The 115,343-nt window shown below is 39.3% G+C and carries 86 protein-coding genes, 1 tRNA gene and 2 pseudogenes (1 of these 89 running past the window's edge); 68 read left to right on the top strand and 21 right to left on the bottom strand.

Annotated elements, in window-relative coordinates; all coding sequences use genetic code 11:
* Positions 1-915 carry the 3' portion of a TonB-dependent receptor gene (locus ABJN95_RS01550; RefSeq protein ID WP_348368228.1) on the top strand. 1,500 nt of this gene lie to the left of the window's left edge, so 915 of the gene's 2,415 nt are visible here — the last part of the coding sequence; its start codon lies beyond the left edge, outside the window; it ends in the stop codon at positions 913-915.
* A gap of 9 nt (positions 916-924) precedes the next feature.
* Here ABJN95_RS01550 and ABJN95_RS01545 read toward each other — a convergent pair whose 3' ends face one another.
* The 3 genes from ABJN95_RS01545 to ABJN95_RS01535 all read right to left on the bottom strand — a co-directional run bounded on the left by ABJN95_RS01545 (position 925) and on the right by ABJN95_RS01535 (position 5,384).
* A complete protein-coding gene (locus ABJN95_RS01545) occupies positions 925-1,329 on the bottom strand; it encodes a T9SS type A sorting domain-containing protein (protein WP_348368227.1) in 405 nt (134 codons plus the stop codon).
* A 25-nt stretch (positions 1,330-1,354) separates the two neighbouring features.
* A complete protein-coding gene (gene polA / locus ABJN95_RS01540) occupies positions 1,355-4,192 on the bottom strand; it encodes a DNA polymerase I (protein WP_348368226.1) in 2,838 nt (945 codons plus the stop codon).
* Between the two features lie 196 nt (positions 4,193-4,388).
* The gene (locus ABJN95_RS01535; protein ID WP_348368225.1) at positions 4,389-5,384 is read right to left on the bottom strand and encodes a N(4)-(beta-N-acetylglucosaminyl)-L-asparaginase; all 996 of its coding nucleotides are present in this window, start codon (positions 5,382-5,384) and stop codon (positions 4,389-4,391) included.
* 134 nt (positions 5,385-5,518) lie between these two features.
* Here ABJN95_RS01535 and ABJN95_RS01530 point away from each other — a divergent pair, with 134 nt between their 5' ends.
* The 3 genes from ABJN95_RS01530 to ABJN95_RS01520 all read left to right on the top strand — a co-directional run bounded on the left by ABJN95_RS01530 (position 5,519) and on the right by ABJN95_RS01520 (position 7,963).
* Positions 5,519-6,241, top strand: a complete 723-nt coding sequence (locus tag ABJN95_RS01530) for a copper homeostasis protein CutC (protein ID WP_348368224.1) — start codon at positions 5,519-5,521, stop codon at positions 6,239-6,241.
* Between the two features lie 57 nt (positions 6,242-6,298).
* Positions 6,299-7,534: a metallophosphoesterase gene (locus ABJN95_RS01525; RefSeq protein WP_348368223.1), complete on the top strand. Its 1,236-nt coding sequence runs from the start codon at positions 6,299-6,301 to the stop codon at positions 7,532-7,534.
* A gap of 132 nt (positions 7,535-7,666) precedes the next feature.
* Positions 7,667-7,963 carry a thioredoxin family protein gene (locus ABJN95_RS01520; RefSeq protein WP_138656227.1) on the top strand — a complete coding sequence of 99 codons (297 nt, stop codon included), beginning with the start codon at positions 7,667-7,669 and terminating at the stop codon, positions 7,961-7,963.
* A gap of 182 nt (positions 7,964-8,145) precedes the next feature.
* On the opposite strand, the gene ABJN95_RS01515 is transcribed toward ABJN95_RS01520, so the two are convergent.
* Positions 8,146-11,514 (bottom strand): DUF2723 domain-containing protein, encoded by a 3,369-nt coding sequence (locus ABJN95_RS01515; protein ID WP_348368222.1) that lies wholly within the window; start codon positions 11,512-11,514, stop codon positions 8,146-8,148.
* 338 nt (positions 11,515-11,852) lie between these two features.
* On the opposite strand from ABJN95_RS01515, the gene ABJN95_RS01510 reads away from it, so the two are divergent.
* Positions 11,853-11,924, top strand: a tRNA-Gln gene (locus ABJN95_RS01510).
* Between the two features lie 56 nt (positions 11,925-11,980).
* Here ABJN95_RS01510 and ABJN95_RS01505 read toward each other — a convergent pair.
* Positions 11,981-13,366: a cation:proton antiporter gene (locus tag ABJN95_RS01505; RefSeq protein WP_348368221.1), complete on the bottom strand. Its 1,386-nt coding sequence runs from the start codon at positions 13,364-13,366 to the stop codon at positions 11,981-11,983.
* Between the two features lie 327 nt (positions 13,367-13,693).
* Between ABJN95_RS01505 and rimP the strand changes: the two genes are divergently transcribed.
* The 3 genes from rimP to infB are packed head-to-tail and all read left to right on the top strand — an operon-like array spanning position 13,694 to position 18,161.
* Positions 13,694-14,155 carry a ribosome assembly cofactor RimP gene (gene rimP, locus ABJN95_RS01500; protein WP_348368220.1) on the top strand — a complete coding sequence of 154 codons (462 nt, stop codon included), beginning with the start codon at positions 13,694-13,696 and terminating at the stop codon, positions 14,153-14,155.
* Between the two features lie 14 nt (positions 14,156-14,169).
* On the top strand, positions 14,170-15,402 hold the full coding sequence (gene nusA / locus ABJN95_RS01495) for a transcription termination factor NusA (RefSeq protein ID WP_348368219.1): 1,233 nt from the start codon (positions 14,170-14,172) through the stop codon (positions 15,400-15,402).
* A 53-nt stretch (positions 15,403-15,455) separates the two neighbouring features.
* The gene (gene infB, locus ABJN95_RS01490; protein ID WP_348368218.1) at positions 15,456-18,161 is read left to right on the top strand and encodes a translation initiation factor IF-2; all 2,706 of its coding nucleotides are present in this window, start codon (positions 15,456-15,458) and stop codon (positions 18,159-18,161) included.
* Positions 18,162-18,329: 168 nt separating this feature from the next.
* Here the strand turns inward: infB and ABJN95_RS01485 are convergent, their stop codons facing one another.
* Positions 18,330-18,698: an SPOR domain-containing protein gene (locus ABJN95_RS01485; protein ID WP_348368217.1), complete on the bottom strand. Its 369-nt coding sequence runs from the start codon at positions 18,696-18,698 to the stop codon at positions 18,330-18,332.
* A 235-nt stretch (positions 18,699-18,933) separates the two neighbouring features.
* Here ABJN95_RS01485 and ABJN95_RS01480 point away from each other — a divergent pair, with 235 nt between their 5' ends.
* The 9 genes from ABJN95_RS01480 to ABJN95_RS01440 all read left to right on the top strand — a co-directional run bounded on the left by ABJN95_RS01480 (position 18,934) and on the right by ABJN95_RS01440 (position 31,760).
* Positions 18,934-20,301 (top strand): c-type cytochrome, encoded by a 1,368-nt coding sequence (locus ABJN95_RS01480; RefSeq protein ID WP_348368216.1) that lies wholly within the window; start codon positions 18,934-18,936, stop codon positions 20,299-20,301.
* Between the two features lie 34 nt (positions 20,302-20,335).
* Positions 20,336-23,494: a TAT-variant-translocated molybdopterin oxidoreductase gene (locus ABJN95_RS01475; protein WP_348368215.1), complete on the top strand. Its 3,159-nt coding sequence runs from the start codon at positions 20,336-20,338 to the stop codon at positions 23,492-23,494.
* Positions 23,495-23,530: 36 nt separating this feature from the next.
* Complete coding sequence (gene nrfD / locus ABJN95_RS01470; protein WP_348368214.1) at positions 23,531-25,291, top strand: NrfD/PsrC family molybdoenzyme membrane anchor subunit; 1,761 nt, start codon at positions 23,531-23,533, stop codon at positions 25,289-25,291.
* Positions 25,292-25,394: 103 nt separating this feature from the next.
* The gene (locus ABJN95_RS01465; RefSeq protein WP_348368213.1) at positions 25,395-25,925 is read left to right on the top strand and encodes a DUF3341 domain-containing protein; all 531 of its coding nucleotides are present in this window, start codon (positions 25,395-25,397) and stop codon (positions 25,923-25,925) included.
* Between the two features lies 1 nt (position 25,926).
* Positions 25,927-26,487, top strand: a complete 561-nt coding sequence (locus tag ABJN95_RS01460) for a cytochrome c (RefSeq protein WP_348368212.1) — start codon at positions 25,927-25,929, stop codon at positions 26,485-26,487.
* A 17-nt stretch (positions 26,488-26,504) separates the two neighbouring features.
* Entirely contained in the window at positions 26,505-27,839 is a 1,335-nt protein-coding gene (locus tag ABJN95_RS01455) for a quinol:cytochrome C oxidoreductase (protein ID WP_348368211.1), read from the top strand.
* A 30-nt stretch (positions 27,840-27,869) separates the two neighbouring features.
* Positions 27,870-28,928: a cytochrome c oxidase subunit II gene (locus ABJN95_RS01450; protein ID WP_348368210.1), complete on the top strand. Its 1,059-nt coding sequence runs from the start codon at positions 27,870-27,872 to the stop codon at positions 28,926-28,928.
* 44 nt (positions 28,929-28,972) lie between these two features.
* On the top strand, positions 28,973-30,805 hold the full coding sequence (locus ABJN95_RS01445; protein ID WP_348368209.1) for a cbb3-type cytochrome c oxidase subunit I: 1,833 nt from the start codon (positions 28,973-28,975) through the stop codon (positions 30,803-30,805).
* A gap of 133 nt (positions 30,806-30,938) precedes the next feature.
* Positions 30,939-31,760, top strand: a complete 822-nt coding sequence (locus tag ABJN95_RS01440) for a DUF2807 domain-containing protein (RefSeq protein WP_348368208.1) — start codon at positions 30,939-30,941, stop codon at positions 31,758-31,760.
* A 151-nt stretch (positions 31,761-31,911) separates the two neighbouring features.
* Here ABJN95_RS01440 and ABJN95_RS01435 read toward each other — a convergent pair whose 3' ends face one another.
* Together ABJN95_RS01435 and pckA are read right to left on the bottom strand one after the other, a co-directional pair.
* Positions 31,912-34,176: an acyl-CoA dehydrogenase gene (locus ABJN95_RS01435; protein ID WP_348368207.1), complete on the bottom strand. Its 2,265-nt coding sequence runs from the start codon at positions 34,174-34,176 to the stop codon at positions 31,912-31,914.
* A gap of 91 nt (positions 34,177-34,267) precedes the next feature.
* Positions 34,268-35,869, bottom strand: a complete 1,602-nt coding sequence (pckA, locus tag ABJN95_RS01430) for a phosphoenolpyruvate carboxykinase (ATP) (protein ID WP_348368206.1) — start codon at positions 35,867-35,869, stop codon at positions 34,268-34,270.
* A gap of 168 nt (positions 35,870-36,037) precedes the next feature.
* Between pckA and ruvB the strand changes: the two genes are divergently transcribed.
* Both ruvB and ABJN95_RS01420 read left to right on the top strand, forming a co-directional pair.
* The gene (gene ruvB / locus ABJN95_RS01425; protein ID WP_348368205.1) at positions 36,038-37,060 is read left to right on the top strand and encodes a Holliday junction branch migration DNA helicase RuvB; all 1,023 of its coding nucleotides are present in this window, start codon (positions 36,038-36,040) and stop codon (positions 37,058-37,060) included.
* Positions 37,061-38,386: a cytochrome P450 gene (locus tag ABJN95_RS01420; protein WP_348368204.1), complete on the top strand. Its 1,326-nt coding sequence runs from the start codon at positions 37,061-37,063 to the stop codon at positions 38,384-38,386.
* Between the two features lie 53 nt (positions 38,387-38,439).
* On the opposite strand, the gene ABJN95_RS01415 is transcribed toward ABJN95_RS01420, so the two are convergent.
* Both ABJN95_RS01415 and ABJN95_RS01410 read right to left on the bottom strand, forming a co-directional pair.
* Positions 38,440-39,618: an ABC transporter permease gene (locus ABJN95_RS01415; protein WP_348368203.1), complete on the bottom strand. Its 1,179-nt coding sequence runs from the start codon at positions 39,616-39,618 to the stop codon at positions 38,440-38,442.
* Position 39,619: 1 nt separating this feature from the next.
* Complete coding sequence (locus ABJN95_RS01410) at positions 39,620-40,375, bottom strand: ATP-binding cassette domain-containing protein (protein ID WP_348368202.1); 756 nt, start codon at positions 40,373-40,375, stop codon at positions 39,620-39,622.
* 124 nt (positions 40,376-40,499) lie between these two features.
* On the opposite strand from ABJN95_RS01410, the gene ABJN95_RS01405 reads away from it, so the two are divergent.
* The 30 genes from ABJN95_RS01405 to tsaB all read left to right on the top strand — a co-directional run bounded on the left by ABJN95_RS01405 (position 40,500) and on the right by tsaB (position 76,813).
* Positions 40,500-41,387, top strand: coding sequence for an AraC family transcriptional regulator (locus ABJN95_RS01405; protein WP_348368201.1), 888 nt, complete (start codon positions 40,500-40,502; stop codon positions 41,385-41,387).
* Positions 41,388-41,498: 111 nt separating this feature from the next.
* On the top strand, positions 41,499-42,836 hold the full coding sequence (locus ABJN95_RS01400) for a vanadium-dependent haloperoxidase (protein WP_348368200.1): 1,338 nt from the start codon (positions 41,499-41,501) through the stop codon (positions 42,834-42,836).
* Positions 42,799-42,933, top strand: coding sequence for a hypothetical protein (locus ABJN95_RS01395; protein WP_348368199.1), 135 nt, complete (start codon positions 42,799-42,801; stop codon positions 42,931-42,933). The genes ABJN95_RS01400 and ABJN95_RS01395 overlap by 38 nt, the downstream gene beginning before the upstream one ends.
* Positions 42,934-43,206: 273 nt before the next feature.
* The gene (queG, locus tag ABJN95_RS01390) at positions 43,207-44,127 is read left to right on the top strand and encodes a tRNA epoxyqueuosine(34) reductase QueG (protein ID WP_348368198.1); all 921 of its coding nucleotides are present in this window, start codon (positions 43,207-43,209) and stop codon (positions 44,125-44,127) included.
* Between the two features lie 120 nt (positions 44,128-44,247).
* Positions 44,248-45,552 carry an MFS transporter gene (locus ABJN95_RS01385; protein ID WP_348368197.1) on the top strand — a complete coding sequence of 435 codons (1,305 nt, stop codon included), beginning with the start codon at positions 44,248-44,250 and terminating at the stop codon, positions 45,550-45,552.
* A gap of 5 nt (positions 45,553-45,557) precedes the next feature.
* Positions 45,558-46,793 (top strand): MFS transporter, encoded by a 1,236-nt coding sequence (locus ABJN95_RS01380; RefSeq protein ID WP_348368196.1) that lies wholly within the window; start codon positions 45,558-45,560, stop codon positions 46,791-46,793.
* Positions 46,790-48,643 (top strand): trehalase family glycosidase, encoded by a 1,854-nt coding sequence (locus ABJN95_RS01375; RefSeq protein WP_348368195.1) that lies wholly within the window; start codon positions 46,790-46,792, stop codon positions 48,641-48,643. The genes ABJN95_RS01380 and ABJN95_RS01375 overlap by 4 nt, the downstream gene beginning before the upstream one ends.
* A 78-nt stretch (positions 48,644-48,721) precedes the next feature.
* On the top strand, positions 48,722-51,016 hold the full coding sequence (locus ABJN95_RS01370) for an NADP-dependent malic enzyme (protein ID WP_348368194.1): 2,295 nt from the start codon (positions 48,722-48,724) through the stop codon (positions 51,014-51,016).
* A gap of 102 nt (positions 51,017-51,118) precedes the next feature.
* Entirely contained in the window at positions 51,119-51,700 is a 582-nt protein-coding gene (gene ruvA, locus ABJN95_RS01365) for a Holliday junction branch migration protein RuvA (protein WP_348368193.1), read from the top strand.
* 5 nt (positions 51,701-51,705) lie between these two features.
* A complete protein-coding gene (gene sprA / locus ABJN95_RS01360; protein WP_348368192.1) occupies positions 51,706-58,998 on the top strand; it encodes a cell surface protein SprA in 7,293 nt (2,430 codons plus the stop codon).
* A gap of 137 nt (positions 58,999-59,135) precedes the next feature.
* Positions 59,136-59,516, top strand: a complete 381-nt coding sequence (gcvH, locus tag ABJN95_RS01355; protein ID WP_348368191.1) for a glycine cleavage system protein GcvH — start codon at positions 59,136-59,138, stop codon at positions 59,514-59,516.
* The gene (locus ABJN95_RS01350; RefSeq protein WP_348368190.1) at positions 59,509-59,910 is read left to right on the top strand and encodes a VanZ family protein; all 402 of its coding nucleotides are present in this window, start codon (positions 59,509-59,511) and stop codon (positions 59,908-59,910) included. The genes gcvH and ABJN95_RS01350 overlap by 8 nt, the downstream gene beginning before the upstream one ends.
* Positions 59,911-60,031: 121 nt before the next feature.
* Positions 60,032-60,736 carry an energy transducer TonB gene (locus ABJN95_RS01345; protein ID WP_348368189.1) on the top strand — a complete coding sequence of 235 codons (705 nt, stop codon included), beginning with the start codon at positions 60,032-60,034 and terminating at the stop codon, positions 60,734-60,736.
* A 228-nt stretch (positions 60,737-60,964) separates the two neighbouring features.
* A complete protein-coding gene (gene cyoE / locus ABJN95_RS01340) occupies positions 60,965-61,864 on the top strand; it encodes a heme o synthase (protein ID WP_348368188.1) in 900 nt (299 codons plus the stop codon).
* Positions 61,865-61,867: 3 nt separating this feature from the next.
* A complete protein-coding gene (locus ABJN95_RS01335) occupies positions 61,868-62,449 on the top strand; it encodes a cytochrome c oxidase subunit 3 (protein WP_348368187.1) in 582 nt (193 codons plus the stop codon).
* A gap of 94 nt (positions 62,450-62,543) precedes the next feature.
* Complete coding sequence (locus ABJN95_RS01330) at positions 62,544-63,530, top strand: cytochrome c oxidase subunit 3 (protein WP_348368186.1); 987 nt, start codon at positions 62,544-62,546, stop codon at positions 63,528-63,530.
* 91 nt (positions 63,531-63,621) lie between these two features.
* Positions 63,622-64,005 carry a cytochrome C oxidase subunit IV family protein gene (locus ABJN95_RS01325; RefSeq protein WP_348368185.1) on the top strand — a complete coding sequence of 128 codons (384 nt, stop codon included), beginning with the start codon at positions 63,622-63,624 and terminating at the stop codon, positions 64,003-64,005.
* A gap of 136 nt (positions 64,006-64,141) precedes the next feature.
* Positions 64,142-64,774: a hypothetical protein gene (locus ABJN95_RS01320; protein ID WP_348368184.1), complete on the top strand. Its 633-nt coding sequence runs from the start codon at positions 64,142-64,144 to the stop codon at positions 64,772-64,774.
* Positions 64,774-65,499 (top strand): SCO family protein, encoded by a 726-nt coding sequence (locus ABJN95_RS01315; protein WP_348368183.1) that lies wholly within the window; start codon positions 64,774-64,776, stop codon positions 65,497-65,499. The genes ABJN95_RS01320 and ABJN95_RS01315 overlap by 1 nt, the downstream gene beginning before the upstream one ends.
* Positions 65,500-66,033 carry a DUF420 domain-containing protein gene (locus ABJN95_RS01310; RefSeq protein ID WP_348368182.1) on the top strand — a complete coding sequence of 178 codons (534 nt, stop codon included), beginning with the start codon at positions 65,500-65,502 and terminating at the stop codon, positions 66,031-66,033.
* A gap of 37 nt (positions 66,034-66,070) precedes the next feature.
* Complete coding sequence (locus ABJN95_RS01305; RefSeq protein ID WP_348368181.1) at positions 66,071-66,286, top strand: hypothetical protein; 216 nt, start codon at positions 66,071-66,073, stop codon at positions 66,284-66,286.
* 122 nt (positions 66,287-66,408) lie between these two features.
* Positions 66,409-67,656, top strand: a complete 1,248-nt coding sequence (locus ABJN95_RS01300) for an ABC transporter permease (RefSeq protein ID WP_348368180.1) — start codon at positions 66,409-66,411, stop codon at positions 67,654-67,656.
* Between the two features lie 51 nt (positions 67,657-67,707).
* Positions 67,708-68,964, top strand: coding sequence for an ABC transporter permease (locus ABJN95_RS01295; protein ID WP_348368179.1), 1,257 nt, complete (start codon positions 67,708-67,710; stop codon positions 68,962-68,964).
* Between the two features lie 90 nt (positions 68,965-69,054).
* The gene (locus ABJN95_RS01290; RefSeq protein ID WP_348368178.1) at positions 69,055-70,173 is read left to right on the top strand and encodes an efflux RND transporter periplasmic adaptor subunit; all 1,119 of its coding nucleotides are present in this window, start codon (positions 69,055-69,057) and stop codon (positions 70,171-70,173) included.
* A gap of 97 nt (positions 70,174-70,270) precedes the next feature.
* Complete coding sequence (locus tag ABJN95_RS01285; protein WP_348368177.1) at positions 70,271-70,972, top strand: ABC transporter ATP-binding protein; 702 nt, start codon at positions 70,271-70,273, stop codon at positions 70,970-70,972.
* A complete protein-coding gene (locus ABJN95_RS01280) occupies positions 70,965-72,197 on the top strand; it encodes an ABC transporter permease (protein ID WP_348368176.1) in 1,233 nt (410 codons plus the stop codon). The genes ABJN95_RS01285 and ABJN95_RS01280 overlap by 8 nt, the downstream gene beginning before the upstream one ends.
* A 6-nt stretch (positions 72,198-72,203) precedes the next feature.
* A complete protein-coding gene (locus tag ABJN95_RS01275; protein ID WP_348368175.1) occupies positions 72,204-73,460 on the top strand; it encodes an ABC transporter permease in 1,257 nt (418 codons plus the stop codon).
* Positions 73,461-73,502: 42 nt separating this feature from the next.
* Positions 73,503-74,621, top strand: coding sequence for an efflux RND transporter periplasmic adaptor subunit (locus ABJN95_RS01270; protein ID WP_348368174.1), 1,119 nt, complete (start codon positions 73,503-73,505; stop codon positions 74,619-74,621).
* Between the two features lie 47 nt (positions 74,622-74,668).
* On the top strand, positions 74,669-76,036 hold the full coding sequence (locus ABJN95_RS01265) for a TolC family protein (protein ID WP_348368173.1): 1,368 nt from the start codon (positions 74,669-74,671) through the stop codon (positions 76,034-76,036).
* Between the two features lie 93 nt (positions 76,037-76,129).
* Positions 76,130-76,813 carry a tRNA (adenosine(37)-N6)-threonylcarbamoyltransferase complex dimerization subunit type 1 TsaB gene (tsaB, locus tag ABJN95_RS01260; RefSeq protein ID WP_348368172.1) on the top strand — a complete coding sequence of 228 codons (684 nt, stop codon included), beginning with the start codon at positions 76,130-76,132 and terminating at the stop codon, positions 76,811-76,813.
* On the opposite strand, the gene ABJN95_RS01255 is transcribed toward tsaB, so the two are convergent.
* The 5 genes from ABJN95_RS01255 to ABJN95_RS01235 form a co-directional block, all read right to left on the bottom strand.
* Positions 76,810-77,529, bottom strand: a complete 720-nt coding sequence (locus ABJN95_RS01255) for a hypothetical protein (protein ID WP_348368171.1) — start codon at positions 77,527-77,529, stop codon at positions 76,810-76,812. The two genes, tsaB and ABJN95_RS01255, sit on opposite strands and share 4 nt — an antisense overlap.
* A 63-nt stretch (positions 77,530-77,592) precedes the next feature.
* Positions 77,593-78,336 (bottom strand): hypothetical protein, encoded by a 744-nt coding sequence (locus ABJN95_RS01250; RefSeq protein ID WP_348368170.1) that lies wholly within the window; start codon positions 78,334-78,336, stop codon positions 77,593-77,595.
* A gap of 67 nt (positions 78,337-78,403) precedes the next feature.
* Positions 78,404-80,440: a thioredoxin domain-containing protein gene (locus tag ABJN95_RS01245; protein ID WP_348368169.1), complete on the bottom strand. Its 2,037-nt coding sequence runs from the start codon at positions 80,438-80,440 to the stop codon at positions 78,404-78,406.
* Positions 80,441-80,596: 156 nt separating this feature from the next.
* Entirely contained in the window at positions 80,597-80,797 is a 201-nt protein-coding gene (locus tag ABJN95_RS01240) for a dodecin family protein (protein ID WP_348368168.1), read from the bottom strand.
* A gap of 70 nt (positions 80,798-80,867) precedes the next feature.
* Positions 80,868-81,773 carry a NifU family protein gene (locus ABJN95_RS01235; protein ID WP_348368167.1) on the bottom strand — a complete coding sequence of 302 codons (906 nt, stop codon included), beginning with the start codon at positions 81,771-81,773 and terminating at the stop codon, positions 80,868-80,870.
* A 291-nt stretch (positions 81,774-82,064) separates the two neighbouring features.
* On the opposite strand from ABJN95_RS01235, the gene ABJN95_RS01230 reads away from it, so the two are divergent.
* On the top strand, positions 82,065-83,057 hold the full coding sequence (locus ABJN95_RS01230; RefSeq protein ID WP_348368166.1) for a type IX secretion system membrane protein PorP/SprF: 993 nt from the start codon (positions 82,065-82,067) through the stop codon (positions 83,055-83,057).
* 100 nt (positions 83,058-83,157) lie between these two features.
* On the opposite strand, the gene ABJN95_RS01225 is transcribed toward ABJN95_RS01230, so the two are convergent.
* Entirely contained in the window at positions 83,158-84,333 is a 1,176-nt protein-coding gene (locus tag ABJN95_RS01225) for a vWA domain-containing protein (RefSeq protein WP_348368165.1), read from the bottom strand.
* An 83-nt stretch (positions 84,334-84,416) separates the two neighbouring features.
* Positions 84,417-85,262, bottom strand: coding sequence for a DUF4349 domain-containing protein (locus ABJN95_RS01220; RefSeq protein WP_348368164.1), 846 nt, complete (start codon positions 85,260-85,262; stop codon positions 84,417-84,419).
* Between the two features lie 210 nt (positions 85,263-85,472).
* Here ABJN95_RS01220 and ABJN95_RS01215 point away from each other — a divergent pair, with 210 nt between their 5' ends.
* From ABJN95_RS01215 to ABJN95_RS01185, 7 genes are all read left to right on the top strand, one after another.
* Positions 85,473-87,701, top strand: a complete 2,229-nt coding sequence (locus ABJN95_RS01215; protein ID WP_348368163.1) for a histidine kinase — start codon at positions 85,473-85,475, stop codon at positions 87,699-87,701.
* Between the two features lies 1 nt (position 87,702).
* Positions 87,703-88,431, top strand: a complete 729-nt coding sequence (locus ABJN95_RS01210; RefSeq protein ID WP_348368162.1) for a LytTR family DNA-binding domain-containing protein — start codon at positions 87,703-87,705, stop codon at positions 88,429-88,431.
* Between the two features lie 100 nt (positions 88,432-88,531).
* Complete coding sequence (locus tag ABJN95_RS01205) at positions 88,532-89,047, top strand: gamma carbonic anhydrase family protein (protein ID WP_348368161.1); 516 nt, start codon at positions 88,532-88,534, stop codon at positions 89,045-89,047.
* Between the two features lie 91 nt (positions 89,048-89,138).
* Positions 89,139-90,023, top strand: coding sequence for an ACP S-malonyltransferase (fabD, locus tag ABJN95_RS01200; RefSeq protein ID WP_348368160.1), 885 nt, complete (start codon positions 89,139-89,141; stop codon positions 90,021-90,023).
* A gap of 166 nt (positions 90,024-90,189) precedes the next feature.
* Entirely contained in the window at positions 90,190-93,933 is a 3,744-nt protein-coding gene (locus ABJN95_RS01195) for a gliding motility-associated C-terminal domain-containing protein (RefSeq protein ID WP_348368159.1), read from the top strand.
* Positions 93,934-93,940: 7 nt separating this feature from the next.
* The gene (locus tag ABJN95_RS01190; protein ID WP_348368158.1) at positions 93,941-94,933 is read left to right on the top strand and encodes a type IX secretion system membrane protein PorP/SprF; all 993 of its coding nucleotides are present in this window, start codon (positions 93,941-93,943) and stop codon (positions 94,931-94,933) included.
* Between the two features lie 13 nt (positions 94,934-94,946).
* Entirely contained in the window at positions 94,947-96,881 is a 1,935-nt protein-coding gene (locus ABJN95_RS01185; RefSeq protein WP_348368157.1) for an OmpA family protein, read from the top strand.
* A 28-nt stretch (positions 96,882-96,909) separates the two neighbouring features.
* Here ABJN95_RS01185 and ABJN95_RS01180 read toward each other — a convergent pair whose 3' ends face one another.
* From ABJN95_RS01180 to ABJN95_RS01165, 4 genes are all read right to left on the bottom strand, one after another.
* The gene (locus ABJN95_RS01180) at positions 96,910-98,163 is read right to left on the bottom strand and encodes a divalent metal cation transporter (RefSeq protein ID WP_348368156.1); all 1,254 of its coding nucleotides are present in this window, start codon (positions 98,161-98,163) and stop codon (positions 96,910-96,912) included.
* A 53-nt stretch (positions 98,164-98,216) separates the two neighbouring features.
* Entirely contained in the window at positions 98,217-98,852 is a 636-nt protein-coding gene (locus ABJN95_RS01175; RefSeq protein WP_348368155.1) for an ElyC/SanA/YdcF family protein, read from the bottom strand.
* A 332-nt stretch (positions 98,853-99,184) separates the two neighbouring features.
* Positions 99,185-101,524 carry a polysaccharide biosynthesis tyrosine autokinase gene (locus tag ABJN95_RS01170; RefSeq protein WP_348368154.1) on the bottom strand — a complete coding sequence of 780 codons (2,340 nt, stop codon included), beginning with the start codon at positions 101,522-101,524 and terminating at the stop codon, positions 99,185-99,187.
* Between the two features lie 145 nt (positions 101,525-101,669).
* Complete coding sequence (locus ABJN95_RS01165; protein ID WP_348368153.1) at positions 101,670-103,634, bottom strand: polysaccharide biosynthesis protein; 1,965 nt, start codon at positions 103,632-103,634, stop codon at positions 101,670-101,672.
* Positions 103,635-104,122: 488 nt separating this feature from the next.
* Here ABJN95_RS01165 and gmd point away from each other — a divergent pair, with 488 nt between their 5' ends.
* The 11 genes and pseudogenes from gmd to ABJN95_RS01110 form a co-directional block, all read left to right on the top strand.
* Entirely contained in the window at positions 104,123-105,235 is a 1,113-nt protein-coding gene (gmd, locus tag ABJN95_RS01160) for a GDP-mannose 4,6-dehydratase (protein WP_348368152.1), read from the top strand.
* Position 105,236: 1 nt separating this feature from the next.
* Positions 105,237-106,331 (top strand): GDP-L-fucose synthase, encoded by a 1,095-nt coding sequence (locus tag ABJN95_RS01155; protein ID WP_348368151.1) that lies wholly within the window; start codon positions 105,237-105,239, stop codon positions 106,329-106,331.
* A 29-nt stretch (positions 106,332-106,360) separates the two neighbouring features.
* A complete protein-coding gene (locus tag ABJN95_RS01150) occupies positions 106,361-107,905 on the top strand; it encodes an oligosaccharide flippase family protein (RefSeq protein ID WP_348368150.1) in 1,545 nt (514 codons plus the stop codon).
* Positions 107,906-107,923: 18 nt separating this feature from the next.
* The gene (locus ABJN95_RS01145; protein ID WP_348368149.1) at positions 107,924-109,054 is read left to right on the top strand and encodes a glycosyltransferase family 4 protein; all 1,131 of its coding nucleotides are present in this window, start codon (positions 107,924-107,926) and stop codon (positions 109,052-109,054) included.
* A gap of 176 nt (positions 109,055-109,230) precedes the next feature.
* Positions 109,231-109,644 carry an acyltransferase gene (locus ABJN95_RS01140; RefSeq protein WP_348368148.1) on the top strand — a complete coding sequence of 138 codons (414 nt, stop codon included), beginning with the start codon at positions 109,231-109,233 and terminating at the stop codon, positions 109,642-109,644.
* Positions 109,645-109,647: 3 nt separating this feature from the next.
* Positions 109,648-110,817, top strand: coding sequence for a glycosyltransferase (locus ABJN95_RS01135; RefSeq protein ID WP_348368147.1), 1,170 nt, complete (start codon positions 109,648-109,650; stop codon positions 110,815-110,817).
* Between the two features lie 68 nt (positions 110,818-110,885).
* The gene (locus tag ABJN95_RS01130; RefSeq protein WP_348368146.1) at positions 110,886-112,124 is read left to right on the top strand and encodes an O-antigen ligase family protein; all 1,239 of its coding nucleotides are present in this window, start codon (positions 110,886-110,888) and stop codon (positions 112,122-112,124) included.
* A gap of 45 nt (positions 112,125-112,169) precedes the next feature.
* Entirely contained in the window at positions 112,170-113,294 is a 1,125-nt protein-coding gene (locus ABJN95_RS01125; protein WP_348368145.1) for a glycosyltransferase, read from the top strand.
* A gap of 299 nt (positions 113,295-113,593) precedes the next feature.
* Positions 113,594-113,803, top strand: a pseudogene (locus tag ABJN95_RS01120) (CatB-related O-acetyltransferase); the annotation flags it as partial.
* Positions 113,804-113,958: 155 nt separating this feature from the next.
* Positions 113,959-114,714 carry a glycosyltransferase family 2 protein gene (locus ABJN95_RS01115; RefSeq protein WP_348368144.1) on the top strand — a complete coding sequence of 252 codons (756 nt, stop codon included), beginning with the start codon at positions 113,959-113,961 and terminating at the stop codon, positions 114,712-114,714.
* Between the two features lie 219 nt (positions 114,715-114,933).
* Positions 114,934-115,343 (top strand): annotated as a pseudogene (locus ABJN95_RS01110) (hypothetical protein); the annotation flags it as partial.

The raw sequence follows: 115,343 nt of genomic DNA, 5'->3' as shown, positions 1-115,343 counted from the left end.
AAAACTTATAATAGTCTAGCACCGCGCCTAGGCGCAAACCTAAAGTTAGGTGAATATACCTCTTTAAAAGCTAGCTATGCGAAAACGAATCAATACCTGCAGAATATTTACAATACGACCACCCCTTTACCAACTTCTCGTTGGAAAACCTCCGACCCCAATATTGAACCTCAAAGCGCGGACACTTATGGTCTGGGCATTTACCATAATTTAAATGATGGTGAAATTGAGGTAGGCGTTGAAGGTTATTATCGTGCCTCTGAAAACAACCTCACCTACAAACCTGGGGCTGATTTTTTCTTGGAAGAATTCTTAGAGCGAGATGTAGTGCAAGCAGTGGGAGAGGCCTATGGAGTTGAAGTAAGTTTCAAGAAACCCAGAGGCAAACTTAATGGTTGGTTTAATTATACCTATTCAAGAAGTCTTTTGCGCTCGCAAAACGAAAAATTGGCCGATCGAGTCAATAATAATAAGTGGTATCCTTCAGATTTTGATCGCCCACATGTCTTTAATGGTACCATAAATTTCGAGGGAGATAAATGGAATACTTGGAGTTTTAATTTTACCGCACAAAGTGGGAGGCCATACACTGTAGCGAATAGCGTGTTTTCAATAGAAGATATCAATGTTCCCATATTTATAGAGCGAAATAACGCAAGGCTGAGACCGTATCACCGTTTAGATTTTTCATGGAAGGTAAAATATGGGAGGAACCCGAACCGAAAGTGGAAAGGCGACTGGACGTTTACCATCTATAATCTATACAGTAGACGAAACCCCTTTAATTTGTATTATTCACAACGTCAGGGAGCCGTTGACTCGGAAGTGTTTCTAGGCAGCCCACTCGGCACCTATGAGCTTTCTGTATTGAATAGTCCGCTGTTCGCTGTAACCTATAATTTTGTTTTTGACTAAAAAACGAACTTAATTTTTGTAAAACTTGGTCTGTATGTGCTGTTCCTCCGATTCGATTCTTGCCACATAAATACCAGCACCCAAATTCGGAACAGGAATGCTAACTGCATTATTACGAATAGCCCATTGGTGTTGGAGTACGGTATTTCCTGATATATCTGAAATAACAATAGTTGCTCGGCTGCTATTTTTTAAACCAAGTATGTTGACCACGTTCGTAGCTGGGTTCGGAAATACTTTTATTTTAGGTTTTGTAACCGTCGTTTCTGAGGAGGAAATCTTCTGAATCTCTGAAGTTTGAGCCGTCGCTGTACAGCAAAATAGCACAAATAGGATTAAAGCCAGGTTTTTCATCACATAGGGTTTGGTCTTTTTATAACGCAGTAGGGTAAAGCTTAGTACGTTGTAAATCACAAAAAAATGTTAGAAAATAAGCCTTTCAATGGGCCTCAAGCCAATTTGAGCCTACCCCTAGTTCTACATCTAAGGGAACAGAAAGTTTATAGGCACTCTCCATTTCAGATTTTACCATGGCTTTGAGTTGGTCCATTTCAGGATTGTACACGTCAAAAACCAATTCATCATGCACTTGTAAGAGCATTTTTGATTTATAGTTGTCTTCAGAAAGTTTCTTATGAATATTGATCATGGCTATCTTTATGATATCGGCCGCACTGCCTTGAATAGGAGCATTGACCGCATTTCGTTCGGCAGCTCCACGAACAATGGCATTGCTACCATTGATGTTTTTTAAGTACCGACGTCTGCCTAAAACCGTTTGCACATAGCCATTGTCGCGGGCAAAATCTACCTGTTCACCCATATAATTTCTAAGTTTCGGATAGGTTTTATAGTAGGTTTCGATGAGCTCTTTGGCCTCCGAACGCGAGAGCTCGGTTTGATTGCTCAAACCAAAAGCCGAGACGCCGTAGATGATTCCGAAATTGACGGTTTTGGCATTACTGCGCTGTTCGCGAGTAACCTCCTCCAAGGGAACATTAAAAACCCGTGCGGCTGTTGAAGCATGAATATCCTCTCCGTTTTTGAAGGCCTCTATCATCGTGGTTTCCTCACTCAAAGCTGCAATGATTCGCAATTCTATTTGAGAGTAATCTGCCGCTAGCAAGGTATATTTTTCATCCCGTGGCACAAAAGCTTTTCGTACTTCTCGACCGCGCTCAGTTCGAATCGGAATGTTTTGTAGGTTCGGATTGTTGCTGCTTAATCTTCCGGTAGCCGCTACAGTTTGCATATAATCGGTATGTACCCTGCCGGTACTTTCATCTACCTGTAATGGTAGCGCATCAACATAGGTGCTTTTCAATTTAGACAAGCCTCTGTAATCTAAAACATTTTGTATTATTTCATGGTCTTTGGCCAAGTAAGAAAGCACATCTTCCGCGGTTGAATATTGCCCAGTTTTTGTCTTTTTAGGTTTGTCGACCAATTTCATTTTATCAAAAAGAATTTCTCCCAATTGCTTTGGTGAACCTATATTAAACTCCACGCCTGCAGCGTTGTAGATCTTCTTTTCCAAGGAGGCAATGTCACTATTGAGCTCTTCAGAAAGTGAATTTAAAAAGGTTTTATCTAGATTGATTCCCTCTAACTCCATGTCTGCTAAAACATGCAATAAGGGAATCTCTATATTGTTGAACAAGTCTTCCGTCTTGGCTTCCTTTAATTCTGGTCTAAAATGCTCGGCCAGTTGTAAGGTGATGTCGGCATCCTCCACCGCGTATTCGGTTTGTTTCTCTAAGGGAACGTCTCGCATTGATAGTTGGTTCTTTCCTTTTTTGCCAATCAGTTCGGTAATTGAAACGGGGGTATAGTTAAGATAGGTTTCCGCTAATACATCCATATTATGTCGCATGTCGGGGTTGATCAAATAATGGGCCAACATGGTGTCGAAGAACTTGCCCTTTACTTTAACATTGTACTTGTGCAGCACTTTGATATCGTATTTGAGGTTCTGACCAATCTTTTCGATTTCTTCAGCTTCAAAAAACGGACGCAGTAGTTCGACGATTTCCTGTGCTTCGTTTTTGTCTTCCGGAAAGGGGATGTAAAATCCTTTTGTTGCTTCCCAAGAAAAAGCAATCCCTACCAATTCAGCAGTCAACGGATTGATTCCGGTTGTCTCGGTATCGAAACAAACCGAAGTCTGTTTCATTAAATTTTGGATGAATAGTTTCATCGCCATACCTGGTGCGATACTTTGATACACATGAGGTGTATCAGCAATGGTTTTGCGACTATTGTAATCTTTGATGGTTCCAGCCGCCTCAGAGGGGTCGCCACCAAATAAGGAAAATTGCCCTCCGCCAGCCTCTTTTGCCTTTGCTTTAGGGGTTGGAGCACCTGAAGCTTCAGTTTGGCTTTGTTCTGCTTCGTCTAAAAATATTTTGATGAATTGTTCTCTCAATCTTCTAAACTCAAGCTCTTCGAAAATTTCTTGCACCTTGCCGCCGTCTGGCTCGCACATTTCGTAGTCTTTGGCATCAAAAGTCACATCAACATCAAGGCTAATTGTAGCGAGCTTTTTAGATAGCAAGCCTAGTTCGCTATTGGCTTCCACCTTCTCTTTCATCTTCCCTTTTAGTTTATCGGTATTCGCTAATAGGCCTTCCATAGAGCCAAACTCCTCTAGGAATTTTTTTGCTGTTTTATCTCCCACACCTGGTAAACCTGGAATATTATCACTTGCGTCGCCCATCATACCTAGATAGTCAATCACTTGTTCAGGGCGTTGTACACCAAAACGTTTTTGTATTTCGGGAATACCCCAAATTTCGATCCCATTGCCCATGCGCGCAGGGCGGTACATGAAAATGTTCTCTGAAACCAACTGCCCGAAATCTTTATCAGGGGTTACCATAAAAACTTTGTAGTCTTCTTTTTCGGCTTGCTTTGCCAGTGTGCCTATGATGTCATCTGCTTCCCAACCTTCTTTTACAACCACTGGAATGTGCATTGCCTTCAAAATATCTTGAATATAGGGTACGGCAATGCGAATCGCATCGGGAGTCTCATCGCGATTGGCCTTGTATTCTGGGAAAAGTTCTGTGCGTTCTGCGCTGCCACCTTTGTCAAAACAGACAGCCAAATGATCTGGTTTCTCACGTTTGATAACATCGAAGAGCGAATTCATAAAACCCATTATAGCCGAGGTATCCATTCCTTTTGAGTTGATTCTCGGGTTTTTGATTAAGGCGTAGTAGCCTCGGAATATCAATGCATATGCGTCAAGTAAAAAAAGTCGTTTTTGTTCTGCCATTGCCAAAAATTAAGAGTCCGAAGTTAAAAGTACGAAGTTTGTTTTGAAAGAAAAGTTTATTTCTCGTATTGTGCTATTGAGCGTGCCACTAGTTCATGTAAATGAGTCAATTTTACACTGTAGTTTTAATTATAGACCAAGGTTTTGCTTAACCGATTTTCTTGTTTCTTTTAAGGGGAAGTTGCCGAAGTAAAAGTTACCCATTCAAGAAAGACTCCGAAGGGTTATTTACATGCCCTTCGTCTGAATAGGTGCGATAGGTAAAGCCAGGTTGAATACAATAGCCGCCGGTTTCCCCTTGTTTATTGATGGCAATAAATCCGATTTGAAAATCGGTGCGGTCTTTATTTTTGGCCATGATACGTTTTACACCTTCTTCGCAGGCTTCTTGTGGCGACTTTCCTTGACGCATCAATTCCACGATTAAAAAACTACCCACTGTTCGAACCACCTCTTCACCAACGCCCGTTGCCGTTGCAGCTCCTATTTCGTTATCAACAAAAAGTCCGGCTCCAATAATGGGAGAGTCGCCAACACGCCCTGCATATTTATAACCCATGCCACTTGTAGTACAGGCACCCGAAATATCACCATTTTTATCAATTGCTAAAATACCTATGGTGTCGTGGTTTTCAATATTGATGATGGGCTTGTATTCTGAGGTTTTCTTCCATTCTACCCATTCTTTTTTTGATTGTTCGGTTAGAAGGTTTGTTTTTTTAAACCCTTGTTCGTAGGCGAATTTTTCGGCACCTTTTCCAGCAAGCATCACATGCGGTGTTTCTTCCATTACCTTTCGTGCCACAGAAACCGGACTGGCAATATTTTGCATACAGAGTACCGATCCGCAATTGCCATCTTTGTCCATTATGCATGCATCTAAGGTAACGTTGCCATCGCGATCGGGTCTGCCGCCTATACCCACGGTTTGATTATTTACATCGGCTTCCTCCACCATGGCTCCTTGCTGTACCGCATCTAATGAATTGCCGCCTTGTTCTAAAACATTCCAAGCTTTTGCCGTTGCATTTTCAAAGTTCCAAGTACAGATGGTTATAGGCCGAATGTTTTTTACCTGGTCGGCTGGAGCAGCTTTTGAATTTGATTCCTCCTTGCAGGAAGCCATTAAAGGAGCGGAAATCAGCCCGGCGGCGGCGGCACTTGAATTTTTTAGGAAGTTTCTTCTTTGCATCGGTTCAGGTTGTTTAAATTAGGAGTTTAAATATAAGGGATAGGTAATTCACCACCTAAATTATTAATGCAAGCTTAAATTTGTTCCTGATTCTTATTTTGAATCGAACTAGAGCTTGATCTTGAAGTAGTTTTATGCTAGTAGAAGTTTGTGCGAATTCGTTGCAATCAGCGCTTAACGCTGAAAAAGCTGGAGCTGACAGAATTGAACTCTGTTCAGAACTTGCTGTGGGCGGAATTACCCCTTCCTACGGTCTTTTAAAGGCAGTAAGCGAGAAAATTTCGATTCCGGTTCGGGTGTTGATTCGACCCCGAAGTGGTGATTTCACGTACTCTGATGAGGAGTTGAATATCATGAAAAGGGATATTGCATTCTGTAGTGAACTTGGTTTTGATGGAATTGTATCGGGTGTTTTGCATTCTAATTTTGTCATTGACGCAAATCGTAACATGGAGTTAATGGCGGTGGCAAGTAATCTGAAATTTACGTTTCATCGTGCTTTCGAATGGGTTCAAGATCCGTTTCGGGCGTTACAATGGCTAGAAGAATCTGGTGTAGATACCCTACTTACATCGGGGCAGCGGAAGACCGCAATCGAAGGAATGGAACTTCTTGTTGATCTTCAAGAGAAGGCATCGGGTACTACCATTATGCCTGGCTCCGGAATACATGCTGACAATGCTCGCCTTTTTAAGGAAAGAGGCTTCAAAGCCATACATTTGTCTGCATCTAGAATGCATCAAAATATACAGAATGAACCTAAATTCGGTCTGAATTCGCCGAGTATGTTGTCAGACGATTCGGTACCGATATCTAGTTTTGAAGCCATTCAAGAGGTTATAAAGGCCGTTAAATAAAACCTAATTGCGTTCTTCTGGAAATCAATTTAAAATACCTTTGCCAAAATTTTGCCTATGCTTCGTTGGATTATTTTTATAGCTTTCTATCTCCTTTTAGCATTTTATGCGTTGCAAGCGTTGAAAACAGCATCGCGATATCCTTGGGTGCATTGGAGCTTTATCATACTCACCTTGTTGGTCATTGGAAACTTCATTTTTCAATTTACTGTAGGTGAAGAGCCGGGCCGTGTTCTTAGTCGCCCGAAGAGCTACGCTTTTGGCTTTTTAATTGCCATGCTAGCGTTTCAAACAATTACCGTGCTCTTTCTTTTCTCTGAAGACATATTTCGCTTATTGGCGGCCGGCTATAAGAGAATTGCAGGCAGCGAAAAAGAGTTCAGCTTTGGCGAAAGAAGACGGTTTTTAAGTCTAATAGGTCTGGGTATTGCTGCTTTACCTTTTGGCGCTTTGTTATATGGTATGTACAAGGGCAAGTACAATTACAAGGTATTAAAATACACTATGGAATATGATGACCTGCCAGATGCTTTTGATGGGTATCAAATTACCCAAATATCAGATGTGCATAGCGGAAGTTTTGACAACCGTACGAAGATAGCATATGCCATTGATTTGATAAATCAACAAGAAAGTGATGTGCTTTTATTTACTGGCGATATGGTAAATAACAAGGCGGAAGAAATGTATCCTTGGAAGGAACTGTTTACTTCCCTTAAAGCAAAAGACGGGAAATATTCAGTTTTAGGAAATCACGATTATGGTGATTATGTTGAGTGGGATACGCCAGAAGAGAAGGCGACTAATCTACAAGATTTAAAGAATCTTCAAATAGAAATGGGTTTCGATCTGTTATTAAACGAAAGCCGCTATTTGGAAAAAGAAAATGCGCGTATTGCCTTAATTGGAGTAGAGAATTGGGGAAAAGGAGGATTTAAAAAAGCAGGAGACCTGCAAAAGGCAAAATCTAAGGTAAAAAAAGAAGATTTCAAGATCTTGATGAGTCATGATCCTAGCCATTGGGAAGAAGAGGTTGTTCCTGATGACTATCACTATCATTTGACCTTAAGTGGTCATACTCACGGTATGCAATTCGGAGTGGAAATTCCAGGTTGGATAAAGTGGAGTCCGGTAAAATGGCGTTACAAACAATGGGCGGGTATTTATGAAGAATTTGGGCAGTATATCAACGTAAATCGAGGATTTGGTTTTATTGGTTATCCTGGCAGGTTTGGAATTTGGCCAGAAATTACGGTGATAACCTTGAAAAAGAAATTCCCGGAGACTGTTTAAGAATTTGTGCTTAGCATATTCGAAACTGTTTCTTAACATGAATTTAACTCGTATTATACCCCAAAAACCTACAACTTCTCTAGGAATTTAACAATTTTTACTACTTTTGACGTGTAACCCAATGATATACATATGTCAAAATTTGGTGAGCTTATTGATTTAAAAGTTCCTGTATTATTAGATTTCTACGCAGATTGGAACGATCAGTCTACCGCTATGCATCCTGTTCTACGTGATGTTGCAGCTGCCCTAGGAGATAAAGGAAAGGTCATTAAAATAGATGTAGACAAGAATAAAGAACTTTCGAATGCCCTTCGTGTGAAAGGTCTTCCTACTTTGATGATCTACAAAAAAGGTGAAATGGTTTGGCGACAAAGCGGCGAACAAGATGCGAATACCTTAATTGGAATTCTCAACGAATACGTTTAGTAATAGACCTTAGATCGCAGCTCCTGATAGGCAGGGTAGGCGTTTAGATTCAAGCAACAATACTTTCAATAATTCTACATTTCACACCGAAGCATACTATTGGTTATATAGCCTATGGCATTGGCGACTTAAAGTGCTTTGAAATTAGACAACTGGTTTCGCTAGACTTCAAACGACAAAGCCTAATTTCCTTGCGGTACTAAAACTGAATCTCTAGTATCTTCTGTCGACTGCATACTTGTATCGGTAATCGGAACCGTATCTGTTAAGTCAGGATCCGATTCGTTCAAAGGAGCGCTTCCCTCGTCTATTTCTTCTTTATAGAAATGACTGAATTTATCAATATATTCATTAAAGATCAAAGTTTCTTTATCAACGAATTCGCGATCATTGTTTGCTATAAGAACATCGATATTTCTCCGATATCCTTCCATATCGCTTATGATATCATCAATTTTATCATATTGTTGATCTAAATCAGTATTTGCAGCATAATCAAGGCGTTCTTGATATTTCGTTTTCAAACGTTCAAACAATGCTCTGGCCTTAGAAGTTTCACCTACTTTATAATAGCCATCAACAAAAGGTTCTACTAAGGTGTAATACCCAAATTGATCGATGGGCATATTGGTCATTGAAATAGTAATAACCTCTTTCGCCTTTTCGATCTTACCTTCATTAATCAAGGCTTCCATCAAACGAGCAAGATTTCCTCTGAAAGTAACTCCTTGTATACGCGTTTGGGTGTCGTGATAAATATCTGGGTCGCCCGAATTGCCCCAATCCCAGTTTTTGACAATATCGTACATCAGATCGGTATCGATTCTTCCCATTTCAAAACCGTTGGGTCTCTCAGTTCTAATGGGAACCAGTTTGTAAGCCAATCCATCCAACTGCAGATAGTCTTTCATCCAAATAAATTCCGCATCATCGAAACTTCCTCCAGAGAAGTAAACGGGGCGTTTCCAATCGTTGTTGGCCATAATATCCAACATCATCATACTTTTTTTTGTAATGACATTCGGTAGTGTAATATCAATATAGTCTACTATTTTCGCAGTATCTTTTTGTTTGACCAATCCGCTTTCAAGCGCATTTTTCTTGTTTACTGGGATGCGCAATTTTCGGGTCGGGTAGTATACGTAGTTCAATATATCTTCAGAATAATCAGCGGTGTCGGCACCCATTTGTTCTAAAAAGTATTTGAACTTTGTCTGTGGTTGGTCGCCATCTACCCAATCTATAAATGCCTGAACGCTCCATCTACTTTCAGATACCTCTTTATTGAAAATTTGATCGGCATTTTGATGGTAGAGTACATCTCTATTGCCTGTGCGATATTTTTCATGTGCTATTTGTGACGGAATGGGGTCGCTTGTATAGGCTTTTCGCTTCATTTGATCCACATACCAATCTGTTTCAAAAAGGCTGGTACACACCACACGTACATCTGTGCGATATCCTTCAATTTCTTGCACGTACCATAATGGAAAAGTATCATTGTCGCCGATGGTAAAAATTATCGCGCCTGCGTCTTTTTGACAAGAGTCGAGATAGGCCTTTGCTGTAGATTGAGCAGTAAATTTGTTTGAACGGTCGTGATCGTCCCAATTCTGAAATGCCATCAAAAACGGTACCGCTAGCAAACATACCACAGTTATGGCTGGAGCCGCTATTTTGGCACTCAACAACTTTCTGACTTCATCGAAAAGACCATAAACTCCTAAACCTATCCAAAGCGCAAAAACATAGAAGGAGCCGACTAAGGAGTAATCGCGTTCTCGAGGTTGAAAGATGTAGGGGTTGGTGTAAAATTGAATGGCCAAGCCCGTAAACATAAAGAAAACAAACAGTACCCAAAATTGTTTGGGATTCTTAGAAATTTGAAATACCAATCCAATAATTCCCAAGAGAAGAGGTAGGAAGAAATAGGTATTTCTGCCTTTGTTATTTTCAATATCACTTGGCAGGTTTTCTTGACTGCCTAGCCGAATACTATCAATGAAATTGATGCCACTAATCCAGTTTCCATTTTCGTTATAGCGCCCTTGCACATCATTTTGCTTACCAGTAAAATTCCACATAAAATAACGCCAGTACATATAACTAAACTGGAATTCGACCATATATTTGATATTCTGCCAGAGGGTAGGAGGTTGCACCTCAATATATTCATCAAATCGCTTTAGGAAACTGATATACTGCTCGGCATCAATTTCACCATTGTCAAAGCCATCTTTCACCTGTCTTACGGCTTGGCGCAATTCATCATTTGAGCGGTTGACCTTAAAGTCTAGACGACCAAAATATCGCATATAGTTTTCGGCATGTTGTGTACTCCACATTCTAGGAAGTAAGCCTACATGCTCTGCGTTTGCACTTTGATCAGCATCCTTATAAAAGTTAACCACTATATATTTGCCCGATTTTTCATCACGTTCGTATTTTGGCGCCAAATCTTTTTTCTCACCTGCAGGTGCAAACAAATCGGAATAATACGCTCCATACACTGGGCTATCCACCCCGGGATATTGCTCACGATTATAATATGCTAAAAGTGAACGAGCGTCAGAAGGGTCGTTCTCGTTGATTACTACATTTGCATTGGCACGTATGGGTAGCATGATCCAGGAAGAAAATCCTAAAAACAAGAACATTAAACAAAGTACAATGGTATTGGCGATTTTATAGTCGTTTTTTCGCGTATAGCGTAACCCAAAATAAAAAGCGGCTATAAAAAGTAGGCCAATGATAATGGAACCTGAGTTGAACGGAAGCCCAATATTGTTAATAAAGAAAACTTCACCCCAGCCAAAAAGTTGGAGTACATAGGTCAAGGAAAATTTATACACCAACATTAAGATACCCACCACCGCAATATTCGCAAGTAAGAAATTCTTGACGGTTGTTTTCTTATAAGTTTTAAAGTAATAGAGCAGGCCAATAGAAGGTATGGCTAAAAAGCCCATAAACTGAATTCCGAAGGTCAATCCAACCACGAATGAAATCAGTACCAGCCATTTGTTTCCTCTTGGATTATCTAGGTTGTCAACCCATTTTAACCCTAACCACAATAGGGCAGCCATAATAAGGCTTGCCATGGCGTATACCTCGGTCTCAACTGCATTGAACCAAAAACTATCGGAAAACGTAAAGGCCAAACTACCAACAATTCCACTGCCCAAAACAGCTATGGCCTTGCTATTGGTGAATACATCCTTGTTGCTTATCAATTTTCGAGTTAGGTTGGTAATCGTCCAAAACATAAAAAGTATGGTAAAAGCACTTGACGCCCCAGAAACAAAGTTTACCATTCGAGCTACGAATAAATCATCACCAAAGGCGAACATGGCAAAAAATGCTCCGATCATCTGCATTAGCGGGGCTCCTGGGGGGTGCCCAACTTGTAACTTTGCCGAAGTAGAAATGTATTCACCAGCATCCCAAAAACTACTAGTGGGTTCGACGGTGATAAAATAAACGATGAAGGCAATAAAAAATACGGACCACCCTAGTATAGTGTCCCATTTTTCGAAGTTCTTTGAAAACATGCACGGTTTGATTAAACTATGGGCGAATTTAGGAATAAATATAGATATGCGACTTGTTTTTTGATAAACCTTTAACAATGAAAAAAGTACTGGTACCAGTACTAGTACTGCTTTTGTTTCAATAAAAGTACACGCCTGTTTAAGTGTTGCAAAGACCCTAATTTATAGAGATGTTATGGATTCTGTAACCAAAATGGCTCGTCACGCTGCATCAAAGTAGTGGAGCTAGTGGTGGAGCGACTTTTTTTGGATTATTGTTCCTAAAAATGTTTGTGCAAACCAAAGTTTGTTTTAAATTTGCACGCTCGATTGCTGAATTTATTTCAGTGTAGAGAGATTGGCCCATGGTGTAATTGGCAACACTCCGGTTTTTGGTACCGTCATTCAAGGTTCGAGTCCTTGTGGGCCAACTAAAATTCAATGAATCCTGATATCTTTTGATGTTAGGATTTTTTATTTGGAAATTTTAGTCATTCGGTAGCTCTCCTTCAATATCCATATCCTCCATAGAAATTCCGCCATCGGTTTCAGGATTTTCCAAAACTTCTGGTTCAGCGGTTTCTATGCCTCTAGAAACTTCAGAATGTTCATTTAAGGCATCTTCAGCTTCGTTCCGTAGCAGTACTTCTTCATCAATTTCATCGAGTAATGTACCCATCTTACGCTTGTCTTTGATCATTGCCCAAGTCATAACAAGGCTTGTAGCGATGATAACAAAAAGTAGAATTCCCGATTCGAAACCTGCTACTTCTGCTTGCGCAGGTATGGCGTAGAAAAGTAAAACTGTAATCAACCCTCTTGGGGCAATGAACAGTTGTGGCAACATGTCTTTTCCGATAAAAACCCGCAGAATAACCCATCGAATTGCATAAATGGAAGCGATAATCAAAACGCTGATTAAGGTAACCTTCAAGCTTAATAAGGATGATAATACAATGGTAATTCCAAAGATCACAAAGAAAAAAGTACGGACAATAAAGGCGGTTTCAAGCGTAATGATATGCAACTCGTGGTACATTTGGTGCATACGTTCCTCCTCTAAAAAGATTTTTGTCTTGCCGGGAAAGAAAAGGTTAATGTTCTTAATGATCAAACCGAATATCAAAATGATAATCAATGACGAAAGGTGCATCTGTTTGCCAATGGCGTAGAGCAATAGAAGAACGGCGATCAACAGAAAAAGTTTGGCCTGACTTTTTATACGTTGAAAAACTAGAATAATGGCGTAACTCGCTACCACAGCAATCACTATAGTTAGCACAAGGTTTATTGAAAAACCGACCACCCCTCCATCTTCTGCGGGGTTCAGTCCGCCAGCTAAAAAATAGAACATCATGATGCCGAAAATATCAGAGAAGGTACTTTCGTAAATATGGAATTCCTTTTTAAAATCCTCCAATCCTCCTACACTAGGAATGATAATCGCACTCGAGAGGATCGACAAGGGGGTAGCATATAACCAAGCAGATTGCATGGTCATACCATCTACTAGTTGATAGAGAATCAGGGCGGCAACCCATGCAGAACCTACAAGACCGATCAAAGCTATGGCCATAGATTTTAGAATGGGGATGGTCTTTTCCTTTTTGAGTTCTAATTCTAAAGCAGCTTCTAGCACGATCATAATCAATCCTACGGTACCTAAGATTTCTAGCGATCCTCCAAGAGTCTCCCCAAAATCAATATCTTCAGAAACAAAAAATCCGAGCCCGATATTGATAAGCACTCCCAAAACGATCAGCATAAGAACGGAAGGGATATTGGTCTTTTTTGAAATGCCATTAAACCAAAATGATAGTACGACGATGACTGAAGCCCCAATAATGAGGTTGTAGGAGGATAAAATTTCCATTGGTTATTCGGTTTTTGAAATTAGCGTATTGTGTCTCGCTTTATTAAAAATAGTATTTAATACGATATTATTGTGTGATGAAGTGAATATTTGATAAGGCAAGATCTTTTTTGCACCGAAAGTAAGTGCCTCTATAGAATTTGAGAAAAACAAAAATAAGTGTATATTTGCGCCACTGAAAGGATAGATTTTTTATTCATGAGGGGACATTAAGTCCTCTTTTTTATTTACGAGATTTTCTTTTCGAGAGCATAAAATGCAAGTGAAAAGAAACGAATCGAACAAATCCTGATGAGGATCAGGGTCTCTTGAAAATTGGTAAGACGTATGTTTAGGGAACAGGTAGAGACACTTTTGAATGATGCGCTTGAGGAAGATGGAAGTTTGTTTTTGATTGATTTCTCCATCTCTTTAGATAACAAAATTAAGGTGGTTTTAGATGGAGATGAAGGGGTTACAGTTCAAGATTGTATGAAAATCAGTCGTGCTATTGAGCACAATCTAGACCGCGAAGAGCAAGACTTTTCTTTAGAAGTTACTTCGGCAGGAGCAGCTTCGCCAATGATTTTGCCGCGTCAGTATAAAAAGAATATTGGCAGAAAGTTGGAGGTAAAGACGACCGAAGAAACCTTTGAAGGTAATTTGACGGTAGCAACTGACCATAATATTGTTTTAGAATGGAAAGCAAGGGAACCCAAACCCATAGGAAAAGGGAAGCATACAGTTCAGAAAAAGAAAGAAATTGATTTTTCTGAGATAAAAGAAGCAAAAGTTATACTTAAATTTTAATAGGAAACAGACCCATGGAAAATATTGCGTTAATTGAATCTTTCTCAGAATTTAAAGATGATAAATTCATAGATAGAGTAACGTTGATGGCGATTTTAGAAGATGTATTTCGAAACGCCTTAAAGAAGAAATTCGGATCTGATGATAACTTTGATATTATCATCAACCCAGACAAGGGTGATTTGGAAATATGGAGAAACCGTATTGTTGTTGAAGACGGCGAGGTTGAGGAACCTAATGAAGAAATTTCGCTTTCTGAAGCGCAAAAGATCGAGCCCGATTTTGAAGTCGGAGAAGATGTGTCGGAAGAAGTGAAGTTGATGGATTTAGGCAGAAGGGCGATTTTGGCCTTGCGTCAGAATTTAATTTCCAAAATTCACGAGCACGATAACACTACGATTTACAAGCAGTTTAAAGACCTTGAAGGTGAAATTTATACGGCTGAAGTACATCACATTCGTCATAAAGCCATTATTTTATTGGATGATGAGGGCAATGAGATTATCCTTCCGAAAGACAGACAAATACCTTCTGATTTCTTTAGAAAAGGAGATAATGTAAGAGGCATCATAGAAAGCGTAGAATTGAAAGGTAACAAGCCTGCCATAATCATGTCAAGGAGTTCTCCTAAGTTTTTGGAGCAATTGTTCTTTCAAGAAATTCCTGAGGTTTTCGATGGATTGATTAGCATTAAAAAGGCAGTGCGAATTCCTGGAGAGAAGGCGAAAGTCGCTGTTGATTCGTATGACGATCGTATCGATCCTGTCGGTGCTTGTGTGGGTATGAAAGGGTCTCGTATTCATGGTATCGTTCGCGAATTGGGCAATGAAAATATTGACGTAATCAACTGGACGAACAACCCACAACTTTTGGTTACAAGAGCTTTGAGTCCGGCGCGGGTTTCCTCGGTCAAATTAAACGATGAGAAAATGACCGCACAGGTGTATCTAAAACCTGAAGAAGTTTCCAAGGCAATTGGTAGAGGAGGTCATAATATTCGTTTGGCTGGTCAATTGACTGGCTATGAGATTGATGTATTCCGTGAGGGTGTAGAAGAAGATGTTGAGTTAACTGAGTTCTCAGATGAAATCGATGCTTGGATCATTGAAGAGTTCAAGAAAATAGGAATGGATACGGCAAGAAGTGTTTTAGAGCAAGATGTTGATGACCTTGTAAAAAGAACAGATCTTGAAGAAGAAACAATTACCGAAGTTGTACGTATACTAAAAGCAGAATTAGAAGAATAGCTATATATTAGCGGTATTATATAAGAAATTAAAAGAATAGGCAATTCGTATTTATGGCAGATAATGCAACAATAAGGCTTAACAAAGTTCTCAGAGAACTAAATATTTCATTGGATAGAGCGGTAGATTTTCTAGCGTCAAAAGGCCATGAAATAGAGGCGCGCCCTACCACCAAGATTTCCGACGAGGTACATCAGGTGTTATTGGACGAGTTCCAGACTGATATGAGCAAGAAAGTTGCATCTAAAGAAGTCGGCGAAGAAAAACGAAAGGAGAAGGAAGCCATACGTATTCAATTAGAGCAAGAACAGGAAGAGCGAAGGTTGGCCAGAGAGAAAAGAGCTGCAGCCTCCGAAGTGATTAAGGCAAAAGCTGAACTGAGTGGTCCTAAAACTGTAGGTAAGATAGACCTTGATCCTAAGAAAAAGGAAAAAGCAGTTGTAAAAACAGAAGCGCCAAAACCTGTTGAGAAGACAGTGCCGGAAAAGGCACAACCCGCAGAAGAAAAGGCGGTAAAGCCGAAAGAGGCAGAGAAGAAAGAAGCTGCTCCGGAAGTTGTTGAAGAAGCGACTGAGGATGCAAAAATCGCCACCCAGTACAAAAAGCTTTCCGGACCAAAAATTATGGGAGATAAAATAGATCTCACCAAATTTCAGAAGCCGAAGAAAAAGAAAGAAGAAGCAAAACCTTCTGCTAGCTCCGCTAATACAGATGCCAAGAAAAAAAGGAAACGTATAGTAAGCAATAAGCCCGGTTCAAATTCTGGCCGTGGAGCAGGTCAAAGAGGATCAGGTGCGGGTGGCCGTAAAGGAGGAGGACAACGCTTTGGCGCACCTAAGGTCGAGCCTTCAGAAGCTGATGTACAGAAACAAGTGCGAGAAACCCTAGAGAAACTTCAAGGGAAATCGAAAAAAGGAAAAGGCGCTAAGTATCGAAGAGATAAGCGCGATCAGCACCGTCAACAAATGGATGTTGATGCCGAATTACAGGAAATAGAAAGCAAAACACTGAAAGTAACCGAATTTGTTACTGCAAGTGAGGTGGCAACCATGATGGATGTCTCTACTACAGAGGTTATTTCGGCCTGTATGTCGCTAGGGCTCATGGTTACCATGAACCAACGATTAGATGCCGAAACTCTCTCAATCGTGGCCGATGAATTTGGATATGAAGTTGAGTTTGTTACAGCCGATATTGAGGAGAGTATCCAAGAAGAGGAAGATGCTCCAGAAGATTTGCAGCCAAGAGCTCCTATAGTTACGGTTATGGGGCATGTGGATCACGGTAAAACTTCGTTATTAGATTACATCCGTGAAGAAAATGTTATCGCAGGTGAGAGCGGTGGAATAACACAGCATATTGGTGCTTATGGGGTTACGCTACAAGATGGGCAAAAGATTGCTTTCCTAGATACACCGGGTCACGAGGCCTTTACGGCGATGCGTGCGCGTGGTGCTCAGGTTACAGATATAGCAATTATCGTTATTGCGGCAGATGATGATATTATGCCACAGACAAAGGAGGCGATAAGTCACGCTCAGGCGGCGGGAGTACCCATTGTTTTTGCGATAAATAAAATAGATAGACCAACGGCCAATCCAGATAAGATCAAGGAAGGTTTGGCGAATATGAATCTTTTGGTAGAAGATTGGGGAGGTAAAATTCAGTCGCATGACATTTCGGCTAAAACTGGAGATGGTGTAAAGGAATTGTTGGAAAAAGTATTGCTTGAAGCTGAATTGTTAGAGTTGAAGGCAAATCCAGATAAGCTGGCAAATGGTACTGTTGTAGAAGCCTTCCTAGACAAAGGAAAAGGGTATGTCTCTACGATTTTAGTACAGGCTGGAACCCTTAAAATTGGTGACTTTGTTCTTGCAGGAACCTGCAGTGGTAAGGTAAAGGCCATGCAAGATGAACGCGGAAAGATCATTATGGAAGCTGGCCCTTCTCAACCGATATCCATATTAGGTTTAGACGGGGCGCCTCAAGCGGGTGATAAGTTCAATGTGTTGGATGATGAGCGTGAGGCAAAGCAAATTGCCACAAGACGTTCACAATTACAACGCGAGCAATCGGTAAGAACACAACGTCATATTACGCTAGATGAAATTGGAAGGCGAATCGCATTGGGTGATTTTAAAGAATTGAACATTATTTTAAAAGGTGATGTAGACGGTTCTGTGGAGGCTCTTACAGATTCTTTCCAAAAACTGTCTACTGATGAAATACAGGTAAATATCATTCATAAAGCAGTAGGTCCGATAACGGAATCGGATGTGCTTTTAGCTTCAGCTTCTGACGCGGTTATTATAGGGTTTAATGTAAGGCCAATGGGTAACGCCAGGCAGGTAGCAGATAAGGAAGAAATTGATATCCGTATGTATTCTATTATTTATGATGCCATAAATGATTTGAAAGATGCCATGGAAGGAATGCTTTCCCCTGAAATGAAAGAGGAGATTACAGGTACGGCTGAAATACGTGAAACCTTCAAAATTTCCAAAGTCGGTACTATTGCCGGATGTATGGTAACCATAGGTAAGATCTTTAGAAATTCAGGTATTCGATTAATTCGTGATGGTGTTGTAATTTATACGGGTGAATTAACTTCGTTGAAACGTTTTAAAGACGATGTAAAAGAAGTTTCCAAAGGGTACGATTGCGGTTTGCAGATTAAAAACTACAATGATATCAAAGAGGGAGATATTGTTGAAGCCTTCCAAGAAGTTGCAGTCGCGAAGAAATTAAAATCCAAATAATTTCAAGAAAAACGAGTATATAAAAACGCTAAAAAACCCCTCCTTATTTAAGGAGGGGTTTTGTGTTTAGTAAAATAGGGTGGTAAAGCTCAGACGATACCATGGCGTATCAACCCTAACCTTAAAATAAATAAAGCGCTCAATTGAAACACAAAAAAAATCGAGCAATTAGCTCGATTTTTTTGGTTTTAACAACATTGCAGCCGGATACTTGCGCCGCACCTCCTGCAATTTTCGTTCCCCTTCTAACTTTGTTTTAAATCGACCCAATCTTACCCTGTAGGTAGGGGAGTCAAAATCAATTTTTGAAGATAAACCCGGGAAGTCAACTTCAACTTCTGATTTGATACGTTGGGCGGTGGCATGTGAGCCAAAACCGACTTGAATTCTGTAGTAATTTGCACTTTCATTTGACGATTTGTAAATGTCTAAAAGCGCTTCAATTTTTTCATCTTGTTCAATCTTTATTTCTCCTTTTTGTGCCTGAATATAGGAGATGGAAAATGCCAAAAATAGTATGTATAGGTGTGTTTTCATGGTTTTTGCTAAAAGTCTTGCAATAGCTACGTACAAAAGTAATTTTTTATCGTTCACAGTAACTAAATTTCTCTTTATTTAGAACAATTATAAATTATAAATTATCGATACGTTAAGATTTTCTAAATAAAGTCTGTGTCGTATTTTTGCATCCAATTTAGGAAGCGATAATTCCAACCTTTATTTTCTAGTATATAAATTATCGTGCCAAGATTTAGATTGAAATATTCTGTATATGAAAAAGGTTACTTACCGCAATCAAATTTCTAAAGTTTTAGGTATCAGTCTAGTAGTTTTTCTACTCTCTTCCATTTCACTTTTTGCACAAGACGAAGTTGCTGCTGTTGAAGCTGCTGCAACCGAAGATGCTTCTGGTGGTGATGCGGCAAAAGGAAAGGCGCTTTTTAATCAGAATTGTGCGGCCTGTCACGCATTAAACCGAAAAATGACTGGGCCGGCTTTGGCAAATGTAGAAGCTCGACTAGCTGAAGATGAAGGTTTAGATAGGGAATGGCTTAATGCTTGGATCAAGAATAGTCCGGGTATGATTAAATCGGGTGATTCGTATGCCAACAAGATTTATGCAGAATACAATCAAGCGGCAATGACCGCTTTCCCTACACTTTCCGATAGTGACATAAATGATATTTTAGCTTATACCGCAGCTCCGCCAACAACGGCGGCAGTCGTAGCCTCAACTGGTTCTGGTGATCAGGGTCAACCGGCATCTGGAGGCATTTCCAACGAAATAGTTTTGGGTGCCTTAGCTTTGGTATTTGGTTTATTGGTATTCATGCTAATGTCGGTCAATAAGACTTTGAGAAGGGTGATGGAGGCAAATGGAGTCGACCTTGAGAAGGAACATCCTAAGCGAATGCCGCTATGGAAGGCCTTTGCTAAAAATCAATTCTTGGTTTTGGTAACGGCAATTTTTCTTTTGTTGGCCAGTGGGTACTTTGCTTATGGCTGGATGATGCAAGTTGGCGTTGATCAAGGATATGCTCCAATTCAGCCCATTCATTATTCACACAAGATTCATGCGGGAGCTAACAAAATAGAGTGTAAGTATTGCCACTCTTCAGCGCGCAAATCAAAACATTCGGGTATTCCTTCTTTGAACGTTTGTATGAACTGCCATAAATCTATTTATGAGTATACCGGCACTACTGGTGAGGCGCCTTCAAAAGAAGATTTGGCGAATGGGTATACCAACGAATTCTATACCGGTGAAATCAAAAAATTATACGCCGCCGTTGGTTGGGATGAAGAAAACCAGAAATATACAGGCGAGAGTAAGCCGGTAGAATGGGTTCGTATTCACAACCTTCCAGACTTTGCATACTTTAATCACTCTCAACATGTTGAGGTTGGTCAGATTGAATGTCAGACCTGTCATGGTCCTGTTGAGGAAATGGAAATCATGTACCAGTATTCTCCATTAACCATGGGTTGGTGTGTAAACTGTCACAGAGAAACAAATGTGAAGGTTGAGGGTAACGAGTACTACGCTAAGATTCACGATGAACTTTCTAAGAAATACGGCGTTGAAACTTTGACTGCAGCGCAAATGGGCGGTTTGGAGTGTGGAAAGTGTCACTATTAATACAAACGAAAAGTAGCTAATTACAGATATACGTATGGCATCAAACAAAAAATATTGGAAAAGCGAGGCGGAGTTAAATCCCAACGATTCCATTGTTGAGGCGCTTAGACAGAATGAATTTGTTGAAGACATTCCTGTTGATGAGTTTTTGGGTGATAAAGAATCTTTAGAGTCCACCAATACTAATAGGAGAGACTTTTTAAAGTATGTCGGGTTTAGTACCGCAGCTGCATCTTTGGCTGCTTGTGAAGGGCCGGTCATAAAATCTATTCCTTATGTAGTTGCCCCAGAGAATATTGTTCCTGGTGTTGCAAATTATTATGCTACAACAATTGCTAATGGTTTTGATTTTGCCAGTATCTTAATTAAGACTCGTGAAGGAAGACCGATAAAAGTCGAGAACAATAAAGAGGCCAAAGCTGGTGGTGGTGCCAATGCACGTGTGCAAGCTTCTGTTTTATCTCTGTATGATAGTACAAGATTGCAAGGCCCAAAGTCTGGAGCTGGAGAAGATGTGGCTTGGGATGCTATTGATGCCGCGGTAAAATCAAAGTTGAGCTCCGGTAAGCAAATTGCGCTATTGACGCAAACATATGCTAGTCCGTCTACTTCTAGATTAATTGAAGAATTTAAAGCGGCATACCCAGCGGTAAATCATGTTGTCTATGATGCGATTTCTGAGGAGGCTGCCTTAACTGCTTTTGAAAATAGATATGGAGAACGCGCATTAGCAGATTATAATTTTGAGAATGCCGATATCATTGTTTCCTTTGGAGCTGATTTTCTTGGAGATTGGCAAGGTGGTGGTTATGATAGTGGATATTCTAAAGGACGTGTTCCGAAGAACGGAAAAATGTCGAAGCATGTTCAGTTTGAGGCCAATATGTCATTAACTGGTGCCAATGCCGATAAGCGCGTTCCTTTGTCGGCACAGTTTCAAAAAGTGGCGTTGGCCTATTTGTATGCGAAGTTGAATGGAACCAGTGCTGGTGGTGAGATTCCAGCGGATGCCCAAAATACTTTAGATAGCCTTATTACTCAAATTAGAAATAACAAAGGTGGAGCGGTTGTGGTTTCAGGTATTGATGATATCAACGTGCAGACTGTTGTTTTGGCAATCAATGAAATGTTAGGTAGTACAGCTTTTGACGCAAGTGAACCGCGATATACTAGACAAGGTAATATCAAGGCTGTTCAAGCGCTTATTGCTGATATGAAGGCTGGTAAAGTGGGAGCTTTGCTTATAGATGGTGTCAACCCGATGTATTCTTTGCCGAATGCGGCCGACTTCAAAACGGGTGTTGAGAATGTAGATCTTACCGTAACTTTCGCAACGAATTGGAATGAAACTGCGGAGGTATCTGACTATGCTGCCGCTTCAAACCACTATCTCGAGTCTTGGGGTGATGTGCAAATCAAAAAAGGACATTATAGCTTAATGCAACCTACGATCAAAGAATTGTTTGATACAAGGCAATTTCAGGCATCTGTTTTAAAATGGATGGGTAGCGATAAGAGCTATTACGATTTTATAAAAGAAACATGGAACACTTTTGTTTTAAATGGAAGTGATTTCAATAAAGCGGTTCACGATGGTGTTTTCGTCGCAGCTGCTTTAAATGATACCATGGAGGTGAGTGAACTTGCTGACCCCGTTATGATGGTCGCTGAAACCGATAAGGAGGACAGTGATATGACGACTGAAGGGGCTCAAATGGTAGCTCCATCTGTTTCCATTGCTTCTGCAGTACAAGGATTGGCAAATGCCACGGGCGCTGAGGGCATGGAACTCACCTTATATTCCAAAGTAGGAATGGGTGATGGCCAACAAGCCAACAACCCATGGTTGCAAGAATTCCCCGATCCTGTTACGCGAGTAGCTTGGGATAACTATGTAACAGTTTCCAAAGCGGATGCTGAAACTTTAGGTTTTGTCAATGAGAATGTTGCGAATGGCGGTTTAGATGGAAGCTATGCGAACCTAACGGTAAATGGGGCGACAGTGAACAATGTTCCAGTAATCATTCAGCCTGGTCAGGCAAAAGGTACTGTCGGACTATCTTTCGGTTACGGCAAGAAAACTGGAATGAAATCGGAAATGCAAACAGGGGTAAATGCCTTTGCTTTGTACCAAGATTTCAATAACATACAATCAGTCTCTATTGCGAAAGCAGAAGGGAATCATGAATTTGCCTGTGTTCAGTTGCACAAAACCATGATGGGTAGAGGAGATATCATCAAAGAAACTACTTTGGAAATCTTCAATACAAAAGAACATACGGAATGGAATCACGTTCCTCAGGTGTCTTTAAACCACCAAGAGGTGCCAGCTACTTCGGTTGATCTTTGGGATAGTTTCGACCGTTCTATTGGGCATCATTTCAATATGTCAATAGATCTTAACGCCTGTACCGGTTGTGGTGCTTGTGTGATCGCATGTCATGCTGAAAACAATGTTCCTGTAGTTGGTAAAGAAGAAGTGCGTAAATCTAGAGACATGCACTGGTTGCGTATTGATAGATACTACTCTTCTGAAGATAGCTTTGAAGCTGATAATACCAAGAAAGATGATTTTGACGGACTTTCAGGTGATAACGGTTCATTAGGAGGATTCGGTGAATTGGAAGATCCTGCTGCAAATCCACAGGTGTCTTTTCAACCGGTAATGTGTCAACATTGCAATCATGCACCTTGTGAAACAGTTTGCCCGGTAGCGGCAACATCTCATGGTCGACAGGGGCAGAACCAAATGGCATACAACAGATGTGTAGGTACGAGATATTGTGCGAACAACTGTCCGTATAAAGTACGTCGTTTCAACTGGTTCCTTTACAACAATAATGATGAGTTTGATTTCCATATGAACAATGATTTGGGCAAGATGGTGGTGAACCCTGATGTGAATGTTCGTTCGCGAGGGGTTATCGAAAAATGTTCGATGTGTATTCAAAAAACGCAGAAAACCATTCTTGATGCAAAACGAGATGGTCGTGAGGTTGTTGACGGTGAGTTCCAAACGGCTTGTTCATCCGCTTGTAATAACGGAGCGATTGTCTTTGGCGATATCAATGACAAGGACAGTAAAATTGCCGAGTTGAAAGAAAGTGATCGTATGTATCACTTGTTAGAAAGTGTGGGTACTAAACCCAACGTTTTCTACCACGTTAAAGTGAGAAATACAACAGAAGCATAACCAATACAGTAAAGTAAGTAACTATAATATAATTCTATGGCGTCGCATTACGAAGCACCTATACGAAAACCCTTAGTAATTGGAGACAAAGGATACCACGATGTAACCGTGGACATTGCCGCTCCGATCGAGGGTCGTGCCAACAAGCATTGGTGGATTGTTTTTTCCATTGCTTTGGCAGCATTTCTTTGGGGAGTTGGGTGTATAATCTATACCATTTCTACAGGAATTGGTACTTGGGGTCTTAATAAAACCGTAAACTGGGCCTGGGATATCACCAACTTCGTTTGGTGGGTAGGTATTGGACACGCGGGAACCTTGATTTCAGCGGTACTCTTGTTGTTCCGTCAGAAATGGAGAATGGCGATCAACCGTTCTGCTGAGGCGATGACTATTTTTTCGGTTATTCAGGCCGGATTGTTTCCAATTATACACATGGGTCGCCCCTGGCTGGCCTATTGGGTATTACCCATTCCAAACCAATTCGGATCTTTATGGGTGAACTTTAACTCGCCATTGCTTTGGGATGTATTTGCGATATCGACCTATCTTTCAGTTTCATTGGTATTCTGGTGGACAGGATTGTTACCTGATTTTGCCATGTTACGCGATAGGGCGATTTTACCTTTTCAAAAGAAAATTTATAGTTTATTAAGTTTCGGATGGAGTGGCCGAGCGAAAGACTGGCAACGTTTTGAAGAAGTATCATTGGTATTGGCCGGTTTAGCAACTCCACTTGTACTTTCTGTACACACCATTGTATCCTTTGACTTTGCTACCTCGGTAATTCCAGGATGGCATACTACAATCTTCCCACCATATTTTGTTGCTGGTGCGATTTTCTCTGGCTTTGCCATGGTAAATACCCTCTTGATTATCATGCGTAAAGTATGTCATTTAGAAGACTATATTACCGTTCAACATATCGAACTAATGAACATCGTAATCATGATTACAGGTTCTATAGTGGGTTGTGCCTATATCACCGAACTATTTATGGCTTGGTATTCTGGGGTTGAATATGAACAATATGCATTTTTGAATAGAGCAACCGGACCTTATTGGTGGGCCTACTGGGCGATGATGACCTGTAACGTATTCTCTCCTCAGTTTATGTGGTTCAAGAAATTGCGTACCAGTATCATGTTCTCTTTCTTTATTTCAATTGTAGTAAATATAGGAATGTGGTTTGAGCGATTCGTAATTATCGTTACCTCTTTACATAGAGATTATCTGCCATCATCTTGGACGATGTTCTCTCCTACCTTTGTTGATATCGGAATCTTCATTGGAACTATCGGCTTCTTCTTTGTATTGTTCTTACTCTATGCAAGAACCTTCCCGGTAATTGCGCAGGCGGAGGTGAAGTCTATTTTGAAATCTTCCGGTAGCAGATATAAGAAATTAAGAGATGCTGGTAAACCATTATATCAAATAGATGCCACGGCTCCAAAAATTTCCGAATCCTCAGCTACAAAGCATGAGGAAGTAACGGAAATTGTTGAAGAAGAGGAGGCATCGGTTGCAGATAATAAAGACGCCTCTAGTTTGTTGGCCACAATTGGAACATTTGACCCGACGACGGAAAAGGCTGATGATCTTAAAAAGGTAAAGGGTATTGGACCCAAAATGGAGCAGACCTTAAATCAGATCGGCATTTTTACTTTTGCTCAGGTAAGTCGAATGACCGGTAAGGAATATGATTTGTTAGATTCTATCACCGAAGCCTTCCCAGGTAGGGCGCAACGTGATGATTGGGCGGGTCAGGCAGCGAGATTGATGAACAATGGGCAGTAACAGAAAGCAGAAGTAAACTTCTGCCAACTAAATATAAATGACATAAGTTTCGAGTTGCTGTTTGTTCGAACTTGAGCTTAAGTTTAAAATTGAATTTGTAAATATGGCATCTAAAGTTTTACAGGCATATTATAATGATGATGACGTGCTCATGCATGCTGTTAAAAAGGTGAAGGCCGCCAAGCATCATATTGAGGAAGTTTATTGTCCGTTTCCAGTTCATGGTTTGGACAAAGCAATGGGCTTGGAGCCAACCAGAATAGCAATCACTTCGTTTATGTACGGTTGCGCGGGTCTTACCGTAGCTATTGTTATGATGAACTATATCATGATAGAAGATTGGCCTCAAGATATAGGAGGTAAGCCAAGTTTCAGCTATATAGAGAATATGCCGGCTTTCGTGCCCATTATGTTTGAGTTGACCGTATTTTTTGCCGCTCACTTAATGGTAATCACTTTTTATTTAAGAAGTAGGTTATGGCCGTTCAAAAAAGCAGAGAATCCAGATGTAAGAACAACAGATGACCATTTTGTTATGGAAATCGAAATTCACGATAACGAGGCTGAATTGAAAAAGTTGTTGTCAGACACTGGAGCTGTAGAAATTAATATATCAGAAAAAGACCTTCATTAATATGAACAGTTTTAAGAAAATAGGAATCGTATTTGGATTGCTTGCTGTTTTGGTTTCTTGCCAAGATAAAAGCAAGCCCAACTACCAATATATGCCTAACATGTACGAGCCTGTAGGTTATGAAACCTATAGCGAAGTGGGAATATTACCTGATGCGCAAGAAGCGATGGTTCCTCCTGCAAATACAATTCCTAGAGGATGGATGCCATATGGGTATGAAAACACTCCAGAAGGAAAGGAATTGGCTAGAGTGCAGTTAAGTCCGTTAGACTCTCTTCAAAGAGATGCGAACTTAGTGAAAGGAGCGGAATTGTACGACATTTACTGTGCAATATGTCACGGGCCAAAAGGTAAAGGACAGGGTACATTGGTAAAAAGAGAGAAAATTTTAGGGGTACCCAGCTATGATGATGCAGCCCGAAATATTACGGTAGGAACGAGTTTTCATACCATTCAATACGGATTGAATTCAATGGGTTCTTACGCCTCACAAATGAATACTGAAGAAATGTGGCAAGTTTCTGAGTATGTCATGCAATTGAAGCAAGACTTAACTAAATAATACATAGAGAATAAGATATGTACACGTTTTCGAACAAATTAAAAATAGGTTCCATCATCTTGATGGTTGTCGGTGCATTGGCTATGGGTTGGGGCTTTATGTCTGCTCCTTCCACAGTGGAGGAAGCCAAGACGATGGTGGCAAGCCACGGTGACGGTCATGGAGGTGATCACGGTGCTGAAGCAAAGGTTATTGACGAAGGCCACGGTTCTTACAAAGAAGAAGGTGGTCATGCAATGACAGAAGCGGAGCACGATGAGCACGTTTTTCACCAATTACAAAACAAACCTTGGGCGGCATTGTATGTTGCAGCTTTTTTCTTCTTTATGATCGCTCTTGGTGTATTGGCTTTTTATGCCATACAACGTGCCGCACAGGCAGGCTGGTCTCCATTATTGTTCAGAGTAATGGAAGGTATTACTGCGTATTTGGTTCCAGGTGGTATTATCGTTTTTGTCATTCTGGTATTCTCTGTACTCCACATGAATCACTTGTTTGTTTGGATGGATCCTGATGTGGTTGCTCAAGATGCGATTCTACAGGGCAAAAAAGGATATTTGAATCCGACTTTCTTTTTGGTTCGAGCCGCTATCTTCTTAGCAGGTTGGATCGGGTATCGCGAATATTCTAGAAGGCTATCGCTCGCACAAGATGAGTCAGATGACAATGCTAATTTTAAGTTGAACTTTAGAATATCTGCTGCCTTTTTGGTTTTCTATCTAATTTCAGAATCAATCATGTCTTGGGATTGGATCATGAGTGTAGACCCGCATTGGTTTAGCACCTTATTTGGATGGTATATCTTTGCCAGTATGTTTGTTTCAGGTATTACCGTGATAGCCATGGTAACGATTTACCTGAAATCAAAGGGCTATTTGGAAGAGGTAAATGACAGCCATATTCATGATTTGGCGAAGTTTATGTTCGGTATCAGTATTTTCTGGACTTACCTATGGTTCTCTCAATTCATGTTGATATGGTATGCAAACATTCCCGAGGAAGTTACCTACTATATTACGAGAATAGAAGATTACAATTTACCCTTCTTCGGTATGGTGGCAATGAATTTTTTGTTCCCCGTATTGCTATTGATGAATAGTGATTACAAACGACTGAATTGGTTCGTTGTAATGACAGGAATTGTAATTCTTGCCGGACATTATATGGATATTTTCAATGCAATCATGCCTTCAACCGTAGGTGATCAATGGTATATTGGTATACCTGAGATCGGGGCGATTATGTTCTTTGCAGGCCTGTTCATTTTCTGGATATTCAGAGCGTTAAGTACTGCACCCTTGCAACCGCAACGCAATCCGTTTATTGAAGAAAGTAGACATTTTCATTATTAATACGATTAAAGTATAACAGAAACAGATACGATGACGACAGTACTAACTTTAGCTGTTTTAGCACTAGTGGCAATTGCAATTTGGCAGATGACCAAAATATTTGAATTGTCGCAGCTTAAATCAGAGCAAGCGCAAATAGCCAACGATAACGATAACAAGAATAACGGTTACCTTTTATTCGCGTTTATGGTTTTCACTTACCTGATTACCATCTTTTGTTTTTGGAAGTATACAAAGTTCCTCTTACCGGAAGCTTCGTCTGCACATGGTGAGGAGTACGATTTCTTAATGTTGGTATCTTTTATCATTATTTTTATTGTGCAGTTTATCACCCAGTTTTTATTGCACTACTTTGGGTATAAGTACCGTGGAAAAAAGGAGAATAAGGCTCTTTTCTATGCCGACAATGACCGTTTAGAGTTTATCTGGACTATCATTCCAGTAATCGTTTTGGCCGGATTGATCCTTTGGGGTTTATATACATGGACAAACATTATGGATGTCAACGAGGAAGACGATCCACTAATCGTTGAGCTCTATGCACAACAATTTAATTGGACAGCTCGATATGGAGGCGCTGATAATGTTTTAGGGGGAGCCAATGTGAGAATGATCGATATTGACAAGGCCAACATTTTGGGCTTAGATGAGTCAGATAGCTACGCATCAGATGATATTATAGTTAAAGAATTACACTTGCCTGTTGGAAGAAAAGTAAACTTTAAAATGCGTTCACAAGATGTATTGCATTCTGCCTATATGCCTCATTTTAGGGCACAGATGAATTGTGTTCCGGGTATGACCACAGAGTTCTCGTTTACCCCGATTACTACCACGGCTGATATGAGAAATAACCCCGATGTTGTAGACAAGGTGAATCGAACGAATAAAATTAGAGCCGAAAGGGCAGCCAATGGTGAAGATAATGCCGATCCCTGGGAGTTTGATTATATTCTTCTATGCAATAAAATATGCGGAAAATCGCACTACAATATGCAGATGAAGATAATCGTGGAAACACAGGAGGAATATGACGCATGGATAAAGAGCCAGCAGACTTTTGGTCAAACGATGGCATCAGTACAATAATTAGGCTATAAAAGAAGATTAACATAAATAAAAGAATTTCGATTATGTCAGCAACAGCACATGCACAGGTAGAGGATCATGCTCATGACGATCACGGACATCATCATCATAAAGAGACTTTTGTAACTAAATATATCTTTAGTCAAGATCATAAAATGATTGCCAAACAGTATCTAATTACTGGTGTTTTGGTTATGGGTTTTATTGGGATAGCAATGTCCTTGTTATTCAGAATGCAGTTAGCCTGGCCAGCGGAGTCTTTCCCGATTTTTGAGTTCTTGCTTGGTGATTGGGCTCCCGAGGGAGTAATGGATGCCGATATGTATTTGGCATTGATTACGATGCACGGAACTATTATGGTGTTCTTTGTATTGACTGCAGGTCTTTCAGGTACCTTTAGTAACCTGCTAATTCCGCTGCAAATCGGTGCTCGCGATATGGCATCTGGTTTCTTGAACATGCTTTCTTTTTGGTTGTTTTTCCTGTCATGCGTAATTATGGTGATTTCGCTTTTTGTTGAGGCAGGGCCAGCAGCAGCTGGTTGGACAATTTATCCGCCGTTAAGCGCATTGCCGTCTGCACAACCAGGCTCTGGTTTGGGTATGACCTTATGGTTGGTCTCCATGGCGATATTTATAGCATCCTCTTTATTAGGGTCATTGAATTATATCGTAACGGTAATTAACTTGAGAACGAAAGGAATGTCAATGACGAGACTACCTTTGACCATCTGGGCTTTCTTTATTACTGCTATCATCGGAGTGATTTCATTCCCTGTACTTCTTTCTGCAGCTTTATTGTTGATAATGGATAGAAGTTTTGGAACTTCTTTCTTTTTGTCAGATATTTTTATTCAGGGTGAAGTATTGCATTATCAGGGTGGATCTCCTGTTTTATTTGAGCATCTGTTTTGGTTTTTAGGGCATCCTGAGGTGTATATTGTATTGTTACCTGCTTTGGGGATAACATCTGAAGTAATGTCGACGAACGCACGGAAACCTATTTTTGGATACCGAGCAATGGTTGCCTCCATTATGGCAATTGCATTCCTTTCGACAATTGTATGGGGTCACCATATGTTTATTTCAGGAATGAATCCGTTCCTTGGCTCCGTATTTACCTTTACCACGCTATTGATTGCTATTCCTTCTGCGGTAAAAGCCTTTAATTACATTACCACATTATGGAAAGGGAATTTGCAACTCAATCCGGCGATGCTATTTTCCATTGGTTTGGTGTCTACCTTCATCACTGGAGGATTGACCGGAATCATTCTAGGCGATAGCACCTTAGATATCAATGTTCATGATACTTATTTTGTTGTTGCACACTTTCATTTGGTAATGGGTATCTCTGCGCTCTATGGACTGTTTGCTGGGGTATATCATTGGTTCCCGAAAATGTTCGAAGGCAAAATGATGAATAAGAACTTAGGATATGTGCATTTCTGGGTAACCGCGGTCTGTGCCTACGGGGTTTTCTTCCCCATGCATTTTGTGGGTATGGCTGGTGTCCCTAGACGTTATTACGAAAATACCGCTTTTCCTATGTTTGACGAATTGACTGACGTACAGGTATTGATGACCGTCTTTGCTCTAATTGCCGGTGCTGCGCAGCTGTTATTCGTATACAACTTTGTAATAAGTATTTTCTATGGAAAGAAAGGTCCAAAGAACCCTTGGAAATCAAATACATTAGAGTGGACTGCCGAGGTGAAGCACATTCACGGAAACTGGGATGGACCCATTCCTCACGTACATCGTTGGGCTTACGATTATAGTAAGGTCGATGAGAACGGAGAATATATTATTCCTGGTCAAGATTTTGTACCTCAAACCGTTCCTTTACAAGACGATGAGGAAGAATTACAGCATTAAAGTATACTAGACTAACACAAAAAATTGCTCAACTTGTATAGTTGGGCATTTTTTTTGCTATTATTTTTCAATAAATGCATTTCACTTTTAAATCTTATATTTAGAACACCATCTATAAACCAAGAACGCTATTATGAAAAATATTGTTTTTATACTTTCCTTACTGCTATGTTTCCAAGCTTTTGCGCAACGTAAACCAAAGATAAAGGGTAATAAAAATGTGGTTGATGTAACGGAGAACTTACCCGCTTTCACTGCCATCGAGTTAAATGACGACCTAGACATCAACCTTGTAAAGGCAAATCAAGAAGGTTATGCCTTAACCATCGATGATAACTTAATTGATGTATTGAAATTCAGGGTGGATGATAGCACCTTGGTGATTAGTTCCTTTTACAAAATAACCAGCAAGAAGAAACTTGATATTACGATAAACTATTATGAAATTTCGAGTATCACCCTCCGAGACGGCAGAATACAGATGAAAGATGTTATTGAAACCGATGAGCTTACCATAAACACCTATGGTTCTTCAAAACTTCAGTTAAATGCCGATACCAACCTAACCAACCTTACTATGGAGGGCAACAGTTCGGGCGACCTAAGTTTCGAAAGCGATTCCTTAAACATAGTATTAAAAGATCGAATTGATGTAAGCATCTATTCGACAAGCGAACGAAACAACATTCAGATGAATTCAAATGCGAGTGCCAAAATGGAAGGTACTGCATATGCGTTAAGCGCAACTCTTTTCGATAATGCCAATCTGCGCGCTCGGAAATTGGAAGCTGAAGGGGTTGAAATTATCGCTGAAGGCTCACCCAGTGCCAGAGTCTATGCAAATACTGACTTTGAATTGACCTCTAAGGGTTCGTCAAAAACCTATCTAAGTGGCTCAGCAAAAATTGATATTCTCGAGTTTTTGGATACTTCGGAACTCCACAAGGAGAAGTAGTTATTGAGGGCATCGAGAATCGAGGTTATCGTTGTCTGCTCTAGGGTCGTTCAACGGCAATTAAGAATGCACAAATACAAAGGGGTCTCCACTGCGCTTGACCCAACCTAGTCTAGCAAATAGTTAAAATGGAAAAAGGCGCTTAAGCCAACTACGAAGCTATAGGGGCACTCATACAATGAGCAGGAATTCCCCACCCTTCGGTTAAAACTCCTATATGCGGTCTAAGCTCGGTGCATAAACGTTCTACACGTTGACGAATCGCTTTTGATTTCGTTCCTCCAATATAACCTTGTTCAAGATACCATTCCGAATCCTTACGAATATCATACAAGGCGTGAAGTGTGCCTAGTTTTGCGAATAGGTCCTTGTTTTTCCCTTCCGCCATGGTGTCGACAAAATCAAGAAACGTAGTGTAGGCCAATTCAGTCGCATAGGCCCTGCCCAAAGCAATTAAATGTGTTTGTACTTTCATAAAGGCCTGGTATGATGGCATTCCCTTTTTGATGTAACTACGTATTCGCATGGCCAAAGTGTAGGTCAATCTACGGGTGCGATAATCTAGGGCATGTTTATGAAACTTGGGGTTATACAAATGTGCCTTATCTACCTTGTTTGAATACAACGGATTTATCGTTGCAAGTTTATCGGTTAGCTGTGTGCTTAGTAATTTTAAGACTGCTGTAAACCCAGCACTATTGAATTCTGCTTTAAAATCAGAAAGAACGCCTTTAGCGGCCAATAATAAAAGAACGGTATTGTCACCCTCAAAAGTTGTAAAAATGTCCACATCACCCTTTAAATCGGCAATACGATTCTCAATAAGATAACCTTTGCCACCGCAGGCCTCGCGACATTCTTGAATGGTATCATTGGCGTACCAGGTTATTATCGATTTTAAGCCTGCTACCTGGGTTTCTACAATACGTTTGTCAGGTGTTCGTTCGTCACAGTAATCCTGCATCATCTTATCAAGGGTAATATGATACACATAGGCACTTGCCACCAAGGGTGTTAACCGCAATTGATGGGTTGGGTAGTCCATCAATAAGTCTTCTTGAATTTTTATGCTATCGTTGAATTGCCTTCTTTTTAAGGCGTGTTTAATTGCTACAGTCAAAGCCATTTTCGCCCCGCCTAAGCCCGCCCGAGCTACACATATACGACCCCCAACCAAGGTGCCCAACATGGTAAAAAAGCGTTTGTTGGGGTTTTTAATATCCGAATGGTACGAGCCATCTTCTCTTATATCTCCATATTTGTTCAAAAGATTTTCTCGGGGAACAGCGACTTGATTAAACCAAATCTTTCCATTGTCAACACCATTTAGACCCAATTTATACCCATTGTCTTCTATAATGACCCCTGGAAGTAACTCATGTTTTTCATCGCGTACGGGTACCAGTATCGCATGAACACCTTCATTCTTTCCGTCTACGATCAATTGCGCAAAGACAGATGCCATTTTTGAATGTAAGGCGTTGCCAATGTATTCTTTGTTATCGTTTTTACCGGGGGTGTGAATTATAATTTGGTCTGTTGCCTTGTCATAAGTGGCTGTAGTCTTGATACCACGTACGTTAGACCCATGACCCGTTTCCGTCATGGCAAAACAACCCAAAAGATGTGCTTTACCCGTGTTCATTAGGTATTTGTCATGGTGTTTTTGGGTTCCAAGTTTTTGAATACTCCCACCGAAGAGTCCGAATTGCACCCCGAACTTTATAGTCAGACTTCCATCTACATACATCATGTTTTCAAACATATAGGCATAGCCCTCCATGTCTTCGGTTCCGCCATAAGCTTCGGGGTAGGCCAGTGCTCCATACCCCTTATCGGCTAGGTGCTTTACCTGCTTCAAAACCACTTCTCTGAATTCCTCTTTGTTACGATGAACATTCCATCTAAATATGGGATCATTTAATGCGGAGCGAAATTCGTCAATGACCTTGGCGTGTTTTCCTTTTAAAATCACATCTATTTCGGAAGCATCATAATACTGAGAAGTAGTCTCATGTTCCACCTCCACATCGAACAAATGATTATAATGATTGGGCTGAATTCCCAGATTCACTTCAATGTGCTTTAGGGAGTCGTTAAAAGGGCATTCCTTAAAATAATTGCAGACTACATTTTGGCTAAAAGTGCTCAAAGGAAAGGTATTACTTTCTATCAGCTTTACACCAGAGTTGGCAACAATATGCTTCCAGCTTTTAAGCTCGCTATTTGCGGGCGGATTTTTCTTATCTAACCAAGAAAATAAGGTTCGCGATTCGTCTTTAGTCAAACTGATATCTTGTTCAATCGCTTTTTCCACTACATTTATTTCCGAGACAGACAGCAAATCATCGGACCAAATCACATAGAAAAAAGGAATGTATTGCAAAATTCCAGAGGAGTACGTTTTCTTTTCCATAGGCTGAAATTACGACTTTAGCCCGAAAATTGGAACAAAAAATCCCCAACACATTACGGTATTGGGGATTATCTTGTCAAAATGGAGTTTGCTAGGATTGTAACTCGTAATTATTTGGACCAGCTGCAACTATGGCTTGGCTTACGTCATCTTCAAATTGCTTGAAGTTTTTATTGAAAAGAGTAATCAACTTTCCTTTTACTACTTCATATTTTTCTTTATCCTCCCAAGTGTTTTGAGGTATCAGCACTTCCGATGGCACATTTGGACAACTTGTTGGAATCTCAAATCCGAAGGCCTCATCGGCTACAAATTCAGAATGATCAAAATCTTTGTTGTGAATAGCATCGATCATAGCCCGAGTATATTTCAATTTAATTCTCGAACCTGTACCATAGGCTCCACCTGTCCAACCGGTATTGACCAACCAGGCAGTAACATTATGATGTTTTATTTTATTTGCCAGTAGTTCTGCATATTTATTTGGATGCCACATCATGAATGCGGCTCCAAAACAAGCGCTAAATGTTGCCTCGGGCTCTGTTACCCCCATTTCAGTACCGGCAACTTTTGCGGTATACCCTGAAATGAAATGGTAACTGGCTTGTTCGGGAGTCAATTTACTTACGGGAGGTAATATTCCAAAAGCATCACAGGTCAAGAAGATGATATTTTTTGGATGGCCAGCTACACAAGGCCATTGTATATTCTTTATGAAATTTATCGGGTAGGATGCTCTGGTATTTTGAGTAATTGACACATCGGAATAGTCCACTTTTCTCGTATGTTCATCGTAGACTACATTCTCTAGAACGGTTCCAAATTTAATAGCATTAAAAATATCGGGCTCGTTTTCAGCGGAAAGGTCAATGGCCTTTGCGTAACACCCGCCTTCGATGTTGAAGGTTCCTTCGGCAGTCCAACAATGTTCATCATCACCTATTAATCTTCGCTTAGGATCTGCGCTTAAGGTTGTTTTTCCGGTTCCAGATAAGCCAAAAAGAATAGTTACATCATCTTTTTCACCAACATTGGCTGAACAATGCATGGGAAGCACGCCTTGCAACGGCATCAAATAGTTCATAACTGAGAAAATTCCTTTTTTCATTTCCCCAGCATATTCCGTACCCAGAATAACTATTTCCTTTCGTTCTAAATTTAAGTCAACACTGGTTTTGGAAGTCATTTCAGAGGTATACCGGTTTGCTGGAAATTGACCCGCATTAAAAATCACATAATCAGGTTCCCCGAAATTTGCCAATTCTTCTTCACTTGGCATAATCAGCATGTTCTGCATAAATAGTGCATGATAGGCCCGGGTACAAACAATTCTAGTCTTAATACGATACTTAGGATCCCATCCGGCAAAGGCATCCACTACATAGATATGATCGCAGACATTGAGGTAATCGAGCGCCCGCTCATGGTTGACCATAAATGTGTGTTCATCTAATCCAATATTGATGTCACCCCAATCAATATTCTTTTCCGAATCAGCGTGGCGAACAATTCGTTTGTCTTTTGGGCTACGACCTGTTTTGACGCCAGAATAGGTCATCAACGCACCCACATCTGAAATCGCTGTGCCCTTTTCCAATCGAAGTCCGAGCTCATATAAGACCGGAACGCTGGAGTTTCTGTATATTTTTTCGGTTTCTATACCGTACTTTCGCAGGTTGAATGCTTGTGCCATGTCGGTTCGTTTAAATTTGATAGTTGTTTAAGGACAACTAGTTTCGTCTCTAATTTTGTATAAAGGAGCAAATAATTATCTGTAAAAAGAATGACAATTATCATGCTTTCGGAAGTCGTCGCGAATAGCTTGAATTCCACCTCTTGATTTCACTATCTTTGTCTAGCAATGAATGAATACTTAGACCCATCTACAGACGGTTATTCTAATGAGGAACTCGATATCGAGAGAGCCTTAAGGCCTATTAGTTTTGATGACTTTACAGGCCAAGAACAAGTCTTGGAAAACTTAAAGGTATTTGTAGAAGCAGCAAACCAAAGAGGTGAGGCACTAGATCATACCTTATTTCATGGCCCGCCCGGCTTGGGGAAAACAACACTAGCGCACATACTTGCCAACGAATTGGGTGTGGGCATCAAAATTACTTCTGGGCCAGTTTTGGATAAGCCCGGTGACCTTGCCGGTTTACTGACCAATCTTGACGAACGCGATGTTCTTTTTATTGACGAAATTCATAGGTTAAGCCCTATAGTAGAAGAGTATTTATATTCTGCGATGGAAGACTATCGTATTGATATTATGATCGAAACGGGCCCTAATGCACGTTCGGTGCAAATCAATTTAAGTCCGTTTACATTAATTGGTGCAACAACCCGTTCAGGATTGTTAACGGCACCCATGCGTGCAAGATTTGGTATACAGAGCAGACTCCAATACTACGATACGGAATTACTTTCTACCATTGTACAGCGTAGTGCAGCTATATTGAAAGTGCCAATAACTAATGACGCCTCGATAGAGATAGCTGGTAGAAGTAGGGGAACACCTAGAATTTGCAATGCCCTTTTACGTCGTGTTCGTGACTTCGCCCAAATCAAAGGGAATGGAAATATTGATATGGAGATTTCCAAATTCAGTTTGAAGGCGTTGAATGTCGATGTTCATGGATTGGATGAAATGGATAATAGAATTCTCACCACACTAATTGACAAGTTTAAAGGCGGTCCCGTTGGCATTACAACGCTGGCCACCGCGGTTTCTGAAAGTGCCGAAACTATTGAGGAAGTATATGAGCCCTTCTTGATTCAGCAGGGTTTTATAATGCGTACACCAAGAGGAAGAGAGGTAACTGAATTGGCTTATAAACATTTGGGAAGAACCAAAGGAGGAACACAAGCTGGTCTTTTCTAAATGAAAAACTTCCCCACTGTTTCAACTTACCAAGTACTAAAGAATAGGAAAAGCATCCTGAAAAATCCGCTGCCGTTTCACCATCGGAACTTTGAAAGACTAGGAGATACGTTCAAAGTCAATATAGGCCCGAGTGGGGCTATACTCTTTACAAGAAGCCCAGAATATATTCGGCAGGTGTTACAGAAACAACACAAGAAATACCATAAATCTACTTTACAGACACGTGACTTGGCCAAATATATTGGCAAAGGTTTACTCACCTCAAACGGTGAGCATTGGCGTACGCATCGCAGAATGGTGCAGCCTGCATTCCATAAAAAGAAACTGGAGGTACTTTTGCATATTATGCATGCCGCTATTAGAAAAGAATTGGAACGCATTCAACCGAGCGAATCGAAAGATATGCTTCCGTTGATGGGCGACTTGGCGTTTCAGGTTGTTGCTCAGTCACTTTTCAGTAGAGACGATATACAGTCAGAAATGGAAGCATTAAAGCAGATTGCCGAAACCAACCAGAACATGTTGATTCGTGAAATGCGTCAACCTTTTATGAACTGGTGGTTTAAATTAAGTGGAGAGATCAAACGTCATTTGAGCTATTCGAAGCAAGCACGAGAGCTACTTGATACGATTATTCAAGAGCGTATAGTTTCTGCTAGTGAAAAAGACGATTTGCTTGATATGCTTTTGAAGGCAAGGTACGAAGATGGTACTTCGATGTCTAGACAGCAACTGATTGACGAGTTACTTATTTTGTTTACTGCGGGGCATGAAACCACAGCAAATGCATTGAGTTTTACCTTGTTTCTGTTGGCAAAGAATCAAAAACAACAACAAAAAGCTTTTAACAGTATAGCTCGAGTCGATTTGAATGGAAGTAACCTAATGGAGACACTTCCACAGCTTTCCTACATAAAACAATGTATAGAAGAAGGTATGCGATTGTATCCACCTGCCTATTATATTGACCGAATGTCGATTAAGGAAGACAAATTTGGTGATTATACTATTCCAAAAGACAGCATGATTTTGTTGGCAATTTATGAATTGCATCGCGATGCCACTTTTTGGGAAGCACCTGAGGAATTCCAACCTGAACGTTTTGATCCTTCAGTCAAAAAGGACTTTCAGGAATACTATTATCCTTTTGGCGCAGGGCCTCGAATGTGTGTGGGGAACAATTTTGCAATGTATGAGATGATTTTGGTGGTGGCCGAAATACTCAAAAAGTATGAATTAAATGCAGTTACTAAAGAGGTTGAAATCAACCCTTTGATAACCTTAAAACCTAAGGAAGTCATACTAAAATTTGCGCCGAGATAAGAAAAGCGAAGGAGCTACTACCACCTCGCCTTTCAATTATTTAACTACTAAGGTTATTTTAAAATCGCATTCTCATCAGAGAATTTTTTATAGCTGAAATAAATTGCAGTAACGGCAAAGGCGATAAGCGATACGAGCATTGCAGCATACATTCCCATATTAATAGTACCGGCCATAATCTCTTTGACTCCCAAGCCAATATTCAATACTGGAATAAACACAGTCGCCCATGTGAACTCAATACCCGGCATCAAGGCCATTACCAAAGGTATAATAATCAATATGATGATTGGAGAGGCTTTACTTTGTGCCTCCTTAAATGAAGTCGCCCCCGCAACCAAGGCAATGATAAGTCCGGCCAAGAATAGCGAGAAGGGAATAAGCAACAGCAGTATCATGGTAATTGATTGAAAGTTCAACATTTCACCTAAGGCCGATGTAAGCACTTCAGGTATACCCTCAATGAATTGTAATCCAAGTACCAAACCAATAAGATTCAATAAGGCAGGGATAAAACCAAGTAATGAAGCCACAACTGCTTTTCCCATAAGAACCTTGAATTTCGAAATAGGAAGTGATAATGTGGTTTCAATGGTTTTACGTTCTTTTTCTCCTGTAACCAAATCAATGGCAGCCAATAGACAACCTCCCCACATGGTCAAAATAAAGATATACGGTATAAAGCCCCCAACTCTTTTGCCTATGAGTTCTTTTTGCTCGCCAACTTCTATCACATTCTTTGTGAAGGGCGTCATTTTTTCAACTGGAATTTCCAATTGCGAAATTCTTTTTGATTTTAATTTGGTAGCGTATATATCCAACATCGAGTTCACACGGCCATTCACATTGTCCTTAGTGCCATTTCTATAGATTTTAATCTGACCGCTTCTCAAACTGTCCATTCGGGTCATCCAGTCTGCAGAAAATACCAAGGCAGTTTGAATGGTGTCATCATCGATAAGGGTTTTAAAGTCTATTGATTCATCATAGGTGGTGATCTGGTTTAAGGTATCTTTCAATACCAAACTTTTAAAGTCATCTGGTACATTTACCAAACCAATCTTAATGGATTTCTGTTGGTTGCTCTCTTGAATCATTTGGCTCACCTTAATACCGCCGAACATAAGAATGGGTATTAATAAAGTCGGTAAGACAATGGAGTTGATAATGGTTTTTCTATCTCTTAGAAGCTCGGTAAGCTCTTTCTTTATAATTAGTAGTAAGTCTTTCATGCTAAGCTTCTTTTACACGGTTAATGAATTCCTGGGTAAGGTTGTCAGCCTTCATATCACTTTTGAAATTGTCAAAAGAATCATTGTAGATTATTGACCCTTTATTGATAATGGCAAGATCATCGCATAACAGATCAACTTCACTCATAATATGCGAAGAGAAAATCACCGTCTTGTTATCCGCTTTCGATTCGCGTATTAAATCGATTATGCTGTCAGCGGTAATTACGTCAAGCCCAGAAGTTGGTTCATCAAAAATGAGCACTTCCGGATCATGAATCAAGGTACGTGCAATAGAAACTTTCTGTTTCATACCGGTACTCATCTGGCCCATTCGCTTTTTGCGAAACTCGTTGATACCCAATTTTTCAAAGAGGTACTCCTTACGTTCTTTCATTACAGCCTCGGGCAGTTTGTATACTTTACCAAAAAAATCTAAGGTTTCATCTGGGTTAAGGCGTTCGTAAAGTCCGGTGGAACCTGTTAGGAATCCGATTCTTTTTTTTACCTCGTCATTGCCTTGTGAGATGTCTACGCCGTCCACGATTGCAGACCCTGAGGTAGGGTTTATTATGCCAGCGATCATTCTTAGTGTAGTTGTTTTACCTGCTCCATTTGGCCCTAGAAGTGAAAAAATTCTTCCGGGTTTGCATTCGAAAGAAACTTCATTTACGGCCTTTACCGTAACGGTTTCCTTTTTAAAACCTTTTCCTGTTTTAGAAGTAAAGGATTTTGTTAGATTGTCTATTTGTATCATTTTTAGGTGGTTTCATTTCAGTACTTCTTGTTAGTTACAAAATTTTGAAAATGTTACAGTTTGACCTGTTTTTATTATCTTGAATTCAATTCCTCACTCTGTTACTTCTTTAAATTTTTGTAGGATGAAGCGAAAAGATATGGTGCATTTTTACGAGTTTGTGACAGATAATATATTGTTCAAGCAACTCGAGGTAGATAAGCTTCTTTTTGCGAATTACGATTGCCCTTTGTTAGGATCTCCCGTCGACTATTATGCGAACAGGAACTACTTCTGTTATATTTATGTTGGTGGTGGAAGATGGAAAACGCCAACAGATGAGTATACCTTGACGGCAGGTAGTGCCGCTTTCTTAAAAAAAGGGCCACATCGTGTCTATAAAATATTAAATGGAGATTTTTGTGCCTTGCTCGTTTTTGTGCCTGATGAATTTATTGCCTCGGTTATCAAGAATGATTGTGATTTGTCTATAAATTCTTCTGACATTCAACAAACTGATTGTGTTATTCCCTTGAATTTAGATAAAACCCTTAAGGATTATTTTGAAACTTTACTCAACTATTTTAAGTTAGAGAAAGCACCTTCCAAAAGCTTACTCAAGATAAAATTTAAAGAACTCATTATTAACGTTGCCACTGGCGGCTGCAACCCTAATGCTACTCATTATTTTAAAGAGGTGAGCCGCAGTAACAAAAAAGCGCTCAAACCCATTATGGAAGAACACTTTATTTTCAATTTGAAACTCAAAGAGTTTGCCAAGTTAAGCGGAAGGAGTTTGGCTTCTTTTAATAGAGACTTCATCAAACTTTATAACACTACTCCGGGCAAATGGTTAAAGAAGAAAAGGCTAGAACACGGGCTATTTCTGCTAGAAACTACAGATTTAAACATTAACGAAATCGCCTTAGATATAGGTTTTGAAAACACCTCTCACTTCATAAAATCCTTTAAAGCCAAATATAAAAGTCCACCACTTAAATATAAAAGACGGGTATTGGAAAAAAAATATTAGCACCTATTTGAGTTTTGTAGCATATTTTTTGAGTTTTATGGCAAATACATTGCTTAAAGAAGCTATTAGCTTGCAGAAGCACAATTACTATGAACGCTATAAGCTAAAACCATGAAAAAATATAACTTAAGATATGGCACTGCTTTGCTAGCTTTACTACTGCTACATAGTTGTATACGCAATAATTCAAAGCAATCTGACATCAAAATAAATGAATATTCCGCCCTAGTTGCTTCAGAATGGAATGAGATAGTTTTGGAAACAGCCATAGCGGAAGACAACTTACTAACTTTAAAAGGAGTGCGTGCCACAGCGATGATGCATTTGGCCATGCACGACGTGTTGAATAGTATTGTTCCAGAATACGATCGTTACGCCTATAATTCCACAATGTCAAATGCAGATGCTCTTACCGCTGTCTCTTATGCGGCATACTTTGTGGCCTTAAATGAATTTCCCGAAAAAATTGAAGAGTTTGACAAGTTACTTTCAAAGTATATTGATTTAATTGAAGAGGGCGAAAGGAAAGATCTTGCCAAAACTTTGGGCGAGGCATCTGCTAAAGCGGTTCTAGAATTTCGACAAGATGACAGATACAATGGAGAGGCAGATTATATGTTGCATCCAATGGCACCGGGAGTATACGCAGAGTTCAATGAGCATAGTGGTACTCCTGAAGGATTTGTTTTTGGGGCTGGCTGGGCTACCGCAACACCTTTTATGTTGCCTTCTGCGAGTCATTTTCGAGTTTCCCCTCCACCCGAGATCAATAGTCAGGCGTATACCGAGGCTTTTAACGAAGTAAAAGAAGTTGGTCGATTTGAGAGTGCAGCAAGAACTGATGACCAAACTCACATGGCATTGTGGTGGAAAGAGTTCGTAGAAAGTTCTCATAATACACTGTTAAGAGATTTAATATCTAAAGAAAAATTGAACCTTTGGCTAGCTACAAGGGCCTATGCACTTCTGAATATGGCGATTTACGATGGTTATGTAAATGTATTTGACAATAAATTTTATTACAACCATTGGAGACCCTATACCGCGATTCGATGGGCTGCTAATGATGATAATCCCTATACGGAACCCGATTTGGATTGGAACAATTTACATAAACACACCTATCCGTTTCCATCATATCCTTCGGCACATGGTACGGCAAGCACGGCCGCGATGACGGTGTTGGCAAATACCTTAGGAAAAGGAGATACATATGCCTTTACCATGGTGCAGAAGGAAGTTGATAGCGCCGGTTTTTTTTCAGGGAAGATGAGAATGAATCCGCCGACGCGATCTTTCAACAGTTTTTCCGAAGCAGGTTTAGAGGCCTCGATGTCAAGAATATATTTGGGAATACATTTTAGATATGATTCTGAAGAGGGACATAAGCTTGGAGCCCAAATAGGTAATTATGCCGTTAATAATTTTCTTCAACCGCGAACTGACTAGCGCATTGTTTAGAGTGCAGGCGGATATGGGAAATTTTCCTGCCAATAGTATTGGCGAACTCGCTACCAAAATAGGCCCTGAGATTGAGGAAGACTAGATTGCGTTGCAACATGCGGCACTCCTTTTAAAAATTTAGACCACCCGACCCACCTTCAGCGGGTACGCCGCTTCTGATGATGCTTGGAAGGTACTTACTGAATTTCGTTTGTAAGCGCTATATGTCTGGGTTTAGAAGGGAAATTGAGTTGGGGTATGTGCCATGAGAAATCCAATGCTGCCTTAAACATGAAGTGGTCTGCAAAGGATATGGTCATTTAGGTAGCTGTTCAAATTTTAAAAGATATGTACCTTAGCTAAAATAAAGAACGCATTGACATTGAGTGAAATAAATACTAGTCTCATAAAAGCCGAAGCCAAACGCCTCGGTTTTTTGTCATGTGGTATTTCGAAGGCTGATTTTTTAGAGGAAGAAGCTCCTAGATTGGAAACTTGGCTAAATAAGAACATGCATGGTGAAATGGCCTATATGGAAAACCATTTCGACAAGCGCTTAGATCCAAGGTTGCTGGTTGATGGCGCCAAGTCTGTGATTTCTTTATTGCTAAATTACTTTCCGCAAGAAGAGCAAATAGAAAATACCTTTAAGGTATCTAAATATGCGTTCGGGCAAGATTACCACCATGTCATCAAATCAAAACTGCGACAGCTTCAAAACTTTATTTCCGAAGAAATCGGAGAAGTAAACGGTCGGGCTTTTGTCGATTCTGCTCCGGTTTTAGATAAAGCATGGGCGGCCAAAAGCGGACTCGGATGGATCGGTAAGCATAGCAATCTGCTTACCCAACAAGTAGGTTCATTCTATTTTATTGCAGAGTTAATTGTTGATCTAGACTTGGAATATAACAGTCCGGTTACGGATCATTGCGGTACTTGCACGGCCTGTATAGATGCCTGCCCTACCGAAGCCATTGTAGAACCCTATGTGGTGAATGGCAGTAAATGCATTTCCTATTTTACCATAGAGCTGAAGAATGAAATTCCAAATGAATTTCATGGCAAATTTGATGATTGGGCATTTGGTTGTGACGTATGTCAAGATGTTTGCCCCTGGAACAAATTCTCTAAACCCCATCGAGAACCTTTATTTAATCCACATCCAGATTTACTTGCAATGACCAAACAAGATTGGGAGGAAATCACCGAAGATGTCTTTAAAAAAGTGTTTAAAAAATCTGCGGTGAAACGCACTAAATTTTCTGGTTTGGAGCGAAACATCAAGTTTTTGAAATAATCCTTCTGCCACGCAAACGTTTTCGTTTTCCATTCTTCGGTTTTTCATGTTAAGTTTTCGTTACTAGCGCTTTTTATATGCTATATTGTTAGGCAGAATTACCACCAAACTTTAATCGAAATGGACGTTATACAAAAACCAAAGCTCAGTTTTTGGCAGATTTTCAACATGAATGTCGGATTTTTGGGCATACAATATAGTTTTGGACTACAGCAAACGGCAATCAATCCCATATTTCTGTACTTAGGCGCTCCTGAAGAAATGTTACCCATATTAAATATAGCAGGGCCCGTTACAGGTCTTGTTGTGCAACCAATTATTGGAGCGATGTCTGATAAAACCTGGTCACCCAAATGGGGAAGGCGTAAACCCTATTTTTTGATTGGAGCGATAATTGGCAGTTTGTGTTTGTTTGCATTTCCGTCGAGTCCCGTACTCTGGTTTGCTGTTGGGTTGTTATGGATTTTAGATGTGGGCAATAATATGGCGATGGAACCCTACCGCGCATTTGTTGGCGATAAATTACCTGAAAAACAATTGAGTTTGGGCTACCAAATGCAAAGTCTATTTGTAGGTGCTGGAATACTATTAGCAAATGGCTCTATTGTTTTGTTTCAATATCTATTTGGCGGCGACTCTGTTGAAGTTGCTGGAGAAATTCCGCAGTGGTTGTATTATTCCTTTTATATCGGGGGAATTTTGTCCGTAACCACTATACTCTGGTCGGTTTTTAAAACGCCTGAAATTCCACCCACTGATTCTGAACTGGCTGAAATCAATCATAGCAAGAGCTTGCCAATGGGCCAACGTATTGCAAAACCATTTGCGGAGATTGGTAATGCCATCAAGGAGATGCCATCTTTTATGTGGAAAATAGGTGCCGTTTATCTTTTTCAGTGGTATGCCCTATTCATTTACTGGCAATACATCACCCCATTATTTAAGCAGACCTTGGGGTATTCGACCTCGGAAGCGGCTTCGCAAGCAGCTCAAATGAGCTTGACGTATAACATAGTTACAATGGTTGTTGCTCTTGCCTTAGTGCCGCTAACTCTTAAATACGGAGGAAAGAAAATTTATGCTTTTAGTCTTGTTGGTACAGGTCTAGCACTCTTCGCCATTCCGTACATTGGTGACCCTATTTTGGTCTTGGCACCTATGGTTCTCTTTGGTATTGGTTGGGCGGCTATGATGGGTATACCATATACGATGGTTTCCAAGGTGGTTCCCCAAGAACGACGTGGAGTTTATATGGGCATTTTGAACATGATGATAGTAATTCCTATGGGAATTGAAACACTCACCTTTGGCCCCATTTACAAGTATTTATTAGGCGGTAGTGCGAGCAATGCCATTCTATTTGCTGGGGTGTTTTTTATAATATCTGCAGTGCTTGCTATGCGCTTGAACATCTCTAAGAAATAGCGCTTATGAAAAATACTGGAATAAAAATATCTCTTTTCCTTAACTATTTTGTTTTTGCTATCTTATTGAATAGCGTGGGTATTGTGATTGCTAAATCGATCAATGTCTACGGTGTAAGCGAGTCGCAAGCCTCTGTTTTGGAAGCCTTCAAAGATTTACCCATTGCCATAGTTTCTTTTATTGTAGCCTCGTTTCTTCCGAGATTTGGATACAAAAAAGCCATGCTAACCGGAATTGCAATTGTTTTCGCAGGTTGTGTATTGATGATTTTTGGGAATACCTTTTTACATACCAAAATACTTTTCATGTCAATTGGGGTAAGTTTTGCACTCATTAAATTGTCGGTTTATTCGTTGATTGGCATTGTGACTGATTCTAAGAAGGAACACTCTTCTATGATGAGTTCAATAGAAGGCTTTTTCATGGTTGGAATTGCCTTTGCATATTTTCTATTTCCCGCTTTTTATTCTGATACAGACGAAAATGCATGGCTTAACGTCTATTATGTATTGCTAATTATTATTGCCCTTTCCTTTGTCTTTTTACTTTTTTCAAAGGTTGAATACCAGGTCGAGTCCATCGGTTCAAATCTTAAAGAAGATCTGCTACAATCGCTGAAATTAATATTAGTACCTCTGGTTTTGGTCTTTTTGGCTTCTGCCTTCTTTTTTGTAATGATAGAACAGGGCATCATGACATGGTTACCAAGATTTAATGAAAAGATATTCAGTTTCAGTTCGGTTTTAGCTACTCAAATGGCGGTAATCTTTGCCTTGTCTTTAGCTTTGGGAAGATTTGTTGCCGGTTACCTCACCAAAAAAATGTCATGGGTGTTTTTGGTGATAGTTTGTGTTGTGATATCGGGTGGAATTTTACTAGCCGTATTGCCGCAGTTAAAGGCAGACATCGCATCCTTAACGGAAATATCAAATCTTAAGAATGTGCCTGTTCTTGGATTTATCCTTCCGTTAATTGGGTTGTTTATAGCGCCAATTTACCCCCTGTTAAATTCTACGGTACTTAGTTCCTTGCCCAAAAGCTTACATTCTCCCATGTCTGGCCTCATCATTATCTTTTCTGCATTGGGGGGCACCATAGGGTCAAGAATTGTTGGAGAATTATTTGAAAGTATTGGAGGTGCTAATGCATTCTATTTCTTATTAATTCCAATGGCACTCCTTATTGTATTTGTTTTATTAATAGATAAAATTTCCAAAAAACAAGTAGAAATCACCCAATGACATTTAACCTACCTATTCATACCATCATTGAAGAATTGTTGCTTCAAGAAGACACCGACAGCGATAAGAAGATCACCAAGGAAGATCGCGGGCCAAAAAAATTCAAGATTGTTTCTACTGACGGTCAGACCCATGAAATAAAAGGCACCTATTTTCTATCCAATTTTTTACAGGAGCTGGCTTTAGCACAAAAGAGGGGCTTGAGGGAAGTTGAGATTTCCCTGGCTAAAATTGAAGAAGCTCCAACGGCCAGAATATCGCGAATGATTCGTGAAGTGTTTTGGGATGATTTAACGCGGACTATTGATGAAAAAGGGATAGCTACTATAGTTGGTGATGATAAAGCCGACACCCAAGTCAAGCGGGTCTATGTTCCGTACCGAGATGTTAAAGCCCAACAGTATTTTCAAAGGCTAGAAAAAGACTTTACCATAGAAGTTGTAGTGCTCCCAGGGCATATTACGCCAGAATATGTAAAATCGATAAACGATCAACCAGGAATTTTAGGTTTGAAATTGGAAAACGAAAAAGGAGCTCCATTTGTAGTTCCCGGGGGTCGGTTTAATGAAATGTACGGTTGGGATAGTTATTTTGAAGGTGTCGGCCTTTTATTAGACGGTAGGGTAGACCTCGCTAAGGCTATGGTCGATAATTTTTGTTATCAAATTGAACACTATGGTAAAATTCTGAATGCAAATCGATCGTACTATTTAACGCGCACCCAGCCCCCATTTTTAAGTTCCTTTATTCGCGAAGTTTATGAAACCGACAAATCAGTAGGTAAGGAATGGCTAGATGCAGTTTTACGTACCGCCATTACCGAGTATGAGACGGTTTGGATGGTTGAAAACAAGCGCCAAACCAAAAACGGACTCAATCGTTATCTGGCAGAAGGTATTGGCATTCCACCCGAAACAGAAGCGGGTCATTTTGATGCTATTTTAAAAGTATGCGCCAAGAAACATAAGCTGTCGATTTCAGCTTTTACAGAAAAGTATCAAAATGGAGAAATCCAAGATAAGGAATTGGATATGTATTTTGTTCATGACCGCAGCCTACGTGAAAGTGGGCATGATACTTCTTGGCGTTTAGATAATGTGTGCGCCAATCTAAATACGGTAGATCTCAATGCTTTGCTTTACAAATATGAAACGGATTTTGCCTATCTCATTGAAACCTATTTTTGTGACAAGTTCAAAACGCCCACAGCGATATATACCTCCGTGTATTGGTTGGCGCAGGCCGAAAAACGCAGGGATTTAATGAATAGGTTATTATGGTCTGAAAAAGATCAAAGCTATTTTGACTTTAATATCAAGAGCAAGCGATTAACCAATTTTGGTTCTGCAACCAATTTCTATCCGCTTTGGGCCAAGTGTTGCAATCAAGAACAAGCCAACCAAATGGTCGCTATTTTGATGCGAGATTTTAAAGTAAAAGGCGGAATTGTTTCTACTTCCAAAAGTGCGGTAGAAGAATTATCTAAAGGAAAGGTACAACGTCAATGGGATTATCCGAACGGCTGGGCACCGCACCAAATGCTGATCTGGAAAGGGCTAATCAATTTTGGTTTTGAAGCAGAAGCATATGAATTAGCATATCGTTGGCTTTGGATGATTACTCGAAATGCAGTTGATTACAACGGTACTATCCCTGAGAAATATGATGTTGTATCCTGTACGCATAAAGTGTATGCAGAATACGGTAACGTAGGCACTGAATTTGACTATATCACTACATCTGGGTTTGGTTGGATGAACGCTTCCTATCAATATGGTTTGAGTTTGCTACCTTCCAAGCGTATTGTCGAACTAAATGAATTAATCGATCCTGATGATCTTTTTGACTAAGCACTTCTTGTTGCCCTGCATCTTTATGTAAAATCAAAGAAGAATAGAATTATATTTGTGTCTTAAATTTTCGAGAACATGAGTGAAGAGAAGAACAGGCGCGAGGCATTAATCTACCATGCTAAACCTCAACCGGGGAAGATAAAAATTGTGCCTACCAAACCTTATTCTACACAACGTGATTTGGCTTTGGCCTATTCGCCCGGAGTTGCAGAACCCTGTTTGGAGATTGCCAAAGACAAGGACCAGGCATATAAATATACTTCAAAGGGAAATTTAGTTGCTATCATATCGAATGGCACGGCTGTTTTAGGTTTGGGAAATATTGGGCCCGAAGCTTCAAAACCGGTTATGGAGGGAAAGAGTCTGCTATTTAAGATTTTCGCAGATATCGATGGAATGGACATTGAGGTAGATACTGAGGATGTAGATAAATTTATAGAGACCGTAAAGATGATTGCCCCCACTTTTGGAGGTATTAATTTGGAAGATATCAAAGCACCTGAAGCTTTTGAGATAGAACGAAGGTTGAAGGAAGAATTAGATATTCCGGTAATGCATGATGATCAACACGGCACTGCAATCATATCTGCTGCGGCTTTGTTAAATGCGCTTGAGTTGACAGGGAAAAAGATTGAAAAAGTACGTATTGTGGTGAGTGGTGCTGGGGCAGCGGCAATTTCATGTACAAGATTATATAAGGCATTTGGCGCAAAAGACGAAAATATCGTCATGCTCGATAGCAAAGGCGTGATCCGCAGAGATCGCGAAAATCTATCTAAGGAAAAGCTTGAATTTGCTTCCGATAGAAAAATAGATACCCTTGAGGAAGCAATGAAGGATGCCGATGTGTTTATAGGGCTTTCTATAAAAGACATTGTTTCGCCTGAAATGCTTTTGTCGATGGCTAAAGACCCGATTGTTTTTGCCATGGCGAATCCAGATCCAGAGATTAAATACGATTTGGCGTGTAAGACTAGAAAAGATATTATTATGGCCACCGGTCGTTCCGATCACCCGAATCAGGTAAATAATGTATTGGGTTTCCCTTTCATATTTAGAGGGGCATTGGATGTTCGGGCAACAGGAATTAATGAAGCTATGAAAATGGCGGCGGTAAAAGCATTGGCTGAACTTACCCGAGAACCTGTGCCTGAACAGGTAAATATTGCCTATGGAGAAACTCGTCTGACCTTTGGCAAAGATTATATCATTCCCAAACCTTTTGATCCAAGGTTGATTTCTGAAATTCCTCCGGCAATTGCGAAGGCGGCTATGGAAAGTGGCATTGCAAGAGAGCCGATTGAAGATTGGGACCGCTATCGCGAAGAGCTACGTCAGCGCTCAGGGGGCGATAACAAGGTTGTTCGTCTTCTTCATAACAGGGCGAAAATGAACTTGAAGAAAATTGTTTTTGCCGAAGCTGATCATCTAGATGTACTTAAGGCCGCTCAAATTGCCTATGATGAAGGTATTGCCATGCCCATATTACTAGGTAACAAGGTGATTATTTTAGAACTGATGCAAGAATTGGAATTCGATGCCGATGTACAAATCATCGATCCGCAATCTGTTGAAGCGGCACCAAAAAGAGCCCAATATGCAGAGAAGTATTGGTTGAATAGAAGGAGAACCGGAAGTACCTTGTACTATGCAAAAACGCAAATGAAGAAGCGCAATTCTTTTGGCTCTATGATGGTTTTAGAAGGCGACGCCGATGGTATGATTTCGGGCTATTCTAGGGCGTATCCTATGGTTGTAAAACCTGTTTTTGAAATAATTGGGAGAGCTTCCGATGTTTCCAAGGCCTCTACGGTACATATTATGATAACGAAAAGAGGACCTTTATTTTTGGCAGATACTTCTATAAATATTAATCCAACAGCAGAAGAACTGGCAGAGATCGCTCAGAATACAGCAAATGTAGCGTCGACATTTGGCTTTGATCCAGTCATTGCTTTGTTGTCTTATGCCAACTACGGCTCTTCAACACACCCAAATTCACGAAAGGTAAAAGAGGCCGTTCGAATTTTACACGATCGCAATCCAGACCTTATTGTCGATGGTGAAATTCAAACAGATTTCGCGCTGAACAAGGAGTTGTTGCAAAGTCAATTCCCGTTTTCAAAACTGGCCGGAAGAAAAGTAAATACCTTGATTTTTCCCAACTTAGAATCAGCGAATATCACCTATAAGTTGCTAAAAGAATTGAATCAGGCAGATTCAATAGGCCCCATCATGGTCGGGCTCCGTAGGTCTGTGCATATCATGCAATTAGGCGCTAGCGTTGATGAAATGGTAAATATGACCGCCGTTGCAGCTATCGATGCCCAAGAACGTGAAAAGCGTTGGAAAGCGAAAAAAGGAAAATAGTACGGGTATGTATAAGGCGGTTGCAATAGGTAGTAAAGGCAGCATATTTTAATAAGTAATAATTGGCTTTTGAACTTGATTCTTGAGCTTGAACTTGAATTCATGATACACCACCTCAAAGGAAAATTGGTAGAAAAAAATCCCACCTATGTTGTTATAGAGTGTGCTGGGGTGGGTTATTTTGTAAACATTTCTTTGCATACGTTTTCCAAAATTGCCGATGTAGAACTTATTAATCTCTTTACCCATTTACAGGTAAAAGAAGATTCTCATACACTGTTCGGTTTTTCCGAAAAATCGGAACGTGAAATATTTCGCCTTTTATTATCTGTTTCTGGTATTGGATCAAGTACTGCAAGAACAATGTTGTCATCATTATCACCTGCCCAAATTCGTGATGCAATTGCAAGTGGAGATGTCCCTACTATTCAGGGTATCAAAGGTATAGGAGCGAAGACGGCCCAACGCGTTATTTTAGACCTAAAAGACAAGGTTTTAAAAGTCTACGATATTGACGAAGTTTCCCTTAGTTCAAACAATACAAATAAAGAAGAAGCGTTATCTGCTTTAGAGGTTCTTGGGTTCGCCCGAAGACAGTCTGAAAAAGTTGTAGATAAGGTGTTACTACAAGATTCCTCCCTAAGTGTCGAAAACATTATAAAACTCGCGCTTAAAAATTTGTAACTAGTTTGAAAAAAGGGGCAAAACAAATACTTAAATCTTCATTTAAGCTAACCATCCTATTCATCCTATTTTTTGCGGCGACGGAGATTTCCTATGCCCAAGAAACAGATGAAGAGAATACACCGCAGCAAGATTCTGTTAAAACAGGTTTCTCTTTGGGGAAACTGGTTCTTGAGAACCCTGAAAGCATTGTTTCCAAATATATTTATGACCCAAATTTAGATCGATATATTTACAACGAGAGCGTTGGTGATTTTGATATTGGTTATCCTATCATTCTTACTCCAGATCAATATTATGATTTGGTTCGCAAGGAGGGAATTAAAAACTATTTCAAGGAAAAGGGAGACGCGCTATCGGGAAAAAAAGAAGGCTCAGGAGACGCGCAAAAGAACCTGCTCCCAAATTTCTACGTAAATAACAATTTTTTTCAATCTGTTTTTGGTGGAAATACCATTGAAGTAATTCCACAAGGGTCTGTTGCCATGGATTTAGGCGTGATTTGGCAGAAGAATGACAATCCGTCCTTATCACCAAGAAATAGAACCAACTTATCTTTTGATTTCGATCAGCGTATAAGTTTGAGTATGCTCGGTAAGATAGGTGAACGCCTTCAAGTAACAGCGAATTATGATACCGAAGCCACCTTCGATTTTCAGAATATTGTCAAATTAGACTATACCCCTACTGAGGATGATATCATACAAAGTATCGAAGTAGGTAATGTGAATATGCCATTGAACAGCTCGCTTATTCAAGGCGCCCAGAGTCTATTCGGGGTAAAGACACAATTGCAATTCGGCAGAACCAAGGTAACCGCAGTTTTTTCAGAGCAACGTTCTCAGAACAATACCGTAGTGGCACAAGGCGGGGGGACGCTTAGTGATTTTTCAGTTACCGCCCTAGACTACGATGAAGATAGACACTTCTTTCTAGCACAGTATTTTAGAGATAATTATGATCAGGCCCTCTCAAAATACCCATATATACAAAGTAAGGTTCAAATTACACGTCTGGAGGTTTGGGTGACTAATAGAAGCCAACAAACCTTGAACGTTCGAAATGTGGTCGCCATTCAAGATTTGGGTGAATACGATCCATTGAGCACTGATATTGAAGAAAGGCCAACAAGAGTAGGTAGACTAGGTGGTGTACCCAATACATTTTTCAATACAAATAGCAATGGCGCGGATAACTTACCCCGAAACAATGCGAATGATTTTGACCCGGCTCTAATTGGTAGCGGTGCCCTTACTTCCGATATACGTGACATTGCGACGGTAGAAACTGGGTTTAATAGCGCTAGTTTTACAGCGGGCTACCAAATAGATCAAGGATTTGATTACGCCATCTTAGAAAATGCACGGAAATTAGACCCAGGTAGAGATTATGAGTTTGATACACAATTGGGGTATGTTTCTTTAAACCAACGCTTGAGTAATGACGAAGTGCTAGGTGTGGCTTTTCAATACACCGTAGATGGGCAGGTGTTTCAGGTAGGTGAGTTCGCCAATGGCGGTGTTGATGCCACAGGTGTAGCTCCTGGTGCTACACCCATTATTGAGAACAATACCTTGATTCTAAAATTGCTTAAAAGTAATGTTACCAATATCACAGATCCGATTTGGGATTTGATGATGAAAAATATTTATGCAACAGGTGCTTTTCGTTTGAGTCAAGAAGATTTCAAACTGAATATTTTGTTCTCTGATCCAACGCCCAGAAACTATATTACTCCCGTTGATCCATTTCCTAACACGCCTCCTGCGGTGGGTGACAATGGAAAGCCATTGGAAGAACGTATTTTACTAGATGTTTTCAATCTAGATCGATTGAATGCCTATAACGACATTCAGCCCGGTGGTGATGGATTCTTTGATTTTATACCGGGTCGAACCGTGAATACGCGAAACGGACTTATCATTTTTACAAAGACAGAGCCTTTTGGGGCGCACTTACATGAACTCTTAGGTGGGGGAGATTATTCAGACGAACAATCGTACAATAATAATCAAGCGAAATATGTATTCCGTGATATGTATGAGCTTACGAAAGCAGCTTCCTTACAAAACCCTGAGAAGAATAAGTTTTTACTGAAAGGGCGATATAAATCAGAGGGAAGTAACGGTATCCCAATTGGGGCATTCAATGTGCCAAGGGGTTCGGTGCGTGTGACCGCTGGTGGTAGAACATTACAAGAGGGAATTGATTATACTGTAAACTATCAAGCAGGAACGGTGCAGATTTTGGATCCAAGTTTGGAAGCTTCAAATACCCCGATCAATATATCAGTAGAAAACAATGCCGTTTTTGGCCAGCAAACCAGACGTTTTACGGGTATTAACGTGGAACATCAAGTCAATAAGAATTTCGTCTTGGGCGGAACGCTTCTGAATTTGAATGAGCGCCCCCTGACCCAAAAATCGAATTTTGGTGTTGAACCTGTAAATAATACGATTTTTGGTTTGAATGGTAACTTTTCAACCGAGGTGCCGTGGTTAACACGATTGGCCAATAAATTACCCAATATCGATACCGATGTAGCCTCCAACTTGTCCGTTCGTGCTGAGGTGGCCTGGCTAAAACCGAATTCACCTAAAAATGCCGATTTTCAAGGAGAAACTACGACCTATTTAGATGATTTTGAAGGAGCACAAGCCCTCATCGATATCCGTTCGTCCTTGGGGTGGTCATTGGCAAGTGTTCCTGATGACGATCTATATAGACCTGCCAATACTGGAATTGAGACGGGTTTTCATAGGGCCAAGATGTCGTGGTATACGATTGACCCAATTTTTTATACCAATCAAAGGCCCGCTGGCGTAACAGATAGTGACATGTCTACCAACGAAACAAGACGTGTATTTATTCAGCAGCTTTTTCAACAAGACGTTGCTCAAGGGCAGACCCAGGTTCAGAATACTTTGAACCTCAATTATTTTCCTGGAGAAAAGGGGCCTTATAATGCAAATTCGAATGATGATTTTGCCAACCTGCAACCTGATGAAAAATGGGCTGGTATCATGCGGTCTTTGAGCAGTACTAATTTTGAACAAGCGAATGTAGAGTTTGTACAGTTTTGGATTCTAGATCCCTATGTTGATGGCATTACAGATTCACCTGGGGAGCTGGTCTTGAACTTTGGAAACATTTCAGAAGATATCTTAAAGGATGGGCGCAAGCAATACGAAAATGGCCTACCGGGAGTAAATAGCAACGATCTAGTTCGCGATGACATATGGGGTAGAGTTCCTCAAACTCAGGCTTTGGTCTACGCTTTCGATGCCGATGAAACCAACAGGGGTCTTCAAGACATCGGGCTTGACGGTTTGAATGACGACGATGAAGGAACGTATACCTTGGCGGGTGAAGCTAACCCTGTTTATTTTAATAATTTTGGAATCTCACCTGAGGATCCAGCTTTAGATAACTACCAATATTATCTAAACCGAGAAGGCGATATTTTGGAACGCTATAAAGACTTCAACAACCCAGATGGAAACTCCCCAGTAAGTGTTACGAATACCGATAGGGGTTCGAATACCTTGCCCGATGTTGAGGATATTGATCGTGATTTGACGATGAATACGATTAATAGCTATTATGAGTATCGTATACCCATTCGGCCAAATACCACTGTAAATGATCAATATGTTACCGATGTTTTAGAAACCGCACCGGTACCAACCAATGATGTGCCAGATGGGAGACAAATCAATCGCCGTTGGATTCAGTATAAAATTCCTTTAAGTGATTTTACGGCAGCAGTAGGAGGAATTTCTGATTTCCGATCCATCAGTTTTATGCGGATGTATATGACCGGTTTTTCATCTCCTACGGTGCTGCGTTTTGCTACCTTAGATTTGGTTAGAGGCGATTGGAGGACTTACACAAAGAATTTACAAGACCCTTTGGTTGATGCTGATCCTACTGACGATGGTACCGTGGTCGACGTCAATGCTGTAAATATTGAAGAGAATGAAAATCGTACCCCTATTCCCTATGTTTTGCCTCCAGGAGTGATTAGGGAGCGTTTGAACAACAACAATACAGTAATTCGTCAAAATGAGCAGTCCTTATCCTTTGTGGTCGAAAATTTAGAGTCGGAAGATTCACGCGGGGTTTTTAAAAGTTTGAATATTGATGTGCGTCAGTACAAGAAACTGAGGATGTTCATGCATGCCGAGAAGATTTTAGATAGCGACTACACTGATGATGATACCCCTTTGGTAGGTTTTTTAAGAATAGGAACCGACTTCTCAGAGAATTTTTATCAGATTGAACGCGCTCTGCAATTTACTCCCTTTAGCGCCCGTACAGAAGAGGAAATTTGGCCAGAGGTAAATGAAATGGAGATTCTGCTTGCAGATTTGAACGCGGTAAAATCTGCTTGGATTGCCGGCGGTGATTTAACTGAAGTTCGCTTTTTTGAAGTAGAAAACGGTGAAGTTATTGCCGTTGATGAGTTTGCCCCAAGAACCTTGGGAAGAAACCGAATTGGAATAAAAGGTAATCCATCGTTAGGAAGCATACGAAGTATGATGGTCGGGGTGAAGAATATTGACAATATACCGGCCAGAGGAGAAGTTTGGTTTAATGAGTTGCGTTTGGCTGGTTTAGATAACAATGGCGGTTGGGCGGCTGTTGCAGCTGTTGATGCAAACATGGCCGATTTCGCTAACGTTACGGCAACAGGAGCAAAGAGTACTTCTGGTTTTGGGGGTATTGATCAGATGCCGAATGAGCGAGCTAGAGAAGACGCGCTTTCCTATGACGTAGTTACCAATGTAAACGTGGGGCAGTTACTTCCCAAGAAATGGGGCATTCAGCTGCCCTTCAATTATGGCATATCTGAAGAAATCATTACGCCCGAATTTGATCCGGTTTATGACGATTTAAAATTGCAAGATCGCATTGACGCTGCACCCGAAGTGTCTACAGATCCTACAGTCGCCACAAAAGATCAGATTCTTGAGCAAGCAGAAGATTATACCAAACGAACAAGTATCAATTTGATTGGCGTTCGCAAAGATAGGGGCGAGGAAGCAGAAGCCAATTTCTACGACATCGAAAATTTCACCTTTAACTATTCTTACAACGAAACGGAACATCGCGATTTTGAAATCGCAAACTTAAGAGACCAGAATGTCAATACAGGCTTTGTCTACAATCATGCTTTTCAACCCCTTGAGGTAGCACCCTTTGCCAAGAAAGATTCACTCTTTAATGGCAAATATTGGAAATGGTTAAAAGATTTGAATTTTAATGTGCTACCCGCTACGATTTCTGTGAATTCAAATATCGATAGACAATTCAATCAGCAGCGTTTTCGAGATGTATTTCAAGATGGCGTTGATCGCTTAGAGTTGCCTACACTAAGACAACGTAACTACCAATTCAATTGGCAATATGCTATAAATTATAGTCTAACCAAATCGTTGCGATTAAACTTAACGGCTAGTAACAATGCAATTGTTCGTAATTTTTTGAACGCAGATGGCGGAATTGATAATGAACTCGATGAGCGGCTTAACTTATGGGATGGTTTCTTTGATCTAGGCGAACCCAACCGTCATGCGCAACAGATGGAATTGAATTATGAGCTTCCCTTTAGCAAAATTCCCGCGCTAGATTTTATTAGTTCACAGTATACCTATTCGAGTAATTTTGACTGGCAACGCGGAGGTGATGCTATTAATCAAGTGGCACGAGAATGGTTAGAGGAAAATGACCCGGGGAGAGTAGGTAACTCTCAAGTGAATACGGTTCAAAATTCCAACACCCATAATCTAACGGCTTCCCTGTCAATGCAAAAATTCTATGACCTTATTGGGTTAAAGAAAAAAGACGGGAAGACCCAGGCCAGTGCGGCCCCAGTGAGAAAAGATAAGGCGGGTAACCCCAAAGAGGAGAAGAAAAAAGGTCCTAGAAAAACGGGTAAACTTTTCAATACGGTGGTCGACGTGGTGACCATGGTAAAACGTTTGAACGTCAACTATAATGAAATGAATGGAACGGTATTGCCAGGTTATACACAGTCTATTGGCTTTGTAGGTACGGCAAGACCGACCTTAGGTTTTGTGTTTGGTAGCCAATCTGACGTACGATTTGAAGCGGCTCGAAATGGCTGGCTGACGCCCTTTGGTGACTTCAATGAGCAGTACATACGTAGAACAAACAAACAATTGAATATCACCGCTACAGCGCAGCCGATCAAAGATCTCACCATTGACTTGGTTGCAGATCGTCAATTCTCAGAAAGTTCTCAAGAGAATTTTGATTTGGAGAAATGGAGAAATGGTGAACCAGCTCTTGTAAATAGCCTTGGAAGTTTTAGTATCTCTACCATGATGATCGGTACTGCCTTTGGAAAAAGTGACGAATTTGATTCCAAGAATTTTGAACAGTTTAAGCAGAATAGAATTACGGTAGCCAATCGAATAGAAGCGGATCGAGGTAATCAATCGGCAGGCGTAGTCGATGGTGAAGGTTTTCCGCAAGGGTATGGTAAAACACAACAAGATGTTCTGCTTCCCGCTTTCTTTGCCGCGTATACAGGGCAAGATGCCAGTCGTGTGAATTTAGATGTATTCAGAAAAATACCAATTCCAAATTGGAATATCAAGTATACGGGATTGATGAAAAACAAATGGTTTAAAAAGAAGTTCAAACGTTTTTCGGTAAGTCATGGGTATCGAGCGGCCTATAGTATCAATTCTTTTCAAACGAACCTAGAGTTGCAAAATGGGAATCAAATTTTTGACGAAGGAAATCCTGCTGAATTTGATTTCCGTTCGGAACTTATTTTAAACAACGTAGTGCTCACAGATCAGTTCAACCCCCTTGTGCGGCTTGATTTTGAAATGAAAAATTCGGTCAGTGTTCTGGCAGAAGTGCGCAGTGATCGTATGCTTTCCTTGAGTTTAGATAACAACCTGCTTACCGAAAACAATGGCAAAGAATACACGGTTGGTTTAGGTTATCGTATCAAAGACGTGAAATTCGTCACCAATATTGGCGGTCAAAAGACCAGATTGAAAGGCGATTTAAATCTAAAGGCCGATGTTACCCTCCGAGATAACTTGACCATTATTCGTAATCTAGACATCGATAACAACCAGATTACTTCGGGTCAAAACCTGCTCTCTATTAAGTTTACGGCCGATTACGCACTAAGTAAAAATTTGAACGCTTTGTTCTTTTACGACCACTCTTTTTCGCAGTTTGCCGTATCTACAGCCTTTCCACAAACCACTATAAACACCGGTTTTACGCTTCGATATAACTTCGGAAATTAAAGGCAAAAAGATAAAATACTTGTCCCTAATCCCTTCACCCTAGTACCAAGCTTGAGTTCGTTTTTTGAATTTGTATTTGACTTTTGAGTTTGAGTAAGAATCATTTACATTTGCTTGACGAATTCAAAATACCTGTAATGAACATACCATCAGAATTAAAGTATACCAAAGATCACGAGTGGGTCAGCATCGAAGGTGATGTGGCTACCGTTGGAATTACCGATTTTGCCCAAGGCGAACTGGGCGATATTGTCTATGTCGAAGTCGAGACCTTAGACGAGACCTTAGATCAAGATGAGGTCTTTGGAACGGTTGAAGCTGTAAAAACAGTTTCTGATCTTTTTCTTCCATTGAGTGGAGAGATTGTCGAATTCAATGAAGCTCTAGAAGACGCCCCTGAAAAGGTAAATACCGATCCTTATGGTGAAGGATGGATGATCAAAATAAAAATGAGTGACCCTTCACAGTTTGACGGCCTACTATCGGATGCCGATTACAAAGCCTTGGTTGGTGCCTAAGAGATTTGTTTTTACAATTGCATTTGTAAGCTGGATGGTGTTCATAACATTTTCCAGCTTATATTCTTTTGAGGATGTTGATCCGCCAAGCTTTGAAATTCCACATCTTGATAAAATAGTGCATTTTACCTTTTATTTTGTGGCCTGTATTTTAGGAGTGTTCTTTTTAAGAGAGCGTTCAAGGGGTAAGCTGCAATTGAAAAAAGCTGTGCTATTTATGATCTTCGGAACTATTTTGTTTGGGGTATTAATGGAAGTGTTTCAATATTATCTTACTACTGCAAGAACTGCCGATACACTAGACGGTGTGGCGAATACCATAGGCAGTATCAGCGGTGGAATGTTAATGAAATGCTACTTTTCGGGCAAAAGACGGTTGAAGTGGCAATTTTAGACGGTTTCGATGAATAGCGAAATCTTTTGTTATTATAGAAATTTAACGGGTCTATAACAGATTTTAATTTTGCACGATTAGAATAATTAATTAAATTAGCAAACACATTAAATGTAAAACTATGGAACCAAAAAAGAATCCAAAAGCAGATTTAACTAGAAATACTGGTTTATATTTTGCTGTAGGATTGTTCGCTGTAATGGCTCTTACTTATTTTGCCTTGGAGCATAAGACCTATGAAGGTGGCAATGAATACGATATTTCTATGAATGTTGATGATGACTTGGATGAGGAAGTTCCGATGACTGAGCAATTAAAAACACCTCCACCTCCACCTCCGCCAGCAGCTCCGGAAATCATTGAGGTTGTTGAAGATGAAGAAGAGGTTGAAGAAACGGTTATCGAATCTACAGAAAGTAACGAGGAAGAAGAAGTTATGGAAGTAGAGGACGTTGAAGTAGAAGAAATAGAAGAAGATGTAGATGTACCTTTCGCGGTAATCGAGAACGTTCCTGTTTTTCCAGGCTGTGAAAAAGAAAGTAACAAACGTGCTTGCTTCAATAAAATGATGCAAAAGCATATTAGCAAAAACTTCCGCTATCCTGAAATTGCTCAAGAAATGGGTGTTCAAGGAAGAGTAAGTGTAATGTTTACGATTCAAAAAGACGGAAGCATTGGCAATGTAAGAATGCGTGGTCCAGATAAAAATTTGGAAAAAGAAGCTGCAAGAATCATTGGTAAATTACCCAGAATGACACCTGGTAAGCAAAGGGGTCGTGCGGTACGTGTTCCTTTTAGTATTCCAATTACATTTAAATTACAATAAAAGAGATTTTACTCTTTATACGAAATCCCTAACTTTTTAAGTTAGGGATTTTTTTTGCCGTAGATATTTATATCGGCTGGTGTACAGCTAAGAATGTAGAATCTTAGCTTTTATTTGTCATAAGATTGGGGCTTAAGACGTCTGTGGTAAAAGCTGAGATTAAATCGATGTAATTCGTTGTAAAAAAGAAGGTTGGGGTTTATCTTTGCAGACCATTTAGAAATAGATATGAAGACAGCGGTCAGTACGGCAAAGAATAGCGCTTGGTCTTTGGTTTTTTCCGATTTTAAGGAGATTACTAAGGCACGACTGGCGGTTAGCGTTGTATTCTCGTCTATTGCAGGTTATCTCTTGGCACCCGTTGCTATAAACCCAATTTCGCTGCTGCTTTTGGCGTTTGGTGGGTATTGTATGGTGGGTGCTTCCAACGTTTACAACCAAATTATAGAAAGAGATTTGGACGCTTTGATGAGCCGTACGAAGAATCGTCCGATTCCCTCTGGTCGTATGTCGGTGAACAAAGCCCTGACAATAGCCATCTTGTTAACTGTATTGGGCGTAATTGCCTTGTATTATTTGAACCCAAAGACCGCAATGTTCGGGGCAATATCTATCTTTTTATATACTAGTGTTTATACGCCTTTGAAGACCAAAACACCATTGGCGGTTTTTGTGGGAGCCTTTCCTGGAGCCATACCTTTTATGTTGGGCTGGGTAGCAGCTACAAATGATTTTGGAATTGAACCCGGCACCTTATTTATGATTCAATTCTTTTGGCAGTTTCCACATTTTTGGGCGCTAGGTTGGATGTTGGACGAGGATTACAAAAAGGGCGGTTTTAAAATGCTTCCCACAGGGAAAAAAGATAGAGGTACAGCCTTACAAATTGTCATGTATACCATTTGGATGATAGTGATTTCTGTTATTCCGGCTTTTGGAATTACCGGAGCATTGACCTTGTCGATCCCCGCTGCCATCATAGTATTTCTAATGGGAATGGTAATGCTGGTTTTTGCCCTCCGTTTATACGAAAAAAGGGATAATCCCGCGGCACGGAAATTAATGTTGGCTAGTGTAAGTTATATTACGTTGATGCAGCTTGTTTACGTAATTGATAAATTTTTATAAAGAATGGATTTAACCCAAGGTTCGGAGAAGGAGAAGTACGATAGATCGAAAAAGATGATGTTATGGTTCGGTATTGCCGCTTTAGTGATGGGCTTTGCCGGATGGACCAGCGCCTATATTGTGAGTAGTTCACGAGAAGATTGGATTAAAGATATTGAATTACCCTCTTTGTTTTATGTGAGCACGGCCCTCATTGTTGTTAGCAGTCTAACGTACATTTTAGCCAAGCAAAGCATACAGCAAAACAAATCACAGCAGAGCACTATTTTTTTGGTCGTTACCTTAATTCTAGGGGTAAGCTTTATCTACCTACAATTTCAAGGTTTCGAACAAATGTTAGGCAATGGGTACCGGTTCACCGGCCCTACAAGTAGCATTAAAATGTCTTATGTCTTTTTAATTGCATTTGTGCATATTCTGCATGTAGTGGCGGGACTCATTTCACTGTCAGTAGTTTTGTACAATCAGCTAAAAGGAAAATATACTTCCGTATCCTATTTGGGTATTTCGTTGGGAGCTACTTTCTGGCATTTTCTTGGCATTTTATGGGTGTATTTGATATTGTTTATGACCTTTGTAAAATAAATTGAATTAAAATTGGTTTTGATAGCGATTCGATTTTTGAAACGTTAAAAAAGATGTAAATTTGCACAAATTCTAATCATACGATAAGTTATATATGGATTCAACGGTAGCGACAGGTTCGGAAGAAAACGTTTGGGGTGGTGGCAATAGGCCCCTTGGAGCAAGTTATGGTAAATTGATGATGTGGTTTTTCCTCGTTTCTGATGCCTTGACCTTTTCAGGTTTATTAGCTGCCTATGGTTTCTCTCGTTTTAAGTTTATCGAAACTTGGCCAATTGCTGATCAGGTTTTTACCCATGTACCTTTTGTGCATGGTAACTTTCCTATGATTTATGTGGCGTTTATGACGCTTATTCTGATTATTTCATCAGTAACGATGGTGTTAGCAGTAGATGCAGGCCATAGAATGAAGAAGAATGCCGTTATCTGGTATATGTTCTTAACGATCATTGGGGGTGCTATTTTCGTGGGTTCTCAGGCTTGGGAATGGGCAACCTTTATCAAGGGTGATTTTGGAGCGCTTGAAACGAAAGGAGGTCGTATCTTACAATTCGTAAATGCGGATACAGGTGAAAGAGCCGCGATAGCCGATTTTTCTGAAAGCATTGCTAGTGAACGCGTAAATCATGAAAAGAAGAATGGGATATGGTACTATGAGGGTACAGCGCTTCCATCGTATTCTTTGAATGAGGTTATCGAAGGAGTCAAAGCCCATCCGAATATTCTGATAAGAACGGAAGCCATTATACAAGAAGGAGAGGGGCAAGGCGAGAAAACCCTTTTAACCAGAGAGGAATCGCTGGCAAAGTTAAATGATGCAGTGCAAGTGGTTGAAGGTGCTAACTTGATTCAAAACGAATATGGCAGTCGACTGTTTGCCGATTTCTTTTTCTTTATCACAGGGTTTCACGGTTTCCACGTAACTTCGGGAGTAGTCATTAATTTGATTATTTTCTTCAATGTCGTTCTAGGTACGTATGAGAAGCGCGGTCACTATGAAATGGTAGAAAAGGTGGGACTGTACTGGCACTTTGTAGATTTGGTTTGGGTATTTGTATTTACCTTCTTCTACTTGGTATAATTTGATTGCTGTAAAGGCAGACACCGTACATTCTTATAAGGAAAATTGATTACAATACGTTATTATAAAAAAGCTTAACATCTCAACTAAAATGGCACACGAACACAAATTAGAAATATTTAGAGGATTGTGGAAATTCAAGTCCAACACCCAAAAAATATGGGGCGTACTGGCTTTCTTATGTGTAGTTACTGCTGTGGAAGTTGTATTAGGTATTATGAAGCCAGAAGTTCTTCTCCACAATACCTTTATAGGCATGAAGCTGTTGAATTGGATATTCATCATTTTAACGCTCGTGAAGGCATATTACATTGCCTGGGATTTTATGCACCTTCGTGATGAGAAAACAGCATTGAGAAGAGCCATAGTATGGACCCCGATATTCTTGGTTGCTTATCTTGTATTCATCTTGCTTTTTGAAGCCGATTATGTGTACAACGTTTATAAAGATGGTTTCGTAACTTGGAACTTCTAACGTATAATTAACAGATAAAAAAGACGGCATTCGAGCCGTCTTTTTTATTTTTGTTTGTGCTGAATTAGTACAGCAACTTTTCAATTTTCTTTGAGCTCGCATTTTTTAGAAATGCTGATCGCCTAGTACTGAATCTATGAAGAAGACCTTTGTTTTAGTAGTGCTTTTTATTCTTCCCATTGTAGCATATCTCTTTTTTGCTTCAGGAGTAAATAATTTTGGAAAACTTCCCATATTAACAGAAAATATAAACGATGTTTCTAATTTTGACGGCAGTGTTACGCTTCAAGATAAGATTACAGTACTTGGATTTCTAGGAAGTGATATCGAGAATAAAAAAGGGAACGCTTTCAATCTCAACCAGAAGATATACAAGCGTTTTTATGAATTTAATGATTTTCAATTCGTGATGCTTGTTCTCCAGGGTAGTGAGGCAAAGGTCGATGCTCTAAAAACTGAGCTGGGAAATCTTACAGATATAAAAAAGTGGAAGTTTGTCTATGCCAAAGAAAACGAGATTAGAAACTTCTTTGCAAGCCTGAAAGCAGACTTATCATTGGATGAAAATTTAGCAACACCCTATGTCTTTATTATAGATAAGGATAAAAACCTGAGAGGCCGAACCGATGATGAGGATGAAGGTACCAAATATGGTTTCAATACCGTGTCGGTTGCCGAACTAAACAACAAAATGGAGGATGATATGAAGATTATCTTGGCAGAATATCGCCTGGCCTTGAAAAAGAATAATGCAGATCGAACAAAGTAATGAAGAATAAATACACCTATGTGTGGGTATCGTTGGTTATCTTGATTTTTGGAATCCTATTTATTCCGAAGATAGTTGAACGTGTCAAAAGTGGTGCTGTCGTTGAAAACGACAGAATAAATATTAAAGATAATAGCGGAGACCTGGCATTTGTTATGCTAAATGGAAAAAAGCGCCGTGTACCTAGTTTTGAATTTTTAAATCAAGATAGTTTACTAATCAGCGACAAAGACTATGAAGGTAAAGTTTTTGTAGCGGAGTTCTTTTTTACCAGTTGCCCTTCAATATGTCCGATTATGACCAAGAATCTGGTGGAACTTCAAAACCAATTTTCGGCTGCGGAAAACTTCGGCATTGCTTCCTTTTCTATCACTCCCGACTACGATACCCCCCGAGTTTTAAAGGAATATGCAGAACGCTATGCTATAACCGATTTAGATTGGCATTTAATGACCGGTGATAAAGCTAAAATCTATGATCTAGCAAATAGCGGCTTTAATATTTTTGCCGCCGAAATGCCAGATGCTCCCGGTGGATTTGAACATTCTGGCCTGTTCGCACTAATTGATAAAAATGGCTTCATACGCTCGAGAGTAGATGACTTTGGCAACCCTATTGTATATTATAGAGGCGCAATAACCGAAGCCCAAGATGAAAATGAAGAAGGCGAAAAGCAACAGATTACTATTTTAAAGGAGGATATCAAAAAACTACTCGAGGAATAAATGGAAGATTTGGCGCTAAAAGAAAGAAGATTCAATCGATTGATAACTGTTGTGTCAATTGTAGTTCCCATCGTGGTTGCTATTTTGTTCGGAGTAAAGCTAGATGGTGTAGAACGATTGGGTTTTCTTCCTCCTATTTATGCAACTATAAACGGTCTTACAGCAATTTTACTGCTACTTGCGGTTTGGGCCATTAAGAAGGGAAACCAGCCATTGCATCAAAAGCTAATGACAAGCTGTATAGGGCTGTCTCTTATTTTTTTAATACTCTATATTATCTACCACATGACTTCAGAATCTACGTCCTATGGCGGAGAAGGAGTATTTAAATATGTATATTTCGTTGTATTGATTTCACATATCGTTTTATCTATTGCAGTAATTCCTTTGGTCTTAAAAACCTACGCAAAAGGGTATTTAGGTAAGTTTGAAAGTCATCGTAAATTCGCCAAGATTACGTTTCCCATTTGGTTGTATGTGGCCGTTTCTGGGGTAATTGTATATCTTATGATTTCACCATATTATGTGAATTAAAGTAGTAGTCAGCCCGAGCATGGTCGAAGGCCCTTTTATGAAAAGATTTGTTGTCATACTTGTATTTTTAGCGTTCTTTTTTATTCCAGAAACGGCGAAAGCGCAATGCGCTATGTGCCGTGCGGTGCTAGAAAGTGAGGGTAATGCGGCGGTGGCCGAGGGTATTAACAACGGCATCGTTTATCTTATGGCTATACCCTATGTTTTGGTAGGAGTGCTCTTCTATTTTGTCTACAAAAAGATGAAGAACTAGTATTCAAAGATTATTTTAACATTTTTTTGTTACCCAAACTGTAACATTTTTAATAGTTATGTAGTCTAATAAATGTGCGATAGTCCCCCTATTTCACTTCATCAATCAACAAAATCAATACAATGTTCGACATCGAAAGATGGCAAGAGATTTTTGATACCATCCGTAAAAACAAATTACGGACCTTTCTTACGGGTCTCTCTGTCGCCTCCGGAATTTTCATCTTAGTTATTTTATTGGGCTTTGGTCAAGGTATGCAAAATGGCATCGCCAAAGAATTTGAACGAGACGCCAGCAATATGATTGGGGTATGGACTCAGGTCACAACCAAGGAATATAAGGGATTGAATCCTGGGCGTGTGATACAGCTTCGCGATGAGAACTATGACTTTGTTGAAAAGTTACATTCCGACAAATTAGAATACAAATCCCCCATGTACCGGGTTTTTAATACTTCTATAAACTACGGTGCGGAGTCTGGTGCCTATTCGATATGGGGTACTTCTCCCGACTTTCAGCAATTGGAGAACGCATTTATGTCTTACGGTCGTTTTTTGAATTATAATGACAACCTCCAAAAAGGTAAGGTGGTGGTTATAAGCAATAAAATTCATCGGGAGTTGCTGGGCATGATTGAAGATCCTATTGGAGAACACATTGAAATTTCGGGTTTAAGTTTTCAAATTGTAGGGGTATATGGAGACATTGGCGGTGATCGTGAAGAGGAAAAAATATATATGCCAGTAAATACAGCACAAGCGGTCTTCAATGGCGCTGATCGTCTTAATATGATGTACTTCACCTTAAAACCGGCGGAGACTTTTGAACAATCGTTGGTAGAATCAACTCAGTTTACCGAGGAACTTAAATCGTATCTCAAGCAAACCCATACCGTGGCGCCCGATGATCAAAGTGCGATAAACACCTTCAATACATTGGAAAATGTGCAGCGCTTTTATAATCTCACCAATGGGATACGCCTATTCTTTTGGTTTGTTGGTATTTGCACCATTATTGCTGGTATTGTTGGTGTGAGCAATGTTATGCTCATAATCGTACGTGAGAGAACAAAAGAAATAGGTATTCGAAAGGCGCTAGGAGCAAAACCAATTTCGGTTATCGGTCTAATTTTGCATGAGGCCATTTTTGTGACCGCTGTTTTTGGCTTTGGTGGCTTGATTTTCAGTATGGGGCTTTTAGAGATTTTAGGACCCATGGTTGAAGTTGACTATATCCTGAATCCATCAATCGATTTTAAGGTTGCATTGACAACCGTGTTCATACTAATTTTTGCCGGGGCCTTAGCAGGGTTTTTTCCGGCTTGGAGGGCGGCAAAGATCAAGCCAATCGTTGCATTGAGAGACGAGTAATTAACGCATACGCGGTTTTAGGAATTTTAAAAATAGAAACAGAAAAAGAAGATGTTTAATAGAGATCGTTGGACGGAAATATTACAAGTACTAACAACCAACTGGTTTAGAACTGTACTTACTGCCTTTGGCGTCTTTTGGGGAATATTTATACTGATTTTGCTATTGGCTGCCGGTAAAGGATTAGAGAATGGTATAAGGGCTGATTTTGGAGATATCGCGACCAATACTATGTTTATGTGGACACAAGGGGTTACAAAAGCATACAAAGGGCTTCCTAAGGATAGAAACTTCAATTTCAAGATTGAAGATGTCGATGCCATTTGGCGCGACGTTCCCAACCTACGCTACGTTTCTCCACGAAACCAATCTGGCGGATTTCAAGGCTCGAGCAACGTGGTTCGCGGCCTGAAGAGCGGAGCGTTTAGTATCTATGGTGATTATCCTGAAATCATTAACCAACAACCGATGGATATTACTTCCGGTAGATTTATTAACCATTCAGATATAAAGGAAAAGCGAAAAGTAGCCATTATCGGCACTGATGTTCGAAAAAGCCTATACGAGAAGGATGAAGAAGTACTTGGCAGCTATATTAAAATCAATGGTGTCAACTTTATGATTATCGGTACCTACCATAAAAGCAATTCAGACGGCAACAATGAAGCACAGCAAGACATTTATACCCCTTTCACCACCTTTTCCCAAGTTTTTAATCGCGCCAATAACGTCGGCTGGATGGCGATTACAGCTGTTGATGGCACACCAATTACCGAAATTAAGGAGAATATATTTACACTTTTAAAAGAACGACATACGATTCATCCAGAAGATCTTAGGGCCATCGGTCATTTCGATCTTTTTGAGCAATTCAGCAGGGTAGTTACCCTATTTGGGGCTCTGGAATTCATCGCTTATTTCGTTGGCATTTTGGTGCTCTTGTCGGGTATTATTGGCGTGAGTAATATTATGCTCATTGTGGTAAAAGAGCGTACCAAAGAAATCGGAATACGAAGGGCCTTAGGTGAAAACCCATGGTCTATCAAAAAACAGATTCTAATGGAATCGATATTCTTAACGATTATCTCTGGAATGGCAGGTATTGTTTTTGGAGCATTGACGATATATGGAATCAATTATTTGTTGCAGATGGTAGGCCCCGTAATGATGTTTGTAAACCCAAACGTGAATTTAGGGGTTGTGGTCGTTGCATTGACCATTTTAATTATCTCAGGCCTTTTAGCTGGCTTTATTCCCGCAAATAGTGCCATTCGAGTTAGGCCCATTGAAGCGTTACGAGCCGAATAGCATTTGAAATAAGAAGGCGTATCGCTTAGTATAAAGAAACAATTTTAAACCTTGACATAAAATCATCAATCGAATCAAACTAAATACAAAATGAAAAAGAAAGTAACCATTGTAATCCTATTAACCATTGTTTTAGCCTTTGGGGGTGCCATGTATTATTTATATCAAAAAAATTCGGAAGACCCCATAGTTTATGAAACGGAAGAGGCTTCAAAGCAAACCATTGTTAAGAAGACCGTAGCCACGGGCAGTATTCTTCCCCTTGAGGAGGTATTGATCAAGCCAAATATTTCTGGGGTTATAGAAGAAGTATTTGTTGAAGGCGGTGACTATGTAAAATCAGGTGACCTCATATGTAGAATAAAAGTTGTTCCGAACCTTAATGCTCTGAACGATGCACGAAATGCGATAGATGAGGCGAAAATTGCCTTAGACGATCAAAAACGAAATTTAGATAGGCAAAAAAGCCTTTTTGACAAAGGAGTTATTTCGAAGGTCGATCTTGAGCGAGCTGAAGTAAGTTTTGACCAGGCCAAACAGTCATACGGGGCCGCAAATAAGCGTTATGATATTGTAAAAACAGGTACTGCAAAGGGATATGGAAGTGCTGCCAATACGCAAATTCGTGCAACCGTAAGTGGTATGGTGCTTGAAGTACCTGTAGAAGTCGGTAATCAGGTAATTGAAAGTAATAATTTTAATGAGGGAACTACCATTGCCGCAATTGCGGATGTTGAAAAAATGATATTCGAAGGCAAGGTAGATGAATCTGAAGTAGGTAAAATCAAAGAAAATCTTCCCTTGGAAATTACAGTAGGAGCAATAGAAAATCAAAAATTCGACGCTGTTTTAGACTACATTGCCCCAAAAGGGAATGAAGAAAACGGAGCCATACAATTTGAAATCAAAGGAACCCTTACTAAAAGTGATACTACCTTCATTAGAGCGGGCCTGAGTGCCAATGCGTCCATTATTCTGGCAAGGGCAGATAGTGTTCTAGCCGTTAAAGAAGCCCTAGTGCAATTCGATTCTACTACCAAAAAACCTTTTTTGGAGATAGCGACTGGAGATCAACAATTTGAACGAAAAGACATAGAATTGGGGGTTAGTGATGGCATTTTCGTCGAAATAAAATCAGGTATTTCAGCCGATGATAAAATAAAAGTTTGGAATCAAATCAAGCCTCAAGAGTTCGCAGAAAACAATTAACATAAAATTTATAGCAATTCTTGTAACAATTTAACGACTTGGGTGTCTTATTGGCAAATACCTTAGGCAGCGACCAAGCAAAACAAATACAACCAACATGATTGAAATCAAAAACCTTCATAAATCGTATAAAATGGGAAGCAATTCCCTTCATGTTTTAAAAGGTATTAACTTTTCTGTAGAAGAAGGCGAATTGGTCGCCATTATGGGTTCCTCTGGTTCTGGGAAATCTACCTTATTAAATATTTTAGGAATGTTAGATGGGTTAGACGAAGGCTCGTACACCTTAGACAGCGTTCCCATTAAAGAACTCAATGAAACAAAAGCCGCGAACTACCGCAACAAATTTTTAGGCTTTGTATTCCAATCTTTTAATCTTATCAATTACAAAAACGCGATGGAAAATGTGGCCTTACCACTGTACTATCAGAAGGTAGGTAGAAAAGAGCGCCAAGAAAAGGCATTGAAATACTTAGAACAAGTAGGTTTGAAAGAATGGGCCACACATTTACCTAGTGAACTTTCGGGAGGTCAAAAGCAGCGTGTGGCAATTGCTCGGGCAATGGCCGCTGAGCCTAAAGTGTTATTGGCAGATGAGCCAACTGGTGCACTTGATAGTAAAACTTCGTATGAAGTGATGGATTTGATTCAGAAAATTAATGACGAGGGCAATACGATATTGGTGGTAACACACGAGCCAGATATTGCCAATATGTGTAAACGTATTGTACATCTAAAAGATGGTGTGATCGTAGAAGATAAAAAAGTAAAACAAGTAAGAGCGTCAGAATATGTTTGATAGAGATATTTGGCAGGAAATTTTTCACAGCATTAAGAACAACAAATTGAGAACGTTCTTAACAGGCTTTTCGGTGGGTTGGGGAATCTTTATTCTGGTAATGCTATTAGCGTCTGTTAATGGTATGCAGAATGGATTTTATAGTCAGTTCAATGATGACGCGACCAATTCAATTTTCATTCGACCGGGCCTCACCTCAAAAGCATATGCAGGCTTTGAGAAGGATAGAAGAATTCAGTTAAGAAATGATGATGTAGAGTACATACGAAAAAGTTTTTCCAAAGACTATGAACATATTACTGGTCGTATGTTCAAAAACACATCTGCCCGTTACAAAAGTGAAACCGGTAGCTATTCTGTGCAAGCAATACATCCCGACCATCAGGTTATCGAAAAGACTATTGTGACAAAAGGAAGATTCATCAATATCAATGATCTAACTTCTGCATCGAAAGTTGCGGTAATCGGAAGAAAAGTAGGCGAAGATTTATTTAAGGAAGAAGACCCACTCGGCAAATTTGTAGAATTTAATGATTTGCCCTTTCGTGTAATAGGAATTTTTACAGATGAAGGAGACGACAATGCTGAAAGAAGAATTTATGCGCCCTTAACAACGTATCAGAAAATTTATTCGAATACCGATGAGATTGATGGAATAGCTCTTACTTATAACTCCTCTTATGATTTGACGAAGGCGTTGGAATTTTCAACGCGCTTGGAGAATATATTGAAGCGAAGACATAAAATTGCCCCAGAAGATCAATCCGGAATACGAATTTGGAATTATGCCGAAGCCTTTTCAGATATCAGCAGTTTTACAGGCGTTTTATCTTGGATAGGCATCGCTGTAGGTATTTTGATTTTAATTGCGGGCATTGTCGGTATTGGAAACATAATGGTTTTTATCATAAAGGAGCGTACCAAAGAGATAGGAATACGAAAAGCACTGGGAGCGGTTCCGGGTCAGATAATAAAATTGGTGCTCTTAGAATCGGTTTTTATTACGGCTTTATCTGGTTTTATAGGGCTGTTTTTTGCAACCGGTATTTTGGCCGCAGTTGGGCCTGCAATGCAATCTCCGGCCTTTACCAATCCATCCGTTAGCTTTTCAATTGTGCTTACTGCCACTATTATTTTGGTAGTTGCCGGTGTACTTGCAGGATTGATTCCTGCTATGAAGGCTGCGAATATAAAGCCCATTGTGGCATTGAGAGACGATAAATAAAATACTATGTGGTTATTCGATAGAGATTTATGGAGAGAAGTTTTTACCACCCTTGGCAAGAATATGTTTCGAACATTTCTTACCATGCTGGGCGTCATATTTGCAATGGTCATTTTGATGCTCCTCCTGGGTTCTGCCAATGGTATGAGTAATGGTTTTGACAAAGTGTTTGCTGGTACAGCTTCCAATAGCCTTTTTGTTTGGAGCCAAAGAACCTCAGAACCTTATAAGGGTTTTGAAAGAGGGAGGGAAATCAATTTTAGAATTGAAGATGCCACTATTCTAAAAGAACAAATCCCCGAGATTGAAGTATTGGCACCTAGAATAGAATTAGGCAGTCATCGAAATATAGTAACGGTATATCGAAAAGGGCGTAAAAGTGGTTCTGCAGTTTATGGAGATTATCCAGAAATTGATAATATCACCAAAAAGAGGTTGGTAGAAGGTCGTTTTCTAAACCAATCAGATATCGATGATTCAAAGAAAGTTTGCGTTATCGGGGAGGAAACGTTTAAGTTACTATTTGACAAGGGCGAGGATGCCATTGGACAAGATATAAGAATTAATGGGGTTTTCTTCAGAGTTGTTGGTATTTACAAACCCAACAACAACATAAATATAGATGGTGAGAACGCCGTATTTATTCCTTTTACTACATTCCAAAAAGCATTCAGCTCTGGAGACCGTATGGGATGGATGGCCATTGCTGTGAATGAAGAGACCACAGTACCCGTGGTAGAGGCAGAAATTAAAAAGTTACTTAAAAATAAATACGATATCAGCCCAGATGATGAACGCGCTATAGGGAGTTTCGATATGTCAGAAATATTCAACAATATATCGGCGTTTACCACTGTTTTGAAAGGGTTTTCCTTTTTTGTCGGCATTTTTACCTTGCTGGCTGGTGTAATTGCGATAAGTAATATTCTCTTAATTACGGTTAAAGAACGCACGAAAGAAATTGGGGTAAGGCGAGCTCTTGGAGCTACACCAAGAATTGTAAGACGTCAAATTGTGATGGAGGCCATAATCCTTACCGCCTTTGCTGGGCTCATTGGTTTTGCCATATCTGTAGGTATTCTTACCGGCTTAGATGCATTATTTGGTCAGGGCGATGATTTTCCATTTAAAAACCCTATGGTCAGTATACCGCAATTCGGGGTGTCGTTTTTACTTATGGTTGGGCTGAGCGTTTTGATCGGACTCCTGCCTGCAAATAGGGCGGTTAAGGTTCGTCCAATAGAAGCATTAAGAGAAGAATAGAAAAAAAATAGCAATTCAAATAACAATCAAACTAATACATCAATGAACAAGTACGTAAAATACGGATTAATCGCTGTAGCGGTAATAGCAATTTTAGGAGCGGTGGTAGTTTTTCTGAAGAAAAACAGCACTCCAAAGAAACTTTATGAGACAGAAACTGTCGAAAAGAAAGATATCGTAAATCAAGTTATTGTTACTGGTAAGGTTATTCCCGAAGATGAAATTGAGATCAAACCACAAATTTCAGGAATTATCGATAAGATCTATCTTGAAGAAGGGGTTGATGTTAAAGCTGGAGATTTAATAGCGATAATTAAGATCGTTCCTAACGAACAATCTTTAAACCAAGCTAGGGGTCGCGTACGGAACGCGGAAATTGCCCTGAATAATACGAAAATTGAATATAACCGAAATAAGGCCCTATTTGATAAAGGAGTTATCGCCAGTCAAGACTTCAATAATTTGCAGCTACAATTAGACCAGGCTGAACAAGAAATAAGAAATGCACAGGCCGATTATCAGATTATCCGACGAGGCTCGGCAGGAGGGTCGTCAACTGCGAATACCAATATTAGAGCAACGGTCGCTGGTACGATCTTAGAGATTCCTGTAGAAGAAGGAGATCAAGTAATTCAAAGTAATAACTTCAATGATGGAACTACGATTGCTACGATTGCCGATATGTCGAAAATGATTTTTGAAGGAGAGGTCGATGAGGCGGAAGTTGGAAAGTTAACATTGGGTATGCCTCTAGATATTAGCTTGGGCGCTTTAGAGAAATCTACTTTTGAGGCAAAATTAAAATTTATAGCCCCCAAAGGTGTAGAGGAAGAAGGAGCCGTTCAATTCAAAATAGAAGGTGATTTAGTGGTAAGTGATAGCGCATACGTTCGCGCAGGGTATAGCGCAAATGCATCGATAGTTTTACAGGAGAAGAAAGATGTTTTGGCGATTAAAGAAGCGCTACTACAGTTTGATAAAGAGACTGAAAAACCTTATGTAGAAATAGAAACTGGTGATAATGAGTTTGAACGCAAAGATCTGGAGTTAGGAGTTAGTGATGGAATAGATGTGGAGGTTGTTTCCGGACTGGAGGAAGATGATAAAATCAAGGTGTGGAACGAGCTGGCCCAAAAAGACGATGATTCAGATAATGACTAAATCTTTTCAATACATCAATCAAATCAATAATTAAGAAAAATCAAGAAATGAAATTCAAGCTAACAACTATATTGCTTATTTTGACAATATCATTTGGTTCTGCACAGGTTAAAAAATGGACACTCGAGGAATGTGTAGTCTATGCCGTAGAGAACAATATTACTGTTGCTCAATTTGAGTTGGATTTGGAAAATGCAAAAATCGACAAGTCAGATGCCCTTGGTAATTTTTTACCAACCTTAAATGGATCGACAACGCTCTCGAGTAATACAGGATTTTCTATTAACCCTACGAATAACCTTCCTACGAACACGACCCAGAACAATTTAAACGCTGGGCTAAGTACCAATGTGAACCTTTTTAACGGACTTCGAAATCGGCACCGTATGAATAGGGCAAAATTGAACGCTATTGCGAACCAATATCGTTTAGACGACTTAAAAGATGATATTCGACTTAACGTAGCGAACGCCTACCTTCAGGTGCTTTCGAATAAAGAAGCCCTAAAAGTAGCTCGAGCACAGTATGACGTTACCGAACAGGATCTTAAAAGAACAAAGGAACTTGTTGATTCAGGAGTGGTGCCCAAAGGTGATTTGTTGGAAATAGAAGCTACCGCTGCAGGTCAAGAACAACAAATTGTGAATTCCGAAGCCTTAGTGCAAATATCAAAAATTGGCCTAGCACAGTTACTACAGATTACTGACTATGCGAATTTTGACACTTCAGATGAGGCTTTTGAAGTTCCGGTCTCGGAAATATTAAACAACTCTCCTAATTCTATATTTGCGAAGGCGCTTGAGTTTAGAAACGATATTAAACTTTCAAAGTCGAACGTCGAATTGGCAGAAAGGGATTTGCAGATTAGCAAAGGCGCTCTTTTACCCACCCTGACGGGTTTTGCGAATTATGGAACACGATATTCTGATGTAGCCCAGATTCCTGTAGCTGGACTTCCAGCAGGTTCTCCACCAGAATTTTTCACGCCTAGTTTTGTAGATCAACTTTGGATTTTTGATGGTGTGAGCTATGGTGTTCAGCTTAACGTTCCGATTTTTACGGGCTTTAGCACAAAAAATAATATAAAGAGATCACAAATTGCGGTTGAGCGTGCGAAATTGCAATTGGAACAAGATAAGTTGGATTTAGAAAATGTAATCAATCAGGCCTATACTGATGTTACTACCTTTTACAAGGCTTATGAGGCTGCTGAAAAGACCTTGGAAGCAAGAAGATTGGCTTATGAATACTCCAAAGAACGCTTCGATGTAGGGCTAATGAATTCTTTTGATTTTAGTCAAGCACAATCTCGTGTCGACAATGCTGAAGCTGATGTGGTACGAACTAAATATGATTACATATTTAGGCTCAAAATATTGGAATTCTATTTCGGACTTCCTATTTCATTAGATTAAGTATTTCTAAATGTTGTTAATCAACCCGCAAGCTATATTAAAGCTTGCGGGTCTTTTTTGTTTCAAATTGAAGGATATATCTTTGCGTCAATTATGGCATTGATTTTAAATCTAGAAACGGCAACGACGAACTGCTCAGTTAGTTTGGCCAAGGCGGGTACAACTATTGCTATCAAAGAGCATGATACGCCGAACTATTCCCATTCTGAACAGCTTCATGTTTTTATACAAGAGGTGTTAAAAGAAGCATCTGTTGCACTATCTGATATTGCGGCCATTGCTGTGAGCAAAGGCCCGGGTTCTTATACTGGCCTAAGGATAGGTGTTTCAGCCGCTAAGGGGCTTTGTTTTTCTTTAGATATTCCTTTGATAGCAGTAGAGACTTTAACGAGTCTTGCCAGTCAGGGAAAACTACAAGACTTTGACTTTATTATTCCACTGCTTGATGCCAGACGAATGGAGGTATATTCTAAAGTTTTTGACAATCAGTTGAATGAAATTCGCGAGACAAGAGCCGAAATTATCGATGCGAATTCATTTGACACATATTTGCAAAAAGGGAAGGTGTTATTATTGGGGAGCGGCGCTTCAAAATGCAAAGGAGTGCTTGAAAATGACAATTTAGAGTATGCTGTCGATGCAGTGCCTTCCGCGCAACAGCTAGCGAAGCTATCCTTTGAAAAATATCAGGATAAGGATTTCGAAGACGTCGCCTACTTTGAGCCCTACTACCTGAAAGACTTTATTCTTCAGGCCAAGGCTAAGAAATTCATTTAGTTTAAAGTATCATAGTACGAAATAAGCTGAATAACTTCTTCTTCGGTCTTCAATTTTAATTTGTTCTTTTTTATATAAGTGCGCAATTCATTGTACTTGTCGTTAAGCGCAAATAACACTTCTTTTTTTGATAATTTTATTCTGGTAGCTGGCCTGTATTTTCTTTTGATAAAATAATGGGTTAGTGTTAATAGAGCAGTTGGTTCGAACCGGTTGTAACCATGGTCTGAGGACTTAAACTTTGGAATTCTTTTGATGGTTTTCAAATAAAGTTTGGTCTCGCCATCAGACAGCTTATTGAAATAACCTTCTTTTATATTGCCTCTTATTGTTTTGTCTCCATTTTGGGGTAAGTAGTACAAAGCCTTATCTTGAACGGTCTCTTCATAGTCAAGAATGCGGTAGATTTTTTCATCAAATGCTACTAGAATGTTAGCTGATTTTAGCACGGAAGCTTCTTTGTTGTTCTTATCCAAAACTTCAAACATTCCGAGGTAGGCGTTGTAGCGCATTCGGAACTCTTTCTTAGATGGGCCATTGATAATTACGCCCATTTCATATTTTTCATTTAAATAGGGACTCCCGTTTACTGCAAATACTCTTTCAGCAAAGAAACCTTTCCCTATATCAAACCGTACCAGCACAGGCTCTTCGGTAGCCTGTGAGAAACATTGAAAAGAGGAAACTAGCATCAAAATGTAGCATATTCTTTTCATATACTTAAATTTAGTAAAACCTTATTCTACAAGAATTGGAGACTTGCAAAGCTGAAAATTCACCTAGTTCAGCGTATCGTAGAAGGCAATAACCTGATTAACTTCTTCTACGGTCTTCACTTTTAATTTGTTCTTTTTTATGAATGCCCGAACTTCGTCGTACTTATTATTCAATGCAAAGAGCACTTCTTTTTTAGATAGTTTTATGCGCACGGCCGGCCTATGTTTTCTTTTGATATAATAATGAGTAATGGTCACAAAAGCAGAGGGTTCGAACCTTTCGTACCCGTGTTCAGCTTGCTTAAATTTAGGTACTCTTTTAAACGTTTTTTGATAGAGCGTCGTTTCTCCTTCATTTAAAACGCTAAAATAGCCCTCTCTCTTATTGCCATTTATTCTTTCGTTGGAAGTGTTAGGCACATAATATAATGCCTTATCTCTTACCGTCTCTTCATAGGTAATCAGTTGGTAAGTAGTACTGTCGAGTACCACCTTGATAGTTGGAGACTTTGCGACAAATGATTTTTTCTTGTTTTCATCCAAAACCTGAAAACTATCATAATAGGCATTATAGCGTAAAAGGGCTTTCGTTTTTTTTGCTCCATTAACTATAAACCCTTCCTTGTGTATTTCATTCAGGTACGGGCTACCTTTTACGGTAAACACCCTCCCTTGATCACCTCTAGCGGGATCGGTGTTCTCAGGACTCCCGGGTAAGTTATACCGTACCCTCACAGGCTCATCGGTATCCTGTGAATAGCTGTAAAAACTAGCTATTAGAAGCGTGAAAAGAAATAATCTATTCATATACAAAAGATAATAAAAAAAACCTTCATGATTCAACTTGTTTACCAGAGCGCTTGAATTTAATGGCTTACTTGGCCAACTGCCCAATGGCTTCATCTACGGTTGATACGGGAAGCTTGCAAGCTCCTTTTTCACATATGAAGATAAGTGTTTTGTCAGGGGAATATCTATTTTGTAAAATACCAAGGGTACTTTCTTGCCGGGTAGCCGCCAAAATAGTGTTGGGTAAATAGTGGCTTGACAAGGCCTTTGTATTTTCTTTAAAAGCTTCCCCCACAACTGCTATTTCGTAAAATTGCTGGTCAAAGAATAGGAGTAGTTCCAACCAATTTGCATGGTTTTGAGCACCCTTCTCAAAGTTGTGTTGAACGTTTTTTAATAGTTGCAAAGCAGTTTCCTGATAATCTTCATCTGGAAACAGTTTCGAAAGCCTAAATAGATTCTTTGCCATGATAGAGTTCGATGCAGGCACTACATTGTCTGTAGTTTCAATAGTTCTTCGGATCACAAAATCATCTTGTTTTGAGGTAAAGAAAAACATTCCGCTTTCCGAATCAAGAAAGTTTTCTTGACAGTAAGACGTTAATTCGTTGGCATGTGCCAACCATTGTTCATCAAAGGTGACCTCGTACAGACCAATGAACGCTTCAATGACCGAAGCGTAATCCTCTAAATAGCCGTTGATGGTACTTTTTCCGTTTTTGTGATTGTGCCAAAGTCCGCCATCCGGTTGTAGCAAATTTTCCAAAATAAAGTTGGCGTTTTTTAAGGCGAGTTCTAAGTAACTATCATTGTCAAGATAGCGATAAGCGTCTACCAATCCGTTTAGCATAAGTCCGTTCCAAGAAGTGAGCATCTTATCATCTAGTCGCGGTCGGTTTCTTTTATTTCGTTCCGCATTCAATCGATCTAAAGAACTATTGATTATTCTGCTCAACTCGTTGATCTCGATCGCATGCTTTTTGGCTATTTTTTCTGTGGGTTCATCGCGTATCAAAACGTAATTCCCATGTTCCCAATGTCCGTAACTGTTGATATTGAAATAGTCTTTGAAAATTTCGAAATTCTTACCTAAAAGAGCCTTTAGCTGTTCTTCCTGCCAAACATAATAGGCTCCTTCTTCCAATTTACCCATTTCTGTAAGGCTATCAGCGTCTAAAGAGGAATAGAACCCGAAGTTAGGATGCATGAGCTCCTTCTCCACAAAGGCTATGGTTTGCGCTGCAGTAGTTTTGTACAACTCATTTTTGGTAGTTGCATAGGCTTTTGCATACAGACTGATTAATTGACCGTTGTCGTATAGCATTTTTTCGAAATGAGGTACGTGCCATTTCGTATCAACTGAATATCTAGAGAATCCGCCACCTACATGGTCAAAGATGCCTCCCCAAGCCATTTTGGTCAAAGTGGTATGTACATATTCTAGTATGTTTTCATCTCCTTCAGACATTCCGTAATGCAGCAGAAAATTAAGATTGACCGGCATCATAAATTTCGGGGCACGTTTATAACCTCCTAAGAAGGTGTCAAAATAACGAGACCAATTGTTTACGGCTTCAGCTAATTGTTCCGACCTAAAAAGTTGAAGATCATTTTGATTTTCAACAAGATTCACAGCTCTAATTCCCTCGGCAAGGTTATGGGCATATTCCTGTACTTTTTGCGGGCTTTTGCGATGCGCATTGGAAAGCTGCATTAGAATGTTTATCCAATCTTTCTTTTTAACATAGGTAGCACCCCAAAACGGACGGCCATCGGGAAGCGCCACGATGTTCAAAGGCCAACCCCCACTACCTGTCATCATTTGAAGGGCGTCCATATAAATATGGTCTACATCGGGCCGCTCTTCGCGGTCTATCTTGATATTGATAAAATGGGCATTCATAATTGTTGCCACGTCCTCATCTTCAAAACATTCATGTTCCATTACATGACACCAATGACATGCAGCATAACCAATACTTATAAGTAGGAGTTTGTTTTCCTTTTTTGCCCTTTCCAATACTTCAGGTTTCCAAGCTTCCCAGTTAACAGGGTTATGAGCGTGCTGCAGTAAATAGGGACTTGTTTCATGTATGAGGGCGTTGGTATATGCATGGGCCATAGTATTCGTTTTTTGGGCATAAAAATTCAGCGAAAGCAGTAGGAATATAACTATTTTGAATTTGCAGAACATACTCAAATTTAGTATTAATATAACCTATAAAAAAAGCATCCTATATTATATGGATGCTTTTAAAGAAGTTCAATTTTATAGTTTTTACTTCACCTCGAAAGTGATTTTAACATTTACTCTAAAATCATCAATTTCGCCATCTTTTACGCTGGCGCTCTGATCTTGAATGTAAACCGAACGAATGTTTTTTACCGATTTAGAAGCCTGTGCAACTGCATTTTTTGTTGCATCTTCCCAGCTCTTATCTGAATTCGCAAGGACTTCTATAACTTTTAAAATTGCCATAATTTCTTGTTTTTAGATTTGCATCAAGATAACAAATTATTAATGCAAAATGCTAGATAAATCTTACAAATTACCCGTTCAGTGCTACGACTTCGTTGATTCGATCACCCATCATGTTTTTTAGCATGGTTTCGATACCGTTTTTAAGCGTAAAGGTAGATGACGGACAACCGCTACAGGCACCTTGTAAAATTACATTCACGGTTTTGCTCTCTTTTTCGTAAGATTTAAAAAGAATGTTGCCCCCGTCGCTGGCCACGGCAGGTTTTACGTATTCTTCTAAAATATCAATAATTTCTAGAGATGTATCATCTAATTCTGCATCGGGCCGATCCAACTGCTGTGCTACTTCCGGTTTGTTTTGAGGTTGTATATCTAGAGAGACAACATCCTTACCATCTGCAATAAAATCGCGAATAAGTTCACGCAATTCCATGGTAATATCATCCCATTCAGCCACTTCATATTTCGTTACCGAAACATAGTTTTCGTCTAGAAAAACCTGTTTTACGAACGGAAATTGAAAAAGGGCCTTGGCCAAGTCTGAATCTTTCGCCTCATCTATGTTTTTAAACTCAAACACAGCAGGTACGATTTTTCGACTGGCTACGAACTTCATCGTAGCGGGGTTCGGCGTTACTTCGGCATATACGGTGACCGCTACTTTTTTTGTTTGTTCCTCTTCCGCTACAACAGGTTCACCGGCATTGAGGTATTCCACCAATTGCTGCGCAACTTCGTCTTTTACATCAGACCATTCTACAATATCAAAACGTTCAAGACCAATGAAGTTGCCTGAAATATATACGGTTTTGATGAACGGTAAATAGAACAACTGCTGTGCCAATGGCGAGTTTTTTGCCTCATCAATGTTCTTAAACTCGTAATTTGTGCCCGTTGTTATAAAGTGATTGGTCTCAAATTTTAAGATGGCTGGGTTGTTAGTTTCTACCACAGTAATCGAATACTCTTTCATTGCCTTTGATTTTCAGCAAAAATACGAAGTAAATACAAATATAGCCTGCTTAGTTGACGCCCAAATGCCTTAAAGTTTCCTCAAAATTCGGACGAAGGCTGTTCTTGGTTTTTCAACCAAGTTTTGGCTGATATGGAAAGGAAAAGGCGAAATGTGCAGAATTTTTTGAAGAGCGTACCGGTTTTTTGGGAAAAGGCATACTAGATTACTGGTATAAGTACATATAATATAGTTGCATTTCATCCGTTATACTTTATATTTAGTCGGTAGAACAATAGCCCCAGCCAATAAATGAAAAATCTTTTAATAGTCCTATTTGCTTTCTTAGCCTTTGGTACTTCGTCATCTGCTCAAGAAGGGATTCCTGTATATTTCGATTATCTAGCTGACAATTACTATCTGGTATACCCCTCGATGGCGGGTATCGGTGAAGGCGGAAAAATTCGTGGAACCATAAGAAAGCAATGGTTTAATGTTGATGAGGCGCCAAGTCTTCAAACCTTGAATGCACACTTTAGACTAGGAGATAGCAATAGCGGTATTGGTGCCATTGTTTTTAATGACGCCAACGGTTACCATTCGCAAACAGGAGTAAAATTAACCTATGCTCATCATTTGAAGATGGGAGGCGATATTCGTTATTTGAATCAACTTTCATTTGGTCTTAGTGCGGGCATATTACAAAGTAACTTAGATGAATCTGAATTTCGCTCGGTAATACAAGATCCAGTGATTACTGGGGTAAATAACAGTGTAAGCTACTACAATGTTGATTTAGGCATATCGTATAGCAAAATGGAGTTTTATGCCCATTTCGCCGCCCTAAATATCTTAGGTAGCGGTAGAGATTTGTATACAGCCATTGAGTTCGATAATTTAAGAAGGTATCTTGCTTCAGTAGGATATATCTTCGGAAAGAATGAAGTGCAGATCGAACCATCGATTCTATTTCAAATGACCGAGTTTACCAGAGAGAAAACTATGGACATCAATGCCAAGATCTACAAAGACGTTGACTTTGGAAGAATTTGGGGTGGATTGTCTTATCGTAGAAGCTTTGATGGAGCTCAATTTCAAACTGATGGCAGTTTCGGTGAACAGCGTTTGCAGTTGATAACGCCAATTGTTGGTGCGAACATTGGCAAGTTTTTAGTATCCTATAATTATTCTTACCAAATAGGGGATATTCGTTTCGATAACGGTGGATTCCATCAGATTACTGTTGGTTACGACTTCGGTCAAACTGAACGAAAATATGATTGCTACTGCCCGGCGGCGCAGTAGGGTAAAAGTGGGCCTACCCAGATTTTCAGATAGACCCACCAACTAAACACCAACCAACTGCGTTCAACAATTTAATCTAAGTGATTTAGGTGTTAGCTGTTTAGTCCCATTTGTAGTTTTTCTTTTCTGCCTGTCGTTTAATAGCTTCTAACATGGCGTTTTCTAATTCTCCTTTAGAACCTTCTTTTTGATTTTCGGAAATATAGGCCTCCCTTTTGCTATTGAGTTCTTGAATTTCTTTCTGTATTTTTATGCGTTCTGTTTTCTTTTCTTCGATGTAGTTTACTATTGCACCCGCAGATTTACCCTGCAATACTTCTGGAAGCTCCTCATCCTTAAGTTGAGATATATCAAAATCCTTATCCGATGAAGCATCAACTAAATCCCATGAAGAATTGCTGTATAATCGAGAGCTTTTACTTACCGCTCTTTTCACGGCTACAGCCTCTTCCATTTCCATGGCATTTGCATCTTGAGTGTATTGCATGTCCATTTTTGCCTGGCCCATCGACCCATAAGAAATATAGGTTTTGTTCAATTTTGAATTGAGTCGGATGATCACGTCGTCATATGGGGTATCGATATGAACTACTTGACGGTTATGGTCGATGGCCATATACTCACCACCTGTCAGTTTTGCCCCATTCTTCCAATCTGTATTGATGCCTTGCTCGTAATTTCCGCAGAAAATAGTATTCACGACAACATCTTTTTCCTTTGCGTTTGAAACAGCATCCTTGTAGTTGAGTTTGCCTTGTGTAAACGGTTCGTTTCCGGCAATGAAAATCATTTTTAGGTTGTCTTCATTTTTACCCCAATGCAATTGTTTTAAAGAGGTTTGAATTACCTCTCCACAGTACTCTTCTCCTCCATTGGTGGTCAATGAGAACAGTTTTTCTGATATTTCATCCAAATCATCACTAAAGCCAAGTACCTGTTGTATATAACCTTCCTCTGAAGATAAGTTGTCATTGCCATATTGATACAAGGCGATCTGCAATTTCGGACGTGCTTCGTTTCCGCATTTGGCATGAGTGAACTTATTTACAATATCCCAAAGTTGCGCTTTGGCTTGGTTGATAAGTCCGTCCATACTATTACTCGTATCAAGCAACAAGGCAATTTTCACTGTATTGTTTGCTTCTTTTTCATCGTTCACCACCGAATGGGCAATAAGTGGTTCGCTCGTTCTTTTGGTTTTTAGCTCACAACCGTAAGCCGAGGAAAGTGTTAGGAGCATTAGGCCCATTCCTAAAATTTGTTTTGCATTTTTCATAATTAATCTATTTTCGTTTCTGCCCTTGTGCTGCACTCGTTTCAGGAAAGGCGGAAATCTGTTTCGTACTTGTTTTGATTCTCTTATATATTTGTTCGTATTTTGTCTATTGTCAAAAGCAGCAGATAGGCGAAAAGTGCCGCAAAAGACAGGCCTGCCAATAGGAGCGTATAGTATTTAATGGTCCATTCTAAGGCCACCTTTACCCTTTGAATAACACTTATTTCGCTTAGTTGCCCTTCTGCCAAGGCTACTTTAACCGTACAGAATTCGTTTTCATCATCGAAATTTCCTAAACTCACCCCTAATTCCTGAAGTTGTTGTTCGATGTCTAAAATGCGATTTTCCAACTGCATATACTCATCGATTCGCCCTCCTTTGGCTTTGAGTTCGATCAAGGAGTTGCGAATTTTCTCTAAGGAAGCTTTTCTGGCGTTTAACTCTTTATATTCATTTGTTTTGTCGGTTTTTGTGATTTGTTTCGACTGAATTTTTCCAACCTTGATCAGACTATGATAGATTGAATCAAAGTTTTCAGGTGGAATACCAATTATCAAATTCAATGTGCGGTATCCCTTGTTTCCACTTTTATTCTCAAACTGAATCAGACCTTTGTAATCTTTTATTTGCGCCCTAATTTGTTTTTCCTCTTGATCAAACTTAGTTGACAGGGTATTGATATCGGCAATCTTTTCATATTTCTGATCAACACTTACGGGTGTAAGCCCTGCATTGAGTTGATATTTTTTAGAGGCATAGTTTTTACGTACACCGGCAGAAATGTCGACCATTTCATGATATACATTGGCCGCTACTGTATCAGTAACTGTTTGGTAACCATAGATTAATCTAAAGACGAATAGCATAACAAAAAGTGACAAAAGAATTGCTGTCGTTTTTTTAAATCGTTTTTTTAAGCTGGGTTTCATAGTCGTATCGTTACTGTTTATACCCTCAAAACTATTCTCAAACTTTTTCTTAAAAAACACGGAATGAGTGAAATGTACTTTTGAGTGCGTAAACGTATTTTTTGATTGCGTAAAGCTGTGAAATGGGTTGATTTTTGGGGTGCTTATCGCCTTAGTCTATTTTTTAGTAAGACATAAATCAGCTAAGTTTACGTTGTATTGCAAACAGATATGAGAAAGCAGGTCTACATATTGATTTTACTTTTATTAGTGTATGCTCCCGTGTATTCACAGGTACAACCTGAAACTGATAACATCTCTGAAGGCCGCAGGGTCATTGAGATAAAAGGTTCTGTTCAGGGCAAGGAGAACTATGAACCAATATCGGGGGTAGAGGTGTCTACAAATACCGGTGTTTATACCTTAACAGATGCACAAGGAGAATATAGAATTAGAGTTGCATTAGGTGATGAATTGATTTTTCGAAGCCCTGAATTCGAGACCAAGCGCTATATCGTGAAGAGTGATGAAGATGTTGATGTTTTGGTAAAGGGATACTCCGAGAATAATTCAAGCAGATCTAAAAGCAAAAGGTTAAGCGATAACCAGGTTTCAATGCATAAGTCGTATTTGGATTCCGCCTATGCTTATAGGAAATCGGATATTGAGAAAAGCATCGATTTCATAACGAGATCAATTGCCCAACTAGGTAAACGCGGTAATAAAAGGGAACTGGCCTTGTCTTTAACCGCTTTAGGGGAGGTATACCAATACCATAACCAACATGATTTGGCAATCACCAGTTTTAAAGATGCTTTAGAGGCTAATAAAACGAGTAAAACTACCCTGCTTTTGGCTCGGGCATATTTATCGAATAAGGATTTTAAAAATGCAGAAGTAACCCTAAACCCACTTTTAAAAGTGAAGAGTTTAATTCCCTTTCAACAAGTACAGCTGTATGAGAGCTTGGGAGATACATATACTGGTTTGGGCATGATTAACAAAGCGGTTGATTTTTATGAGGAAGGACTGCAGGTCGCTAAAAAGAATCAGATTACCCCTAAAATGACAGATTTGAATTCTAAGATAGCAGAAGCCTATGCAACAGACGATAAGCTGGTTGAGGCTGAAGGATATTTTGGGAATTCGCTGAAATTGGCAGAGCGTGAAGCGCCGCAGAGGGCTATTCAAGAAAAGGAAAAAGTAGCTGATTTCTACAATAAAAAAAGTCGTTATGATGAGGAAATCCAATTGCGAAAAAAGAGCTTGAATGAGTTGAACAGCCTCCCAAAGCCTTCGGTGGAATCGCAATCGGGGCAGATAAATGCAGATACCATTACCTCTCAGCGAATTAACTATAAGATTGCGAATGCCTATATCGCCCAAGACAAATATGAACAAGCAATTCCGTATTTAGAGAAGAGTATTGTTGAGGCAGATTCAGATGATGATTTGATCGTACAAAAGGATGCTACTAGAAAATTATCTGAAGTATATGAATACAAGGGAGATTTTACAAAGGCCTTAGCAACCTATCAGGCATATGTCTCAGTGGTGGACACACTTTATATACGAAAGGAACAGGAGATTTCAAGGGCCGCTCGATTTAATCGAGAAATTTCTACCAAGCAAAACCGTATTTCAGGTTTGGAACAAGAACGTGAGCTTTCGCAAAGTAAATATGACTTGGCTGTAACAGAGCAAGAATTAGTTGAAGAAAGCAATAAACGTCAAAAATGGGTGATCTATTCGTTGATTTTCGGATTGATATTGATGGGCCTAGCCACTTTCTTTTTCTATCGTAGCAACCAACAGCAAAAATTGGCCAATAACCTTTTGGCTTTGAAATCGCTTCGATCTCAAATGAATCCGCATTTTATTTTTAATGCATTGAATTCGGTGAACAACTACATTGCTAAAAGCGATGAACGCAGTGCCAACCGTTATTTAAGTGAATTTTCAACCTTAATGCGTTCGGTGTTAGAGAATTCTGAAGAGGATTTTATTTCGCTTGCCAAAGAATTGGAGCTATTGGAGCTCTATGTGAAATTAGAGCATTCTCGTTTTCCTGATAAGTTTGACTACGATATTGCTATTTCCGAGCATGTAGATGTTACAGCTTTTCAGATTCCACCGATGTTATTGCAACCCTATATAGAAAATTCTATCTGGCATGGCCTCCGCTATAAGGAGGAAAAGGGATTATTGCATATTGCACTAAAACAGCAAGACCATGAGACTATTGTGATTACGATCACTGACAATGGCATTGGGAGGAAGAAATCTGCTAGCTTGAAAACAGCGAATCAGAAGAAACAGAAATCAAAAGGAATGGGCAATATTACAAAGAGAGTTGCTATTTTAAACGATATGTATAAAGACAAAGTTGATGTATATATTTCAGACCTTGAAGCCGACGGAACGGGAACAAAGGTTGTATTTACTTTGAAAAAAGATTAAGATGAAATTAAAGGCAATCATAGTTGAAGATGAGGCAAACAGCCGTGAAATACTAAGTAACTATTTGGCGAAATATTGCCCAAGTGTGAATCTGGTAGGGCAGGCCGCTTCTATAGATAAAGCAAAAGAACTGATTCAAAAACAGCATTTAGATTTGGTTTTTTTGGATGTAGAAATGCCTTTTGGTACCGGGTTTGATTTACTCGATCAACTGCCAGACAGAACGTTTGAAACCGTTTTTGTAACCGCTTATAATCAATATGCAATCGACGCACTAAATAGCCACGCGGCCTACTATTTGATGAAACCAATTAATATTGATGAGTTAATCAAGGCCGTAGACTACGTGACCGAAATAAGAATGAAAGAAGACGCCCTGGAAGATCGTGTGCTAACCCCAAAATTGAACAAGGTGGATGGCAAAATAACCCTCCCACAACAAGATGGGTTTCAAATACTAAATGTTGCAGACATTTTATATTGCAAAGCGGATGATAATTATACTGAAATCTATTTAGAAAATAAGAAAATTTTGGTGAGCAAGACCTTAAAATACTTTGAGGAAGCTCTTTCTAAATTTACCTTTGCACGTATTCATAAGTCGTATTTGGTAAATGTAAACGAGGTCGTGAAATATAGAAAAGGCAAAGGAGGAAGCGTTATAGTCTCTAACGGAAAGGAATTGTTGGTATCCGCTTCCAAGAAAAAGGATCTTTTGTCCTATTTTTAAGTTAAAAATAGAAGAGACGAGCTGTGAAATAGCTGCTCGTATGAATTGTTAAAATTCGGAACCAACTGCTTTTTTACCTGTAAACCTGAAACTTTTTAGTATGATTATAAAAACAATAAATGGGAAAACCCCTAAAATAGGTAAAGATTGCTTTATTGCGGAGAACGCAACAATCGTCGGTGAGGTCAGTATGGGTGATCAATGCAGTATTTGGTTCAATGCCGTTTTGCGTGGAGATGTTCATTTTATCAAATTGGGCCACAAAGTAAATGTACAAGATGGTGCAGTTGTTCATTGTACCTACCAAAAATCTCCTACTACGGTTGGGAATAACGTTTCAATAGGACATAATGCTATTGTTCACGGCTGTACAATACATGATAATGTATTGATTGGTATGGGAAGCATTATTATGGATGATTGCATTGTTGAAAGTAATAGTATTATTGCCGCGGGAGCTGTTGTCACCAAAGGTACGCGTGTACCTTCAGGTACCGTATTTGCCGGTATGCCAGCCAAGAAAATCAAAAATATTAGTCCTGAATTAAGTGCTGGCGAAGTTGATCGTATTGCCAACAATTACGTTAAATATTCAGGTTGGTTTAAAGATCAATAGTAGGGATTCCCCATTTTTAGTTGTTAGTATTTTAGAGTTAGGCTTGTGCCAGAGCTAGATATGCTTATTTTTGCCAATCAAACTAGAAACAATGAACGCATATATATTCCCGGGTCAGGGAGCCCAATATGTAGGTATGGGGTTAGACCTTTATGAAAAATACCCAGTAGCACAAGAGTTATTTGAAGATGCGAACGAAATTTTGGGTTTTCCCATTACCGATACCATGTTTGAAGGCACTCCAGAGGAGTTAAAACAAACCAAAGTTACACAGCCTGCCATTTTTCTGCATTCTGTTATTTTAAGCAAAGTCATGGGCGATTCGTTTCGGCCTGATATGGTGGCTGGGCATTCACTAGGTGAATTTTCCGCTTTGGTTGCGAACGGGGTTTTAAATTTTGAAGATGGCTTAAAGTTGGTTTCAAAAAGGGCATTGGCCATGCAGAAAGCATGCGAGTTGCAACCAAGCACCATGGCAGCGGTTTTGAGTTTAGCTGATGAGGTGGTAGAAAGCATATGTGAGCAGACCCCCGGAATTGTAGTAGCTGCTAACTATAACTGCCCCGGTCAATTGGTGATTTCTGGTGAAGTACCAGCAATTGAAGCAGCTTGTGCAAAGATGAAAGAGGCTGGCGCAAGAAGGGCTTTGGTGCTTCCGGTAGGAGGAGCTTTTCATTCCCCTCTTATGGAACCTGCAAGAGAGGAACTGGCAACTGCTATTGAAAATACCATGTTCTCGGCTGCCAAATGCCCAATTTATCAGAATGTTACCACAACGGCGGTATCCAATGCCGATGAAATTAAGAATAATCTCATCTCTCAGCTTACTGCTCCCGTAAAATGGACTCAAAGTGTTCAAAATATGATAAAAGATGGAGCCTCATTGTTCACCGAAGTAGGCCCTGGTAAGGTATTACAAGGATTAGTTAAAAAAATTAATGCGCAGTCCGAAACCACTTCCGCAATTCTTACGTAAATACACTAATCGATAGAATCTGTTGTTTATCTGTAAAAACCCATATTTAGGCCGTTATTTAGCATATTAGCCGAATTTTTTAGTAATATTGACACCCATTTTTTACCTACTTAGAGTACCTTTTTATGCTGTCCCTTTGAATTAGTTGTAATTCAATGAACAGACTATGAAACTGAAACGAGTACGAATATCCTTTACGAATCTTCTTAAAGTTTTTAAAGGACTTTTATTTTTTTGTGCCTTACTAATGGTAAGTTCATTGTCGGCGCAGCAGGTCAACGTGACCTTATTGAATGGTCCCGCTAGCGAAGCGGGTCTAGCGACGGCAACGTTTAGAATAACGATGTCTGCCCAAAGATTGACTCCAACAACGATCAATTATACCTTAACGGGTTCTGCCGTCGAAGGTGATGATTATCAAGTAATAGGTGTTGTTGAAATTCCACCTGCACAGTTATCTGTCGATGCTACAGTTACACCTATAGACGACGACTTGGTTGAAGGAGATCAGGATGTTGTTTTTACCCTCAATGCCTCTATTCAGTACGTTGTTGGAATTAATAATGATGCAACTGCCATCATTGAAGATGACGATATTGGTGTAATAAATTTGGATCTTGATACTTCTGTAACGAATGGATACAGACCAAATGCTTTTGAAGGAGGCCAAAATGGGCAATTTCGATTAAACATGGACAAGGAGAATGCAACCGGAGCGCAGATACTTGTCAATTTTACCATAAGTGGTACATCAACTCCAGGTCCTGGCGCGGGTGCTGGTTTTGATCACAATTTAACCGGGGCGGTAAATGCGGCTAAGACGGCAGCTACCTTTCCGGAAGGTACGCTAGCAAGAAACATTAACGTAGTGCCTTTTGATGATTCGGTTGCTGAGACTGATAAAACGGTAATCATTACACTAACAGGCACAAGTGATCCACTTTTCACAATTGGGCCATCGAATACCGCTACGGTTACTATCATTGATGATGATTGTGCTGCGGGTATAACAGCACCCACTTTAAACGGTAATCCAACAACACTTTGCGATGTAGCTAGTGTAAATTTAAATAGTTTTATAGGTAGTACCATCCCCGCTGGTGCTAGTTTGTCATGGAGTACGGTTGCTAATCCGACCGAAGCACAGTTACTCACAGGAACTGCCGTTACTGCTGCTACTGCGGGCACCTATTTTGCTTTGTATACAGCAGGTACTGGTGCGTCTTTTTGTAGTAGCCCGTCTACACAATTGGATATTGTTTTAAATACCTCGCCCTCTGCGGGCACCGCTGTGGGAAATTTAAGCCGATGTAATGAATCTGGCTTTGGAGTATCTACCACAATTGATTTAGATAATGCCGTTACTGGAGAAGATGCAGGAGGAAATTGGACTTATATTTCTGGCGGAACCGGTAATCCTGGAATTAATGGTAATAATGTGGTTAATTTTAATGGCGACCCTGAGGGAGTCTATGTTTTTAGATATACTGTTTTGGGCGTCGCGCCCTGTACAAACGACGTGACTGATGTGACTATTACCGTCACGGGTTGTGACCCTTGTGTTGCCGGTGACAACCCCCCGGTTTTAGATCCGGGTACACCTACAATTGCCTGTGACCTATTTACCGACAGTTTCAACGATTATACGAACAGTGCACCTCCTGCAGGAACCGTTCTTACATGGAGTACAGATTCAAATCCGTTGAACACCAATGCACATTTAACTCCAGCTCAGGCAAATAATCCACCTACCGTGGGTGGCACTTATTACGGCTTTTTCTATGATGCAGTTAATGATTGTGCTAGCCCGACACTGCAGATTGATTTGGTTTTAAATACAACGCCCACTTTGAATGGAGTAACGGGCAATGAGCGTTGTGGAAATGGTACCTTGGTTTTGGGCGCTATGGCTTCTGACAACGCAACGATCAACTGGTATACCACAGCCACTGGAGGTAGTATTATTGGCTCAGGAGCTAGTTTTACAACCCCAACAATTGCTACAACTACTTCGTTCTTTGCCGAAGCAACTTTGAATGGCTGCGCAAGCGAACGACAAGAGGCCATAGCTGTGGTACAACAGCAACCTTCAGCTGGTACCCTTCAAAATGGAGGAAATGCCTCCGCCTGTAATGTTGCAGCAAATGGCCCCACTATTCTTGATCTAGATGACTTAATATCGGGGGAAGATGCTGGTGCGTGGGCCTATACAAGTGGCCCTTTAGCAGATTTTGCCATTGCACCCAATAATATTTTGAATTTTGAAGGACGACCAGATGGTGATTATGTTTTTACGTATACCACGATAGGAGCACAAGCGCCTTGTGAAAATGAGTCTTCCGTCTTAACGATTTCGGTGAACGATTGTGATGTAGATACCGATTTAGATGGATTGTTCGACGGCCCAGAAGCTATTTTAGGAACAGATCCTAACAATCCAGATACCGATGGTGATGGAATTAATGATGGCGAAGAAGTTGGTGGGGATTTAGAAAATCCCTTAGATAGCGACTTGGATGCTGACGGAATGCCTAGCCCTGACGGAATTATTGATGCTCTTGATTCAAATATCGCCGATGAGGATAATGATGGGGTAGTTGATCAACTAGACCCTGCAAATGACAATCCCTGTATTCCGTTTCGATTCAACGGGGTTTGTGATTCGGATGCCGATGATTTGCCTGATAGTGATGAAGATACCAATGCAAATGGAGAAGTCGATGAGGGTGAAAGCGATCCGTTTGATCCATGTGATCCGAATGCTGAACATCCCAATTGCAATCCTGATCCAATTGATTTGGAAGTTACCAAGGTGGTTGATAACCCCAACGCACTTATAGGAGAAGAGGTTGTTTTTACGGTTACGCTGAGAAATTTAAGCGATGTAAAAGCTAGAAATATCAAGATTGGCGACTTGCTTGAAAATGGTTTCGAATTGGTAGGTACTCCTGAGACCTCAGTTGGAACATATAATCCTGAAAATGGCGAATGGAATATTGTCGAAATAGATCCATTGGCATCACATACCCTCACTATTACGGTAACTATAATTGAGGGCGATATTTATAGCAATACAGCTGAACTGCTAGAGTCATTTCCTGTAGATGATAATCCTGCAAATGATAGGGCAACGGTTACCTTACCTATTGAACTACCTGAGGGAGTAAATCTTGTTCTTGAGAAAACGGTTAGCTTGGGTGTTGGTAAAGAGAAGTTAAAGAAAGTAACCGGGCTAGTAAGTGATGTTACTCGTGAAGTCGAAGTCATTTACTATTTAAAAGTTATCAATAAGTCACTTCAAGATGCAGTTTCAAACATAAGGGTAAGTGATGTCTTCACAAATGACACTGATATTCAATTTGAAATAGTGGAAGTAGATGTGCCTGTGGAAACAACTTTTAATGAGGCAAATGGCGTTTGGATAATTGATAGGAGTTTAGCTATTGAGGAGGAAATTGAGTTAGCTATTAGGGTGGTGTTTAGAGGAACCGGTATGGTTACCAATGTAGGGCTGATTGAGAGTTCTACGCCCAGGGAAAGCAACATAGAGGATGCCGATAGTACATCTTCTGCCAGTGTTGAGATTACCACTCGAAATGAGGTAGAAATTGGTATTCTTTACAATCAATTTTCTCCAAATAATGATGGGTTGAACGACTTTTTGAAGGTGAATAGGCTAAGAAAAAATGAAGAAGGGGAAGATGAATTAGTGGAGATTATATATAATATTCAGATTTTTAACAGATACGGAAACCTAGTTTTTGAAGCCACTAGCAAACAAGATGAAGAAGTTTGGGATGGAAGCTGGAAGGGCAAGGATGCGCCAGATGGCACGTATTTTTATACAATGAACCTCGATTTTGGTGAAGGGCCAAAAATCCAAAAAGGCTGGATTCAGCTCATTAGATAACGCAAGAATGATTTACGACAAAGGTAGATTTCTATATCAATGCGCCCTATGCGCTGTTTTTCTTACCCTTTTTATGGTAACTAGTGTATACGCCCAGAAAGAACCACAGTATACCCAGTATATGTACAATATTGGTAGTTTTAACCCAGGCTATGTCGGTTCTACCGAAACCCCCGAAATTATAGGTTCGTATCGTGCACAATGGATTGATTTGCCGGGAGCCCCGCGAACAATTCGATTTGGAACCAATGTACCCTTTTCCAATGAAAAAATGGGAATAGGTTTTAACGTTGTAAGTGACCAGCTAGGGCCTACCACACAGACTTACGTTGATTTAGCTTATTCATATCAATTCAATATTTCGGAGAATGCCAAGCTATCATTTGGTATGGATGTTGGTGGATCTTTTCTAAATGTTGATTTTAGTAAGGGTACTTTTGAAAACCCTGGTGAACCCTTTGACGGAGCTAATATTAAGAACTTTTATCCGACAATCGGGGCCGGTCTTTTTCTCTATGGGCTAGATACTTGGTATCTTGGGGCTTCAATACCAAATTTTCTGACCGATGGTATCTACAATGATGAGATTGCTACCATAATCGAGGGGAAAATGCAATTTAATTTTATAGGGGGGTATGTCTTCGATATAGGGGAAAGCCTGAAGTTTAAACCGGCATTTTTAATTAATTATATTGGTGGAGCACCACTAAATACCAATGTTTCAACGAATTTTTTAATTAACGATAAATTCACTTTGGGTGCTTCATATCGATTTGGTAACGCGATTAGCGGTCTGGCAGGATTTCAAGTAGGTGGAGGTACTTTTATTGGGTATTCATATGACTATAACACTAATGGATTGGGAGAATTTAATAGTGGTTCACACGAACTTATTTTGAAGTTCTATTTAGGTGGAGGCCGAGGTAGCAGTGATGATGGTTCTAGGAATAAAAAGTTGAAAGGGAAACCCAAGCAAATTGATTCGCCAAGATTTTTCTAAAGTCAGGATAAAAATGAAAATAAAGACGCTCATACTGTTTTTTTTGATGACGATCATGGTAGCTCATGCGCAAGAGAAAATGTCAAAGGCAGATAAGTATTTTTATAGTTATGCCTACAAAGAAGCTATCGCCGAATATCAAAAAAACATGAGAGATGGTAAACTCATAACCAACCATCAATTTTTGAATTTGGCAGATTCCTACTTTAAGATTGGGGATTATAAAAATGCCTCACGTATATATTTGGACATCAATAAAAAAGATACGATAATGAACAATCATCGTTTCAACAAGATGTTACAAAGCCTTTCTAAAACCTCAGAAAAAGAGCGGGTAAGAGCATTCTTAAATACAAAGAGTTCGGCCCTTTCCAACGAATTGATGGAAAATGCCGAATTCAACTTTAAGCTTTTAGAGGCAAGTGCTGAAAATGTTCAAAAATTCGAAATTTTCAATATTAACGGCAATAGTGCTCAGGCAGATTTTGCGCCAAGTTTTTACAAGGATAAACTGCTTTTTAGTAGTGGACGTCCCATAAAAACCAAGAATGTTTATGAGCCATCGGGAGAATCTTATTTGGATATCTATCTTGCAAGAATTGGGCAAAACGGAGATGTTTTAAACCCGAATATTTTTACCCGCATACCAGATTCCAAATTTCACAAATCTACGCCTCACTATGCAAAAGAATTAGATAAGATATTCTATATCCTTTCAAATGCTGAAAACAATAGACTTTCTTTCGATGAGAATGGTAAAAACTCCTTAGCCATCGGTATGGTGTACGAAAATGGTTTTTTCGCATTCCTGCTTCGAGATTTGAGTACATCTTTTTATTATCCGTTTTATGACGGGGCAAGTGAAAGATTATATTTCGCAGCAAATTTTGAAGACGGTTATGGGGGTACTGATTTATACTATGTCTCTACCAATAACGGACAAATTATGTCTGAACCAGTAAATCTGGGACCTAGAATTAATTCCCCCGCAAATGAAATTGCCCCTTTCATATATGATAATAGTTTGTTTTTCTCTTCTGATATTTTCTATGGTCTCGGGGGCATGGATATCTACAAGGCAAACAAAAGGCAGGGTGAAACTTTTAGTATTCCCATCAATCTCGGAGCTGGAATTAACTCAGCGCAAGATGAGTTTGGTTTTATAATTCGGGGTGATGAAAATTTAGGTTTTTCAGGTTATTTTTCTTCGAACCGAGAAGGTGGTAAGGGAAATGATGATATTTACGGCTTTGGTATTAGAGAGTATTTAGGACCTAAGACCTTTTATCTTAAGGGAGAGGTCGTGGAACCTCAATATAAACAGGGTATAGCCGATGTGGCAATACGTTTACGTGATACTGAAGGCAATATACTTAAAGAATATATCACAGGTGACAATGGAAGGTATCAAGTCGAAATACCTTGGAGAGATAATTTGGTCATTGAAATGGCTAAAGATCGGCATTCTTCTTTTTATCGATCTTATGACAAAGCCCAATTAGTAGAACTGCAGAAAAACGATTTGAATTTTGAAATGGTCGGTATCGAGGATATCGTGGCCGAGAGGGAAAATAAAACCGTTCTGGATATTAGTGATTTCTTCTTTGCAAGAGGCAAAAGAGAGGTAACAGCAGATATTGCCATTGAATTGGATAAGGTGATCGATATTTTACGGAAATTTCCACAATTGCAGTTGCAAATAGAGACACATACCGATAGTCGTGGTGGAAGTAATACGAATAAAGTGCTTTCTCAAAGAAGGGCAGAGGCTATTAAGAGCTATCTTTTGCAAAATGGAGTTTCCTCTGCTAACATAGTATCTGCAACAGGTTATGGTGAGGAACGGATAATGAATAACTGCACGAATGGTGTGTATTGCTTAGATTTCTTACACAAGCAAAACCTAAGAACCTTGTTTATTGTAAGTAACTTTGATGAGCTAAGGTAGGGTGATGGGTGCGGCTTTTTCTTTGTACTTATAAAACTTCTATGTAGAAATAATATATGGAGAAGAAAGTGAGAAAAGCAATGCCTGCATAGGTGAGATATTGTAACCATTTTTGAGGCTGGTAAGCCTCCGACAAATCTTCGCTCATTACATTTTTAAGATTCATATAGCCAATAATAGGCGCTACTACAAATGAAACAAAAGTAGCTAGGGCAACCAATTTTCCCATATTGGCTGAGAAAAGCGCGATGACTAGGAAATTGATAGCTGCAAGCAAGAGTACACCAAAGGCGAAAAAACTTTTCTTGCCCTTTAGTTTTACTTTTGGGGAGAGTAAATCAATGATATCTAAACCTACCCGGGTTACGGCGTCGTGCGCTGTCATACAGGTACTGAACATCGTCGCAAAGGCCGAAACCGCGATAAATATATACGCCCAAGAACCTATATGTGTTGTAAATATTGAAACAACCTGATCGGCAAAAACTACACCATTCCCGCTTAATTCAATGCCAGTTCCATAAAGGGTCATTGACCCTATTATTAAGAAAAACAGCGCTAAAATCGCTGTCATGAAATAGCCAATATTGAATTCTTGAAGCGATTGTTTCAACGTAGGCTTTGCTTCTAGGGTCTTCCATTTCTCAATACTCCAAAGACTTACCCAACTTGATGCTTCAACAGTGGTAGGCATCCACCCCATTAAACTTATCAAAAATAGAATGCCGGCATCATTAAAAATTGGGGGAGGAGTAAAGTTGGCAACGGGGGCTATCTGTCCTTTGTTAATAACAAGAACTGTTGTCACCAAGAGTGCTATGAATAGTATGGTTACAACAAACTTTAGGGAAGTTTCCAGAAACCGATAGCGCCCAATAATTAGCAAAGCGCTGATGAATACAAAGAGACCAAGTGCTACTGTGGCAATGGAAACACTTGAAATTTTAAATAAATTTATGAAAAGTCCAGCAGTGACTGTATATAAGGCTGCTAGAATTGTAAAGGTCGTAATCAAGGTAATAAAAGCATAAAACCATAGCCAGCCCTTGCCTCTATTTAGATAGCCTTCTATAAGCGTTTTGTTAGTAACGTTGGTGTAGCGCACCCCGAACTCGAAAAACGGGTACTTAAAAATATTGGCTAAAATGATGGGGATCGCCATTAACCATCCGTATTGTGCTCCTGCTTTCGTAGAAAGAACCAAATGGGAGGTGCCAATGGCCATACTGGCAAATAAAAGTCCGGGGCCAAGATTTTTGAGAAGGGCTTGGAATTTTGACATACTTGTTGATTGTGCTTCCTAAAGTAAGCTATTTTCCTGAAAAGAAAAGCTGCTTACTTTATTTCAATGCGCTCTCCGTAAAATTTGGGTTGCGTATTGAATACTAAGTCGATAAAGACTTTTACACGTGCAAGATATTCTCTGAGATGCACTTTTAAACCAGAATTTCCGGTCACATCGGTGGCATTAAAACCGACAGCGGTAAGCCCTTTTCGCTCTGCCAAGTAAATGGCTCTTTGGTTATGAAATTTTTGAGAAATTACGGTGACCCTTTCAAGTCCGAATACTTCTTTGGCTCGTACCATGGAATCTAACGTGCGAAAACCCGCATAGTCTAGAAAAATTTTTTCTTGAGGAATACCTCCTGCAATTAGGTCTTTTTTAATCGTTGTGGGCTCATTGTAATATTGAGTGGCATTATCTCCGCTTACTAAGACGAATTCTATTTTTCCTGATTTAAAGAGCGCTATTGTCGCATTTATACGGTAAGAATAGTAGGGGTTCTGACGACCATTCGAGAGCTTATTTGATGTACCTAAAACCAAGCCTACTTTGTTTTTTGGAACTTCTTCCACACGTGTGAATGTTTTTCCTTGGGCCGCGGAGCTAATGGCGAAGTTGCATAGAAAAGTTATGATGAATGATATACTAGTAAGAAACAGAACTATTTTGATGTATTTTCTTTTCATCTATATGAGGTGGTATGTACAACAAAGGTAGCTAAATGTGACGATTTAACGCTAAATGAACCGTTATTATGGAATGGTTTCAACTCCCTTCGTAATGGTCACTTCGTAGGCCAGTAACAACATTAAAAAAGGCTAAGAAAAGAGTGAAACCTTGCCTTGAATGTAGCATTTGAACTTAAGCAAACACCAGTTTTTCAATTGCAAAGCAGTGAATACTGACAGGTTCGTTGAGCATTTTTTTGGATAGACCTGATATTTTCTGGCCTAAGTGAGGTGGCGGGTCAGTGCAGATGGTTTACAAGCTAAATATAACTAATGCGAAGTTGGTTGTATTAATACCCATAACCATATTTGCCATAATACCCAAGATTGGTTGACTTAACACTATTCACCACGAACGATAGGTTTCTTAGTTTTTTTTCTTTTACAAGTTTAATTGGGTATTCGAGTAGCTTGGTTTCGGTTGATCCGGCCTTGGACACATAAATGGTATGGTCGGCAAATTCACTTAGACGCAAGGTGTCAGAAACCAACATCATAGGGGCCGTATCTACGATAACATAATCGTATTTATTTCGCACAATATCCATGAGTTCTTTTACGCGAGGATTTTTTAACAATTCAGCCGGATTCGGAGGGATTTTGCCCGAATGGATAATATCAATGGTTTTTGAGTGAATCTCCAATTCATTTGTTATATCCTTAACAGCCCATTTGTCGGTAAAGAGAAAATCGGTAAAACCCAATACATTTTTTTGTGTTTTATTGCTATTTGTGAGTTTTGTCGAAAAGAAAGTGTCTATTTGCGGGTTTCTTATATCCGCACCCAGCAATAGCACTTTGCTCTCATTGCTAGCCAATATCATAGCTAAATTGGAAGCAACAAAGGTTTTTCCTTCACCAGGAACGCTTGAAGTTACAAAAACCACATTTCGCTTGCCAGAATCGCCCTGTTTCAGAATATAGTCAAGGTTGGTGCTGATAATGCGAAAAGACTCTGCGAAGGGAGAGCGATCATCCTTTTTGACCATTCTCTGACTGGCTTTTTTAATTTTCGGCAATTCCCCCAAAACAGGAATATCACCTATTATTTTCTCTAAACTTAATCTACTCTGTACCTTATTGTCTAGTATGTCATTAATAAAAATGATCGAAAACGGTATAATAAGACCAAGAAACAAAGCCCCTAAATATAAAATAGGCTTTTTGGGAGAAATGGGAAATTCACTTGCTGGATAGGGCCTGTCGATAACTTTCGACTTTGGTTTGGACGATGCATATGCTATTTGTGCTTCCTCGCGCTTTTGCAACAAGTACAGATATAACGACTCTGTGGTCTCTTTTTGCCTTGTAATATCACGTAGAGCCCTTTGATTTTTGGGTGTTGAGTAAATTCTAGAATTTACTCGTGACTGTTGCCTGCTTAGCCCCGTAACCTGAAGATCTAAGTTTTTGATCATTCCACTCAAACTAGATTCCATGATCTGTTTTAATCCATCTATTTCCTGGTTGAGATTTACAATGATTGGGTTTTTATCATTCGAACTTTTCAAAAGACGGTTTCTTTCCGATATCAACTGGTTGTATTTTGATGTAGTGTTGGATATTGCTGGGTCTGAAAGGCCAATATTTGCCGGAAGTAATTCATATCCGCTATCACCAGTGATAACATCGCGCATGCTTTCTGCGATATTCAATTCTGTACGCGTATTGTTTAACTGTTGTTGGGTAGCGGCACCAACGTTGAGGTTAATATCTGCTTCTGATTGGATGTTGGTAAGTCCTCTTGAAGTTCTGAAGTTTTCTTCTGTTTGATCTACGTCAGCAAGATTTTCATAAATAAACTTGATTCTATCTTCAATAAATGTTGAAGTTTTATCAGCAATTTCTTTTCTATCGGAGACCGCGTTTTGGTTATAGATTTGAATTAGCTCATTTAATATATCAATAGCTTTCTCCTCTACAGGATCGTTTAAAGTGAGATAAAGAATATTCGAAACCTTATCTGCCGGTTGTATAACGGTCATCGTACGATATATCTCCGCAATGGTCACCACGGGTCTTACCTGAATTTTTAGCTCTTCTCCTTTACGCCTATTGAAATATGTTAACTTGGGTGTAATGACCACTTCTCCAAGTGATGTCATTACATTCTTTCCAAACTCAACCACTTGGTACGGCGCTTCCTCTGTTTCCCTATAGGAATAAGAAGTTTCTGAGGTAAGTTTTATATAAAAATCTGCTGTTTTATCATTGATTAATGAATCGGGCGAGATAAAGCTGATTTGTACAGGGGAATTTGAATAGAGCTCCCTGTTTTTAATTTTTCCTATGGCAACAATCTTCACATTAAGATTGAGCTTTTCTACAACTTCTATAAAATTGGATCTGGCATTAATAATCTCAATCTCATCTTCCACTTTGTTTTCACCTCCAGCTAAGAGGTCGATATCCCTAAAAAGACCTAGTTCGGAACCAGCACCTTCTTCATCAATAATCTGTATTTTGGCTTTTGCCTGATATGTTGGATTGGTATATCGAATATACAAATACGCTGATATCAATGCTAAGCAAATTGCCAGAACAAACCAGAGCCATTGTTTTGTATACTTCGATATTACTTCTCTGTAATCGGGCAAATCGGACAATCGCCCTGCTAAATTATCTTCCATAAATTTTAAAACTACTTTCTTGCAGTTATGACATCAAATCAATATTAGTAGTAGGAAAAAAATGGGGGTATTCTTAAAGTGTAAAAATACTATCTAATTAGCTGAAAAGAAAATCCGAATGGGAAATCTCGGTATCTTGTTGTGGTTAAACGGCAAGTGGATTTATTTTTCGTTCTAAGACGTTCGCGTGAGAAGCACTGTCCGCAGCAAAATTTTTATCGCTTGAACTCGTATCATACTGAAGTATTTGATCCATTAAGTCCGTAATGTTTTCATCAAAGAACATGTTTGCTATGCAGAGTGTATTAATCTTATTCTTCATACGTTGTGTATCGAATTCGTCCTCTCTAATATACTGGAGTTTTTTGTTTAGCTTAAACTCCACAGCACTTATCTTGCTTGAAGCAAGTTCGCATAGTGGTTCCGCTTCGTTAAGATTTTTGGCCTCGATAATATCGATATGATTGGCGACATGTGAATGAGAAAGTGTTCGTATCTGTTTTGCTAAGTCAAACTCTTTTATAGGGTCGCCCATTTTTACCTTAAAAATATCACCTCCTTTACCATGAAAAATTGCCTCGATGATAAGATGAGACAACTCTTCAACTGATATAAAGCTAATTGTTGCCTCTTTTGATGAAATTTTTATCGGGCCCCCATTGTCAAGTTGACTTTTAAAAACGTTCATCACCGAAGACTTCGATTCTAACACATTGCCAAAACGAATATTTACAAACTCGGTTTTTGATTCGGCATTTAGGCAATTCAAATAGATCTCTCCAACCCGTTCTGTTGCACGCGTGTACGTACAGTATTTAATTGGGAAGCTTCTTGATAAATTGATATATTTTTGAACCCCATGTTTGACAGCCATATCGGCAACAAGTTTATTTCCAAGAATATTAAGTCTAAGTGCTTCATACAGGTTATCCTTGGTGAAATCGAAAATTTTATAGCCAGCGGCATTCAAAACAATATCTGGCGAGAACTCTTTAAAAACGTTTTCTAGTCGATTCTTATCCAATATATCGCCCAAAAGTGTTTTCGTATTGACGACTTTTTGTATAGCCAATTCTTGTTCAAAACCAAACAAGGAATCCTCTGCCTTATCGAGAAGCAAAATACTGTTAGATTTGTATCCTGCCAACTTTTTGACCAGTGCCCTGCCAACACATCCTGCTGCCCCTATTACTAATATTTTTTTACCTGTAAAATACGAAGAAACATCTTCTTTTGGTTTTTCAAAGTCTTGAGAATTTGGGGTAAATAGGTCTGTTAATTTTAGGTTGTTAATAGCCTTAATCTCCGAAGTACCTTCCTCTGTGTCGATTTGATTATGGGGTAGTTGTGCAACCCTGATTTTCACAGGAAGCGTTGAAACTTTGGTCAAAAATCGACTTGTTTTCTCATCAAAATTGCCAGACTTGGTTATTACATACTCCGTTATATTATGCTCTCTGATGAGCTGGTTATTCAACTTATCCTTATCAACTATCCAAACAGAGCCAAGTGAAGTTAGATCGGTTGGTTTTTCATCTAAGTTTACAAACCCAACAATATCATATTCCCCGGCGGTCAAACTTGATTGTTCAAAGGCACTAATTATTTTTTTGGCATCTTTAATCTGTCCACTAAGAAGTATTCTTGCGAGTTGAACTGGCTCGTCTTTCAAGGAATCATGAAAAGCTTTGAATAAAAACCGCGATAAAAGAAGGGAAATAAAGCTCAATAAACTATGTACGATAATTATCGACACAGGTATTAAAAAACTATTCTCATTATTGGTAACAACTTTGCTATGAACAACCACCAGAACGATGGTCAAGATATTGGCTAAGCAAATCGCATTAAAAATCGAATATACTTCTTTAGTTCTACTATATTTTACTACCCCTTTGCTGTGTCCAATGAGCAAGAATATCAATGAAGTAATAGCAATGATTACAGGAAGTTGTATCAGAATTCTCTGTTCGCTAAGCTCAGGCCATATAGTGGTACAAATCTTATAGGAAGCTATAAAAGAGATTGCAGTTAAAGTGATATCAATAAGGAATATTAAACCAATAGAGTTAAGTCTTTGGTTTCTGCGTTTTTGGCTTTTTTTGGTCATCTCGATATCTTTCGCTAAAAAATCTTTTATCAATTATATCGGGGGTGATGTTAACCGCTGAAAACGAAAAAGGTAAAAATCCTAGAAAGAGTAGGTATTAGGACAATTATATGTTTACAGTAGCAGTATGGTTTGGTTTATAGATTGAATTTACTCACTACAAAGCTACAACAAAAGTTTATTGTGTATAATTCGTCGTACTAAGTGAAAAATCGATGAAATGCAACAATTGTATATTTTTGCATATTAAAGTTTGCATAAAAATGGGTTTGTTTACTAAAACACCTCAACTTGCAATCAACCACCAATTCTTCACCTTTGCAGTTCAGAAATAGTGCGTAATAACCCTAAACTATAATTACGAATCCTTATTTAATCTATTGTTTTGGTCTTTTCAAAGATTATTACCTGGGTTTTAAGGCTGTTCAAAATTTTATCATTAATATTTGCCAAAAATGTAAGCATACCAAATTAAAAACACTCACCGAATGAAAAAATGCCTTATTACGGGAATAACAGGTCAAGACGGAGCATATCTTGCAGAATTTTTGCTTAAAAAAAACTATCAGGTTCACGGCCTAAAGAGACGTTCATCATTGTTTAACACAGATCGCATTGATCACTTGTATCAAGATCCTCACGTTGAGAATAGGAACCTGCATCTCCACTATGGCGATATGACTGATAGCACGAATCTCATTCGCTTAATACAAGAGATACAACCTGATGAAATTTATAACTTGGCAGCAATGAGCCATGTTGCCGTCTCTTTCGAGACACCAGAGTATACGGCCAATGCAGATGGCATTGGTACACTTCGGATACTAGATGCTGTGCGTCTTTTAGGATTGGAGAAGAAAACTAGAATTTATCAGGCCTCAACATCCGAGTTGTACGGAAAAGTTCAAGAAGTGCCACAATCGGAGACTACGCCTTTTTATCCGAGAAGTCCCTATGCAGTCGCAAAAATGTATGCATACTGGATTACGGTCAATTATCGTGAGGCTTATAAAATGTTTGCCTGTAATGGTATTTTATTTAATCATGAATCCCCGATACGGGGCGAAACTTTCGTGACAAGAAAAATAACCCGGGCAACCTCAAGGATTGCACTAGGATTACAAGATAAGATATACTTGGGTAACCTAGATGCTAAAAGAGATTGGGGCCACGCCAAAGATTACGTTCGAATGATGTGGATGATTCTGCAAGCCGACGAGCCAGAAGACTGGGTGATCGCTACTGGTAAAACAACTACAGTAAGAGATTTTGTAAAGATGAGTTTTGCTCAGGTTGGGGTCGAACTTGAATTTAAGGGTGTGGGAGAAAATGAGAAAGGATATGTCAAATCTTCTACTAACGCAAACTATCAAGTGGAGGTTGGCAAGGAGGTTGTCGCAGTAGACCCGCGTTATTTTAGACCTACTGAGGTTGATCTTTTAATAGGAGACCCTACTAAGGCAAATCAAAAACTTGGATGGACCCCCGAATATGATTTGGAGGCGTTGGTAAAAGATATGATGCAAAGTGATTTGAAGTTAATGAAAAAAGACACTTATCTAAAACAAGGTGGGTATCGTACGATGAATTATTTTGAATAAGATGCAAAAGAACGCCAAAATTTACATCGCAGGTCATAGGGGATTGGTAGGAAGCGCTATTTTAAAAAACCTCAGAGCTGACGGTTTCCATAATTTCGTTTTAAAGACCCATGCAGAGCTAGACCTTACCGATACTCAAGAAGTAGCTAATTTTTTCAAAAAGGAAAAACCTGAATATGTATTCTTGGCCGCTGCGAAAGTAGGTGGTATAGTGGCCAACACTACCTACAGAGGCGAATTTATTTACGATAATTTGATGATTCAGAACAATGTGATACATCAAAGTTATTTGAATAATATCAAAAAACTACTCTTTTTAGGTAGCACCTGTATTTATCCAAAAGAGTGTTCGCAGCCTATGAAGGAAGATTACTTGCTCACTGATATACTAGAATACACCAACGAGCCTTATGCTGTCGCAAAGATTGCGGGCATCAAACTTTGTGAGAGCTATAATCTGCAATACGGAACTAATTTTATTTCCGTAATGCCTACAAATTTATATGGCCCAAACGACAATTTTGACTTGGAAAAATCGCATGTTCTTCCCGCACTTATTCGAAAAATGCATCTGGGAAAAGCACTGCAAATGAATGACTGGAGTACAGTGCGTAGCGACTTGAATAACTTGCCAATCAATGGAGTGGATGGTCAAGCAACAGAAGCAAAAATAATTGCCGTTTTAGAGAGTTACGGGATTACGAAAACGCGAGATACGCTATCAGTTGAAATATGGGGAAGTGGTAAGCCTATGCGCGAGTTTCTCTGGTCTGAAGACATGGCTGATGCATGCGTCTTCCTCATGAAGCATCGCGATTTTAAAGATACCCATGAGTTTGGTCAAAGAGAAATTCGAAATACCCATATTAACATAGGCACTGGGATTGATATTTCTATTAAAGATCTTGCTGAAACGATTAAGGAAATAGTTGGATTTGAAGGCGAACTAAAATTCAATACCGAGAAGCCAGATGGCACTATGAAAAAACTGACAGATGTTACCAAATTGCATGATTTAGGTTGGAGACACAAGATTGATCTTAGGGAGGGTATTGAAAAGAATTATGGTTGGTATCAGGAAACCTTTATAAAATAGACGGTCAATAGTTATAACGGCATAAGTTTATGGAAGCATCTCAAAGGATAATCTTCAATACAGGAATAACTTATCTGCGTTTTATCATTACGATCTTCCTGGCCTTTTATACCACACGTATTACCCTTCAGGTGCTTGGAGTTAAAGATTTTGGATTGTTCAATGTAATAGCTGGTATTGTGGCTATGGTAACCTTTTTAAACACTGCCTTGGCCCAAGCAACACAGCGATTTTTGTCCTTTCATATAGGATCAAAGGATATTGAAGAGGTTAAAAAAGTATTCGCCAACAGCATTATTATTCACGCTGCATTGGCCTTCGTCTTATTGATTGGTCTCGAGCTTGCTGGGGTATACTATGTAAATAACATTCTAAATGTAGACCCTGAAAGATTATTTGCTGCAAATTTGCTATTGCAATTCTCTATTATAGCGACCTTGTTAACCATCATTTCGGTGCCTTATGACGCATTGCTATTTGCCCATGAGAATATGCTGTTTATTGCTATTTTGAATCTGTTTGATGCAGTGGTAAAACTTAGTATAGCTCTTGGCTTGTTGTATTTTCAGAACCTGTCTTTTGATAAATTAATCACCTATGGCTTCCTTTTAATGGCATCTTCATTAACTAACCGTATTATTTTGCAGATCTATGTGCGAAAAAAATATCGTGCTACTAACGTGGCGAACGTTTTTAAGGAGTTTAACAAGGAAAAAATTAAAGAACAGGCTTCATTCGCTAGCTGGAATTTACTTAACGTTTTAGGGTATATCGCTCGAAATAGTGGTTTAGCACTAGTATTAAACGCCTTTTTAGGCACACGTATAAATGCTTCCTATGCTATTGGTGCCCAAATATCTAATCAGGCTCGTTTTTTCAGCAATACGTTATTTCAGGCCGTCAATCCTCAGATTATTAAGAATGAAGGAGGTAACAATCGAAAATCGATGGTTCGACTGGGTCTTTTGGGTTCAAGATACGGCGCGCTCCTAATTAGTTTATGTGCAATACCGATAATATTTCATATTGATATTTTGCTAAAATTTTGGTTAAAGGAAATTCCTGAATATACCTCTATGATAGCTATTATTATGTTAATTACGGTTATATTGAATCAGCTTACGTCAGGCTTAGAGACTATTGTGTATGCTATCGGAAAAATTAAAACCTATTCTATAGTTCTAAGTAGTATTAAAATTATGGCGGTACCTGCTGCGATTGTTATTCTATACCTAGATACACCAAATGCGGTTTTTTATGTTTTTTGCAGCCTAGTAGTAATAGAGGTTTTGACCTTGTTATTCAGAATCTTTTATGTGGTGTCAAAGAAAGTAGCTACCGTAAATGAATACTACAATATGGTTTTTAAGCCAATTTTTATCTCCATATTGGTGTATATATTCCTAAACTATGGAATTGCTAGATTTATTGAAAACCCCTTAACTAAACTAATTGGCGTTCTAGGTAGTATTTTCTGCTATTTATTTTTAATTTATCAGATTACCTTGGAAAAGAAAAACAAGATTTACATAAAGGAGAAAGTACGAACGATGTTTCAAAATAGGAAAGCATAGATTTCAAAATCAATAACAATGAGCAAGAAAAAAATATTGTTTGCACATCATGCCGGTGGTTTTGGAGGAGCGCCGAAAAGCATGAGTTATATTATAAAAGGTCTCGATCAAGACAAATATGATGCGCATTTGCTAAATATAGCTCAGGGTCCAATCAATGCGTTTTTTGAAACATTACCCTGTGAGCTAACGGTGCCTAAAAAGGGAATAAGACCGTTCAATGGCTCTTACGTTGTTGAGAGTAATTTGTATCATTATCTCTATGGCTGGTTTTTTCTACTTCCAAGTATTTTCTTAGCGTATAGACACATTAAACGTATTAAGCCAGACCTTATCCACATTAATTCTTCGTGTATTTTTGCCTTTGCTATAGCTGCCTATCTCTGTGGAGTTAAAACCATTTGTCATGTAAGAGAACCTATCAGAAAAGGCTGGGAAGGCTGGCCACTGCGCTTTTTTTGTAAAATTTTCGTATCTGGGTTCATTGCCATTAGCCAGTTTGATTTAGACTCGCTACAGTTACCAGAAAATACCGATAAGCCATATGCCGTGATTTATAATTTTGTAGAAAAGTTTGATCTAGAACCAACGAATCTTGAAAGCCCGTTTCGAAGAGAACTTGGAATAAGTAAATCAGATACCCTATTTCTTTATCTTGCGCGATTTTCTGCAAGCAATGGTTGGATGGAATTGATTGAAATGGCTAAAGATGTTCTTCATACAAGAACCGATGCCCATTTTGTGCTTGTAGGAGCAAATAGCGAAGAACATTTAGTCTCTACAGGGCACCAAAACATTCATATTTTAAAATTCAGATCTGATGTTGATGAACTATTAAGGGCTTCAGATGTTTTTGTTTGTCCTTTTACACTACCACATTTTGCGCGGGGAGTAATAGAATCTGCTGCCTATGGTAAGCCCAGTATCGGGTCAAACATAGGAGGAGTAAATGAGCTTATCAAAAATCAAGTAACCGGTTTTCTGTACGAAACGAAGGATGATTTTAAAAAATCATGTTTACGCTTGTTAGAAGATGAAGGCTTAAGAAAATCAATGGGTTTAGAGGCATTTAAATTTGCAAAAGAAAATTTCGACCCTGATAAAAATTTAAAACGCACCTATGAGTTTTACACGAATTTTATAAAATAGCTATGCTAAAAAAGCTGAGGATATATTTCTTTATAGTTTATAATTTGTTAAAGTTTTCTGCGAACAAAAAAATTAGGTTTGGCTCAAAACTCCGATGTTATGGAAGTGTTGAAGTAGTTATAGGAACCAATTCTAAACTCGAAATAGGTGATAATTTTACCCTTACTAGTGGTGGTATGGTTAATCCACTAGGAAGAAATATTAAATCGGCAATTCGCATAGATAATGGAGCAAAAATACGAATTGGTAATCAGGTTGGAATGAGTTGTGTTGTTTTATGGGCCAAGGGTCAAATTGATATCGGCGATAACGTTATGATAGGTGCAGATGTTATGATCTTAGATTCAGATATGCACTCTCTAAATTACATGAATCGGAGAGATTTTCGCACAGATGCCTCTGATGCAAAAGTGCTTCCCATCACCATTGGTAACGATGTTTTTATAGGTACGAGAAGTATTATTTCTAAAGGCACAAGTATTGGTGACCGGTCTATTGTCGCTGCAGGAAGTGTGGTAACCAAATCGATACCCGCTGATGAAATTTGGGGTGGAAATCCAGCCCTGTTCTTAAAAAAAATTCAACACTAGCCCATGAATGTTCTCTTTTTTGAATCAGAGATTACGGGTCACCATTCTGAGTATATCGATCATATGGTAGCACATTTATTGCGCAACCCAGATGACCATACTTACCATTTTGTTGTTCATCCTGATTTCGAGAATCGATTTCCGAATATTGTTGAAAATGCAAATAAAAGTAAAGACATTAATTGGCATCAAATACAACGTGAGCATATAACATCGTTGGAGACATTATCCATTGCAAAGAAGTCTTTTGAAGAATATCATTTGGTTGAGAATTTCGCGGAAAGACTTCGGGCGGATATGGTTTATCTAATGCACTTTAATACCTTTCAACTGGCTTTAGCCTTGAAAAGATCGCGATTCAAAATCAGAGGTATCCTTTTTAATCAGTTTTTAAGAATGACTCCAAAAACTTGGAGTGAAAGGCTAACATATTATCGTAAGTATTGGGTTACCAAGTTGTATTGTATGAATCCAGCTATTGATAAGGTTTTTGTTCTGAATGATTTAGATGCCGTGCTTGGATTCAATAAAAAGTTCAATACAAAAGTATTTAGTGTTTTGTATGATCCCATCCCCAATTTATCCCCTCTTAAAGACTTTGACATTCATAGTACTTATGACATAAGGCCTGAGAACGAAATTTTTCTCCATTTTGGCTCTTTAGCTTCAAGAAAAGGCACTTTTGAGGTTTTAGAGGCGGCATCATTGCTTCCCAAGGCCCATCAAAGAAAAGTTACGATACTATTGGTTGGAAAGCCTGAAAACAAAACTACTGAACAGCAAATTTCAGCACAGATTCTAAGCAACCGAAAACGCTCAGATGTTCAAATTATTTGGGAGAATAGTTTTGTTTCCAACCAGACCATGAAAAGCCTATTTTTACAATGTTCAGCAGTGTTGATGCCGTATAAAAACCCCGAAGCTTCTAGTGGTATTCTAGGGCACGCAATCGCAGCTAAAAAACCTGTGATAACAACTGGTAAGGGTCTGCTAAAGGAACTTGTAGAAGAAAATAACTTTGGAATTTTACTTGAGGAAGTAAAACCAATGACTGTCGCAAAGGCATTTCTTAAAATACGTGATATTAGGACCACTGATTTGGCATATGAAACTTACCTTAAGAGACATACCACTAATGAATTTTCGACACAGTTGTTAGCGCAATTGGAATAAAGATCTCTTAAGAAAGTTTAACCAATTATGAACAAGATGATACATAGATTGCAAAACATTTAAAAAGGGTGAAAGCAGAACTGTTAGACAAATTTTTCAGCAAGTGCGTTTACGCCATATCCTTCTTTCTTTTTAGTGGGTTTTATGCAGTGTTGGCATTGGCAATTACCTTTTTTGGATCTGGTGGCAGTCGCTTGGTAACAGTTCCTATGCGTTTGTTAACCACTACCTTGATGCTGGTAGTAATTGCCCTAACTTTTTTGAAAAAAAGAGAACCACAACAAAAGCTTCAAGTCGTTAATTTTATTTTTTTACTGTTTTGGTCATTCTATTTTTTAAAAATATTCTGGCACTGGAATAGTGGTGAACCGCTAAGGTCAGCATGGTTCGAATATATCTTTTATGCAATCAATTTTGCCATCCTCCCTTTTTATATGTTTGGTAGAATTTCATTCGCCAAACATAAAAAAACCATAATCGATGCCTTGATTTTTTCGGGTTTTGCTATGGGCGTTACTACCCTATATCTTTATAAAGATATTCTAATGGCAGGTGTTTCTAGAATAAATCTATACATATATCAAAACCCAGATTTTGAAAGCCTGAGCCCCTTATCACTTTCCTATGCAAGTGTTCTTACCATAGTGCTGTGTGTTTACCAACTACTCTACAGTAATCGAAAATTGAAGACATATCGCATCTACCTTTTGCTAACTATTGGACTTTCACTTGTAATGTTTTTGTTGGGCGCTTCAAGGGGATCTTTGTTGGGTCTAGCGGTTAGTATTTTGTATCTGGTTATTCAGTCAAATTACAAAATGAAAATAAAATGGGTAATTCTTGTAATCGGGTTTATTCCTATTTTTATTTGGAGTGTAGCAGTATCTGGCAGCTCAATAATTGAAAGGACAACTAGTGCCATTGGTGGCGGCTCTACTGGGCGTGAAGAATTATGGTCTAATGCTTTTAGTGAGTTTATTGCCAACCCGATAGTTGGGGGCAGAATTGAAATTGGGTTCTATCCGCATAACATGATTTTAGAAATTCTTATGGCTACAGGTCTTATAGGGTTATTGATCATATCAATACTATTTGTCAAAGGATTTATTAGAATTTCATACCTGCCCAAATTAGATAGTGACTATTTATGGGTGGCAATCATTTTTTTACAAGGTTTTTGTCAATACTTCTTTTCAGCGGCCTTGTACCAATCTACCTTGGTTTTTTTCCCTTTAGGAATAATTCTCGCTGCCCAAGGCAAGAAAAAACATGAAAAAATGGATAGCGAGCTTGAGCTGAGAAAATAGTTGGCCGTACTATGAATCGGATGGATGTTAATTAAGGAATGTAAAATGAAAAATGTACTTATAGTATACCATTATATTGCACACTACAGGTTGCCGTTGTATCGGATCTTGTCAAGAAGTGATTCACCCAGTTATACGTTTTGTTCAGGAACCAAATCGGAAATTAGTATAAAGAAGGCTGATGTAAAATTGGCTGAGATGCCGGTTTCAGAAGGCGGTATAAAATGGATACTTATAAAGAATTGGTGGTTGTCAAAACCTTTTCTAATTCAGTTTTCTGTATTAAAATTGAGCTTATCTAGAAAGTACGACACCATTGTTTATCTAGGCGTAATGTATTACTTAAGCACTTGGATTGGGGCAATTCTAGCAAAAATGACCGGAAAAAAAGTAATTTTTTGGACCCATGGTTTTCTGAAGGAAGAGAATAATCTCAAGGGTTTTATAAGAACACTGTTTTATAGACTAGCAGATGAAATTCTTGTCTATGGACAAAGGGCAAAGGATATTTTGATTTCGAAAGGTTTTGAAGCTTCCAGAATTAAGTTAGTATATAACTCGCTAGATTATGATAATCAACTTCACATAAAAGCCAAATATCAAAATGATAGCATAACGGAATTGTTCAAAAACCCAAACCTTCCAACAATTGGTTTTATTGGTCGCATTACACCAACAAAAAAGATAGGGATGCTGCTAGAAATGTTGCAACAAATAAACAAGGGTGATCAAAAGATCAACCTGCTGATTATAGGGGGCGGGGAACAAGAAGAAATGCTAAAAAAGAAGGCTCAAGAACTCGAGCTTGAAGATTATACCTTATTTTATGGACCTTGTTATGACGAAGTAATGATATATAAGTTAATGCAAACTATGAAGGTGATTGTTTCTCCCGGCGAAGTAGGGCTGACTGCAATTCATGCTTTGACTTATGGAATACCTGTTGTTACGCACAATAGATTTGATAAACAAGGGCCCGAGTTTGAGGCGATTATACCTGATAAAACAGGAGATTTCTTTGAGTATGAAGATTTAGAAAGCATGAAAAATATCACCCTCAAATGGCTTTTGGAAAAAGATAAATCGCTTATTGAAAAAGATTGCAATAATGTAATCGACAATTACTATAACCCATATGTACAAAAGAAAATATTCGACAGTGTTGTATGAAACTACGTAATTCCTTACATATTAGGAGAAATTCCAAGATCTCTAAATTCGCCAAAATATATGCGTTTTCTAAAATAAGTAATTCTAAAATTGATGATTATACTTATGTGAGTTTTAATTGTACTATAAACTGCTGTGAAATAGGGAAATATTGTTCTATTGCCAGTGGAGTGAAAATTGGTTTAGGAAAGCATCCCACCAATTTTATTTCAACAAGCCCTATGTTTTACGCTCCCAAAAACCCGCTTGGTAACAGCACGGTCGACGCTCCTGCCTTTGTAGAACATGAAAAAGTATATCTCGGAAATGATGTATGGATCGGTGCCAACGTAGTAATTCTTGATGGAATCAGTATCGGTGATGGTGCTATTGTTGGAGCAAATAGTATAGTAACTAAAGATATTGAACCCTACAGTATTGTAGGAGGAGTTCCCGCAAAGGAAATTAAGAAACGATTTTCAGACGAAATAATCAATAAATTGAACCTACTTCAATGGTGGAATTTGCCTTTCGCTTTTTTCAAGCAAAAACATGTGAAAGAAGTTTTTTCCAAACCGCTTGACGGCGGTACTATAGATCTTTTACTTGAGGCGGTAAAGGAGTACCAAAATCGTACTTGACATACAATCTCCTAGGGATAATTATACAAAATGAAAAACGGCCAATGAAAATTTCTGTTATAACAGTTTGCTATAATAGTGCTGACACTTTAGAAGTGACCATAAAATCTGTAAAAAAGCAGACGTATCAGCACATTGAATATATTATCATCGATGGTGGCTCTACAGATGGCTCTGTTGAAATTATCAAGCGTTATGAGACCTTTGTATCAAAGTGGGTTTCCGAACCAGATAGTGGTTTGTACGATGCTATGAATAAAGGGGTGCGCATGGCCACAGGTGACGTTATCGCACTAATTAATTCTGATGATTTGTTCTGTGATGACCTTGCCTTGGAGAAAGTGGCAAAAATCTTTACCCGGCAACCAGAACTAGATTCGGTTTATGCTGACCTCTTTTATGTTGCTCAATTTGATACCAACAAAATCGTGAGAAGATGGAAGACTGGAAAACAAAGAAAATTTAGACAAGGTTGGCATCCTGCACATCCAACCTTCTATGTTCGCCGAGAAGTCTATGAACAATACGGGCTTTTTAATTTAGATTTTAGATTGGCTGCAGATTTCGAAATTATGCTTCGTTTTTTGGAAAGGTATAAGATTTCCACTTTTTATTTAGAAGAATCGTTAGTAAAAATGAGGTTAGGAGGTGCAACCAATCAGAGTTTAAAAAATATCAAAGAAGGTAATTTCGAATGTTTACGTGCCTTCAAAGTGAACAATTTGGAAGTAAACTCAGTGTTGTATCCATGCTATAGACTATTGCCAAAAATACTTCAATATTTCAAACCAAATCGCTAGTTTTTGAACTTTAATTCTATGAATTTTAGAAATTAAACTCGTTGAAATACCTTAAAACATTGATGTAAAGCGTATTTCATCGAAAATCCGCCTTCGGGTAAACTAAATTTTCGGAATTGGCGTATACCTTTTATTACCCGGAATTCATTCTACATACGACGCATTGATCCATACCAATTCGTTAGTCAATTCATGGGTATCTATTCAAACCTAGTGCTTATGAAAAATTATTTTAGTAAAATGACGACTACCTTTTTGGCCCTTATCCTCTTTTTAATTCAACTTGCATGTGAAAAAGAACCTGCAACTACCAAAACTGAAGATGCCGAAGATGTGGTGGCTCAGCTTGATGAGGAAGATACGGAGCAAGAGGACGAAGAGAGTGAAGAAGAGAGTGAAGAAGAGAGTGAAGAAAATGAGTATGTGGTACCTGAAGGCAGTTATTATGTAGCTACGAATGGTTCTTCTAGTAATGATGGTCTATCGCTGTCGACAGCCTGGAGTATAGAATATGCTTTTACCAATGCGCAAGCTGGTGACCATGTATTTATTAAGGCTGGCGACTATGGTAACGTTAGGTTACAGCCTGGTAATGGAGGTACTTCAAGTAATCCTATTCGTTTTATCGG

Source organism: Maribacter sp. (assembly GCF_039974175.1).
Classification (GTDB): Bacteria; Bacteroidota; Bacteroidia; order Flavobacteriales; family Flavobacteriaceae; genus Maribacter_C.
Note: the sequence above shows the minus strand (reverse complement) of the source record. Positions and strands in the feature narration are given on the sequence as shown.

What these genes read in the sequence shown, in the direction of transcription:
- polA (WP_348368226.1), bottom strand. Translation starts at nt 4,192, where the DNA reads ATGGCAGAACAAAAACGACTTTTTTTACTTGACGCATATGCATTGATA.
- ABJN95_RS01535 (WP_348368225.1), bottom strand. Translation starts at nt 5,384, where the DNA reads ATGCAAAGAAGAAACTTCCTAAAAAATTCAAGTGCCGCCGCCGCCGGG.
- ABJN95_RS01530 (WP_348368224.1), top strand. Translation starts at nt 5,519, where the DNA reads ATGCTAGTAGAAGTTTGTGCGAATTCGTTGCAATCAGCGCTTAACGCT.
- ABJN95_RS01525 (WP_348368223.1), top strand. Translation starts at nt 6,299, where the DNA reads ATGCTTCGTTGGATTATTTTTATAGCTTTCTATCTCCTTTTAGCATTT.
- ABJN95_RS01520 (WP_138656227.1), top strand. Translation starts at nt 7,667, where the DNA reads ATGTCAAAATTTGGTGAGCTTATTGATTTAAAAGTTCCTGTATTATTA.
- ABJN95_RS01515 (WP_348368222.1), bottom strand. Translation starts at nt 11,514, where the DNA reads ATGTTTTCAAAGAACTTCGAAAAATGGGACACTATACTAGGGTGGTCC.
- ABJN95_RS01505 (WP_348368221.1), bottom strand. Translation starts at nt 13,366, where the DNA reads ATGGAAATTTTATCCTCCTACAACCTCATTATTGGGGCTTCAGTCATC.
- rimP (WP_348368220.1), top strand. Translation starts at nt 13,694, where the DNA reads ATGTTTAGGGAACAGGTAGAGACACTTTTGAATGATGCGCTTGAGGAA.
- nusA (WP_348368219.1), top strand. Translation starts at nt 14,170, where the DNA reads ATGGAAAATATTGCGTTAATTGAATCTTTCTCAGAATTTAAAGATGAT.
- infB (WP_348368218.1), top strand. Translation starts at nt 15,456, where the DNA reads ATGGCAGATAATGCAACAATAAGGCTTAACAAAGTTCTCAGAGAACTA.
- ABJN95_RS01485 (WP_348368217.1), bottom strand. Translation starts at nt 18,698, where the DNA reads ATGAAAACACACCTATACATACTATTTTTGGCATTTTCCATCTCCTAT.
- ABJN95_RS01480 (WP_348368216.1), top strand. Translation starts at nt 18,934, where the DNA reads ATGAAAAAGGTTACTTACCGCAATCAAATTTCTAAAGTTTTAGGTATC.
- ABJN95_RS01475 (WP_348368215.1), top strand. Translation starts at nt 20,336, where the DNA reads ATGGCATCAAACAAAAAATATTGGAAAAGCGAGGCGGAGTTAAATCCC.
- nrfD (WP_348368214.1), top strand. Translation starts at nt 23,531, where the DNA reads ATGGCGTCGCATTACGAAGCACCTATACGAAAACCCTTAGTAATTGGA.
- ABJN95_RS01465 (WP_348368213.1), top strand. Translation starts at nt 25,395, where the DNA reads ATGGCATCTAAAGTTTTACAGGCATATTATAATGATGATGACGTGCTC.
- ABJN95_RS01460 (WP_348368212.1), top strand. Translation starts at nt 25,927, where the DNA reads ATGAACAGTTTTAAGAAAATAGGAATCGTATTTGGATTGCTTGCTGTT.
- ABJN95_RS01455 (WP_348368211.1), top strand. Translation starts at nt 26,505, where the DNA reads ATGTACACGTTTTCGAACAAATTAAAAATAGGTTCCATCATCTTGATG.
- ABJN95_RS01450 (WP_348368210.1), top strand. Translation starts at nt 27,870, where the DNA reads ATGACGACAGTACTAACTTTAGCTGTTTTAGCACTAGTGGCAATTGCA.
- ABJN95_RS01445 (WP_348368209.1), top strand. Translation starts at nt 28,973, where the DNA reads ATGTCAGCAACAGCACATGCACAGGTAGAGGATCATGCTCATGACGAT.
- ABJN95_RS01440 (WP_348368208.1), top strand. Translation starts at nt 30,939, where the DNA reads ATGAAAAATATTGTTTTTATACTTTCCTTACTGCTATGTTTCCAAGCT.
- ABJN95_RS01435 (WP_348368207.1), bottom strand. Translation starts at nt 34,176, where the DNA reads ATGGAAAAGAAAACGTACTCCTCTGGAATTTTGCAATACATTCCTTTT.
- pckA (WP_348368206.1), bottom strand. Translation starts at nt 35,869, where the DNA reads ATGGCACAAGCATTCAACCTGCGAAAGTACGGTATAGAAACCGAAAAA.
- ruvB (WP_348368205.1), top strand. Translation starts at nt 36,038, where the DNA reads ATGAATGAATACTTAGACCCATCTACAGACGGTTATTCTAATGAGGAA.
- ABJN95_RS01420 (WP_348368204.1), top strand. Translation starts at nt 37,061, where the DNA reads ATGAAAAACTTCCCCACTGTTTCAACTTACCAAGTACTAAAGAATAGG.
- ABJN95_RS01415 (WP_348368203.1), bottom strand. Translation starts at nt 39,618, where the DNA reads ATGAAAGACTTACTACTAATTATAAAGAAAGAGCTTACCGAGCTTCTA.
- ABJN95_RS01410 (WP_348368202.1), bottom strand. Translation starts at nt 40,375, where the DNA reads ATGATACAAATAGACAATCTAACAAAATCCTTTACTTCTAAAACAGGA.
- ABJN95_RS01405 (WP_348368201.1), top strand. Translation starts at nt 40,500, where the DNA reads ATGAAGCGAAAAGATATGGTGCATTTTTACGAGTTTGTGACAGATAAT.
- ABJN95_RS01400 (WP_348368200.1), top strand. Translation starts at nt 41,499, where the DNA reads ATGAAAAAATATAACTTAAGATATGGCACTGCTTTGCTAGCTTTACTA.
- ABJN95_RS01395 (WP_348368199.1), top strand. Translation starts at nt 42,799, where the DNA reads ATGCCGTTAATAATTTTCTTCAACCGCGAACTGACTAGCGCATTGTTT.
- ABJN95_RS01385 (WP_348368197.1), top strand. Translation starts at nt 44,248, where the DNA reads ATGGACGTTATACAAAAACCAAAGCTCAGTTTTTGGCAGATTTTCAAC.
- ABJN95_RS01380 (WP_348368196.1), top strand. Translation starts at nt 45,558, where the DNA reads ATGAAAAATACTGGAATAAAAATATCTCTTTTCCTTAACTATTTTGTT.
- ABJN95_RS01375 (WP_348368195.1), top strand. Translation starts at nt 46,790, where the DNA reads ATGACATTTAACCTACCTATTCATACCATCATTGAAGAATTGTTGCTT.
- ABJN95_RS01370 (WP_348368194.1), top strand. Translation starts at nt 48,722, where the DNA reads ATGAGTGAAGAGAAGAACAGGCGCGAGGCATTAATCTACCATGCTAAA.
- ruvA (WP_348368193.1), top strand. Translation starts at nt 51,119, where the DNA reads ATGATACACCACCTCAAAGGAAAATTGGTAGAAAAAAATCCCACCTAT.
- gcvH (WP_348368191.1), top strand. Translation starts at nt 59,136, where the DNA reads ATGAACATACCATCAGAATTAAAGTATACCAAAGATCACGAGTGGGTC.
- ABJN95_RS01345 (WP_348368189.1), top strand. Translation starts at nt 60,032, where the DNA reads ATGGAACCAAAAAAGAATCCAAAAGCAGATTTAACTAGAAATACTGGT.
- cyoE (WP_348368188.1), top strand. Translation starts at nt 60,965, where the DNA reads ATGAAGACAGCGGTCAGTACGGCAAAGAATAGCGCTTGGTCTTTGGTT.
- ABJN95_RS01335 (WP_348368187.1), top strand. Translation starts at nt 61,868, where the DNA reads ATGGATTTAACCCAAGGTTCGGAGAAGGAGAAGTACGATAGATCGAAA.
- ABJN95_RS01330 (WP_348368186.1), top strand. Translation starts at nt 62,544, where the DNA reads ATGGATTCAACGGTAGCGACAGGTTCGGAAGAAAACGTTTGGGGTGGT.
- ABJN95_RS01325 (WP_348368185.1), top strand. Translation starts at nt 63,622, where the DNA reads ATGGCACACGAACACAAATTAGAAATATTTAGAGGATTGTGGAAATTC.
- ABJN95_RS01320 (WP_348368184.1), top strand. Translation starts at nt 64,142, where the DNA reads ATGAAGAAGACCTTTGTTTTAGTAGTGCTTTTTATTCTTCCCATTGTA.
- ABJN95_RS01315 (WP_348368183.1), top strand. Translation starts at nt 64,774, where the DNA reads ATGAAGAATAAATACACCTATGTGTGGGTATCGTTGGTTATCTTGATT.
- ABJN95_RS01310 (WP_348368182.1), top strand. Translation starts at nt 65,500, where the DNA reads ATGGAAGATTTGGCGCTAAAAGAAAGAAGATTCAATCGATTGATAACT.
- ABJN95_RS01305 (WP_348368181.1), top strand. Translation starts at nt 66,071, where the DNA reads ATGAAAAGATTTGTTGTCATACTTGTATTTTTAGCGTTCTTTTTTATT.
- ABJN95_RS01300 (WP_348368180.1), top strand. Translation starts at nt 66,409, where the DNA reads ATGTTCGACATCGAAAGATGGCAAGAGATTTTTGATACCATCCGTAAA.
- ABJN95_RS01295 (WP_348368179.1), top strand. Translation starts at nt 67,708, where the DNA reads ATGTTTAATAGAGATCGTTGGACGGAAATATTACAAGTACTAACAACC.
- ABJN95_RS01290 (WP_348368178.1), top strand. Translation starts at nt 69,055, where the DNA reads ATGAAAAAGAAAGTAACCATTGTAATCCTATTAACCATTGTTTTAGCC.
- ABJN95_RS01285 (WP_348368177.1), top strand. Translation starts at nt 70,271, where the DNA reads ATGATTGAAATCAAAAACCTTCATAAATCGTATAAAATGGGAAGCAAT.
- ABJN95_RS01280 (WP_348368176.1), top strand. Translation starts at nt 70,965, where the DNA reads ATGTTTGATAGAGATATTTGGCAGGAAATTTTTCACAGCATTAAGAAC.
- ABJN95_RS01275 (WP_348368175.1), top strand. Translation starts at nt 72,204, where the DNA reads ATGTGGTTATTCGATAGAGATTTATGGAGAGAAGTTTTTACCACCCTT.
- ABJN95_RS01270 (WP_348368174.1), top strand. Translation starts at nt 73,503, where the DNA reads ATGAACAAGTACGTAAAATACGGATTAATCGCTGTAGCGGTAATAGCA.
- ABJN95_RS01265 (WP_348368173.1), top strand. Translation starts at nt 74,669, where the DNA reads ATGAAATTCAAGCTAACAACTATATTGCTTATTTTGACAATATCATTT.
- tsaB (WP_348368172.1), top strand. Translation starts at nt 76,130, where the DNA reads ATGGCATTGATTTTAAATCTAGAAACGGCAACGACGAACTGCTCAGTT.
- ABJN95_RS01255 (WP_348368171.1), bottom strand. Translation starts at nt 77,529, where the DNA reads ATGAAAAGAATATGCTACATTTTGATGCTAGTTTCCTCTTTTCAATGT.
- ABJN95_RS01250 (WP_348368170.1), bottom strand. Translation starts at nt 78,336, where the DNA reads ATGAATAGATTATTTCTTTTCACGCTTCTAATAGCTAGTTTTTACAGC.
- ABJN95_RS01245 (WP_348368169.1), bottom strand. Translation starts at nt 80,440, where the DNA reads ATGGCCCATGCATATACCAACGCCCTCATACATGAAACAAGTCCCTAT.
- ABJN95_RS01240 (WP_348368168.1), bottom strand. Translation starts at nt 80,797, where the DNA reads ATGGCAATTTTAAAAGTTATAGAAGTCCTTGCGAATTCAGATAAGAGC.
- ABJN95_RS01235 (WP_348368167.1), bottom strand. Translation starts at nt 81,773, where the DNA reads ATGAAAGAGTATTCGATTACTGTGGTAGAAACTAACAACCCAGCCATC.
- ABJN95_RS01230 (WP_348368166.1), top strand. Translation starts at nt 82,065, where the DNA reads ATGAAAAATCTTTTAATAGTCCTATTTGCTTTCTTAGCCTTTGGTACT.
- ABJN95_RS01225 (WP_348368165.1), bottom strand. Translation starts at nt 84,333, where the DNA reads ATGAAAAATGCAAAACAAATTTTAGGAATGGGCCTAATGCTCCTAACA.
- ABJN95_RS01220 (WP_348368164.1), bottom strand. Translation starts at nt 85,262, where the DNA reads ATGAAACCCAGCTTAAAAAAACGATTTAAAAAAACGACAGCAATTCTT.
- ABJN95_RS01215 (WP_348368163.1), top strand. Translation starts at nt 85,473, where the DNA reads ATGAGAAAGCAGGTCTACATATTGATTTTACTTTTATTAGTGTATGCT.
- ABJN95_RS01210 (WP_348368162.1), top strand. Translation starts at nt 87,703, where the DNA reads ATGAAATTAAAGGCAATCATAGTTGAAGATGAGGCAAACAGCCGTGAA.
- ABJN95_RS01205 (WP_348368161.1), top strand. Translation starts at nt 88,532, where the DNA reads ATGATTATAAAAACAATAAATGGGAAAACCCCTAAAATAGGTAAAGAT.
- fabD (WP_348368160.1), top strand. Translation starts at nt 89,139, where the DNA reads ATGAACGCATATATATTCCCGGGTCAGGGAGCCCAATATGTAGGTATG.
- ABJN95_RS01195 (WP_348368159.1), top strand. Translation starts at nt 90,190, where the DNA reads ATGAAACTGAAACGAGTACGAATATCCTTTACGAATCTTCTTAAAGTT.
- ABJN95_RS01190 (WP_348368158.1), top strand. Translation starts at nt 93,941, where the DNA reads ATGATTTACGACAAAGGTAGATTTCTATATCAATGCGCCCTATGCGCT.
- ABJN95_RS01185 (WP_348368157.1), top strand. Translation starts at nt 94,947, where the DNA reads ATGAAAATAAAGACGCTCATACTGTTTTTTTTGATGACGATCATGGTA.
- ABJN95_RS01180 (WP_348368156.1), bottom strand. Translation starts at nt 98,163, where the DNA reads ATGTCAAAATTCCAAGCCCTTCTCAAAAATCTTGGCCCCGGACTTTTA.
- ABJN95_RS01175 (WP_348368155.1), bottom strand. Translation starts at nt 98,852, where the DNA reads ATGAAAAGAAAATACATCAAAATAGTTCTGTTTCTTACTAGTATATCA.
- ABJN95_RS01170 (WP_348368154.1), bottom strand. Translation starts at nt 101,524, where the DNA reads ATGGAAGATAATTTAGCAGGGCGATTGTCCGATTTGCCCGATTACAGA.
- ABJN95_RS01165 (WP_348368153.1), bottom strand. Translation starts at nt 103,634, where the DNA reads ATGACCAAAAAAAGCCAAAAACGCAGAAACCAAAGACTTAACTCTATT.
- gmd (WP_348368152.1), top strand. Translation starts at nt 104,123, where the DNA reads ATGAAAAAATGCCTTATTACGGGAATAACAGGTCAAGACGGAGCATAT.
- ABJN95_RS01155 (WP_348368151.1), top strand. Translation starts at nt 105,237, where the DNA reads ATGCAAAAGAACGCCAAAATTTACATCGCAGGTCATAGGGGATTGGTA.
- ABJN95_RS01150 (WP_348368150.1), top strand. Translation starts at nt 106,361, where the DNA reads ATGGAAGCATCTCAAAGGATAATCTTCAATACAGGAATAACTTATCTG.
- ABJN95_RS01145 (WP_348368149.1), top strand. Translation starts at nt 107,924, where the DNA reads ATGAGCAAGAAAAAAATATTGTTTGCACATCATGCCGGTGGTTTTGGA.
- ABJN95_RS01140 (WP_348368148.1), top strand. Translation starts at nt 109,231, where the DNA reads ATGGTTAATCCACTAGGAAGAAATATTAAATCGGCAATTCGCATAGAT.
- ABJN95_RS01135 (WP_348368147.1), top strand. Translation starts at nt 109,648, where the DNA reads ATGAATGTTCTCTTTTTTGAATCAGAGATTACGGGTCACCATTCTGAG.
- ABJN95_RS01125 (WP_348368145.1), top strand. Translation starts at nt 112,170, where the DNA reads ATGAAAAATGTACTTATAGTATACCATTATATTGCACACTACAGGTTG.
- ABJN95_RS01115 (WP_348368144.1), top strand. Translation starts at nt 113,959, where the DNA reads ATGAAAATTTCTGTTATAACAGTTTGCTATAATAGTGCTGACACTTTA.